Origin of the sequence: Phenylobacterium sp., assembly GCF_041916435.1 — a bacterium.
In the GTDB taxonomy this organism is placed as follows: domain Bacteria; phylum Pseudomonadota; class Alphaproteobacteria; order Caulobacterales; family Caulobacteraceae; genus Phenylobacterium.
This window is the reverse complement of sequence record NZ_JAYRZM010000002.1, coordinates 337090-447118: the sequence shown is the minus strand read 5'-3', so window position 1 is coordinate 447118 and position 110029 is coordinate 337090. Positions and strand designations below refer to the sequence as shown.

Below are 110029 nucleotides of genomic sequence, written 5' to 3'. Positions count from 1 at the left end.
CTTGGGGGCAAGCTCGCCGAGCAGGGCGAGGCGTCAGCAAGAGCGCAGGACGAAGCGCTGGGCAAGGTGCTGAAGGGCCTTGAGGAGGCGCAGGCCGAATCGAATGAAGCCATGAAGAGGGCGGTGCAGGCCCTGCAGCTCGCCGGGGCACAGGCCGCGACAACGCTTCAGCAGGGCGTCTCAGAAGCCCTGGCGAAAGGCGTCGCCGAAAGTCAGCGGACGTTCGAGCACGCCCTGCAGGACAGTGGCGAGTCGCTACGCAGCGCTGCCACAGGCCTTGCGCGCGCAGTTGGAGAGGCCGCAGAGCAAATCGAACGCTCACGCGATGGCTTTGTGAAGAGCGGCGAGAGCGCATCGCGAACGGCCGAAGCAATGGCGGAAGTGGCCGGACAATCACGGACCGTCGCTAGCACGATCGGCGAGGCTGCTCGCGGCTTCACGGCCGCAGCTGCCCCGGTTGCCCAAGCCGTGCAGGCGGTGAACGACGCCGCAGGCCGAATTTCGCGCTCCATTGAAGCCAACCAGCGCACAGAGAGTGAAGCGCTCACCGGTCTCAAGGATCTTGTTGAAGGCGTCCGTAGCACGCAGGCCGCAGCCACGAGCGCCTGGGAAGACTACCGTGCAAGATTCGAACGCGTAGATCGAGATCTGGAAGCCGTAGCAGTCCGCCTCGGGGAAACGCTGGGCGACAGCTTCGATGAGTTTCGGCGCTTCGCCCAACAGTTCGACGCTGAGTTGGCGAATGCCGTCAGCAAGCTTTCTGGGTCGCTTACTCAGATCGAGGAGTACGCAGGCGCGCTCGACGAATACGTCGACCTCGCGCGGAAAACCCCGGAGGCGGCCGAATGACCTTCGACGAACCGCACGAAGCAGATATTGAAGAAGAAAACTACTTTGTGTCCATGACCGACATGATGGTCGGTCTAGTTTTTATCTTCATCATCCTGCTTATGTACTATGTCCTTCAGTTCAGAGACGTGACCGAGCAGCTGTCTGGAGCCGATCGCACCCGGACGGAAATTCTGCATAAGCTACAGAAGACACTGAAGGAAAACGGCGTCATCGTCTCAATCGACACTCAGAATGGCGTCCTGCGTCTTCCGGACGCCATTTTGTTCGACAGCGCAAGGGCGGAGCTGAAGCCCGAAGGCCTCACAGCTGTCGGCCATCTTGCCGATGCGCTCGCTGACGTCCTGCCCTGCTACACCGATCTGACGGGAGGTTCCGCGCAGCGGCCTGCGCGCTGTCCACCGGACAACCACCACCGTATCGAAGCGCTCTATGTCGAAGGCCATACCGACGCCGACGCCCTGAAGGGGGCCGGCATGCTTCGCGACAACTGGGACCTTTCGGCGCTCCGCGCAACGAACACCTATCGTGCGCTCACCTCGCTGCGCCCCGCCCTGGCCGCCGAGTGTTCGCTAAACCGAAACGGGGATTGTGAGCCGGTCCTAAGCGTCAGCGGTTACGGCCCGCAGCGTCTGATAGATCGGGGCCCGACTGACGAGGACAAGCGCAGAAATCGGCGCATCGATCTTCGTCTGATCATGGTCACTCCGGATTCGGGGGCCACCGCCGGGGCTCTGAGACAGCGGCTGGAGGCGCAATGAAGGGCCTGGCCGCACTTCTCGCGCAACCTGACCGTCTGCTCAGGCGCCTGGCGGCTTCAGCGCCGGAACCGCTCGCGATGCACCGCGCCGCCCGCAAGATCGAAGCGGAAGCATCGGACGGACCGTCGAGCGTGGACGTCGCGGCTCTGCAGAGCCTGGTCGCCCTGGCGGTCAGCGAAGACCGTCTCGCGTCGCTGTCCCGGCGCGACCTTCGCGAGACCTGCCGCGCGTTTCTTCAACCGCCGCATCCTCCCGGTCGCGACCGCAGGCTCAGCCTTCCGATCATCGCTGAAGTGGAGCGTCTGCAAAGGCGCGCGGCGTTCCTCGCCCTGATCGACGTCTATCTCGACCGCTTTTCGCCTGATGACACCGATGTGGCCTTTCTCGGAAAGCGACTGGAAGGCCTGAGCTCCCGATGGCCCTGGCGCGACACCGACGCATGGCCCCAGCGCGCGCGACAGTACCTGATCTTTGATGCGGCTCGGGCGCCAGAGCGTCTGACCCGAGCGGTGATGGACTCAGCCGAGCCGCCGCAATCGATCCTGCAGTCCGCCGGCCTGCAATCAGAGGGAAGGCTACGCGGCGGTCTGGCTGAAGCGGCCTTCAGGCTCGGGTGCATCAGCGTCCAGGGCAAGAAGGAATCCAGAGCGACGCCGCTTCAGACGCGGCTGATCGCCTGGTCGCGCCTTGGGGGGAGCGCATACGCCTATCCGCGCGCATGGACTGAATTCGCCGGTGCCCTCTTCCGGCCCTGGGAGACCAACGAGCCAAAGGGGGAACACAAGGCCACTCTGCTGGACGCGGCGATTTCCTACGCCGGTGACCCGCGTGTCCAGCCTGCCCGCTGGTCGGTGGTCAGGGCGCAGGCTCCAGACGCCTACGACGTCATTGTCAGGTGGCTCACAAAGGCTTCCGTCGAACAGTTCTTCGACATTGTCGCTGAGACGACCGACCGACCGGACATGTGGGCGGAACGCCGCGAATTCTGGGAGAGGTACCTGCACGCGGACCACATCTCGGCCGCCTGGGTGGCCTTCGGCGCGGACGGGGCCTGGCGGGCCGAGCAGGCGGCCAGCCGCAGCAATGATACCGGGCTGTCAATGTTTGGCCGGCTGGCGTCTGGCGGAAGTCGCACGGCCGAACATGCGGCGCTGATCATGAAGATTGGCGATCTCACGGTAGTGGAGTGGAGCCATAACGGCCGCTGGAACATGTGGCGGCACGGGGATCGCGGACACCCGGCTCTCTTCCGACACAACAGTCGCCGCAGACCCGACTACGAACCGCGTGAACTAATGAATGCGCCATTGTGGGGAGCGCACCAAGGCGACTGGCGCTGGAAGGTTCGCGAGCTGATCCGCCATGAAACTGGGGTGACTGTATGAGCGGCTGGTTTGGGCGACGCAGAAAAAGCGGCTCTGAGGCGACGTTCCGGCACGCCGCTGAAGGCGATCAGCTTGTCGTCTGGCTCGAAGACAACGGCAGACGCGTCCCGACTAGCGACTGGGTTTCAGCAAAGCCCGAGGTCGCCTCAGCCCTCACCCTCCTGCAGCTGGAGTCTGAGGAGGATGCCGGCGAGGATGAATCTTCATGCGAATTTCGCGCAGATGACGTTTGGCTGCCTCCGCAGCTCGTCGCACGCCTGGACGCCGCGACCGCTGCGATACTGTCGCTGCCCCCTGCGACCAGTCTGGCGCTGGAGTTGAAGCCCCAGGGCATCATCTCCAATCCCGATTTCACGCTCGCTGCGCGTTGGATTCGCCCGGGCGGACAGCCGGTTCGAGCCGAGCTTCAGGGGGCGATCCTGAAGAGCTCGGACGGCGTCAGTCGCGTTCCCGAACCGCTCTGGTCGCTCTGGAGGTCGGCGCAGCCACTGCTGCAGCCGCACGACGCCTCAGAACGGTTTCGCGCGTTGGCGGAGCTTCGGCGCCACTGGCCGGAAGACCCCCGCGCGCCCGTCGAGTCAGAAAGCTACCTGCGGGACCTGCGGGTCCACTATGCGTCGAGCGCATCGCTCAAGCTGAATGCCCTGACCCCGGAACAGACGGACTTCGATCCGGTCCTCTTCGGCGCCCACAGCCTTGCTGAGGCGCAGGAAGACGGCCACGCGCCGGACGAGGAGCTTGACAGCGTCCTTGCGCCCTCGACGCAGAACCTCTTCGCCTCAGACCGCTTCAGGCGCGAGCCCGATGCGCGGCCGGTCTATGTCCTGCGCGATGGGGAGTACATCTACATCGATCCTGCGCTTCGTCCCGTGCTCGGGGAGATCCGCAGGATGCAGGACAGGCCGGAAGCCGAACGAAGGGCTTTCGTACTGAACCCGCGGCAGGTTCTCAGAGAGCGGCTTGGCGAAGCTCTCGCGGAGACCTGCGACCTGGACGTGCTCTTCGTCGAAACCGAACAGTTCTCCAGCCGCGTCGCGGGAGTCGACGTCTGGCGCGCGCAGGTGCTTCCCTGGCTCACGCCACTCGGCAAGAATCAGTGGATCCCGGAAAGGTTCGGACTTCGCGTCGGCGACGACTACTTCGTCGTCCCGCCGGACAACATCGTTCCGCTGATCAAGCGCGCCGAGGGCGCGGCGGAAGCGGGCCAGACGACATTTGATGTGGGGGGGCTGCTCGAGCCGCCCCCCGGTCAGACAGCGCCGGCTCCCACTGCGCTGCCGGCGACAGATCAGACGCTTCGATCGATCCGGGCACTTGCCCCATTCGCCGGCGGCGTCGCGCCTGACGGGGAAGAGGCGGGCGCGGCGACCGACGACCCGCGCTACCCGGACGGCAAGCTGTTTCTGGTCGTGCGGGAGAACTTTGAAGAGGTCGAGTTTGCGCCCGTGTCGGGGGAGGCGGCCGTTGATTTCAGGCCGATCGATCCCCCCGAGCGGCTACATACGCAGCTGAAAGAGCATCAGCTGCTGGGGCTCAACTGGCTTGCCGAATGCGTCGTTGCAGGTCGCCCAGGCGCGCTTCTGGCCGACGACATGGGCCTGGGCAAGACGCTGCAGGCCATCGCCTTCATGGCCTGGCTCCAGGACGAGGCGTCTCAGGGGCGACGCGAGTCTGCGCCCTTCCTGATCGTGGCGCCGACAGCGCTTCTGGGCACCTGGCGCGACGAAATCGTCAAGCATCTTGATCTGCCGCGACTGGGCCCTCTGGTCCCGGCATTTGGCGCCAACCTCAAGGTGCTTCGGGAAGACAGCGGTCTGAGCGCCCGCGACATTGAAACGGGCCGCGCCGCCCTGCGCGGCGAGGCCTGGCGCGACGCAGGCGTCGTTCTCACCACCTACGAAACCATGCGCGACTATCACTTCAGCTTCGCGCGGACCCGCTTTGGCCTCGTCATCTATGACGAGATTCAGAAGCTCAAGAATCCGACGAGCCAGATGACCCGCGCGGCCAGGGCGCTCAACTCCAGCTTCACACTGGGGATGACCGGCACGCCCGTGGAAAACCGCCTGCAGGACCTCTGGTCGCTCATGGACGTCATCGCGCCGGGCCTGCTTGGCGCCAGCCGCGACTTCGAAGCCAGACATCCGGCGAATGATCCGGAGGCCCTGCGCCGCCTGAAGGCGCAGATGATGGACAGCGCACCAGGACGGCCGGCCTACATGCTGCGGCGGCTGAAGGCGGATGAGCTCGAAGGCCTTCCGCAAAAGCATATCACCACGTTCGCGGTGGAGATGCCCGAGGTCCAGGCGGACGCCTACCGGGACGTGGTCGTTCGCGCCGCAGCAGGCGCGTCCGCAGGCACCATTGGCAGGGGCGGGATGCTGTCGACCCTCGCCGAGATGCGCGGCATCTCCCTGCACCCCCAGGATCCGCGTCAGGCGCCGACCGATCTGGAAGCCTATGCTCAGGATTCAGCACGTCTTTCCAAGACACTGGAGATCCTAACGGAGATTTCGGCGAAGGGGGAGAAGGCCCTCATCTTCGTCGAGGACCTGGCGATGCAGGAGCGCCTGGCCGGCCTCATCAGGGATCGCTTTCGTCTGGCCGAACTGCCCGCCCGTATCCATGGCGGCGTACCGGGACCAAGGCGACAGGCGCTTGTGACGGCGTTTCAGCAGCGTCGCCCTGGGTTCGACGTCATGATCCTGTCCCCAAAGGCCGGCGGCGTGGGGCTGACGCTGACCGCCGCCAACCACGTGATCCACCTGTCGAGATGGTGGAATCCGGCCGTGGAGGACCAGGCCACCGACCGCGTCTTTCGCATTGGCCAGACCCGAGACGTGCATGTGCATGTTCCGATGGCCGTGCACCCCGATCCGGCGATCCGGGAGTCCAGCTTCGACCTGCGCCTGAACGCCCTGATAGAGCGTAAGCGTCAGCTCACCCGAGATCTCTTCCTGCCGCCGGAACCCAGTGACGCCGATCTGGCCGGACTTTTCCGTGAGGTCTCCCTTGGACCGGACGAAGACGCGGCGACGCCTGAGACCACCGACGCATCTGAGACGGCTCCGGTCGAGGTCGCTGAGCGCAGCGATGTCGAAAGCGCCCCTGCCCGGGCGACAATGCACCTTCCCAGGCCGCTTGAGCAGACTGGCGTACGCTTCTGGAACGTCCGCGCCGGCGAGCCCCGTCCCCTGGAGGAGATCATCGACCTCTTCGGCGGCCGCGACATCGAACAGATTGAGATCCGGGATCCCTACGCGCTCTGCCACACCAATGCGCGGCGGGCGCAGGTTGAATTCATCGCCAGGCTTAAGGGCGTCTGCCGGACCTTCGAGGCCGCCGTGCTGGAGTACGCGCCAGACGCGGACGGCGATCTCCCCGAGCCTGCCGCCCGGCGCGACATCGGCGAGCTGTTCAGCCGGTTTGTGCCTGACCATGCGCCCAGGCTCGTTTTGCGCCGTCGGGACAGGCGTGGGCGCAATGATGACTTCCATGACCGGACCATCGAAGTGTCTGTCCGCCATGCTGGCGGGGCGGTTCGGCGACATCTCCTGTCGATCGGCCGCGGGGCGGAGGCGCTGTTCAACGACCGCTGGCAGTGCACGGTGACCTACGTACCGCCCAGCCACCTGGAATAGGCTCATGTAGCTTGCCCTCGCATCTTCGCCCCGAGGACGGGGGTCTCCACTGGCGAAGTAAATCTCGACCAAAAGGAACCAGAACGAGTTTCACTCCTGCCCGGGGAGCCATCGCGTTCGGCGATTTTCCCAGTAAATACAATCTGTTATAGAGATACCGGCAAACGCAAGTGGCGGTGTTGGTGGCGGTAGAGGTCAAAGTTTCCCGCGCATTCCCGCCGGCTGAGCACGAAAGACGACCATGTCGTTGATTTTATTCCGCTTCCCCCTCCCCCACGGACACGTCATCGCAGGCGCCGCGGGCTGCACGGTAGACCCTTCGGACTCCGGCGCCACTGAACACAGCCTCGCAGAGAACACCTGATCAGGGTGTTTTCTAAATCGACACATCCAACTGTTTTTCCTATTCTTTTTGTTTGTCCGAGTTTGATCGGGTGGCGGTATTGTGGGCGGTAGCACGCAATGCTTCCCGCAAATTCCCGCCCGGTACCGGCCATTCCCGAGTTCAACCTTATAGATCCCCCTGATGACCGCGGGATGGCTCGGACTGCGTTCGCGATCGCTCCGCTACGGCTTCAGGTCGTCCAGTTCAGCCTCAAGGGTGTCGAGCTCACGCTGAAGCGCCTTGCGCCTCATCGCCAAGGCGGCGCGCTTCAGTGCAAGCTGCCTATCGCCCTTGTCGGCGCGGCGCCCCGCATAGGCTCGAGTAGACTTGTGCAACCGCCTCTCAAGCCATTCATCGACGCTCGCCCGAGGATAGAGGATCCTGTTGCCGAGCCGATGATATGCGGGCCCTGGCTCTTCGGGATCTGAGCGCCAGTTCGCGAGTGTCTTCACCGAGACGGCGCCGCCGAGCAGTGCGGCGAGCTGTTTGGGCGACAGGTAGTCCTGGGCGGTCAACGTAGGCTCCATCGTGAAGGGTCGGTCAAATGCCCTTCCAACGAGCGTCAGCACGTTCCCGGGCGCACCAGGCAATACCCCATCGTTCCTAAAATGGGAACATCCTTTGTCCGGCGCGATCCATTCGGACCGAATTGGCAGGGGCGTCTTCATGGAGCGCAGTTGGGTTAGCTCGGGGGCTTACAGAGCCGTCATCGAGGAGCTCGTGACGGCGAGAGAGGCCGCTGGCGTCGGGCAGCGGGAACTCGCCCGCCGGCTGGGGAAGCATCCGTCGTGGGTGAACAAGATCGAGCGCCTTGAACGCAGGCTGGATGTCCTAGAGTTCATCGCCATTGCAAGAGCGATCGGACTATCGCCTGACAGCTTGCTAAAGCGAATTGATGAGGCGCTGCCGGCCGGTTTCTCTGTTTAGCATGCGGCACGGTGGCGCGGCGACGGCGCCATCAGCTTGCGCTGAAAGGCTACCGCCAAAGAATACTCGCACGCAGCCATCTTTGTTGCTGGCCGCACCATGAGTGATCCCGCCACATCCCGCCCAAACCCGCGAAGTCCCGCGTTTCCCGAAGACTATAAACATAGTTTCACCTAACCTACGCCACGTCATACGGTTAAAGGAGACGTGACGTGGGAGCAGCGCCAGCACTAGAAAAAGCTCATATCGATTCCGTTCGCTGCGACCGAACCCAGCATCAACTGCGAATTGAACGCTTGCCCGAGGTGCTAAATCGCACGGGGCTCAGCAGGAGTTCACTCTATGCGGCGCTAAAGAAAGGAGCCTTTCCCAAAGCGGTGAGGCTTGGACCACGCGCCATCGGGTTCGTTTCGTCGGAAGTGAGCGCATGGATTGTTGCGCGCGCCGCGGAACGGTGAGCCGACGCAGAACGGTTGACGCTAGAGCTCAAACCCATGGATGGAGACGATTAGAGTGGCGATCGAATGCGATTGTGAGCTGCCGACAGCTTCGCACGCCAAGTTCGAACTCGTGCGGGAGGTCGGCGTCGACGAAACCGAGGGACGATTCGCTGCGGTCGACATCAAGCGCTGTCGAGACTGTGGAGCCTACTGGCTCAGGTATTCGGTAGAGTACGAGGCCTTCTCACGATCCGGGCGCTGGGCGCGCGGCAGGATCGAGCCACAAGACGTTGAAGGCCTCATGCCGGAAGACGCGCCCAAATACCTAGAGGGGCTGTCGTCGTACATCGCCGGAGGGTCATATTTCGGTGGCGTCGCCGCCGTGAGACATGGCCGGATGCACTGGGGACTGTGACGCTGTTGGTCCAGATCGCGCCAGGAGCGGAACTTGGATGCGGGGCGGGAAGCGGACACTCAGGCACTGACGCCGCTGCCCGAGGCGCTGCTGGCCGCGGCGGCCTCGACCGCAAAAGTGACCTCCTGGCCGTGGGCGACCTCCAGGGTGTTGCCGTCTGGATCGCGGATATAGGCCCAATATCCCACGGGCGGCCCGGAGTCGGCCGGGCCGTCAGCGAGGCGGCCGTGCGCCCGGGCCAGCTCGACGAGGCGGTTAACCTCCTCCCGGCTCGCGACGGCCACGCCAAGGTGTCCGAACGGCCCAAGCGGCGTGTCGTTCAAGCCCGGCGCCTGGATGAGCACGATCACGAACGGGCGTGTGAGGTCACTCAACCACGCCACGCCGCCCTCCGCGCCGGCCGGACGCCGGTGCACCACCTTCATGGCTGCGTACTGTTCGTAGAAGGAGACGCTCGCGGTCAGATCGCGCACGGCCAACGCGACGTGAGTCAGGCCCAGATCCGACAATTCGAGCTCCATCGTTTGATTGCAGGAGCCATCCGTGTAGAACCTCAACCTTAGTTGAGGTCAACAGGCTTCGTCATGCCCCAGCCCTATCATCTCGAACTCGGCGTAGGCGAGGTTGCGGCGCGGAGTGGCGTGGCCGTCTCCACCGTCCACTTCTATGAGGCCGAAGGTCTGATCAGCAGCCGCCGCACAGCGGGCAACCAGCGGCGTTATGAGCGCGATGTTCTGCGCCGTATCGCCATCGTTCGCGTGGCCCAGAAAGTCGGCATTCCGCTCGCCCAGATCAAGGCGGCGCTCTCCGGGCTCCCAGGCGGCCGCACGCCGACCGTCGATGATTGGGCCGCACTCTCGACGCGGTGGCGCCAGGACCTCGACAATCGGATTGCTCAGCTTGCCGCATTGCGCGACCAACTCAGCGATTGCATCGGCTGCGGCTGCCTGACGATCAGCGCCTGCCGCCTGCGCAATCCGGGGGACGTGCTTGGCGACCAAGGGGCTGGACCCCGCTTGCTGGAACGCTGAGGTTAATCCGCTGGCTCTGAGGTCGGCCTCGCGCCAGGGGCGGCTGCTTAGGTTCGACTCCCTTAGGCAGTCACTCGGCGCGCCCTGGTGCGGACACTGCCAACTTCGCCTAGGAGCCCTTCTGGGTCATTCCGCTGCCCCCCTCTGGCCCCGATCAACGAAGATGGTCAGCGGGCACGCTCAATAGCGATGCAAGGTAGCTCGACCACCACTTCAGCATCTCTCGCCGCCCCGGCAGCCACTCAGCGGCATTGTAGATCGATCGCACCGAGCCCTCTGCGTGCGCCAGCTGCGCCTCGATCCAATCGCGGTTGAATTGATGTTCGTTGAGAATGGTCGACGCCGTGGCCCGGAAGCCGTGCACCGTGGCGCGGCTGTGATAGCCCATGCGGTACAAGGCGAAGAGCATCGTGTTTTCGGAGATCACCCGGGACCGCGTTGGCGCAGGGAATAAGAACTGGCTACGGCCTGCCAACTTGCGAATCTCCTGGAGAGTCACGACCACTTCCGGCGCAAGCGGCACGAGGTGCTCTCTGCGCATCTTCATCCGGCCAGCCGGTATCCGCCAAGGCGGCTCTTCCCCATCGAGTCCTTCGAACTCGCTCCACTCGGCGAACCGAAGTTCGTGGGTGCGGACAAATGTATGGAGCACGAGCTTGAGCGCCAGGCGCGTCAGTGGCTCACCGTCGTAGGCCTCCAGGCGTTTGACGAACTCCGGCAACTCCGTCGCCTTGAGCGCAGCGCGCCGCCGCGGCGTAGGGGCCGCGCGCAATGCGCCACGAATGTCGGCCGTGGGATCTCTGGGGCAGCTTGAGGTGGCAACGCCGTGGCGGAAGATCGCGCTAGCCATCTGAAGCACGCGGCGCGCCATCTCTATGGCGTCACGCTGTTCGATCTTACGGATCGCATCGAGCACTTCGATCGGCTCAATCGATGCGATGGGGCGGTCCCCAAATTCCCTCAAGAGGTCGTCGTCAAGGCGTCGACGCAAGCGGTCGGCGTAACTCGCCACCCATCGCGCTTTCTGCCCGTCGAACCAATCATCGGCGACCGATCTGAATGTATGACCGGCGGCGACGCGCGCACGCCGCTTTTCCATCTTTCGGGCGTGACTTGGGTCCTCGCCTTGCTCGAGCATATCCTTTGCGCCGTCCCGCGCGAGCCGCGCGTCTCTCAGGGAAACGTCCGGATATGAGCCGAGCGCCAAGAGCTTCTGCTTGCCCTGAAAGCGGTAGGCCAAACGCCAGAGCTTCGATCCGTTCGGCGTCACAAGGATGTGGAGTCCCCCTGAATCGCTGACTTTGATGGGGCGATCCGCGGCCTTCAAAGAGCGCAGCTTGGCGTCGGACAGGGGCATTTTGTTGGTATTGCACGCATTCGTGTTGGTATCGAGCGCCAAATCGTACCAACAGGCGACGAGGATGCCCCGGAACCTCCGCGGACGCCGTCGCACTCTAATCAACAGAAATTACTGCATTTTATGTCACAAGATGAACGAATTTGGACGCCCTGGAACCTCCCCGGACGCGGCGCTGGTGGGCCCGGCAGGACTCGAACCTGCAACCAGACCGTTATGAGCGGTCGGCTCTAACCATTGAGCTACAGGCCCCTGCAGCGGCAGGGCTCCGCCGTTACCATGGGCTGCACGCCGCTTAAAGGCTAGGTTCAGGTTGGGCCCGCCAGGGTCGAGCCGCGCCATGGTTTCGCCGTGGCCGCGCATCACTGACGTGCCCCTGTGCATGCATCTGGGAGAACAGCATGACCCGCCTCGTCCGCGCCGGCGCCCTCGCCCTCGTCCTGGCCACGGCCGCCGTCCCCGCCGCCTACGCCCAGGCGGCCCCGGCCGCCGACACCCTGTTCCGGGCCACCACCCTGAACCTGTCCGCCCATGGCGAGACCCGCATCGCCCCGGACATGGCCACCATCACCCTCGGCGTGCAGATCGAGGCCCCCACGGCCCAGGGCGCCATGCGCGCCAACGCCGAGCAGATGAACGCCGTCATCGCCGCCCTGAAGAAGGCCGGCATCGCCGAGCGCGACATCCAGACCTCGAACCTCAGCCTCAATCCGCAATACGTCTACCAGGAGAACCAGCCGCCCAAGCTCTCCGGCTACCAGGCCTCCAACCAGGTCAGCGTGCGCGTCAACGACCTGAAGGACCTGGGCAAGGCGGTGGACGCCACCGTTGGCGCGGGCGCCAACCGGGTGAACGGGATCAGCTTCGGCCTGAAGGATTCCACCGCCGCCGAGAACGCCGCGCGCGAACAGGCGGTCAAGGCGCTGGCCGCCAAGGCCGACCTCTACGCCAAGGCCGCCGGCTATCACGTGGCGCGCCTGGTGTCCCTGAGCGAGGCCGGCGGCTATTCGCCCCCCTCGCCCATGCCGATGCTCGCGATGGCCCGCATGGAGAAGGCCGACGCCACGCCCGTGGCCGCCGGCGAGCTTTCGGTGGGGATCGACGTCAGCGCCGTCTACGAACTGGCCAAATAGGCCGCTCTAGCGCTCCGGCTGGAGCCCGGCCTTGACGAAGGCGCGCTCCAGCCGGTCGGCCATCACCCGGCCCGGCAGCGCCTTCTGTCCTTCCATCACCGCGGCGTAGACCAGCTCCTTGCCCAGCACGCGGCCGGCCGACCAGCCCACCGAGCGCGAACCGTCGGTCGCCGTGGGGCAGCTCAGCGCCCGCTCCGGCTCGCCCTTGGCCACCGATTTCAGCACGTCGTCCACCGTCACCGCCGATCCGCCCTGGCAGGAGGGCAGCTCGCGCCCGCAGGTCAGGTGGGTGTTGTAGCGGTAGACGATCTCGCCGGACCCCACCTTGCCGATCAGCACGCAGGTGTTGGGATCGCCGATGCCCTGCGAGATCGCCTCGTCCAGCACCTTCTTCGACACGCCCTCCGGCGCGCCCGGCGAGCAGGCGCAGGCGACGAGCGCCAGGAGGGCGACGGGTCCGGCGCGCAGCGCGCGCGCGGTCTTGCGGGGGGTCGGCATGGGCGATGCGTCCTTGGAGGTCGCGGTATAGGCTCGATTAGTCCCCCCATTCAATCGCCCGACCCTTAAGCGCGCCTTGACGCCGCGGGCCCGGCCCCGCCGTAATGGCGCCCACGCGGCCGGCGAGCGCCGCAGGATCATTGGCGAGGCGCGGACATGGACGGCGACATCGGACTGGGCGGGTTTTCTTCCGAGGGATTGGCCAAGATCCCCGGCGCGTTGCAGCCGGTGGTCGACGCCGGCGACATCTCCGGCTTCGTCACCCTCCTCTATCGCAAGGGCGAGATCGCCCAGGTCAACACGCTCGGCTGGCGCGACATCGAGGCCAAGGCGCCGATGACCCGCGACACGCTCTTCCGCATCGCCTCCATGACCAAGCCGGTCACCTCCCTGGCCGCCCTGATGCTGATGGAGGAAGGCAAGCTCAAGCTGGATGATCCGATCACCAAGTGGCTGCCCGAGTTCGCCGACATGCGCGTGCTGGCGGCCCCGACCGGCCCGATCGGCGACACCAGCCCGGCGCCGCGCGACATCACCGTCGAGGACCTGATGACCCACCGGGCGGGGCTGGCCTACAGCTTCACCTCCATCGGCCCGATCGCCTACGCCCATGAGGAGGCGCTCGGCTCGCCCCTGGTCAACGGCCTGTCGCCCGACGAGTGGCTGGAGCGCCTGGGCTCGCTGCCGCTCACCTTCGCGCCCGGCGAGCGCTTCCACTACAGCCACGCCACCGACGTGCTCGGCTTCCTGGTGGCCCGCATCGAGGGCAAGCCGCTCGGCCAGGTGCTGAAGGCGCGCATCTTCGATCCGCTCGGCATGACCGACACCTTCTTCTGGGCGCCGCCGGAGAAGCGCGACCGGATGGCCAAGCTCTACCAGATCGTCCCGGACGTCGCCGGCCTGAAGGACGTGTCGATCCCCCACGCCAAGTCCGAGCCGTCGTTCGAGGGCGGCGGCGGCGGCCTGATCTCCACCGCCGACGATTATCTGAAGTTCGCCCGCATGCTGCTGGGCAAGGGCGAGGTCGACGGCGTGCGCCTGGTCCCGCCCGAGACCATCGAGCTGATGACCGCCAACCGGCTCACCCCGGCTCAGCGCGAGATCCCCTTCATGGGCATCCCCTTCTGGGCGGGCCAGGGCTTCGGCCTGGGCGTGTCGGTGATCACCGACCAGGAAAAGCAGGCCTGGATGGGCGCGGGCTCGACTGGCGCGTTCGGCTGGCCCGGCGCCTTCGGCACCTGGTGGCGCGCCGATCCGGCCGAGGACATGGTGATGGTCTACCTGATCCAGGATTCCATGGACCTCAGCGCCGAGGCCGCCGCGCGCATGGCGTCGGGCCAGCTCGCCACCGGCGGGCGGATGGGCGGGCGCATGGCCCTGCCGGTGTTCCAGAACCTGGTCTACGGCGCCTTGGGCAGGTAGTCCCTGTTCACGCACATCGGCTTGCCCTCGTAGAGGTCGCCGATCAGGCTGCCGTCCTCGGCCGCCTTCAGCCGCGCCTTGTCGTAGGCCCTGGTCTCGGCGGGCGCGGTCTCGCCCGGCCCGCACACCGGGGCGGTCACGCGCCGCCCCTCCGGGCACAGGCAGAACTCGTCGCGCGCGCCCAGGCCGCCGTAGACGTGGCACACCGCCGGCACGCTGTGGCCGCCCACGTCCAGGCAGACGGTCGTCTCCTGCGCCTTGGGGGCCGGCGGCGGATCGGCCGCCTGCGGTGCGGCCGCCAGGATCGCCAGGGCCGCGAGCGCCGAATGCATCATCTTTCCCTCCCCGCGCCGGCATATGGTCAACGGCGCTTCACCACGCTTGAACGCGATAGCTTAACGCCTGCGCGGCATTTTCCGCCCCGGGAGGGCCAAGAAATGGACCCGTTGAGCGCCGCAAGATACGGCATGATGGCTGCTGGCCGACGTTTCGACGCCTCGGCCGAGCGTGTCGCCCGTTCCGGAGATTCCGAGGGGGCGAAGGATATCGACATCGGCGGCGAAGTCGTCGAGCAGGTCGAGGCCAAGCATCAGTTCTCCGCTTCGGCGCAGCTGATCTCGGTGGCCGACGACATGTGGCGCGCCCTGATCAGCGCCCAGGAACAGACCCAGCGCCGCTGAGCCGGCGCGCGCTCCTTTGACAAGCGTGGACGGGACCGCTAGCGCCCGGCCATGAACACGCGCGCGCTATTCGTCACCCGGGTCTATGAGGCGAGCCTCGCCGCCGACCGCGGCTTTTCCGACTTCAACGCCGAACTCGCCGACGCCTGCCTGATGCTGGCCGACGAGGACCTGGCCGGCCGCGCCTGGTGCAAGCGCGAGGGCTACGGCGGCTACACCTCCTACGCCTCGCTCGACGACCTGCCCACGCGCGCCAGCGTGTTCGGCAAGCTGAAGACCAGGCTCGACCGCCACGCCGCCGCCTTCGCCAAGGAACTTTGCCTGGACCTCGGCGCCGGGCGCCTGCGGCTCGACAGCCTGTGGGTCAATGTCCTGAAGCCCGGCGCGGCGCACACCGGCCACATCCATCCGCACAGCGTCATCTCCGGCACGATCTATGTGGCCACGCCGCCCGGCGCCTCCGCCCTGAAGCTGGAGGATCCCCGCCTTCCGATGATGATGGCCGCCCCCCCGCGCACCGCCGACGCGCCGGAGGAGCTGAAGAGCTTCATCTACCTGCAGCCTGGGCCGGGCACGATCCTGATGTGGGAAAGCTGGCTGCGCCACGAGGTGACGCCCAACCGCGCCAAGGCCGACCGCATCTCGGTCAGCTTCAACTACGGCTGGCGGTAGGGGCCCGGCGCTTCAGCCAAAACCCGAGCGTCAGCGCGACGCTGGCGCCCAGGCCCGCCAGGATCGGGATGTCGACCGCCAGCGACGGGGTCTGCAGGATCATCTCGCCCGGGGCGCGGGCGAACTCGTACTGCGCCACGGCCGGCCACACCAGGCCGCCCAGCGCCGGAACCGAGAGGATGCAGAAGAGGCGGAGCATGCCTCTTGAAAGCGAAAACCCCGCCGGAGGTTCCGGCGGGGCTCTGGATTCTCGGCGGGCTTGGCGATCGGCCTAGCTGTCCAGGAAGCTGCGCAGCTTCCGCGACCGGCTCGGGTGCTTGAGCTTGCGCAGCGCCTTGGCCTCGATCTGGCGGATCCGTTCGCGGGTCACGCTGAACTGCTGGCCCACCTCTTCGAGGGTGTGGTCGGTGTTCATGCCGATGCCGAAGCGCATGCGCAGCACGCGCTCCTCGCGGGGCGTCAGGCTGGCCAGCACGCGGGTGGTGGTCTCGCGCAGGTTCGACTGGATCGCCGCGTCGATCGGCAGGACCGCGTTCTTGTCCTCGATGAAGTCGCCCAGGTGGCTGTCCTCTTCGTCGCCGATCGGCGTCTCGAGGCTGATCGGCTCCTTGGCGATCTTCAGCACCTTGCGCACCTTCTCCAGCGGCATGGCCAGCTTCTCGGCCAGCTCCTCCGGCGTCGGCTCGCGGCCGATCTCGTGCAGCATCTGGCGGCTGGTGCGCACGATCTTGTTGATCGTCTCGATCATATGCACCGGGATGCGGATCGTGCGGGCCTGGTCGGCGATCGAGCGGGTGATCGCCTGCCGGATCCACCAGGTGGCGTAGGTGGAGAACTTGTAGCCGCGGCGGTACTCGAACTTGTCCACCGCCTTCATCAGACCGATGTTGCCTTCCTGAATGAGATCAAGGAATTGCAGGCCGCGGTTGGTGTACTTCTTGGCGATGGAGATCACCAGGCGAAGGTTGGCCTCGACCATCTCCTTCTTGGCCTGGCGGGCCTCGCGCTCGCCCTTCTGCACGGTCTGGACGATGCGGCGGTAGTCGTCGATCGGCACGCCGGTCTCGGTGGCGAGCGCCGCGATCTCGGTGCGGATCTCGCCGATCTGGCCGGAGTCGTTCTCGGCGAACTTGGTCCAGCGCACGCCCAGTTGCTTGACCGTGTCGGGCCAGGCCGGGTCCAGCTCGGAGCCGAAGTAGGCCTTCAGGAACTCCCCGCGGGAGATGCCGTAGCTGTCGGCCAGGCGCAGCAGCCGGCCTTCCAGGCCCATCAGGCGCTTGTTGATCGCATAGAGCTGCTCGACCAGCGCCTCGATGCGGTTGTTGTTCAGCTTCAGCGTCTTCAGGTGCTGGACGATGGCGCCGCTGGCCTGGTCGTAGGCGCGGCGGTCCTCCTCGACCAGGTCCTCGCCCTTCAGCCGGCGGCCGACGAGCTTTTCCTGGAGCTGGCGGAAGGCGTCGAATTCGGCGGCGATGGCGTCCAGGGTGGCCATCACCCCTTCGCGCAGCTCGCCTTCCATGGCGCTGATGGTCGGGCCCGCGCCGTCGTCGAAGTCGTCGTCGTCGTCGCCCTTGGCGCCTTCGCCCTCTTCGCCGGCTTCCTCGTCGGCCTCGTCTTCGTCGCTGGCTTCGTTCGCGTCCGCCGCCGCGGCCACCTGGCCGCCGTAGGTCTGTTCGAGGTCGATCACCTCGCGCAGCAGGATGCGGCCGTTGCCCAGCTCCTCGCGCCACACCATGATGGCCTCGAAGGTCAGGGCGCTCTCGCACAGCCCGCGGATCATGGTGTCGCGGCCGGCCTCGATGCGCTTGGCGATGGCGATTTCGCCCTCGCGCGAAAGCAGCTCCACCGAGCCCATCTCGCGCAGGTACATGCGCACCGGGTCGTCCGTGCGGTCGTAGGCCGGGGTGGAGGGCGTCTCGACGACGGCGCTTTCCTCGCGCACGGCCACCTCGCCGCCCTCGGCGTCTTCCTCGGCCTCGACCACGTTCACGCCCATCTCGGAGAGCATGGCCAGCGTGTCTTCGATGGCCTCGGAGGTCACTTCCTCGCTGGGCAGGACCTTGTTCAGCTCGTCCATGGTGACGTAGCCGCGGGCCTTGGCCTGCTTGATGAACTTCTTGACCGCGGCGTCCGTCAGGTCGAGCAGCGGGCCGTCGCCGCCGGTCGTTTCGGTGGTTTCCGCTTCGGCCGCATTGGTGCTCATCTAAGTCTCCGAAATCGGCGCGCGGCCCACGCATGGGCCCGTCCGAAAAATCCAAATGGCGACGGATGCCTCGGAGCCGCCTGTTACGACTCCTCGCCCGTCCAAATCGTTCCCGTTCTGATCGCTCGCCTCAGTGTGTCGCGCTCGCCTTTCAGGCGCTCGAAGGCTTCCATATCCTCACGACCGCGAAGGCCTCCCTTCACGGCGCCAATAGCCTCGTCGAGCGCCGCCAGCCGGGAAAGGCCGGCGAAAGCCCGCAACCACTGGGATCTCGCCGCTTCGAGGGAGACATCATCTTTGATGAAGGGCGCGCCCGATGACGCAGCGGCCCGGTCGATGTCTGTCAACAGCGCGCTAAATCCGCAAGAGGCCAGATGGCGCGTGACACCGGCTCTGTCAAGATGCTCCGCCTCCAGTCGCAAACCGATGATCTCCCGGATTACGGGCGCGATCGCCGCCTCGCCGAACCCCTGGGCGGTCAAGGCGTCCTCCAGATGGTCGTCCAGCACCGCCGGATCGCGCAGCGCCAGCCAGGCCAGGGCCGCGGGCGCCAGCTCCAGCCCGCGCGACAGCTCCCGCGCGGCCGCCACCGTCGCCGGCTTGGGCGAAGGGTCCTCCCACTCGCCGCCCCGGCCGCGCCAGCGCCGCGACAATCCGCCGCTGCGCGGCGGCGCCCCCCGCGCCTGCCCTCGCCCCTGCCCCCGCTCGGCCCGCGCGGCGGCGAACAGGCCGTCGAAGCGCGCCAGCAGCTCCTCGCGATAGGCCTGCTGCAGGTCCTTGTCGGCGATGCTCGCGGCGGCCTGGCGCAACCGGCCCTTCAGCCCGGCCCGCCGCTCCGGCGTGTCCAGCGGTTCGGCGTCGCGCTCGCGGGTGAACAGCGCCTCGACAAAGGGCGTGGTCTGGGAAAGCTGCGCCTTCAGCGCCGCGGCCCCCTGCTCGCGCAGCACGTCGTCGGGGTCCTTGCCGCCCTCGACGATGGCGAACTTGAAGCTCTTGCCCGGCTTCAGGAGCGGCAGCGCCCGGTCCATCGCCCGCGAGGCCGCCAGCTTGCCCGCCCGGTCGGCGTCGAAGCACAGGGTCGGCTCCGGGTTGAGCCGCCACATCAGCTCCATCTGGTCCTCGGTCAGCGCCGTGCCCAGCGGCGCCACCGCCGCCACCCCCGCCCGCTGGCAGGCGATCGCGTCCATGTAGCCTTCCACCACCACCAGCGGCGGCGTCTGGCCCGAGGGCGCCGCGCCCAGGATCTTGCGCGCCTCGGGCAGGCCGTAGAGCACGTGGCCCTTGTGGAAGAGCCCTGTCTCCGGCCCGTTCAGGTACTTGGCGCGGGCCTGGGGATCCATCGCCCGCCCGCCGAACGAGACCACCCGCCCGCGCCCGTCGGTGATCGGAAAGATGATCCGGTCGCGGAAGCGGTCGTAGGGCGAACCGCCGTCCTCCGGCGCGATCAGCAGGCCCGCCTCCACCAGCTCGCCCGGCCTGGCGCCCTTGGCGATCAGATAATCCTTCAGCGCCGCGCGCCCGGCCGGCGCATAGCCCAGGCGGAAGCGGCCCCACTCGGTCTCCGGCAGGCCGCGCCTGTCCAGATAGGCGCGGGCTTCGCGCCCCACCGGGCGGCGCAGCTCGGCCTCGAACCACTGGGCCGCCGCCTCCAGCCAGTCGGATAGGCCCTGGCGCACCTTCTCCTGCTCGGCCGCCCTGGGATCGACCGCCGGCATCGGCACGCCGGCCTCGGCCGCCAGCCGCTCGACAGCTTCCATGAAGCTCAGCCGCTCGGTCTCCTGCAGGAAGGTGATCAGGTCGCCGTTCTTGCCCGAGGAGAAGTCGAAGAACTGGCCCTTGTCGTCGTTCACGTAGAACGAGGGGGTCTTTTCCTTGGTGAAGGGCGACAGGCCCACGTACTCGCGCCCCTGCCGGCGCAGCTTCACCGTCCGCCCGATCACGTCGGACGGCCGCAGCCGCGATTTGATCTCGTCCAGAAAGCGTTCGTCGAAGCGCACGGGCAGGTCCAGGGGCCCGGAGGGGCCGCTCTTGCGAGCCCTGTATCACACCACACTCACGCCCCGAGTCGAGACGGCCGTCTTGCGCCGCCGCCTTTGCTCGAAAGATGCTCCCCTTCTGGGGGGAGCTGTCCCGAAGGGACTGAGGGGAACCATGACCTTGGCCCTCTCAAAGTCTCCCTCCGTCTCGCCGCCGCGCGCCGATCCACCTCCCCCGGAAGGGGAGGATCTTTAAGGTCCGCTCAGCCCGGCAGGCGGCCCAGCTTGTCGGGGTTGCGCATCAGGTAGACGCCCGCCAGCCGCTCGTCGTCCGCCGGCTCGAAGGCCAGCGTCATCGGCCCGTCGGCCGCCTCCAGGATCAGGCCCGGATAGCCGTTGATCCGCACCGCCCGCAGCCGTCCGGGCCAGACCTGGCCGTTGCGCCAGGCCAGGCCCTGCAGCAGCCGCACGATGTCGTCGCGGCCGATCATCGGGCGCAGGGCGGCGTGCCGCTTGCCGCCGCCGTCGGTCACCATCACCGCGTCCTCGGCCAGAAGGCTCCTCAGCGCCTCCACGTCGCCCTTGGTGGCGGCCTCCATGAAGGCGGTGGCGAGCCGGGCCGCCGCCTCCTGGCTCACCGAGAAGCGGGGCCTGGCCTCGCTCACGTGCGCCCGCGCCCGGGCGGCGAGCTGGCGCACCGCCGGCTCGGTGCGTCCCAGGGCCTCGGCCACCGCGCCATAGTCCTCGTCGAACACGTCGTGCAGCAGGAACACCGCCCGCTCCAGCGGCGACAGCCGCTCCAGCGCCAGCAGGAACGCCACCGACACGTCTTCGGCCCGCTCCACCGGATCCTCGGTCAGCTCCTCGATCAGGGGCTCGGGCAGCCAGGGGCCGCGATAGGCCTCCCGCTGGGTCTTGGCCGCGCGCAGCCGGTCGATGCAAAGACGGCTCGTCACGCGCACCAGCCACGCCGCCGGATCGGCCACGTCCCGCCCCGCCCGCGTCCAGCGCAGCCAGGCGTCCTGCACCGCGTCCTCGGCCTCGGCCAGCGAGCCCAGCATGCGGTAGGCCAGCCGCGTCAGCCGCGGCCGCTGCGCCTCGAAGGCCTCGATGTCGGCGGTCTCGTCCATCACGCCATCCTCAGGCGGCGAGCTGCGGGCGCAGGCCCAGCGGCGCCGGCGCGCCCTCCACCATCACCCGCGAGCACGCCTTGCCGTAGCCCAGGGCGTACTTCAGCGTGGGATACATCCGCGCGGTGGTGATCGAAAGGGCGACGGCGGCCAGCCCCTTGTCGCCCCAGCGGCGCACGATCTCGTCCCGCAGCGGATCGGCCGTCTCCATGTCGCGCGCCAGGCTCGCCTTGGCGAAGCGGTAGGCCAGCGCCGCGTCCTCGCCCATGGCCTCCACCTCGCCCTTCAGGATCGCCCGCAGCACCTGCGGCTTCACGCCGCCGGCCGCGGCCATGTCCACGCCGATCTGGGTGCAGGGCCCGCAGTCCTCCGCCAGCGTGCCGACGATCCCGGCCGCCGCCAGCGCCTCCGCCGGCGCGGCGGCGCGGTCGACCATGGTCGCGGCGACGCCGAATTTCACCGCGCTGACCGGAGCGGCGTCGACCAGGAAGCGCTGATAGCTCGCGTCATAATTCCAAGTTTTTTCAAAAGTTTGAAGTTTCGACTTCAGAAAGGCCTTCAACATGTCTCACGCTCCTTGAGGGTCGGCCGGCGACGCTCAGCGCCGCGGCGATCAGGGCCGGCGCGAAGACGCCGGGAAAGTCACGGATCAGGTCGTGCAGCGGCCGCGCCGAGCAGCTCGCGTCGAACAGGTGGACGCCCGCGTGCATCACCAGGAAGCTCGCCGCCGCCGTCAGCGCCGGCCATCCCTGCCCGGGCCGCCAGGCGAACCAGCCGAGCCCGAAGGCGACCGTCAGATAGGCCGCGCCGATGTCGCGCACGAAATGCGGATTGTACGCGCCGGTCGCCGGCACGCCGGGCACGGCGTTGTACCACCAGAACGAGACGGCGATCTGGACGAGCCCGTTGATCCCCAACAGGACGCCGAGCGCTCCTGAAATCCATCGCCGCATGGCCGCCTCCTGATCCATCGCCCCCAAGGACGGATCAGCCGGCCGGTCTGTGACATGGGCGCTCGTCATCCTAGGCCTTGTGCCTAGGATCCCTCTGTCGGCCTCTCAGACACCCGCCGGACGGCCGCGGAACGCCATCTGTCCCAGCAGACGCGGAAACAGGGATCCCAGGCACAAGGCCTGGGATGACGTGCTAGCGTGAGATGAAGCAAGGACACGCCCCTTGGTCGGCAAGGACGCCTACATCGCGGTCTACCTGATGGCCGACAGATACCGTGGAACGCTCCACGTCGGCGTCACCTCGCAACTGGCCCGCCGGGTCTGGGAGCATCGCGAAGGCCTCTATCGCGGCTTCACCCGCACCTACGGCTTGAAGCGCCTGGTCTGGTACGAGCCGCACGAGGAGATGACGGCCGCCATCCAGCGCGAGAAGTCCCTCAAGCGTTGGCCGCGCCAGTGGAAGATCAACCTGATCGAGCGCGACAATCCCCACTGGAACGACCTCTACGGGGGCCTGGCCTGACCCCCTAGCTCACCGCCTCCAGCCAGCCCGGCAGCTCGCTGATGCTGGCGAGCTCGGCGAAGCGGGGATGGCCGTTCGGCGTGTCGGCCATCTCGTGGGCCCAGGTCAGCGGATAGGGCACGTGCGCGGCCCAGGCGCCGGCCTCCAGCGCCGGCAGCACGTCCGAGCGCAGGGAGTTGCCGCACATCGCCGCCTGCGCCGCCCCCGTCCCGTGGCGGGCGAACACCCGCTCATAGGTCGAGGCGTCCTTCTCGCTGACGATCTCGACGGCGGCGAAGAGGTCGCCCAGCCCCGAGGCCGCCAGCTTCTGCTCCTGGTGCAGCAGGTCGCCCTTGGTGATCAGCACCAGCCGGTAGCGCTCCGACAGCGCCGCCAGCGCCTGGTCCACGCCCGGCAGCGGCTCCACCGGCTCGTTCAGCATCTCGCGCCCGGCGGCCAGGATCTCGCGCACCACCCGCGCCGGCGCCTCGCCGCCGGTCAACTCCATGGCCGTCTCGATCATCGACAGGGTGAAGCCCTTCACCCCGTAGCCGTAGAGCCGCAGGTTGCGCTTCTCCACCTCGGCCAGCCGCGCCATCAGCGGGCCGGGCTCGGCCATGTCGGCCAGGAGCGCGCAGAACCGCTCCTGCGTCAGGCGGAACAACGTCTCGTTGTGCCAGAGGGTGTCGTCGGCGTCCAAGCCGACCGTGGTGATGGTCATGGCCGCCTCATACCCGCCCGCTCCGCCCCGGCCAATCGGCCGGGCGCCGAATGCGCATGCAACTTATCCGGCGCACGAGCCCAATATTCGAGCGCGCGCACATTTCGGCGCGGCGTTCACGATGCTGACACCGGTGTCATTGTCCGATCGGCCAAGCTTGGGTCTCGCGTGAGTCGGGGAGTTGCGCCGAATGGCCGTGAAAGGGCTGCGCGCCTTGTGGAGCAAGGCCGCGCGGAATCTCGGTCGGTGGTTGGGGGGCCGTGCGCTGGCGCAGGCCGAGGCCGAGGCGCGCCTGGCGCGCGACCGGCTGAGCGCGGCGCTCGACGCCCTGCCCGAGGGCATCGTCTTCCTCGACGCCCAGGGCCGCTACATCCTGTGGAACAAGCGCTACGCCGAGATCTACCACCGCTCGGCCGACCTGTTCTCCAACGACGCGCGGCTGGCCGACACCCTGAAGATCGGCGTCGCCCGCGGCGACTATCCCGAGGCCGTCGGCCGCGAGGCGGACTGGCTGGCCGAGCGCCTGGCCCAGCTCGAGAACCCCACCGGCGAGCGCCACGAGCAGCGGCTCGCCGACGGCCGCTGGCTGATGCTCGAGGAGCGCCGCACCGCCGACGGCGGCGTCATCGGCCTGCGCGTCGACATCACCGAGCTGAAGCGCCAGGCCCAGGCGCTGGAGGAGGCCCTGCAGCGGGCCGAGGCCGCCAGCCGCGCCCGCAGCGCCTTCCTGGCCAACGTCAGCCACGAGCTGCTGACCCCGCTCAACGGCATCTCCGGCATGGCCCAGCTCCTCGGCCAGACCCCGCTCAGCGACCAGCAGGGCGAGATGCTGCGCACCATCGGCGCCTCGGCCCACGCGCTGGAAACCCTGATCGGCGGGCTCTTGGACTACAACAACCTGGAGGCCGGCAAGGTCACGCTCGAACCGGCCTGGTTCTCCGCGCCCGACCTCCTGGCCCAGGCCGTGGCCGCCTTCCGCCCCGCCGCCGAGGCCAAGGGCCTGAGCCTCACGGTCGAGGTCGCCCCCTCGGCCACGCTGGAGGCCTACGGCGACGCCAGGCGCCTGCGCCAGTTGCTCGACCACCTGATCGCCAACGCGATCAAGTTCACCACCGAGGGCCGCGTCACGGTCTCCGCCATGGCCCAGCCGGCCCGCGAGGGCGCGCTGTTCGCCTTCGAGGTGCGCGACACCGGCCCCGGCTTCGACGACAGCGACGCCGAGCGCCTGTTCGGCCAGTTCCAGCAGGCCGACGCCTCCACCACCCGCGAGCACGGCGGGGTGGGCCTGGGGCTGGCCGTCTGCCGGCGCCTGGCCGACCTGATCGGCGGAACCATCACCGCCCGCTCCCGCCCCGGCGAGGGCGCCTCGTTCACCGTCGTCGCGCCGATGCCCGCCCGCCCCATCCAGTCCGCGCCGCCGACGGAGGAGCCGGCCCGCGCCCTGCGCGTGCTGCTGGCCGACGACAACGCCACCAACCGCCGGGTGCTGGAGATGTTCCTGGCCGTCGCCGACGCCCAGGTGGTCAGCGTCGAGAACGGCCTGGAGGCCGTGCAGGCCGCCGCCGGCGACGCCGACTTCGACGTGGTGCTGATGGACCTGCACATGCCGGTGATGGACGGGCTGACCGCCATCCGCGAAATCCGCCGCTTCGAGGCCCGCGCGGCCGCGCGCACGCCGATCATCGTCATCAGCGCCAACGCCTCCAGCGAGGACCGCGAGGCCAGCGCCGAGGCCGGCGCCGACCGCCACATCGCCAAGCCCGTCCGCGCCGAGGAGCTGTTCGGCGTGATCGCCGAGGTCCTGGCGGCCTAGCCCCAAGGCATCCGCTCATCCCCGCACGAGCGGGAATCCAGGCTTGTTTGTCTGGAAAGAGGCCCCACTTGCCAGCGAAGCGGCTTGGGCCGGGTTCGATCCATGCCGGGCGATCGCAAGCCAAGCGGACATGCAAAGACGCGGAGGCTCGTCGTGCCGGATTTCACAGCGCTGATCCTGGACGTCGGCGGGGTGCTCATCGAGACGCCGGCCCGCGACGCGCGCAGCGCCTGGGAGCAAGCCCACGGGCTGGAGCAAGGCCGGCTTGACGAGATACTCGTCGAGGCGATCGGCCCCGGCTGGGAAGGCGGACGGACGGAAGCGGAGATCGAAGCGCGGCTATGCGCGGCGTGCGGCGTCGATCCCTCCGGCCTGGCGGACCTGCTCGAGGCGCTGTCCGCCGACGAGCGTATCTGCCCGCACTGGAGACGCGCGCTCGACAAGATCGCGGGGAAACTGCCCCTGGCGCTGCTCACCAATTCCGGCCCGAACACGCGCGCCGGCCTGGTCGCGCGACACGGCCTTGAGCGCTGGTTCTCCGTGATCGTGATTTCGGCGGAGGAAGGCGTGTCGAAGCCCGACCCCGTGATCTACCGGCGCACCTGCGAGCGGCTCGGGCGGCCTCCCTCCGAGTGCCTGTTCGTCGACGACCGGCAATCGAACGTCGCGGGCGCGCAGGCCGTCGGGCTCGGCGCGATCCGCTTCACCTCTTCCGTCGAGACGATCCCGGCCGTGCTAGAGCGCCTCGGCCTCGGCCATCTGCTTTAGGGCCGGTCCCCTGGGGTGAAGCTAGGCCGGCCGCCACGAGGCCGAAGCCGGCGCCGGCGCCTCAGCGGATCGTTTCCTTCTCCCTGGGCGCGGAAACCCGGCGCGTCTTGGCCTGGGCCTTGGGCTTCGGCAGCAGCCTAAAGCGCGTCTGGCACCAGGCGAAGTCCACGCCCACGTCGAGCAGGGCGTCGGAACGCCCGCACGGGCAGGCGAACTCCATGACCGCATAGACCCGGTAGGTCTCTCCGGCCTGCAAGGGCACCGCCCTTCCCGTGACATGGTTTGGGGCGGCGTTGACGCAGAGCACCAGATCGCCAGGGCCGACGGCGTCGCTCATAGCTTCCATCCACTAGCCTTGGGGCGAGGATAACCCCTGACCGGCAGGGGGCAAAGCGCGGCGTCCACTCCTAGCGCCCGCTCGGATCGACCGCTGCCCAGCGCAACGGCGACAGGTCTGCTCGCGGGCGCGACGCCGAAGTCGCGAAGCGACCCTAGTCGGACGTTCGCTTTTGAGCTCCATCCCTAGTCGCGAGCCTCTGGCTCAGGCTGAGGTAGCCCCCAGGAGTTCTGCACCAATGCCCCGGTGCAGAAGAACCAGGGCCACAGAGCGACGAAGGCCCCGATCCCGAGAATGTCGAAATTCGGGAGGCCGAAATGACGCGCCCCGAAAAAGCCGCCTAGCAACAAAGCGCTCAGGCACCAAGATGCGGAAGCCACGAATGCGGCTCGGCGGCGCCCGAGAGTCCGCCCCCTATGTTCGTTCGCGAGACACACGAGCCCCGCAGAACCGCCAAGAACTAACATCGCGAGCGAACCTGACACCATACTCAGCATCACGATCGCCAACGCCGCCAACATGGAAACGGAATAGCCTGCCTTCGAGCTGAAGAACTTTCCGACAGATTTCGGTCGGCGTTCTTCGTCATCTCGTCTCTGCTGGCTAGTCGATGGACCAAATCGCCAAACCCAAAGAACAACGATCATCCCGATGGGGACTACACCGGATATCGTGATGCTCGGTGGAATCTGGGCGCTAAGCCCTGGGATGCCCAAACACGCCAGGAAGATCCATCGAGCTTTGCGCTCGAACTTGGATGACGTAAGGACAGCCCAGATGGTCAAAAGAAGTAGGGAGAGGCTCGCGGCAAGGACGGCCCAGACCGCTACGGCGCCAATTGTGCTGTGAACCACAAGGTGCATTTGTGGATCTTAAGTAGTGCGACGTTGCAAGCGCAACGCCCGCTGACCACCCATCTCTGACGTCCCGGCAGTCCGCTGACGCCCCCTGGCTCCGCCCCCTACCCCGCGCACGCCTCATGCGGCTTGGTCACCCGCTCGGCCTGGGCCGGGAAGCGGGCCAGGAGGGCCGCCGGCCGCGGCGGGCGGGCCGCCAGTTCGCCGCCGCAGTTGGGGCATTTGCCGGCGAACCGCGTCGTCGCGCAGTCGGCGCAGAAGGTGCATTCGAAGCTGCAGATCCGCGCCTGATGGCTCTCGGCCGGCAGGTCCTTGTCGCAGCATTCGCAATTGGGGCGCAGGGCCAGCATCGCCGCCTCCATCGATCGGACGGCCGAGCCTGCCACGCGCGCCGCGCCGCCGAAACGACACAGATCCCTCGTTTTGCGCCGCCCTACTCGCCGAACCCCTCGCCCGGCGTCACCGGCGACAGGCGGAGCAGCCGCGAATCCGCCACCCCGGCCGTGCGGTGCTGCACCAGCTCGCGGTACTCCGGATCGCGCACCATCTCCATGAACGCCGCCGAGCTCGGATATTCGGCGATGAACGCCAGGTCCCAGTCCTCCGACTGCGGCCCGGTCACCATCACCTGCGGCTTGCCGGCCCAGACCTGCTTGCCGCCCACGCGCGCGAAGATGTGGGCGGTGGTGCGGCCATAGGCGCGATAGGCCTCCAGCCCGGTCAGCCCCTTGCCGTGGTCGGGATGGCCCTCGGGGTAGTCGGCCATCGGCTTGACCTTGACGAGGTTCAGCATCTGGATCGGCTGGTCGCGCGGCAGCGCCTTGAACACCTCCCAGGCTTGCCGGTCCGGATCGATGTAGCCGCTTTCGGCCATGGCGCGTCTCCCTGATGTCCGGCGAAACGCTAGCGGCTCGCCCGTCGCCGGTCACCCGGCAAGTCGCCCGGCCACGCGCCTCCCCGGCCACGCGCCTCATTGACCGGGCGGGCGCGACTCAGTAGGTACGCGGCCGTTTGTCCGCTGGCGTCGGGGTTCCCCCGCGCGCGGGGTTCTGCGACCATCCATCGATCACGGAGACGCCTAAATGAGCGAGCTGTTGCCTGGCGTCACGGGCGTTCTGGCCCTGGCCGACGGAACCATCCTGCAGGGCGTCGGCGTCGGCGCGGTCGGCGAGGCCCTCGGCGAGGTCTGCTTCAACACCGCCATGACCGGCTATCAGGAGATCCTGACCGACCCCTCCTACATGGCCCAGATCGTCGCCTTCACCTTCCCGCACGTGGGCAATGTCGGCACCAACGTCGAGGACATCGAGCAGATCTCCGGCTCGGCCGAGACCGCCGCCCGCGGCGCGATCTTCCGCGATGTGCCCACCCCGCCGGCCAACTGGCGCGCCGACACCGACCTGGATAGCTGGATGAAGCGCCGCGGCGTCGTCGGCCTGGCCGGCGTCGACACCCGCGCCCTCACCCGCGCGATCCGCGAGAACGGCATGCCGCACGGCGTCATCGCCCATGATCCGGAGGGCAGGTTCGACCTTCAGGCCCTCGTCGCCCGCGCCCGCGAATGGTCTGGGATTGTCGGGCTGGACCTGGCCAAGGACGCCTCCTGCCTGCAGCCCTTCGTCTACGAGGAGGGCCTGTGGTCCTGGCCGGAGGGCTACGCCAAGCCGGGCCAGACCAGGTACGAGGTCGTCGTCGTCGACTACGGGGTCAAGCGCAACATCCTGCGCGCGCTCACCAGCGTCGGCGCCCGCGTCACCGTGGTGCCGGCCACGACCAGCGCCGAGGACATCCTGGCGCGCAAGCCCGACGGGGTGATGCTCTCCAACGGTCCGGGCGACCCGGCCGCCACCGGCGAGTACGCCGCCCCCGAGATCCGCAAGCTGGTCGACAGCGGCGTGCCGGTGTTCGGCATCTGCCTGGGCCACCAGATGATGGCCCTCGCCCTGGGCGCCAAGACCATCAAGATGGAACAGGGCCACCACGGGGCCAACCATCCGGTGAAGGACCTGACCACCGGCAAGGTCGAGATCGTCTCGATGAACCACGGCTTCACCGTGGACCGCGACAGCCTGCCCGACACCCTGGAGGAGACCCACGTCTCCCTGTTCGACGGCACCAACGCCGGCGTGGCGCTGAAGGGCCGGCCGGTGTTCTCCGTGCAGCACCACCCGGAAGCCTCGCCGGGCCCCACGGATTCGCTCTACCTGTTCCAGCGGTTCGCCGATCTGATGGACGCGGCGAAGGCGTCCTAGGCGTGCGCGCGGGCGGCCTTCGCGCCGCCCGGCCGCCCTTGGCTTACGGCGTGGCGCCCTCGACCGCCGCGCCGTCGATCAGCAGCACGTCGGCCGGCAGGCCGTCCAGCGCGGTGGCCACGTGAAGCTGGCCCTTGGTTTCGGCGGCCATCTGGCCGGGGCCGATCTCCTGCGCCTCGCCGGTCACCAGGTTCGAGACCCGCACCCGGCCGGAGACCACGTAGATGTAGCGCAAGGTCGGCTGCATGTGCTCGGGCAGGCTCTCGCCCGCCGGAATGGTGGTCTTGGCCACCGCCATGCGCACCTTGCCGTTCGTCGGCAGCGCCTCGGCCAGCGGCGCGGCGGCGCGGGCCGGGCCCAGGCTGGTCACCGCCGGCGCCTCGGCGCTCGCCAGGGCCATGGTCGGGGCGGCCATCGCGGCCAGAACGGCAATCGTTAAAATTCTCATAACGGGTCTCCCTCCCAAGCCCCTAGCACGTCCCTTGCCAAGCTGTCCCGTCCCGCGATGCGCGTTTCGGGTCGATTCGCGGCGATGGAGATCGCGCGTGCTCGCCGCGCCCGCGCGGGGTGCGGCGACGGCGGTCTTGCGCCCCCCCGACTCCCACTCTAAAGGGGCGCCTTAACCTGCATTCTGGTCGGTGACGGTCCGCGGCGACACGCGCGGGGCCGCCCTTCGCGCGCGAGAAAAAGAACACCCATGCCGAAACGCACCGACATCAAGTCGATCCTCATCATCGGCGCCGGCCCGATCGTCATCGGCCAGGCCTGCGAGTTCGACTACTCCGGCGTCCAGGCCTGCAAGGCGCTGCGCGCCGAGGGCTACCGCATCGTGCTGGTCAATTCGAACCCGGCCACGATCATGACAGACCCGGACGTGGCCGACGCCACCTATGTCGAGCCGATCACGCCCGACATGGTCGAGAAGATCATCGCCAAGGAGCGGCCCGACGCCCTGCTGCCCACCATGGGCGGCCAGACCGCGCTCAACACCGCCCTGGCGCTGGAGGAGCGCGGCGTCCTGAAAAAGTACGGCGTGGAGATGATCGGGGCCAAGGCCGAGGTCATCGACAAGGCCGAGGACCGCCAGAAGTTCCGCGACGCCATGGACAAGCTCGGCCTGGAGAGCCCGCGCTCCAAGGCCGCCCACTCCATGGACGAGGCGCTGGAGGGCCTGGAGTTCGTCGGCCTGCCGGCGATCATCCGCCCGTCCTTCACCCTGGCCGGCACCGGCGGCGGCATCGCCTACAACGTCGAGGAGTTCCGCGAGATCGTCGAGCGGGGCCTGGACCTGTCGCCGACCACCGAAGTGCTGATCGAGGAGAGCGTGCTCGGCTGGAAGGAGTTCGAGATGGAGGTCGTCCGCGACAAGGCGGACAACTGCATCATCGTCTGCTCCATCGAGAACGTGGACCCGATGGGCGTCCACACCGGCGATTCCATCACCGTGGCCCCGGCGCTCACTCTCACCGACAAGGAATACCAGCGCATGCGCGCGGCCTCGATCGCCGTGCTGCGCGAGATCGGCGTGGAGACCGGCGGCTCCAACGTCCAGTTCGCCCTCAATCCCGCCGACGGCCGCATGGTCGTCATCGAGATGAACCCCAGGGTGTCGCGCTCCTCGGCGCTGGCCTCCAAGGCCACCGGCTTTCCCATCGCCAAGGTCGCCGCGCGCCTGGCCGTGGGCTACACCCTCGACGAGCTGATGAACGACATCACCGGCGCCACGCCGGCCTCGTTCGAGCCCTCCATCGACTACGTCGTCACCAAGATCCCGCGCTTCGCCTTCGAGAAGTATCCGGGCTCGGAGCCCTACCTGACCACCTCCATGAAGTCGGTGGGCGAGGTCATGGCCATCGGCCGCACCTTCGCCGAGAGTCTGCAGAAGGCCCTGCGCGGCCTGGAGACGGGCCTGTCCGGCCTCGACGAGATCGAGATCGAGGGCGCCGCCGACCCTGAGACCTGCAAGGCCGCGGTGATCCGCGCCCTGGGCGTGCCCACGCCCGACCGCCTGCGGGTGATCGCCCAGGCCTTCCGCCACGGCCTCACCGTCGACGAGGTCGCCGCCGCCTGCGCCTACGAACCTTGGTTCCTGCGCCAGATCGAGGCGCTGATCGCCCAGGAGGCCAAGGTCCGCGCCGAGGGCCTTCCGACCACCGCCACCGGCTTCCGCGCGCTCAAGGCCCAGGGCTTCTCCGACGCGCGCCTGGCCGCGCTCACCCACACCACCGAGGCCGAGACCCGCGAGCAGCGCCGCGCCCTCGGCGTGCGCCCGGTGTTCAAGCGCATCGACACCTGCGCCGGCGAGTTCAGGGCCGACACGCCTTACATGTACTCCACCTACGAGACCGGCGCCCTCGGCCAGCGCCCCGACTGCGAGAGCGAGCCCACCGACCTCAGGAAGGCCATCATCCTCGGCGGCGGCCCCAACCGCATCGGCCAGGGCATCGAGTTCGACTACTGCTGCTGCCACGCCGCCTTCGCGCTCGACGACCTGGGCGTGGAGTCGATCATGGTCAACTGCAACCCCGAGACCGTCTCCACCGACTACGACACCTCCGACCGGCTCTACTTCGAGCCGCTCACCGCCGAGGACGTCCTGGAGCTGATCGACCTGGAGCGCAGCAAGGGCGAGCTGCTGGGCGTGATCGTCCAGTTCGGCGGCCAGACCCCGCTCAAGCTCGCCAAGCCGCTGGAGGACGCCGGGATCCCGATCCTGGGCACCAGCCCCGACGCCATCGACCTGGCCGAGGACCGCGAGCGCTTCCAGCAGCTCCTGAAGCGCCTGAACATCGCCCAGCCGGTCAACGCCATCGCCCGCTCGCGCGACGAGGCGTTCAAGGGCGCCCACGAGGTCGGCTATCCGGTGGTGATCCGCCCCTCCTACGTCCTCGGCGGCCGGGCCATGGAGATCGTCCGCGACGACGAACAGCTCGAGCGCTACATCAACACCGCCGTGCAGGTCTCCGGCGACAGCCCGGTGCTGATCGACCAGTACCTGTCGCGCGCCACCGAGGTGGACGTCGACGCCCTGTGCGACGACGCCGGCCAGGTCTTCGTCGCCGGGGTGATGGAGCACATCGAGGAAGCCGGCGTGCACTCCGGCGACAGCGCCTGCTCCCTGCCCCCCTTCTCGCTCAAGCCCGAGACCGTCGCCGAGCTGAAGCGCCAGACCGAGGCCATGGCCCGCGCCCTACAGGTGCGCGGCCTGATGAACGTGCAGTTCGCCATCGAGGAGCCGCACTCGGCCAGCCCGCGCATCTATGTGCTGGAGGTCAATCCTCGGGCCAGCCGCACCGTGCCGTTCGTGGCCAAGGCCATCGGCCGCCCGCTCGCCGCCATCGCCGCCAAGCTGATGACCGGCGAGAAGCTGGCGAGCTTCGACGTCTCCGAGCCCGCCCGCGACCACATCGCCGTCAAGGAGGCGGTGTTCCCCTTCGCCCGCTTCGCCGGCGTCGATACGGTGCTGGGCCCGGAGATGCGCTCCACCGGCGAGGTCATGGGCCTGGACTGGCGGCGCGACGGCGAAAGCCTGGGGCCGGCCTTCGCCCGCGCCTTCGCCAAGAGCCAGCTCGGCGGCGGCGCCACCCTGCCGAAGTCCGGCTGCGCCTTCGTCTCGGTCAAGGATTCCGACAAGCCCTGGATCGTTGAGCCGGTGCGGCTGCTGATCTCCCAGGGCTTCCGCATCCTCGCCACCGGCGGCACCTGCGACTTCCTCAACGCCCAGGGCCTGGCCGTGGAGCGGATCAAGAAGGTGCTGGAGGGCCGCCCGCACATCGTCGACGCCATGAAGAACGGCGAGGTGCAGCTCGTCTTCAACACCACCGAGGGCAAGCAGTCCCTGGCCGACAGCTTCGAGATCCGCCGCACGGCCCTGATGATGAAGACGCCCTACTTCACCACCGCCGCCGGCGCCCTGGCCGCCGCCCAGGCCATCGTCGCCACCGCCGAGGCCCCGCTCGAGGTGCGCCCCCTGCAGAGCTACGCCTGAGGCGCGCGCCGCGGAGCGGGCAGGGCCTGTCAGCCGGCGACCTCGTCCGGGAACGGTCGAAAATCGCCGCCGCCCGCTACGGCCGCGCTCAGCATTGACCGGCGCCCGCAATAGGCGCAGGCTTCGCCTATCGCTTGTCATTGCACAGGCGCTCGGGCGTCTTCCGGCGGCCCGCGTACAGTACGAGACCGTCCGGTCGGCGCACCATAGGCGCCTGTCGCAGTCTGGCGAGGGGACGAGAGCCCCCAAAAACAGAATGCGAGGAGGACGTCATGCGGCTCAATTTGAAGCCCACTGCCCACCATGCGAATGGTGAGCACCATCACGAAAACCATCACCGCATCGAGCGCTTCGAAGGCGCCGCCGACATGCTGGTGGTGGGGCTGATCATCCTGTTCGGCGTCGCGATGGTGATCGGGCTGATCACCGCCAGCGGCAACGTCACCTGGTAGGCCTTTCAGGCGCCGGCTGAGTCCGGCGCCGCCCGCCATGCGCCGCTGCGCGGTCGCGCTGGCCTGACGCCGGCGCGATGCGGATCGCCGTATTGCATCCGCCGGGGCCGCCTCGGGCGGCGCGGGCATGGGCCTGAATGCTGGAGCTTGAGCGCTGGTTGCGCGTGGGGCCATGCGTGTCCCGGGCGCGCGCGCTTTCGTGCGACGGCGGCCCGTCGCCCCCGGATCATGACGAAACTCGCCCGCCTGCAGGCGGGACTGGCGCTCGCCCGTCGCCTGCGCTAGGCCTCTTCGCTCAACTGATCAACGATCACGAACGATGGGGAGAGGCATGACGGGACGGGTTCAAGGCAAGGTGGCCGTGGTGACCGGCGGCGCGAGCGGCATCGGCCGCGCCTGCGCCGAACGGCTGGCCGAGGAAGGCGCGATCGTGGTCGTCACCGACGTCCAGGACGCCAAGGGCGCCGAGACCGTGGCGGCGATCGAAAAGGCCGGCGGCAAGGCGAGCTACATCCACCACGACGTCACCTCCGAGGCGGCCTGGGTCGACGTGGCCGGCCAGGTCGAGAAGGGCCACGGCCGGCTCGACATCCTGGTCAACAACGCCGGCATCGGCCTGGGCGGCTCGATCCTGGAGATGACCCTGGCCGACTTCCAGCGCCAGACGGCGGTCAACGTCGACGGCGTGTTCCTGGGCGTGAAGCACTGCATCCCCTTGATGCGCAAGAGCGGCGACGGCGGCAGCGTGATCAACATGTCCTCGGTGGCGGGCCTGAAGGGCGCGGCCAACCTCGCCGGCTACTGCGCCACCAAGGGCGCGGTGCGCCTGTTCACCAAGGCCGTGGCCATGGAATGCGCCAACGCCAAGGACGGCGTGCGGGTGAACTCGGTCCACCCCGGCATCATCGAGACCCCCATCTGGGACACCATCGTCGGCACCGGCGAGCCCGGCTCCAACACCGCCGCGCCGCGCGGGGCCACGCTCGACGCCATGGCCGAAATGGCCGTGCCGCTGGGCATGAAGGGCTGGCCCCAGGACATCGCCAACGGCGTCCTGTGGCTGGCCAGCGAGGAGTCCCGCTACGTCACCGGCGCCGAGCTGGTGATCGACGGGGGCCTGTCGGTCCGCTAAGCGGTCCCCATGACCGCCACCCTGCACATCGTCTTCGGCCCCTCCGGGGCCGGCAAGTCCACCTACGCCAAGGGCCTGGCCCGCAGCGAGCCCGCCGTCCACTTCGCCATCGACGACTGGATGGCGCGGCTCTTCGCGCCGGACATGCCCGAGCCGCTGGAATTCGACTGGATGATGCAGCGGATCGAGCGCTGCGAGGCCCAGATCTGGTCGACCGCGGCGGCGATCCTGGCGGCCGGGACCTCGGTGGTGCTCGACCTTGGCCTGATGCGCCGGGTCGACCGCGCCCGCGTGGCCGAGATCGCCGAGGCCTGCGAGCTGCCCTACCGCTTCCACTACGTGACCGCCCCCGAGGACGTGCGGCGCGCCCGCGTCGAGGCGCGCAGCGTGGTCCAGGGCGAGGGCTTCAGCCTGGCCGTCACCCCGGAGATGTTCGACTTCGTCGAGGGCGTCTTCGAGGCGCCGGACGCGGCCGAACTCGCCGCCTGCGTGGTCTCCGAGAGCGCCTGAGCGCGCCGCCCGCGCAACCTTACAAATTTGCGAGGTTGGCGCCCGAGCCGCGCCAGCTCGCGCGGCCAATCCTTGCCTGGTCGCCGGACACCCGGCGGCCGGTCGAGGGTTCGAATAAAGATGCGCCAGCTTCTTGCCGCCACCGTCCCTGTCGTCTCCTTCGCGGCAGTCTCCTCCGTCGCGCTGGAGGTTGCGGCAACGCCCGCCCAGCCCAGCACGGGCGCCGCCGGGGCCGGACAAGGCAAGCTGCTGACCGCTCGGAAGATCCACCCCAAGACCAAGAAGGCCTTCTCGACCGCCTGCGAGACGGCCTGATTTGGGAAGGCGGCGGACGACCAGCTCTCCCTTTCCCCCGAAGGGGTCGCCCGCCGCCTTTTCGTCCTCATTTCCTGCCACGACGTCGGGGGAAGACGGTCGAAAGGAGCGGACCGTGGGCGCCAAGATTCTCGTCGTCGAGGACGATGCGGACACTGCTGAATACCTGCTGAGCGGCTTGCGCCAGGAAGGCCATTCCGTCGAGCACGTGGCCGACGGCCGCGACGCGCTCTATCTGGCCAGCGCCGCCGCCTTCGACGCCATCATCATGGACCGCATGATCCCCGGCCTCGACGGCCTGTCGGTGCTCAAGGCGCTGAGGGCGGCCAACGTCGACACCCCGCTCCTGATCCTGTCCGCGCTCGGCCAGCTCGACGAGCGGGTTAAGGGCCTGCGCGCCGGCGGCGACGACTACCTGGCCAAGCCCTTCGCCTTCTCCGAACTGGCCGCGCGGCTGGACAACATCCTGCGCCGTCCCGGCCGGCGCGACGTGGTCACCGCCCTGCGCTGCGGCGACCTGGAGATGGACCTTCTGGAGCGGCGCGTCACCCGCGGCGGCCAGCGGCTCGACCTCTTGCCGCGCGAGTTCAAGCTCCTGGAATACCTCTTGAAACACCGAGACCGCGTGGTCACCCGCACCATGCTGCTCGAACAGCTCTGGGACTATCGCTTCGATCCTCACACCAGCCTGATCGACACCCATGTGAGCCGCCTGCGCAAGAAGATCGACGACGGCTTCGTCAAGCCTCTGCTGCACACGGTGCGCGGATCGGGCTACCGCCTGTCGGAGACGCCGTGACCGAACGGGGCATGCGCCTGAAGCCCTGGATGTGGCCGGCGACGATGATCCTCGTGGCCATCGCCGCCATCGCCGCGAGCCTGGTGCTGATCGACCGCTGGGGCGAGGCCGCCATCGCCCGCCAGCAGGCCGCGATCGCCGCGGCCGCGCGCGACTACTTCACCGCCTTCGCCCGCGAGGAGGGCATGGCGCCCCTGATCGCCACCCTGAACCGGCGCGAGCGCGTCGGCGGCGGCGACGGCTTCCGCTACGCCCTGCTCGACGCCCAGAACCACCTGCTGGCCGGCGCCGACGTGGTCGGCTCCCTCGACACCCCCGACGCCGGCTGGCGCACGGTGGCCGAGCCCGGCGCGCCGGGGCGGCTCTGGCGCGTGCTCGCCCAGCCGATGGCCGGCGGCCGCACCCTGATCGTGGCCGAGAACCTCGGCGCCCGCGACGCCCTGCGCGGCGCGATCCTGCGCGGCTCGATGATCGCTCTGACGCTCACGGCCCTGGGCGCCGCCGCCGCCGGTGCGGCGCTGCACGCCCTGCTCCTGGCCCGCACCCGCGGCATCGCCCACACCGCCGAGCGCATCGCCCAGGGCGACCTGTCGGCCCGCGCCCCCGAGCGCCCCGGCGGCGACGTGTTCGACGACCTCGCCGGCTCGGTGAACACCATGCTCACCCGCATCGAGGAGCTGATGACCGGCATGCGCACGGTCACCGACAGCCTGGCCCACGACCTGCGCTCGCCCCTCACCCGGCTGAAGGGCGCGCTCGCCCGCGCCGAGGCGCCGGAGACCTCAGGCTCCGAACGCGCCCAGGCCATCGACCAGGCCCACCAGGAGGTCGACGGCGCGCTCTCCACCCTCTCGGCGCTGCTGGACATCGCCCGCGCCGAGACCGGCCTGTCGCGCGACATGCTGCAGCGGGTCGACGTGGGCCTGCTGGCGCTGGAGATGGGCGAGCTCTTCGCCCCGGTCCTGGAGGACGCCGGCCAGACCCTGGCGCTCGACGTGCCGGACGCGCCGATCATCGCCTGCCTGCACGAGACCCTCCTGCGCCAGGCCATCGGCAACCTCCTGCACAACGCCGCGATCCACGCCGGCGCCGGCGCCGTCGTCACCCTGAGCGTCGCCGAGACCGAGCGCGACGGCGTGCGGATCGTCGTCGCCGACAACGGTCCGGGGGTTCCCGCCGACCAGCTCGGCCGCGTCCAGGAACGGTTCGTCCGGCTCGAGGCGGCCCGCACCCGGCCCGGTTCCGGCCTGGGGTTGGCGCTCGTCGCGGCTTGCGCCAAACTGCACCGTGGCCGCCTCACCCTGGAGGACAACGGGCCCGGACTGCGCACGGTGCTGGAGGCCCCGGCCAGGGCGTAACCTTGGCCGCCTCTTGAGTTTCGCAGCGCACAACCCTATCCTCGCACCCCCCGGACGCCAACGCCCGCGGCCGGACAAGGAACTTCTGAAGGGCGATACCCGAGTCATCACCTACCATGGAAAAAGTGCCGATGACCGTCGGGGGCTACCAAGCCCTCGACGAAGAATTGAAGCGTTTGAAGACTCTGGAACGGCCGGCGGTGATCGCCGCGATCGCCGAAGCGCGTTCGCACGGCGATCTGTCTGAAAACGCCGAGTATCACGCCGCCAAGGAGCGCCAGGGCTGGATCGAAGGCCAGATCGCCGAGATCGAGGACAAGATGGCGCGCGCCCAGGTCATCGACGTATCCAAGCTCTCGGGCACGCAGGTCAAATTCGGCGCCACCGTCTCTGTCGTGGACGAGGACACCGAGGAAGAAGCCCGCTACCAGATCGTCGGCGAACACGAAGCCGACGTGAAATCGGGCCGCATCTCCATCGCCTCGCCGATCGCGCGCGCCATGATCGGCAAGGAGACCGGCGACGTCGTCGAGGTGAACACGCCCGGCGGCACCAAGGCCTACGAAATCCTCAAGGTGGAGTGGCTCTGACGACGCCGCTCGCGATCGCTCGCAAATGACCGACGGAGAGCCCCTCGTCCTGTGGGCCGTCTCCGACGGCCGCGCGGGCATCGAGGCGCAGGTGCTGGGCCTGGCCGAGGCGATCGGTCGCCGCCGGCCGGCCCGGACCGTCGTCAAGCACGTCGCCTGGAAGGGATCGTGGGGCCGCCTGCCCTGGTGGCTCAATCCCGCCCCCCGCGCCACGCTCGATCCGTCGAGCGCGATCGCGCCGCCGTGGCCGGACATCTGGCTGGCCGCCGGCCGAGCCACCCTGCCGCTGTCCCTGCGCGTCCGCCGCTGGTCCCGCGGCCGCACCTTCGTGGTCCAGACCCAGGATCCGCGCACGCCGCTTCAGCCCTACGACCTGGTGATCCCGCCCGAGCACGACCAGCTCTCGGGCGAGAACGTCTTTCCCATCGTCGGCGCGCCCAACCGGCTGACGCCCGAGCGCATGGCGGACGACCTCGCCCGCTTCCACGACCGGATCGATCCCCTGCCCCGCCCGCGCCTGGCCGTGCTGATCGGCGGCAAGTCCAAGGCCTTCGACCTCAGTCCCGTGCGGGCCGCGACGCTCGCCCGCCAGATCGAGGACGCCGTGCGCCCCGAGGGCGGCTCGATCATGCTCACCTATTCGCGCCGCACGCCGGAGGACGCCAAGGCGATCCTCACCGCGCGCCTGCGCGACCTGCCCGGCGTGATCTGGGACTTCGAGGGCGAGAACCCCTACTTCGCCTTCCTCGGCGCGGCCGACGGCGTCCTCGTCACCGAGGAGTCCACCAACCTGGCGGTCGACGCGGCGGCCACCGGCAAGCCGGTCTTCATCCTCGAGCTCGACGGCGAGAGCGCCAAGTTCGCCCGCTTCCACGCCGACCTGGAACGCCGCGGGATCGCCCGTCCGTTCGACGGCGCCCTGCACGGCTGGACCTATCCGCCGCTCGCCGAGGCCGACCGCGCCGCCGAGGAGATCCTGCGCCGCTACGACCTGAAGACGGCGTCCGCGCCGTGAACGGCCCGGCCATCCTCTTCATCTGCGACGCCGGCCCCGAGATCGGCGGCGGCCATGTGATGCGCAGCCTCACCCTTGCCGGGGCGCTGGCCGAACGGGGCGCGGCGCCGGCCTTCCTCGCCCCGCCCGCCGTGGCCCGCGTGCTGGACGCCTTCGGCCCCGACGTCGCCCGCGTCCCGGCCGCCTCCACCGCCCCCGCAGACCTGATCGCCGCCGCCCGGCGCGCGCAGGCCGACGCCTTCGTCTTCGACCACTACGGGCTGGACGCGGCCGCCCACCGGGCGATCGCGGCGGGCCGGCCCGTCCTGGTCATCGACGACCTCGCCGACCGCCCCCTCGCCGCCGATCTGGTGCTGGACTCCGGCCCCGCGCGGCGGGCGCAGGACTATGAGGGCCTGCTGCCGCCCGGCGCCCAGGTGCTGGCCGGCCCGGCCTTCGCCCCGGTCCGCGCGGAGTTCGCCGCCCTGCGCCAAGAGGCCCTGGCCCGCCGGGGCGGGCCGCCCCGCCGCGTCCTGGTCTCGCTCGGCCTCACCGACGTCGGCGCGATCACCCGCGCGGTCGTCGAACCGCTCCTGCCTCTGCTGGACGACGCCATGCGCGTGGACGTCGTGCTGGGCTCGGGCGCCCCCAGCCTGCCGGCGCTCGCCGCACTGGCCGAGGGCGACCGCCGCGTCGAGCTTCATGTCGACGCCCGGGACATGGCGCGCCTCACCCTCCAGGCCGACCTCGCCGTCGGCGCCGCCGGCTCGACCACCTGGGAGCGCTGCGTCCTCGCCCTGCCCTCGCTGCTGGTGATCCTGGCCGACAACCAGCGCGCCGCCGCCCGCGCCATGGACCAGGCCCGCGCCGCCCTGGTGGTGGACGCCGGCTCGCCCGCCTTCGCGGACGACCTCGCCAAAGGCTTCGCCCGCCTCCTCGCCGAGCCCGCCCTGCGCGCTGAGCTGGGCGAAAACAGTGCACGGGTCTGCGACGGCCTGGGCGCCGTGCGCACGGCCGAGGCGTTCCTGTCCCGCCTGCCAGGGTGCGACACCCCGTCCGATCAACCTTAACGGAAGATTCGGAACATCGTCCCGAATGTAGGGACACGGCGGGAAGAGGGTCTTTGGGGCCCTCGGGCGACCGGCGACATGTGGGCGAAGAATCCGCCCACGGCCGAAGGGGGGCCATCGCCGAATTCGTCAGCCGGGGGGCTGGTGGCAGATGACTAGGATAAGCATCGTCGGCGGTGGTCTGGGCGGCGTTCTGGCCGCGTTCGAGGCGCACCGCCTGGGTTGCCGCGACATCGAGCTTCACGAGCGGTCGGGCCGCTTGGGCGGCGAGGCCCTGCCCAAGGTCGACCATGGGGTCGAGCTGCGCGACGTCGACGTCCGCCTCGGCGCGCGGGGCGATCCGATCCACGACCTCCTGGCCTGGTACGGCCTGGCCTTCGACGAGGTCGAGGCCCATGGCGGCTCGGTGAGCCCGTCGGCCAGCGGCGGCGCGCTGTTCATCGAGGACTTCGACGGCCCGGCGCTGCCCTGCCGCGGCCTGGCCCTGGCCGAGCCGGCGGGTGAAACCCTGGCCGACCGCATCCGCGCCTATCCGGCCGAGATGCAGCCGGCGCTCGCCCGCTACGCCCAGTGGCGCCTGGGCGACTGGATCGACGAGGCCGACGCCGAGGCCGCCGGGGCCATGGGCATGGCCCAGGTCTATCCCATCGGCGCCGACGTCTCCACGCTGCGCGAGTTGCGCCGCGCCGACCGCCTCTATCACGACCTCTACGCCCTGCCCGGCGCCCGCGACGGACGCGGCCCGGCGGCGGCGGCCGTCCCGCGCGACGGCTTCGCGGCCATGTTCGAAGCCTGCCGGCGCCGGCTGGAGGCCCTGGACGTGGTGATCCACGACACCTCCCTGGTCTCGCCGCATCAGGCGTTCGAGACCTGCGCCGAGGACGACATGGTGGTCTGGACGGCCGATCCCACTCCGCTCTACCGCGCCGCGGGCCTGGAGGCGCCCAAGCCGGCGCGGCGGCCCTGCGCGGTCTATGTCTTCAAGGCCGCGTTCGGCCGGCCCGCGCCCTTCCACATCAACAACTTCACCGCCTCCGGCGCGGTCGCCCGCATCTTCGTCTACGAGAGCCGCGGCCAGACCCTGCTGGCCGCCGAGTGCGTCGCCGAGACGCCGGACGCCGAGCTTCGCCGCGAGATCCAGCGCCTGACCGCCGGCTTCGGCGGCGAGGCCCTGGCGCTGGGCGAACAGGTGCACGCCACGGTCCGCTCCGGCGCCCTGCCCTCGGTCGAGGGCGCGCGCCAGCTCGCCGAACTGCGTCGCGTACTCGGCCAGCGCACCGGCGGCGCCTTCGTGCTGGCGCCGTGCGACCTGGCCCGGCGCCCAAGCGCCTTCGCCGCCCTCGGCCGCGCCATGGCCGCCGCGTTCGAGCCCTCGCTGGCGCCCGCCGCCCTGCGCGCCTGAGCCGCGGGGGCCCGATGATCCTCGGGATTCTCCAGGCGCGGATGTCCTCCACCCGCCTGCCGGGCAAGGTGCTTCAGCCCGTGCTGGGCCAGCCGATGATCGCCCGCCAGGTCGAGCGCCTGCGCCGCAGCCGCCGCATCGACCGTCTCGTCGTCGCCACCAGCGACCAGCCGGACGACGACGGCCTGGCCGAGGTCTGCGAGGGCCTGGGGCTCGGGGTGTTCCGCGGCTCCCTCGACGACGTGCTGGACCGTTTCCACGGCGCGCTCTCAGCCTTCGGCCCGGCGGACACCGTCGTGCGCATGACCGCCGACTGCCCGCTCACCGACTGGGCCTTGATCGACCGGGTGATCGACGCCCACCTTGAGGGCGGCGGCGACTACGCCTCCAACACCCCGCCAGAGCGCACCTTCCCCCATGGCCTGGACGTGGAGGTGATGCGCGCCGAGGCCCTCGAGACCGCCTGGCGCGAGGCCAAGGATCCCTACGAGCGCGAGCACGTCACGCCGTTCATCTACCGCCATCCCGAGCGCTTCGCCCTGGCCTATGTCAGCGACGCCCCGTCCCTCGCCCACCTGCGCTGGACGGTGGACTTGCCCGCCGATCTGGCGTTCGTTCGCTACGTGTACGAGACGCTCTATCCGGCCAATCCGGCCTTCACCTCGGCCGACATCGTCGCCCTGCCGCGCAACAGCGCCGAGATCCCGGCATGAGCGCCGTCGCCTTGCGCCCGGTCGTCGCGGCCGACAGCGCGCGTCTCCTGGAATGGCGCAACCTGCCCGAGGTGGCGCGCTGGATGTACACCGACCACGTGATCAGCCCGGCCGAACACGACCGCTGGTTCGCCTCGGCCCTGGCCGATCCCGCCCGCAAGTACTGGATCATCGAGCTGGACGGCGAGCCGGTGGGCCTGGCCAACCTCGCCGACATCTCCCCGGCCAACCGCAAGTGCTCGTGGGCCTACTACCTCGCCTCGCCGGCCGTGCGCGGCAAGGGCGTCGGCGCCTTCGTCGAATTCTGGGTGATCGAGCACGTCTTCGGCGAGATGGGCCTCGACAAGCTCTGCTGCGAAGTCCTCGTCGAGAACGAGGCGGTCTGGAAGATCCACCAGTCCTTCGGCTTCCAGCGCGAAGCCCTCTATCGCCACCACGTCTGGAAGGCCGGCCACCCCCTCGACGTCGTCGGCCTCGGCCTCCTGGCCGAAGACTGGGCCAAGGTCCGCGAGGAAAGCGCCGAACGCCTCCGCGCCAAGGGCTACGCGGTCAGCTAGACGCCCCCTCCCGACACCCCCTGCGAAACGATACGGACGCCCGCTGCAAGATGCTCCCCCTCTGGGGGAGCTGTCGCGAAGCGACCGAGGGGGACTTACGACTCCACGCCCCCGCGGTCGCCGCCGAAACCTCCAAAGTCCCCCTCCGTCTCGGCGCTCGCGCGCCGATCCACCTCCCCCAAGAGGGGAGGATCTTCCCACCACTCGCCGCCTGACCCTCAAAGATGCTCCCCCTCTGGGGGAGCTGTCGCGGAGCGACTGAGGGGGACTTACGACTCCACGCCCGTCCAGGCGAAGCCGCCTACCCCACCATGTCCCAGGCGAGCGGCTCGCCGCGCTTCAGGTCGCGCTTGGCCGGGCGGCCGAGCACGGCCTCCAGGTCGGCCGGCGGCAGGCCGTTTCCCGGCCGGATCGAGCGCACGTTGGCGCGGCTGAGCATCTCCCCCGCCTTCACGTCGGCCGACACATAGAGCGAGCGCCGGAACTGGATGTTGCCCCGCTCGGCGCCCAGGACGTCGTAGTGCGCCATTCCCAGCGCCCGCCAGGCGTTCTTGCAGTCGGCCACCAGCGCCTTGAACTCGTCCGGCTCCAGGCTGAAGGCCGCGTCCGGCCCGCCGTCCGACCGGGCCAGGGTGAAGTGCTTTTCGATCACGCAGGCGCCCATGGCGATCGCCGCCACCGAGGCCGCCGAGCCCGGCGTGTGGTCCGAAAGCCCGATCGGGCAGTCGAAGCGCTGCGCCATGTCGGCGACGGTGCGCACGTTGGCGTCCTCAAAGGTCGCCGGATAGCTGGAGACGCAGTGCAGCAGCACCGTCCCGCTCGCCCCGCCATGCATCGCCGCGTCCTGGGCGGCTTCCATCTCGGCCAGGTTGGCCATGCCGGTGGAGATGATCAGCGGCTTGCCCTGGGCCGCCGCGTAGCGGATCAGCGGAATGTCCACCGCCTCGAAGCTGGCGATCTTGTAGGCCGGCGCCCCCAGGCTCGCGAGCAGGTCCACCGCCGTCTCGTCGAACGGGCTGGAGAACAGGATCACGCCGCGCGCCTTCGCCCGCTCGAACAGCGCCGGGTGCCAGTCGTAGGGCGTCTGGGCTTCCTGGTAGAGCTCATGGAGGCTGCGCCCATCCCACAGCCCCCCGTGGATGCGGAACTCCGGCCGGTCCACGTCCATGGTGATGGTGTCGGCGGTGTAGGTCTGGATCTTGATGGCGTCGCAGCCGGTGTCGGCCGCCGCGTCGATCATCGTCAGCGCCCGCTCCAGGCTGCCGTTGTGGTTGCCCGACAGCTCGCAGATCACGAACGGCTCATGGGCCGGCCCCACCTTGCGGCCGGCGATCTCGATCTCGGGCGGTTTCGTCATGGGCGGGACTCGAAAGCTTCGCGGCGCAGTCTACCGTCGCGCGTCCACGGATTGGTAAACGCCATCCACCCGCCCCGCGCTCCCAAAGATGCTCCCCCTCTGGGGGAGCTGTCGCGAAGCGACTGAGGGGGACCATGACTCGACACCCCGACGTTCGCCGCCGCCGAAACGTTCAAAGTCCCCCTCCGTCTCGGCGCTGACGCGCCGATCCACCTCCCCCAAAAGGGGAGGATCTGAACGCCCCCGCCGACGCCGCCCCAAGATGCTCCCCCTCTGGGGGAGCTGTCCCGAAGGGACTGAGGGGGCTGTGGCTCAAGGCCCCCTCCGCCAGTGTGGCTGGGGTTGACCTGCGCCGGATTCCCAGAAGACCATCTGCGATGGCGTTGGTGATCTATGGCTCGCCCCGGTCGCGCACGATGCGAACCCTCTGGGCCGCCGCTGAACTCGACCTTGCATACGAGCACGTCCCGCTCGAATGGAATGATCCTGGGCTCAAGACCCCGGCCTTCCTGACACTGAACCCAGCAGGCAGCATTCCAACCATCGTCGACGACGGCGTCGCCGTCGCCGAATCCATGGCCATCAATCTCTACTTGGCGAAGAAATACGCGCGGCCGAGCAACGCACTCTATCCGAAGTCGCCGGACGCCGAAGCGCAGGTCTGGCGATGGAGCCTGTGGGCGCAGGCTCATCTGGAGCCTTGGGTGCAGCATGACGCCGCGATGGGCGAACTGCGCGCCTCGGCGGGCGATGCCATGTCGGAGCTGGCGGCGCAGGGGCTCAATGCGCTCGACCGCACCCTCGGCGGCCGCGCCTGGCTTGTTGGCGAGCGGTTCACAATAGCAGACCTCAACGTGGCGGGCGTGCTATCGCCATCACGTGCCGCACGGCTCGACCTGACGCCCTACGCTCACGTGCGCGGCTGGCTGGACGCCTGCTACAGCCGCCCCGCGGCCCTAGCAGTGCGGGCTAGGTTTTCCTGACCTCGCCCGTCGCCCCCGGGCGGAATCTTCACTACATAGGGCTCATGAGCGAAGCCGCCTTACCCCGCACCACCCGCTGCCTGATCATCGGCTCCGGCCCGGCCGGCTACACCGCCGCCATCTACGCCGCCCGAGCCCTTTTGAAGCCCGTGCTGATCGCCGGCATCCAGCCGGGCGGCCAGCTCACCATCACCACCGACGTGGAGAACTATCCGGGCTTCGCCGACGTCATCCAGGGCCCCTGGCTGATGGAGCAGATGCAGGCCCAGGCCGAGCACATGGGCGCCGAGATCGTCCACGACATCGTCACCGCCGTGGACCTCTCCGAGCGCCCGTTCCGCCTGACCTGCGATTCCGGGGAGACCTGGCTCGCCGAGACCCTGATCATCGCCACCGGCGCCCAGGCCCGGTGGCTGGGGCTGGAGAGCGAGGAGAAGTTCAAGGGCTTCGGCGTCTCGGCCTGCGCCACCTGCGACGGCTTCTTCTACCGCAACAAGGAGGTGGTCGTGGTCGGCGGCGGCAACACCGCCGTGGAGGAGGCCCTCTACCTCACCAACTTCGCCTCCAAGGTCACGCTCGTGCACCGGCGCGACGAGTTCCGCGCCGAGAAGATCCTGCAGGAGCGCCTGTTCGCCCACCCCAAGGTCGAGGTGGTCTGGAACAGCGCCATCGACGAGGTGCTGGGCTCCGCCGATCCCCTCGGCGTCACCGCCGTGCGCCTGAAGAACGTCAAGACCGGCGAGACCCGCGAGCTCTCCTGCGACGGCGTGTTCGTCGCCATCGGCCACGCCCCGGCCGCCGAGCTCTTCGCCGGCCAGTTGGAGACCCACAACGGCGGCTACCTGAAGGTCCACGCCGGCACCCCCAACACCGCCATCAAGGGCGTCTACGCCGCTGGCGACGTCACCGACGACGTCTACCGCCAAGCCGTCACCGCGGCCGGCATGGGCTGCCAGGCCGCCCTGGAGGCTGTGCGCTTCCTGGCCGAGGAAGACCACAAAAAGGCCCACCACCCGATCACCCACAAGGATTCCAAGGAGATCGGGGTCTGGTGAGGCGCCGGCCCTAGCCGCCGGCGGCCAGGGCCTGCAGCACCGCGGCCGGCGTGATCGGGATGTGCCGCAGCCGCACGCCCACGGCGTTGAAGATCGCGTTGGCGATGGCCGGCGCCACCACGGTGGTCATCGGCTCGCCCAGGCCCACCGGCGGCTCGGTGCTTTCCACGAAGCTGATGTCCACCACCGGCGTGTCGGCCATGCGCAGCGGCTGGTAGGTGTTCAGGTTGGTGTCCTTCACCTGGCCGTTCTCGAAGGCCGTGCCCTCGTGCAGCGCCATGCTGAGGCCCCAGAGGGCCGCGCCCTCGGTCTGCGCCCGCGCGCCGTCCGGATCGACGACCGTGCCGGCGTCGGTGACCAGGGTCAGCTTCTCCACCGTCACCACGCCGGTCTTGCGGTCCACGTGCACCTGCGCGGCGCAGGCGACCCAGGTGGGCATGTCGCGTTCCTGGCCGAAGCTGGTGGCCATGCCGATCCCGGTGTCGGCCGGCAGGGTCAGGCCCCAGCCGGCGCGCTCGGCCACCCGGCGCACCACCTCGGCCTGCCGGTGGGCGCCGCCCACCGCCGAGGGCGGCCCGCCGGCGTTGCGCCCCGCGCCCGTCAGGTGGCTCAGCCGGAACTGCACCGGGTCGATCTTCAGGTGGTGGGCCGCCTCGTCCATGAAGCTTTCCACCGCGAAGTTGGTCCAGCCGGGCCCCACCGAGCGCAGCCAGCCGGGACGGAAGCCCTCGTTGGCCACGTCGTTCGAGATCGCCCGCACCTTCTGCGCGCCCACGTCGTACCAGTGGTCGGCCCCGGAGATGGCGAACGGGTCGTAGGCCACCCCGTTCGCGCCCTTGGGCATGAAGAAGGCGGCCATCACCTGGGTGGGCCAGCCGGCGCAGGCGTGGTGCTCCATCGCCGTCACCTTCCCCGCCTCGCCGAACGCCATGCGCAGGGTCTGGATCGAGGCCGAGCGCACGGAATCGAAGCGCGCGTCGTCTTCGCGGGTCAGGATCACCTTCACCGGCTTGCCCAGCGCCTTGGAGGTCAGCGCCGCCGGCACGGCGTAGTCGCCGTTCAGCCGCCGTCCGAAGCCGCCGCCCAGCATGTAGGTGCGCATGACGATCCCGGTCTCGGGCCGGCCCAGCGCCTTGGCCAGCACCGGCAAGGCCAGGCTCTGCCACTGGTTGCCCGTGTGGATCTCGAACACGCCGTCCTTCTCGAAGGCCAGGGCGTTCACCGGCTCGAGCTGGAAATGCAGCACCGTGGCGGTGGTGTAGCTCTCCTCCAGGGTCGACTTGGCGGCCTTGAACGCGGGCGCGGTGTCGCTGTCGCCGCCGGTGTCCAGGATCGCCCCGCCGTCGGCCTTGGCGATCAGCGCGCGGCCGTGGTCGATGATGTCCTTCTCCGACAAGGTCGCGCCGGGCCCGGCCTTCCACTTCACCTTGATCAGGTCGGCCGCGCGGATCGCCGCCGGATAGCTCTCGGCCACCGCCATCACCCAGCCGGGCACGGTCTGCGAGGGATCGTCCAGCACCACGTGCTGCAGATAGCCCTTCACCGTCTTGGCGGCGCTGTCGTCCACCGACACCACCTTGGAGCCGTTGCGCGTCGGCGGCATCACCGGCCGGGCGTAGACCATGTTCGGGACCTTGGCGTCGATGCCGTAGATCGCCGCCCCGGTGGTCTTGGCGGCCACGTCCAGCGCCTTGGTCGGCTTGCCGATCAGCCGCCGCTCGGCCGCCGGCTTGATCGGCAGCTTGGCCAGCTCCTCGGGGGTGAACTTGCGGTCCGAGCCGCCGCGCCGCACGATCTCGCCGTAGCTGATCGAGCCGCCCGGCCCGCTGACCACGCCGTTGCGCGCCCGGCAGGCGGCCGGCGGAACGCCCATCAGCTTGGCCCCCGCCTCGATCAGGGTGATGCGCCCGGCCGCCCCGGCCTGGCTGAAGATCGGGAAGGTCTGCCACACCGACCAGCTTCCGCCGGTGACCATCAGCCCCCACTTCGGATCGCTGTCCACGTGGGTGATGCGCACCTTGTCCCAGTCGGCCTCCAGCTCGTCGGCCAGGATCCGCGCCAGCGAGGTGCCGACGTGCTGGCCCATCTCGGCGCGGATGATGTTGATCGTGACCATGCCGTCGGCGTCGATCCCGAACCACAGGGTCGGCTCGAACTGCGTGGCGGCGGGCTGGGGCGGCACGCCGCCGGGCGCGGCCGGGTCCATCGCCGCCTCCACCACCCGCGAGAAGCCGAACAACAGGCCCGCGCCGGTGCTCGCCACCAGGAAGTTGCGGCGGGAAAGGGCGTTCGCCGCCGCGGCCTTGAACTCGATCCGGCTTATGACTGTCCGCCCGCCATGGCCGCGGCCGCCTGCTTGATCGCCGCGCGGATGCGCAGATAGGTCATGCAGCGGCACAGGTTGCCGCCCATCACCGCGTCGATGTCCTGGTCGCTCGGCGCGGGGAAGTCCTTCAGCATGGCCGCCGCCTGCATGATCTGGCCCGACTGGCAGTAGCCGCACTGCGGCACCTGCAGCGCCCGCCAGGCCTCCTGCAGCGGGTGCGCGCCATTGGGGTCCAGCCCCTCGATCGTCGTCACCTGCGCGCCCTCCACGGCGGCGACGGGCGTGACGCAGGCCCGGGTCGCGCGGCCGCCCACGTGCACCGTGCAGGCGCCGCACATGCCGATCCCGCAGCCGAACTTGGTGCCCGTCAGGCCGATGTCGTCGCGGATCACCCACAGGAGCGGGGTGTCGTCCTCGACGTCCACCGACACCGGTTTGCCGTTGATCGTGAAGCTGGTCATGGCTGCGCGGTGTCCTCCGAGCGGATCGCGGCGATCTTCTTCTCAAGGTCGGGCCAGGCCGGCTTGTCCGTGCGCGTGGCGCGCAGATAGGCCGCCAGGCGGGCCACGTCGGCGTCGCTCAGCCGCGAGAAGGCCGGCATCACCACGCCGGGCGCGCCGTCCTCGGCGTCGATCCCGTCCAGGACCACGCGGACCAGGTTGGTCGGATCGTCCAGGTTGAGGGCGCTGTTGAGCGCCAGGTCCGGCCGCAGCGGGTTCGGCCCGGCGGCCCCGTTGTAGTGGCACGCCCCGCAGGCCGCCGCGTAGAGCCGCGCGTCCGCGTCGTACTGCAGCCCGCCGCCCGCCCGGTCGGCCGCCGCCGCCTTGCGCAGGGCCGGCGCCAGGCTCGCGGCGCGGGTCGCCGCCCCGTTCACGTCGGTCAGATAGACCGCCATCGCCTGGATGTCGGCGGCGGGCAGCGCGGCCAGCCCGCGCGCCACCGGCGCCATCGGCCCGGCGGCCGTGCCGTGGTAGCGGCTCACCCCCTCGGTCAGATAGGCGACCAGTTCGGCCTTGTCCCACGGCGCGGGCGAAGGATCGGCGGCCGTCAGCGGCGGCGCGATCCAGCCGTCGATCATTGCGCCGGCGAAGGTCCTGCCCGTCTTCTCCGCGCCGAGCACGTTGCGCGGCGTGTGACACGCGCCGCAGTGCCCGACGGCCGCGACCAGATAGGCGCCGCGGTTCCATTCGGCGCTCTTGTCCGCGCGCGGCTCGAACCGCCCGGCACGGAAGAACAGCAGCTTCCAGCCCGCCTGCAGCGCGCGCACGTTCAGCGGGAACGGCACGGTGTTCGCCTTGGCCGGCGCGCTCACCGGCGCGCGCGTCATCACATAGGCGTAGAGCGCCGAGACGTCCCCGTCCGACAGCTTGGTGAAATGGGTGTAGGGCAAGGCGGGAAACAGATGCGAGCCGTTCCGCGCCACGCCTTCGCGCAGGGCCCGCGCGAACGCGGCCTCCGACCAGGTCCCGACGCCCGTCTTGGCGTCCGGCGTGATGTTGGTCGAATAGATCGTCCCGAACTGGGTGCGCATCGGATAGCCGCCGGCGTAGGCGGCCCCGCCCTTGGCCGTGTGGCAACTGCTGCAATTGCCCGCCGAGGCCAGCACCCGTCCGCGCTCGACCAGCTCCGGCGCGAAGCTCGAGGGCGCAGGCGGCTGGATCGGCTTGAGCGAGGGACGCCAGGCGATGACGCCGAGCCCGATCACGCCCACGGCCAGGATCGCGATCAAACCAATAGCCACGCGTTTCAGCACGGAAGGCTCCTGGTCCGCCGGGCCGTCAGCAGGCTGACGAAGGCCCTGGAAGGCGATCAGGTTCTACCGATTGTTGCAGGGCTGCAAGGCCCAGTTTGCATTCGCGACGCATCAGCCGGCGGGCTGGTTCCCGCCGCAATGGTCGTCTAACTCTGCCGTGCGCGGCCCCGCCGCGACCGACCACCGCCAGCCCCGAGCAGCCCCGAGACCTCAATGTCCAACCTGATCGTCCGCGGCGGCCGCGCCCTGCGCGGGACCGTCACGCCCTCAGCCAACAAGAACGCGGTGCTGCCGGTGCTCTGCGCCACCCTGCTTTCGAAGGAGCCGATCGTCCTGGAGCGCGTCCCCGACATCACCGACGTGCGCAAGATCCTCGACTTCTTCCGCGCCCTCGGCAGCGACGTGGACATGGATTTCGAGACCGGAACCCTCCGCCTGCGCCACGGGGCGGACCTGGACCCCGCCAAGGCCCACCTGCCGGTCGGCATGCGCTCGTCGATCATGCTGATCCCGGCGCTGCTGCACCGCTTCGGCCGCGCCAGCCTGGAGGACGACGTCAAGGGCTGCACGCTCGGCGCGCGCGAGATCGACCCGCACATCGAGGTCTTCCAGGCCTTCGGCGCCCAGGTGACCACCGAGGGCGAGGCCATCGTCATCACCGCCCGCGACGGCTTTTCCGCCGTCGAGCACTGGCTGGACTACGCCTCGGTCACCACCACCGAGAACTTCGTGCTCTGCGCGGTCACCGCCCGCGGCCTGTCGCGGCTGACCAACGCGGCCTGCGAGCCCCACGTGCAGGAGTTCTGCGCCTTCCTGAACCTGATCGGCGCCAAGGTGTTCGGCGTCGGCGCCTCGACGCTCACCATCGACGGCGTGCGCGAACTGTCCGGAACCACCTACCGCTTCTCCGACGACTTCCACGAGATCGCCACCTTCCTGGCGATGGGCGCGATCACCGGCGGCGACATCAGGGTGCGCAACACCTGCCCCGAGCAGTTCCCGCTGATCGACCGCACCTTCGGCAAGTTCGGGGTCGAGGTCGCCCACCGGGACGGCTGGTCCACCGCCCGCCGCGACGGGCCCCTGCGCGTGCGCCAGCCCTTCACCAGCCACATCCTGCAGAAGGTCGAGGCCGCCCCCTGGCCCTACATCCCCGCCGACCTCTTGCCGATCTTCATCGCCCTCGGCGTGCGCGCCGAGGGCTCGGTGATGTTCTGGAACAAGGTCTACGAAGGCGCCCTGGGCTGGACCTCCGAACTCGCCAAGTTCGGCGGCCTGGCGGTGCTGTGCGACCCGCACCGGGTGATCACCTACGGCGGCAAGCCGCTGGCCCCGGCCCAGGTGGAGAGCCCCTACATCATCCGCGTGGCCATCGCCCTTTTCATGCTCGCCGCCTCCATCGAGGGCCGCTCGGTGATCCTCAACGCCGCCCCGATCCGCCGCGCCCACCCCCGCTTCATCGAAAACCTCAACGCCATCGGCGCCGACGTCGAATGGGAGATGGGCGACTAGGCGCCGCCCGGATGCTCCCGCTCCAGAAAAGCCCCCATACGCCACCCGCGCCCCAAGGAGATGCTCTCCGTCTGGGGGAGCTGTCGCGAAGCGACTGAGGGGGACTTACGACTCCACGCCCCCGCGGTCGCCGCCGCCGAAACCTCCAAAGTCCCCCTCCGTCTCCGCGCTCACGCGCCGATCCACCTCCCCCAAGAGGGGAGGATCTTCCCACCACTCGCCGCCTGAGCCTCAAAGATGCTCCCCCTCTGGGGGAGCTGTCCCGAAGGGACTGAGGGGGACTTTGACTCGCCCCCCGCCAAGACCGCTCCGCCGCTGGCCGCTCGATCACGGAGAGATGTCGTCAAAGTCCCCCTCCGTCTCGGCGCTCGCGCGCCGATCCACCTCCCCCAGAAGGGGAGGATCTGAACGCCCCCGCCGACACCGGTCAAAGATGCTCCCCCTCTGGGGGAGCTGTCCCGGAGGGACTGAGGGGGACTTTGACTCTACGACACCGACCTTTCCGAACGCGCCGCGCAATTCACGGCGGCGCGCGCTTGCCCTAGACTGCGGCCATGATCCGTCACGCCCGCCCCGCCGACCGTCCCGCCATCGGCGAGGTCACGGCCGCCGCCTTCGGCCGGACCGACGAGGCCGACCTCGTCGAGCGCCTGCGCAAGGCCGGCGACGTGATGTTCGAGCTGGTGGCCGAGGAGGACGGCCAGATCGTCGGCCATATCCTCTTCAGCCGCCTGTGGGCCGACCGGATCGAACTGCTCTACGCCGCCCTCGCCCCGGTCTCCGTGCGCCCCGACCGCCAGCGCCAGGGCCTCGGCGGCGAGCTGATCCGCGCCGGGCTGGACGCCTGCCGCGACTTCGGCGCCAGCGGCGTGCTGCTGCTCGGCCATCCGGACTACTACCCGCGCTTCGGGTTCAGCGCCGAGGCGGCCGCGCAGGTGGCCTCGCCCTACGCCGGCTCGCCGGCCTTCATGGCCCTGGCGCTGGAGGACGGCGCCTTCGAAGGCCCCCTCACCGTCGCCTATCCGGACGCCTTCACGGCTTGACCGGGCCCGCCGCACCGGCGTCCGCCTTGGCCTCGAAATTCGCCAGCGCCGCGTTGATCTGGCGCACCTCGTCCGGGGTCGGCGCCCGGCGCGAGGCATGCAGCACGCCGGCCACCCGGGTCCGCACGCCGTCAGGCGCCGTCGGGTCGGCCACGGTGTAGGCGCGCGCCTCGCCCCCCGTGCCCAGGGTCACCGTCCGCTCCGGCGGCGGCCGCACGGGCGTGGGCGCCGAGGGATCGGCCGTGCGCGGATCGGTCCCGTCCAGCACCGCCAGGGTCAGATGGGCCTCGCGCCCAGTGTAGCGCCCGGTGAAGGCCGCCGCCTCCCCGCCCGGGCCGGTCCAGCGGTAGAAGATGTGGTCGCCGATCCGAGTCAGCTTCACCAGCGTCGGCGCCCAGTAAGGGGCCACGTAGTCGGCGTGATAGTGGGTGGCCGGTCCCACCGCGCCCAGCACGAAACCGTCCAGCGCCCGCTTGGCCACCACCTGCGCCCGCGCCCAGCCGGCCGCGCCCGGCGCGCGCGCCAGCGAGCCGTCGCAGGTGAAGCTGAACTGGCAGCCCGTCGGCAGCGAGGCGCCCTGGTAGACGACGCCGCACACCGTGTTCGGATAGGCCGGGTGGCGCACGCGGTTCAGCACGATCTGCGCCACCGCCTCCTGCCCCTCGGCCGGCTCGTTCCCCGCCTCGAAGTAGACCGCCTGGGTCAGGCACTTCAGCGCCCTCGCCCGGTCGCCGGCGTCGGTCTTCAGCACGAACGGCCGCATCGGCTGCACCGGCTCCGGCGCATAGGGGGTGAGCGCGTTGATCCGCCGGGCGGTGTCGTCGAAGGTCGTGCCGAAGCCCAGGCTCGGGAAGTCGGCCAGGTGGAAGGTCTCCCAGCCCCGCGGCCGGCCCCAATAGTCGGTCTTGCGCGCCGGATCGTGCCGCCGGGCCAGCGCCCGCGCCGCCCCGTCCATGTCCGCGGCGATCCGCGCCAGCCCCGCGTCGGACAGGCCGTGCGCCTCGCGGGCCAGCCGGGTCAGCCGCGCCGTCTCGCCGGCCGCGCTCCTGTCGGCGCAGCCGGCCAGGCCCGCCGCCAGCAGCACGAGCGGCGGCAGGAGCCTTGCGGCGAGGCGGCGGGGGAAAGCGGCGAGAGCCACGGCGATCCGGGGGCGGCGGGCGGGATGCAGCGAATATGGGCTTCGGCGAAGCGGCCGCAAGCCGGCGAACATCCTGGAAAGTCGGGCGGTTTTGCGATCGCGGCGGCCAACTTCAGGGAACGGGCGAAAGCCTGGAAGGTTGCGCCTGACGGTCAAGGCCAGCATGTTGCCGACGATCCGCGCATCCGCTGGATCGTCGGCAACGTGGAAGCTGGTGGCGACGCCGTCGACAGAATGGCCCCTCCGCCTCGTGCCCAGGCGAAGACCGCCGTGGCTGCACGCGCTGGGCGCCACCGTGCTCGCCCTCGCCGCCGCGGTGGGCGCCCGGCTGGCGTTCCTCGGCGCCGACGACGGACTGGCCGCCTCGGCCACCTATTTTCCCGCCTTCATCCTCGCCGCCTACCACGGGGGCCTGCGCTGGGGCTGGGCGGCCCTGGCCGCCTCGGTGCTGCTCGGGATCGCCGCGCCGGGGCTGCTGGCCGTCGCCGAGACGGCCGACCAGCTCCTGCTGTTCGTCGCCTCCGGGGCCCTGACGGTGGTGGCCGCCGGCCTCCTGCGCCAGGGCCTGATCCGCATGAACGACATGCGCAAGGCCCTGCAGCACGCCCGCGACGCCCTGCAGCGCAGCGAGGCCACCGCGCGCCTGGCCGAGGAGATCGGCGGCTACGGCTTCTGGGACCGCGACATCCTCACCGACAAGAGCATCTGGTCCTCCGGGCTCTATCGCATCTACGGGCTCGAGCCCGGCCCGCCGCCCAGCCTGCGCGAGGTGCTCCAGCGCATCCATCCCGACGATCGCGACATGATGCGCCGCCTCACGATCGAGTCGCTGACCACCGGGCGCATGGACCCGGCCGAGTTCCGCGTCGTGCGCCCCGACGGCGACGTGCGCTGGGTCATGTCGCGCGCCGAGATGATCCGCAACGCCCAGGGCGAGGTGGTGCGCGCGGTCGGCGTCAACATCGACATCACCGAGCAGCGCCGGGCCAACCAGAAGCTGCGCGAGAGCGAGGCGCGCTTCCACGCCCTGGCCGACAGCGCCCCGGTGCTCCTGTGGGTGTCGCGCCCCGACAACACGCGTGAGTTCGTCAACAAGACCTACGTCGACTTCCTCGGCGTCCCCTACGACGAGGCGGTCGCCTTCGACTGGCGCCGGCGCGTGCACCCCGACGACGTGGGCCGCATCGTCGAGGAACAGATGCTCGGCGAGAGCTCGCTCAAGCCCTTCACCCTGGAGGCGCGCTTCCTGCGCCGCGACGGCGAATGGCGCTGGATCCGCTCGGTCTCCCAGCCCCGGCTCGATCCCTCCGGCGCCTTCGCCGGCCTCATCGGCATCGGCTACGACATCACCGAGGCGCACCGGGCCGAGGAGGACCTCACCCGGATCAACGAGCTCCTGGCCGAGCGGGTGCAGGCCGCCCTCGCCGAGCGCGACCAGGCCGAGGCGGCCCTGCAGCGGGCGCAGAAGCTGGAGGCCGTGGGCCAGCTCACCGGCGGCGTGGCGCACGACTTCAACAACCTGCTGACCGTGGTCATCGGCGCCCTGGACCTGATGCAGCGCCACCCCGACGACGCCGACCGCCGCGAGCGCATGATCGAGGCCGCCCTCGGCGCGGCCCGCCGCGGCGAGCGGCTGACCCAGCAACTCCTGGCCTTCTCCCGCCGCCAGAACCTGCGCCCCGAGCTGGTCTGCGTCGACGACCTGCTGCGCGAGAGCGAGCCCCTGCTGCGCCGCGTCGTCGGCGAGGCGGTCACCTTCACCCTGGCCTCGGCGGCCTCCGGCGCGCTGGCGCGGATCGACCCGTCGCAGCTCGAGGCGGCGGTCATGAACATGGTGGTCAACGCCCGCGACGCGACCGCCGACGGCGGGGCGATCCGGATCGAGACCCGCGTGGCGCCCCTCGCCGCCGGCGAGGTCGAGGACCTGTCGGCCGGCCAGTACCTGTGCGTGGCGGTGCACGACACCGGCGTCGGCATGGCCCCGGAGGTGATCGCCCGCGTCTTCGAGCCCTTCTTCACCACCAAGGAGGTGGGCAAGGGCACCGGGCTGGGCCTGTCGCAGGTCTACGGCTTCGCCCGCCAGAGCGGCGGCGGCGTGGCCATCGACAGCGCGCCGGGCAAGGGCGCCACCGTGCGCTTCTTCCTGCCGCTGGCCGAGGCCGAGCCGCCCGGCGCGCCCGCGCCCTGCCCGCTTGAGCCGCCGCCGCCGGTCCACCCCGCCCTGTCGGTGCTCCTGGTCGAGGACGACGACGCGGTGGGCGATCTCGTCTTCGCCATGCTCCAGGAGCTGGGCCACAGCGTCATCCGCGCCGCCAACGTGGACGACGCCGAGCCGATCCTGCGCGGCGACCAGACCGTCGACCTGCTGCTCACCGACCTGGTGATGCCCGGCGGGCGCACCGGGGTGGATCTGGCCCGCGAGGCCACCGCCCTGCGCGTCGGCCTGCCGGTGATCCTGTCGTCGGGCTACACGGGCGACGCGCTCAGCGCCGCCGACGGCGCGCCCTGGCTGCTGCTGCGCAAGCCCTACTCCGCCGAGACCCTGGCCCACGCCATCGAGACCGCGCTGGCCCGCGCCGTCGAGGCGGTCTGAGCCCGGCGGGGCCGCTCGCCTCGATTGTCGTAGCGGGGACTTGCGGGGGCCGGATCGGGGGTCTATATGTGACAGGTCAGTTATGCTCCAATTGAGCATATCGGATCAGGCGCCGACGGAACGCGGCACGTTCTGCGGCGTTTTTTGAGGCCGGTGAAATGCTCACTATGAGCATAAGGAGGACGCCATGGCCGCCGACGGGTTCACCCAGTTCGAATTCACCGCCGAGGTGGAACAGGCCACCCTGCCCCTGTGGGACAAGGTCAAGGGCCACGTCACCCCCATGGAGTGGCGCCTCCAGGCCCCGCTGATCGCCGAGATCAACCGCCTCAAGCGCGAGAAGAACGCCGTCATCCTGGCGCACAACTACATGACGCCGGAGATCTTCCACGGCGTCGGCGACTACGTCGGCGACAGCCTGGGCCTGGCCAAGGAAGCGGCCAAGTCCGACGCCGCCGTGATCGTCCAGGCCGGCGTCCACTTCATGGCCGAGACCTCCAAGATCCTGTCGCCGGAAAAGACCGTGCTGATCCCGGATCTGCGCGCCGGCTGCAGCCTCGCCGCCTCGATCACTGGCGCCGACGTGCGCCTGATCAAGCAGCGCTATCCCGGCCTGCCCGTGGTCACCTACGTCAACACCACCGCCGACGTGAAGGCCGAGACCGACGTCTGCTGCACATCCGCCAACGCCGTGCAGGTGGTCGAGCACGTCGCCCGCGAATGGGGCGTGGACCGGGTGATCCTGATCCCCGACGAGTTCCTCGCCCGCAACGTCGCCCGCCAGACCGACGTGAAGATCATCGCCTGGAAGGGCCGCTGCGAGGTGCACGAGCGCTTCACGGCCGAGGACATCCTGGAGCTGAAGGCCGCCTATCCGAACGCCGAGGTCCTGGCCCACCCCGAGTGCCCGGCCGAGGTGCTGGAAGTCTCCGACTTCGCCGGCTCCACCGCGGCGATGAACGACTACGTGCTGACCCGCAAGCCCAAGCAGGTGGTGCTGATCACCGAGTGCTCCATGGCCGACAACGTCGCCTGCGACGCGGTCGACACCGAGTTCGTGCGGCCCTGCAACCTGTGCCCGCACATGAAGCGGATCACCCTGGAGAACATCTACGAGGCCCTGGTCAAGCATCAGCACGAGGTCACGGTCGACCCGGCGATCGCCGAGCGCGCCCGCCTGGCCGTGCAGCGCATGATCGACCTGCCGCCGCCCGCAACACCCGCCCGCTACGACCTCGTGAAGGCCCGCCATCACGTGGACGTCGAGCTGATCTGACCTCCCCGCTCCCCTCGGGAGAAAGGACCGCCATGCGACGCATCGAACACGACGGCGTCCTGATCGTGGGCGCCGGGCTGGCCGGCCTGTCGGCCGCGCTTTCCGCCGCGCCGCGCAAGGTGATGGTGCTCACCGGCGCGCCGATCAGCCAGGGCTGCTCCTCGGCCTGGGCCCAGGGCGGCATGGCCGCGGCCCTCTCCGAGGACGACGATCCGCAGCTGCACGCCGCCGACACCGTCGCCGCCGGCGCCGGCCTGGTCGATCCGGACATGGCCGGCCTGCTGGCGACCGAGGGCCCCGCCGCCGTGCGCCGCCTGGCCGCGCTCGGCGCGCCGTTCGACCGCACCGAGGCCGGCGGCTTCGCCCAGAGCCTGGAGGCCGCCCACTCCCGCGCCCGCGTGGCGCGGGTCAAGGGCGACCAGGCCGGCCGCGCCATCATGGAGGCGGTGATCGCCGAGGCGCTCGGCGCGCGCCACATCGAGGTCCGCTCGGGCCATCGCCTGCGCGCCCTGCTGCAGGACGCCGAGGGCCGCGTCCGCGGCGTGGTCGCCGAGCACGACGGCGCCCTGGTGGAGATCCTCGCCTCGGCCGTGCTGCTGGCCACCGGCGGCGTCGGCGGGCTCTACGCCGTCACCACCACGCCGGCCGAACTGCAGGGCGAGGGCCTGGCCCTCGCCGCCCTGGCCGGCGCGACGATCGCCGACCCGGAATTCGTCCAGTTCCACCCCACGGCCATCGACATCGGCCGCGATCCCGCCCCGCTCGCCACCGAGGCCCTGCGCGGCGAGGGCGCGCGGCTGATCAACGCGGCGGGCGAGTTCTTCATGGCCGCCTATCACCCCGACGCCGAGCTCGCCCCGCGCGACGTGGTCGCCCGCGCCATCCACGCCGAGCGCGAAGCCGGCCGCGGCGCCTTCCTCGACGCCCGCCAGGCCGTCGGCGATCACTTCCCCGAGGAGTTCCCCGCCGTCTTCGCCGCCTGCCTGTCCGGCGGCGTCGATCCGCGCGTCCAGCCGATCCCCGTCGCGCCCGCCTGCCACTACCACATGGGCGGGATCGCCACGGACGCCGAGGGCCGCACCGCCGTCCCCGGCCTCTACGCCGCCGGCGAATGCGCCTCGGTCGGCGTGCACGGCGCCAACCGGCTGGCGTCCAACTCCCTGCTCGAGGCCGCGGTCTTCGGAACCCGCGCCGGCCGCGCCGCCGCCGCCGAGGCCGATCCCGCCACCGCCCCGCTCCGCCCCGCCGTGCCGCCCCGCCTGCCCGAGGCGGCGCTGCAGCGCCTGCGCCAGGCCATGAGCCGCGACGCCGGGGTGGTGCGCGACGCCGCCGGCCTGTCGCGCCTGATCGGCGAGCTCGACGCCCTGGACGCCGCCTATGGCCGCACCGCCCCGGCGCTGGCCGCGCGCCTGGTCGCCGAGGCCGCCCTCGCCCGCCGCGAAAGCCGCGGCGCCCACTTCCGCCGCGACTATCCGATGCAGGCCGAGCCCAAGCGCACCTTCGTCACCCTCGCCGCCGGCCGGGCCAGCCAGGCCGCATGATCGAGCCCCTTCCCGACCTCCTCATCGAGCCGGTCGTCCGCGCCGCCCTGGCCGAGGACCTGGGCCGCGCCGGCGACGTCACCGCCATGGCCTGCATCGAGGCCGACGCGCGCCTGTCCGTCGCCTTCGTCGCCCGCCGCGAGGGCGTGGTCGCGGGCCTGGCCTGCGCGCGCCTGGCGATCCTGGCCCTCGACCCGAAGGCCTGGTTCGAGCTCGACGCCGCCGACGGCGACAAGGTCGGTCCCGGCGCCGTCCTCGCCCACGTGGAGGGCAACGCCCGCGCCATCCTCTCGGCCGAGCGCACGGCGCTCAACCTGCTGGGCCGCCTCTCCGGCGTCGCCACCCTCACCCGCGCCTATGTGGACGCCGTGGCCGGCACGAAGGCGCGCATCGTCGACACCCGCAAGACCACCCCCGGCCTGCGCCATCTGGAAAAGTACGCCGTGCGCTGCGGCGGCGGCGTCAACCACCGCTTCGGCCTGGATGACGCCATCCTGATCAAGGACAACCACATCGCCGCCTGCGGCGGGGTCGGCGAGGCCGTGCGCCGCGCCCGCGCCTTCGCCGGCCACCTGATGAAGGTCGAGGTGGAGATCGACAGCCTCGACCAGCTCGAGGAGGCCCTCAGCCACCGGCCCGACGTGGTCATGCTCGACAACTTCGGCCCCGAGGCCCTCGCCGAGGCCGTCAAGCGCGCGGCCGGCCGCGCCGTGCTGGAGGCGTCCGGCGGCGTGAACCTGCAGACCGTGCGGGCCCTCGCCGAAACCGGGGTGGACGTGATCAGCGTCGGCGCCCTGACCCACTCCGCCCCGGTCCTGGACATCGGCCTGGACGCCTAGGCCGCGCCTCAGTCGAAGTAGCCGCCCTGGCGCATGTCGGTCAGAAGGTCGGCCTCCACCGGCGTCCAGCCCATGGTCCGGCGGGTGATCTCGCTGGAGGTCGGGTTGTCCGCTGCCGCGATCCAGGCCAACCAGCCGAAATGCTCACCCGCCTCGTCCGGCGTGATGCTGCGCGCGGGAACCCCCAGCCCCTCGCTGATCGTCTGCGAGATCGCCTTCAGCGCCACGCCCTCTTCGGCCACGGCGTGCAGCCGCGTTCCCGCCTCAGCCCTCTCCAGCGCCAGGCGGTAGAGCCGCGCTGCGTCGAACCGGTGCACCGTCGGCCAGCGGTTGGCGCCGTCGCCCACATAGGCGGCCACGCCCGTCTCCTTGGCGATCTCGATCAGCCGCGGCACGAAGCCGTGGTCGCCGCGGCCGTGCACCTGGGGCAGGCGCATGACGATGGGCCGCACGCCGCGCGCGGCGGCGTCCAGCGCGACGATCTCGGTGGCCCCGCGCAGGGCGAAGCCGCCCTCGCCACCCGGCGCGTCCAGCTCGGTGACCGGCCCCTCGCTCTTGGCCAGCGCGGTGCCGGAGGTCAGGACGAACGGCTTGCCGCTCCCCTCCAGCGCCGCCAGCATCGCCGCCACCGCGCGGCGGTCCGTCTCGATATTCTCGGCGTGCCGGTCGAACTCATGGACGAAGGCGGTGTGGATCACCCCGTCGCAGGCCCTGGCGCCGGCGGCCAGGCTGTCCAGGTCCGCCAGCTCGCCCCGGTGCGGCTCCACGCCCCGGCCCTTCAGCGTCTCGGCGGCCGCCTCGCTTCGCGCCAGGCCCAGCACCGAATGGCCCGCTCCGATCAGTTCGCCGACGATCGCCGATCCGACAAATCCGGTGGCCCCCGTCAAAAACACGCGCATCAACGCCTCCTTGTTCACGTCGAGGCGCCTTATCTTTCCAGGCGAGACGCTGAAAAAGCCGAGGGTTCATACAGGTATGGCCGCTAACACCCTGCCCGACCCCGCCGCCACCCTGGGCGGCTTCCTGCGCGACCGCCGGGCCCGGCTCAGGCCCCAGCCGGGCGCGGCGGGGCGGCGGCGCACGCCGGGGCTCAGGCGCGAAGAGGTGGCCGCGCGCGCCGCGGTCAGCGTCACCTGGTACACTTGGCTGGAGCAGGGCCGCGGCGGGCCGCCCTCCGACGAGGTGCTCGAACGCCTCTCCGGGGCGCTGGAGCTCGACGCCGCCGGCCGCGAGATGCTGTTCCTGCTGGGCCGCCGGCGTCAGCCGCCGCTCGTCCCGGCGCCGACGCCCAAGGTCGACCCGGTCATCCAGCACGTGCTCGACGCCATGCCCGACAGCCCCGCCTTCGTGAAGACGCCCGCCTGGGACACCGTCGCCTGGAACGCGGCCGCCGTGGCGGTGTTCGGCGACTACGGCGCCCTGCCGGACCGCGAGCGCAACGGCCTTCGCCGGCTGTTCTGCCATCCGGACGTCCGCACCATCCTGCAGGACTGGGAGGAGATCGCCCGCTTCGCCGTGGCGGTCTTCCGCATCGACGTGGCCCGCGTCGGCGGCAGCCCCGAGGCCGACGCCCTGGCGGCCGAGCTGCGGGAGATCAGCGACGATTTCCGCCGCTTCTGGGCCGAGGCCGAGGTGCGCAGCCATGGCGTCGGCCTCAAGCGCTACATGCACCCGGCCGGCGGCGCCCTGAACCTGGAGTTCTCCACCTTCGCGGTCGAGGGCGCCGAGGGCCTGAGCATGGTCGTCTACACGCCGGCCACGGCCGCCGACCGCGAGATCGTCCGCCGCCTCGTCGCCGGCCGCGCCGAAGCGGCCTGAGCCTACGCCGGCGCCGACAGACGCCCGGCCGCCCGGCGGGCCGCCTCTTCCCGTTCGGCCCATCCGTTGGCCATCCGCGCCTTCACCGCCGCCAGGATCTCCGGCGCCGCCAGTTCCGGCCGGCCGCTGTCGAACGGCGGCGCGGGCGCGTACTCCAGTCCGAGCTGCACCGACTGGGCGAAGGCGTCGCCCGCCAGCTCGGCGGTCAGCACGAAGGCGAAGTCCAGCCCCGCCGTCACCCCGCCGCCGGTGATGATGTTCCCGTCGCGCGCCACCCGCCGCTCGTCGACGATCGCGCCGAACGGGACCAAGAGCTCGCGCCAGGCCCAGTGGCAGGCCGCCCGCCTGCCCTTCAGGAATCCGGCCGCGGCCAGGATCAGCGAGCCGGTGCACACGCTGGTCAGGTACTTGGCCCCCGCCCCCAGCCGCCGGATCTGATCCATGAACGCCTCGTCCAGCATGGCGTCGGTGGTTCCGAGGCCGCCGGGCACGAGCAGCACGTCGCAGCGCTCGATCTTGGCCAGGTCGGCCAGGCCGGCGAACCGCAGCCCCTCGGCCTCGATGTCCATGCCGCCCATGGAGGCCACGGTGGTCTTGGCGTTCGGCACGCGGGACAGCACCTGGTGCGGGCCGGTGAAGTCCAGGTGGGTGACGTTCGGATAGAGGGCGATGACGATCTGCAGCTCGGCCATTCGGGCCTCCCGTGAGTTGACGGGCCGATCATCGCGGGCCTAGCGTCTGGCGGAAATGACAAAGTTCCCACATTTCTTGCCATGCGCCGCCTCGACCTGCTGATCTTCCCCGACTTCCAGATCCTCGACGCCGCCGGCCCGATCGCCGCCTTCGAGATCGCCGAGCGCTTCCGCCCGGGCGCCTACGAGTTGCACGTGGTCGCCGCCGAGCCGGGGCCGGTGCGCAGCTCGTCCGGCGCCATGATGCTGGCCGAGCCGCTGAGCGAGGCCGCCGCCGACACCCTGGTCGTCTCCGGCGGCGACGGCACGCGCCAGGCGATCGGCGAGGCGCGCCTGCTGGATTGGCTGGTGCGCGCCTCGGGCCGCGCGCGGCGCACCGCCAGCGTCTGCTCCGGCGCCTATCTGCTCGCCCAGGCGGGGCTGCTGGACGGCCTGCGCGCCACCACCCACTGGAGCCGTTCGGCCGACTTCGCCCGCCGCTATCCCAAGGTGCGCCTGGAGCCGGACCGCATCTTCACCCGCGAGGGAAAGGTCTGGACCTCGGCCGGCATCACCGCCGGCATCGACCTGGCGCTGGCCCTCATCGCCGACGACCTTGGCGAGGACGTCGCCCGGCGCGTGGCCCAGCAGCTCGTCGTCTACCACCGCCGGCCCGGCGGCCAGTCGCAGTTCTCCGCGCTCCTGGAGATGGGCGGCCAGGGCGGCCGTTTCGCCGGCCTGATCGACTGGATGCGCGAGCGCATTTCCGAGCCGCTCACTATCGAGCGCCTGGCCGGGCAGGCCGGCATGAGCGCGCGCAACTTCGCCCGCGCCTTCGCCGCCGAGACAGGCGTCACCCCCGCCAAGGCGGTGGAGCGGCTGCGCCTGGAGGTGGCTCGCGAGCGGGTGGAAGCCTCGGCCGAGCCCATCGACGTCCTGGCCCGCGCCGCCGGCTTCGGCGATCCGGAGCGGATGCGCCGCGCCTTCGTGCGCGCCTTCGGCCAGCCGCCCCAGGCCCTCAGGCGGGCGGCCCGGGCTTAGCCTCCGCCGCCAGCGCCGCCACCTGCGAGCGGATCAGGGTCAGGGTCTCGTTCTGCCGCTCGAGCAGCTCCACCAGCTCGCGGGACCGCATGGCGTCCAGCTTGTCGTGCAGGTGCATGATCTCCAGCTCGGCGCGCATGTTGACCAGGTAGTCGTGCTCGGCCGCCTCGCGGTCCAGCTTGGCCTGCCGGTTCTGGCTCATCATGATCACCGGCGCCTGGATCGCCGCCAGGGTCGACAGCAGCAGGTTCAGGAAGATGAACGGATAGGGGTCGAACGCCAGGCCGAAGCCCCGCGCGATCACGTTCCAGCCGGTCCACAGGAACAGGGCCGCGGCGAAGCCGAAGATGAAGCTCCACGAGCCGCCGATCTGGGCCACCCTGTCGGCCAGCCTGTCCCAGAAGGTGCGCTCGTCGGTCTTCAGCGCCGGGCTGATGCCGCTGGGCGCCTCGGCGACGATCAGGTCGATGACCCGGCGCTTGACCTCGCCGAGCTCGGCGTAGGGCGTCCCCAGGAGCTCGATGGCCAGCCGCTCGCGTCGATCCGCCTCGCTCATCAAGGCCTCTCCCTGGACTCGCCGGCGAAACCGCGCCGGCGCGCGCAGGATAGGGCCTCAGCCGCGGCGAAACTCAAGGGCTCCGCCGCGCCTGCAACACGAATTCGGCTGGGATCAGGAGGCCGCCGCGCCCACCACGCGCGCGCTCGTCTTGGCGTCGAGCTCGGCGGTCTCGTCGGCCGCCGACGCGGGCTTCTGTCCGGCGGCCTTCTGGATCACCGGCTTCTGGCCCGCCGGCTTGGCCGCCGACGCGGCCGCCTTGTCGGCGGCGGCGATCGCCGAGGCCGGAACCGACACGCCCGCCACGGCCTGGGCGGCCGCCGGCTCAAGCGTCAGCGAGGTCAGGCGGATCGTCGCCGGCTTCACGCCGTCCAGCGAAGGCGCCGGCGCGGCGAACACCCGCTGGATGTCCGCCGGCGGCGCGAGGTCCGGCGCCGCCACTTCGCCCCGGCGGGCGAAGCGGTAGAAGACGTGCGAGCCCACCTGCGCCACGCGCACCATGCGCGGCCCCCAGGCCGGCGCCACGGCGGTGGTGTGGAAGTGGGTGGAACGCCCCACCGCGCTCATCACGTAGCCGGCCAGCGCCCGGCTCGCCACGCGCTGGGCGCGGGTCCAGGCCCCGCCCTCGTAGCCGGCGTTCATCGCGCCGTTGCAGGCGAAGCTGAACTGGCAGCCCTTCCCCCCGGCGCCCTGGAAGACCACCGCGCAGACGCTGCCGGGAAAGGCCGAGGAGCGCACGCGGTTCAGCACCACCTGGGCCACCGCCGCCTGGCCGGCCGGCGTCTCGCCGCGGGCCTCGTAGTAGACCGCCTGGGTCAGGCACTGCAGGTCGCGGGACGCTTGCAGCGCCCCGCTCACCGCCAGCGGCAGCGCCGGCTCCAGCGCCGGCAGGCTGGCGCGCAGCATCAGGTCGCCGCGGGTGCGCCGCTCGTCCCGCTCCAGGCGGGCCGTGAACAGGGCGACCTGGCGGTCGCGAAGGGTCTGGCCGCCGGCCAGCGGGTCGTGCCGGCGCGCCACGCTGAGCGCGCCAGAATCCATGCCGGACGCCGCCTCACGCAGGGCGTCCTCGGAGAAACCGTCGGAGGCGGTCATGGCGAGTCGCTCGGCGCGCGAATGATCATTCGCCGTGCGCGCGAGTCCCCCAGCCATGTAAGCGGCGCCCACGCCCAGACCCACGACGGATCCGAGCAAAGCGGCCGCGGTCAGCGCACGCCAATCGGCGTGAGCCCGCGAAATCAAAAACAAGGCTATCGTGTCCTATGCGGCGAGGGCCAAGGCGCCCCCAAACACATCGCCTGCGGAGCGCCCCTGCTCATGCTGGCAGCGCACCACGGCGGACCCGTCCGATACACGTGGAAGGACGGGCTACGTCAAAGCAGCGGGGCTTATGCCGAGTCTTGCAGGCCGGCGCAACCCCATATTGCGGTGCAGCAAAAAAATTACTTGTTAATGGTTGAATCTTGATGAGCGGCGGAACCCTCAGGCCTCCTGTGGGTTGTTTTGCACCGCCTGACCGTGACGAGAGACAAGATGTTGAAGACCCTGGCGATACTTGCCGCGACCTGCGCGACGCTCGGCCTGGCTGGTTGCGGCCACAATGTCGAGCAGCGCGCCGCCACCGGCGCCATCGCCGGCGCGGTGGTGGCCGGCCCGGTCGGCGCGGTGGTCGGCGCGGGCGCCGGGACCATCGTCAGCAAGTCCGCCGACAAGCACTAGAATCACCCCGCGCCGCATAGTCCGGATGCGCCATGCCGCTGGCGCGCATCTTGCCTAGAGCCACCAGGGTGGGACTGGGGAGAGCTGCGATGCGGCATCTGATCATCGCGCTGGCGGTGCTGGCGGCCGCGCTGGCCGTGGTGGCGATCGCGCCGTTTAACACCTGAGCCGGCGCGCTTTGCGCTGGATCAAATTCCGGCGCGGCTCTATCGCGCATCTTCATCGAGAGTCATGAGGATGCGCGCATGTCGCTGACCAACACCCGCCAGGGCTACGGCTGGATCGCCATCGGCCTGCACTGGATCTCCGCCTTCGCGGTGATCCTGCTCTGGTTCCTCGGCGAGCGGATGGAGGACGCCCCCGACCGCGCCGCCCACATCGCCGCCCGCTCCCTGCATATTTCGGTCGGCATGCTGCTGATCACCTTCCTGGTCGCCCGGCTGATCTGGACGGCGACCCAGCCGGCCCCGGACAAGCTCGGCGCCAAGGGCCCGCTCTACATCCTGGCCAAGGCGGTGCAGGGCCTGCTGCTGCTGATGATCCTGATCCAGGTGGTCACCGGCCCGCTGGCGGTCTGGGCCGGCGCCCGGCCGATCGCCGTGTTCGACTGGTTCTCCATCCCCAGCATGTTCCCGGCCAAGGTCGGCTGGCTGAAGGAGGGCGCGGAGTTCCTGCACAAGGCCGCGCCGAACGCCCTGTGGCCGCTGCTCATCCTCCACGTCCTCGGCGCCCTCAAGCACGCCGTCATCGACCGCGACGCCACCCTCACCCGCATGCTCTGGGCCAAGAGCTAGGCGCCGGTCCCCCTTCGGCGCCGCCGCGAATTCTCCTCCCCCTCTGGGGGAGGTGGCGGCGAAGCCGACGGAGGGGGACTTTGAGTCACGGTCCCCCTCAGTCCCTTCGGGACAGCTCCCCCAGCGGGGGAGCATCTTCGCCGCGCCGCAAGCCGCCCCCTCCCGCCACGCTGCTGACAGGTCCTGGCAGCAGCCGCCCCTAGTCTGCGGCCCTCCGCAGTCCTACCTTGGCGGCCATGGCCAGCACTCCCTCCCCCGGCGTCGCCGACATGTCGGCGGCCTTCGTCTACGACGAGACCGCCACGCCCATGGCCTGGGTCCCGCACCGCCCCGCGCGGCCGGAGAAGTCCGAGGGCGGCAAGAAGTTCAAGCTCGTCTCCGACTACGCCCCGGCCGGCGACCAGCCGACCGCCATCGCCGAGCTGGTCGCGGGCATCCGCGAGCGCGAGCACGACCAGGTGCTGCTCGGCGTCACCGGCTCGGGCAAGACCTTCACCATGGCCAAGGTGATCGAGGAGACCCAGCGCCCGGCCCTGATCCTGGCGCCCAACAAGACCCTCGCCGCCCAGCTCTATTCGGAGTTCAAGAGCTTCTTCCCGGAGAACGCGGTCGAGTTCTTCGTCTCCTACTACGACTACTACCAGCCGGAGGCCTACGTGCCCCGGACCGACACCTACATCGAGAAGGACTCCTCGATAAACGAGCAGATCGACCGGATGCGCCACTCCGCCACCCGCGCGATCCTCGAGCGCGACGACGTCATCGTCGTGGCCTCGGTCTCCTGCATCTACGGCATCGGCTCTGTGGAGACCTACACCGCCATGACCTTCACCCTCACCCCCGGCCAGCGGGTGGACGAGAAGAAGCTCATGGCCGACCTGGTGGCCCAGCAGTACAAGCGCAACGACCAGGCCTTCGAGCGCGGCACCTTCCGCCGCCGCGGCGACACCCTGGAGATCTTCCCCGCCCACTACGAGGACCGCGCCTGGCGCATCTCCCTGTTCGGCGACGAGATCGAATCCATCACCGAGTTCGACCCGCTCACCGGCAAGAAGACCGCCGAGCTGGACGGGGTGAAGATCTACGCCAACAGCCACTACGTCACCCCGCGCCCGACGCTCCGCCAGGCCACCGCCGCCATCAAGGCCGAGTTGAAGGACCGCCTCGACTGGCTCGTCGCCAACGGCAAGCTCCTCGAGGCCCAGCGCCTGGAGCAGCGCACCACCTTCGACCTGGAGATGATCGAGGCCACCGGCTCCTGCGCCGGCATCGAGAACTACTCGCGCTACCTCACCGGCCGCCGCCCCGGCGAGCCGCCGCCCACCTTCTTCGAGTACATCCCCGAGAACGCCCTGCTCTTCATCGACGAGAGCCACCAGACCGTGCCGCAGATCGGCGCCATGTACCGCGGCGACTACCGGCGCAAGTTCACCCTGGCCGAATACGGCTTCCGCCTGCCCTCCTGCATGGACAACCGCCCCCTCAAGTTCGAGGAGTGGGAGGCCATGCGCCCGGCCACGGTGCACGTCTCGGCCACCCCCGGCCCCTGGGAGATGGAGAAGACCGGCGGCGTCTTCGCCGAGCAGGTGATCCGCCCCACCGGCCTGATCGACCCGCCGGTGGAGGTCCGCCCGGTCTCGAAAGACGGCTTCAGCCAGGTCGACGACGTCATCGACCAGGTGCGCCAGACCGCCGCCCGCGGCTACCGCTCGCTGATCACCGTGCTCACCAAGAAGATGGCCGAGGACCTCACCGAGTTCATGCACGAGCAGGGCCTGCGCGTGCGCTACATGCACTCCGACGTGGACACGGTCGAGCGCATCGAGATCATCCGCGACCTGCGCCTGGGCGCCTTCGACATCCTGGTCGGCATCAACCTGTTGCGCGAGGGCCTGGACATCCCCGAGTGCGGCCTCGTCGCCATCCTCGACGCCGACAAGGAAGGCTTCCTGCGCTCGGAGACCAGCCTGATCCAGACCATCGGCCGCGCCGCCCGCAACGTCGACGGCCGCGTCATCCTCTATGCGGACAGCGTCACCGGCTCGATGGAGCGGGCCATGGCCGAGACCGCCCGCCGCCGCGAGAAGCAGGAGGCCTACAACCTCGAGCACGGCATCACGCCCGAGAGCGTCAAGAGCCAGATCAAGGAGATCCTGGCCTCGGCCTACGAGAAGGACCGCGTCACCGTCCCGGCCGGCGTCGCCGAGACCGGCGGCAAGCCCTTCATGGGCGACAACTTCAAGACCACCCTGCGCGACCTGGAAGCCAAGATGCGCGAGGCCGCCTCGAACCTGGAGTTCGAAACCGCCGCCCGCCTGCGCGACGAGATCAAGCGCCTGAAACTCCTCGACCTCGAATTCGCCAACGACGCCCTCACCGGCGAAGGCGAGAGCGTCGACCGCGACGCCGTCAAGCGCGTGCGCAAGGAAGCCCGCGCCGAAAGCGCCGAACGGTTCCGGAAGGGCCGCCGCTAACCCCCGCCCCGCTCATCCCCGCGAAAGCGGGGACCCAGGCTTTTTGTGTTCCGCCCCCCTTGGATCGCCCGGACACGCCGGGCGAAGACGCAAGAGCGCGGATCGCGCCAAATATGCTCCCCCTCTGGGGAGCTGGCCCGAAGGGCCTGAGGGGGACTTTGACTCGAGCCCGCCGCGCCGAACGAGCCCCGCAGGCTTGCAGTCCCCCTCCGCCGGCTACGCCGTCCTCAGGAGGGCAGGATCAAGTCGCCACGCATCCCCCTCCCCCGCTCATCCCGGCGAAGGCCGGGCCCCAAGCCGCGCCCCAGCGCCCGCCCCCGCTCGCGCTCGAACCCCGCGCCCCACCCCGACCCCGTCATCCCCCAACCCCGTCATCCTAGGCCTTGTGCCTAGGATCCATGGCGAAAGGGTCGGTCTGGGCCCGCCAGCATGCGCGCCAGCGCCAAGCACCTCCTCTCGCAGCAAGCAGCATGCGGCATGCGGTGGGAGGCCCTCAGAATTCCACCTGCTTCGATACCCACGTGCGGATGGCCAGTTCTTCAGTCCGGACACGGTGTTGAGTGTTTCCAGATAGAACACTGGCTCGCTCAATTACTTCTTGGGAGCCAACTCCATCATAGAGCTCGCGGATCGACTCGTGGTTGGCGTTGGTCACAAGCACCATAGCGCCGCGCTTAGCGGCGCGGACGACCGCATCGCGAAGGCGTATCTGGTCCGCCCACGAGAATATCTTGTCATTATATTTGAGAAATCCGTTCAGGTTGTGCTTCACGGTATACGGCGGGTCGACGAAAGCAAAATCTCCGGACTCTGCGGTGTCGAGCGTGGCCTCAAAATCTTGGTGAAGGACTTGGGCGGACATAAGCATCCGGCTCATCGATAAGAAGTCGTCATTCGGAAGAACAACATTCGTCTTGGTCCCAATGGGAACATTGAACTCGTTCTTGCGATTCACTCGATAAAGCCCATTCCAGCAAGTTCTGTTTAGGTAAATTAACCAGGCGGCCCGCTCGATTGGGTCGGTTGGCTTGCACGCGCGTGTCGCGTAGTAGTGCTCGTGGCAATGCCTTTCGTGGTGCAAAGCGAGAAGCGCGACGACTGCGCCGGGCGCTGATCGAATGGCCTCGTAGCAGTCGATCAAATCCTGATTGAGGTCAGCGAGAAGGGCGCGCGCTGGCTTGAGCGCAAAATACATTGCCCCACTGCCCAGGAATGGCTCGATGTAGCGGCCGTATTCCTCCGGCACCATGTGCATGCAACGGTTCACGAACCATCGCTTGCCACCAGCCCACTTCAGGAAGGGGGCCACCGCATGGTCGGAAGGCAATTCAACGCCTGGAACCACGATATCAGTCACGCCGGACAAAGCCCCCACAGCCCGACCCGCTCGTGGCTCGACAGCACATTGAGGCGTCCCTCCATACCGAAGGCGACATTGTTGACCGATTCCAAAGAGGTCGGGTTGGTCGCTTCGACATCAGCAAGCTCGTCGAGCGAGGATTTGACGTCAGCCCACAGATCGCTAAGCGTCGTGGGGGGAGAGCCCGCCGGCCACAACCCGCGCGCCTCTCCGACCTTCTGCCACCAAAACGACAGCGTATCGGCAGCAAACCCGGCCTGCTGAAGAAGGTCTTGGGCCGAACCGGTAGCGATCCGGAGAAGAAGCACCGCTCGCGAAAGGACAGCGCACGAGTCAGTTGGTGGCGACCCAGGCGCGACAGTCGAGTACCTAAAGATCAATGGGTCCGTAGGTGCCACTTGTCGGAGGAGGAATTGCTCGAGTCTGTCAGCGGTCGCAGTCGCAAAGCTTTGCGCATTAACGGTCGTCTTGATCAGGGCGACGAAGTTGGGATCGGTCGCGGCGGGGGTCTTGCCTGTGAGGCCGAGAAAGTAGCGCTCTAGCGCAAGTCGAAGGATGTGCCGGTCGATTTGCTCGAAGCTTGACGCCGCGCTCGGCTCCAAAGCGCTCCAAGTGTCTCGGACGAACTCGAGGCTGTCCTTTACTGGAGCATCCCAAGTCGTGGGTATGCCGTCTGGCCGATAGCTGGAATCGTTGCGAGCGTCACGATCCTTGGAGGCAATGCCGAGATCCATACCCCACTGCATGAACCAGTCCCTTGCCTGAGGGGCCAACGACGACGCCCCCCCCTGAGGCTGGAACCAACTCTCCAAGCTTCGCCCTTCGGGCCGAACCAAGCTCGCGAACAGCGTGCCCGACCCGGGTTGCTGCGCCCAATGTTCAAGCGCCAACCAAGTGGTCACATGCGTCCCTTGCCCGAAGTTGAGCCTGCTGGTGCTATTGACAGCAGGGATGGCGAAATGACGAGTGTTGAAAATTCCAATACCGGCACTGGCCATCAGTGACATCGCAGCGCGCAACTCAGCATAGTAGGCAAGGTGCAAGGCTCGGTGTGCGTCACCGGCCAAGAGACATGAAACGGCACGGCCGAGATAGCCCCACCCGTCGTTCGCATGGAGGCTCGCGCTTGCCGCGATGTACTGAGCTAGGTTGCGGCGCTTGACGGCGGTGGTTGGAGCCTTCTTGAGACGCTCCACCACATCCTTTGCGTAGTGATTGCTCTTGCCGATCCAAATCTCTCGCTTGAGAAATGGCTTGAGACCAGCTGTTGTCATCTCAACGTCGGATCGGGACAGCGCGGCGATTGTCGCCTTGTCCGCGGTGCCAAGTGCAGCAGTCATGACTTGCCAATGAGCCGCTTGGCAGTATCGCCGACGTCGCCTTGGACGGTAGCGAGGTGTTCAAGAAGCTGCGTGCGCAGTTCCTTATAACCACCGCTACCACGGAAAACGAGCTTCGCTCGTCGCAGCCCTTCCTCAAGGCCTGGGGTCGCACTGGTGCGCCAGTCGAAAGTCGCCAACGCTTTCCCAATGTCAGTGACGAAGGCGGCGAATTCCTCGCCTGCCAAGCTTTTGAGCGACGCCTCAACTACGCCAATAGGATTCGGGGCTGATCGCTCGTCAGGAATCCATCTATTAAGCTTGAGCAAGCTGGCGCGCTGATAGCATAGGTCGTTTACGACCTGAAGGAACCCGCGAACGCCTTGGTCGGTGCAGATGAGCGAAAAGGGACCATAGAAGGCCAAGTCGTCTGTGGCTTTCAATTCCTCGGGACGAGCAGGTTTTTCCTCTCCCTGCTTAGCGGGATTTCTCAGTGCGACGGCCCACTCTGCCAGCGACTCGCGGACATTGGATTTCAGCGCATTCCAGGCAAAAATGAGGAATGCCGCTTGTTGAGCACGGCTCCAACCGAGAACTTCACCCTGCTTCTTTGAACGTCCGCCAAAGAGGCCGCCAGTAGAACCCGATCTGCCGTCCCAAGATCGGACGAACGTCGCAGTCAGAGAATTTATCCAGGCGCTTTGGCTGACCCAGCGGTTTTGCCGCTCGCCGAGCATGTTGATGCGATCATACCAGGCGCTTTCTGGATACGACCAAAGGATCTCGGTCAGTTCCTGCGCACGCGTCTGTCGATAGATTGGGTGGCCTTCAGCTCTGTCGAGCCAGTCTTCGTTTCGCAGGAGCGGGTAGAGATCGAAAGCCAAGCTGGAGTTGATGCGCTTCGGCTTGATGTTGATCGTCCAGAACAGGTAGGCCTGCCAACTTATGTCGAGGCCGACGAACGCGACAACGGGCAGTTCAAAGTTTTCGAGCTGGGAAGCGCCCTCGAAAGCCCAAAGTCTGTGTTGGCCGTCGATCACCTCAAAGGGCGGCAGTGCTGTAGGAGCCCAGTTGGCGGCCCAGGCTTTGTAAGGAAGTTGGAGACGAGGACTTCCACCAACATCGACGACGGTCACGAGATCCGCGTCAGCGATCTTCGTGCCATTGCGCTCATCGCCTTTGACTAGCACGTTCAGAACGATTGCCGTCGGCAGCCAGCCTGGCTTACGCAGATCGTTGAATTCTGCACTGGCTCGCTTGGCGTCGCTCAGCGTCGACCAGGGATATCCGTATTCAACGAAGCGAGTTATTTCCTCGGAGCGCTCCGGGTCGTGTTGACGCTGAATACCAAGGTCGTCAGTACGTGGCGCGGCGTCCTTCGCCACGCGGCGAACGATGCCAGACAGGCTCCGCAACTCGCGCGCCGGCAGCGAGAAGAGGTAGAAAAACTCTGCGGGCTTTGCGCGGTGTTCTTCTGGATCGAAGTCGATCTTGTTCCAACCCGGCAGCCATTGATTGACGGTCAGAACAGGGATTTGCCTTGGCGCGTCACCCGTCACAATCCCACGCTCCCCACGACCCAAGGTTGATATATCCAATCTTATTCCCTGTTTCTTCTATGCCGGTCGAGTTTGCAAGGCGTCGGCACCGCGAATTCCCCCTTCACTGCGCACGAACCCAAAGTCGCCTAGGAGCCGGTCGCAGCCCCCCTTCTGCGGTGGAGCCCCGTCAATTCCCTTGACTCCCTCCTCGATCTATGTTCTTGTTTTGTTCATGGTCGATCCCGAGGAGATGCAGGACAGGCACGCCGCTCAGTTGGCGGAGTTGGCCGCGCTGGGGATGTCCCTGGCGCGGGACCTGTCGGCCCGGGCCGGGGCGGTGGCCAGCCTTGAGGAGGCCGAGGGCCTGGCGCTCGCCTTTCATCGGATCGCCCGCACCGTGCGCCTGACCCTGGCGCTGGAGTCCCGGCTCGCCCGCGAGCAGGGCGAGGTGCGGCGCCTTAGCCGCATCCACGTGCGCGAGATCAACGAGGCCCGCTCGGGCCAGGTCCGCCACGCCCTGGCCCGCGACATCTGGAACGAGACCGACGGCGAGGACGCCGAGGCCCTGATGGAGGAGCTCGACGAGGCCCTGGCCGAGGACGTCCTCTTCGGCCGCCTCCTATCCGCCCCCGTCGAGACCACCATCGCGCGCCTGCGCGCCGACCTCGGGCTTCCCAAAACCGACCTGGCTGACGGCGGCGACAATCCCCTCCCCGATCCCCCGGCCGCCAACGACCGGGCCGCGGCCGATCCGGCGTCCGCGTTCAGCGCGCGCGCCGAGCCCAGAGCCCCGCCGCCCCTCCCCTCCGGCTGACCCCGCGCCCCACCAAAGCGCACCTCATCCTTCTCCCCCTTGCGGGAGAAGGTGGCCTTCCGGAGGAAGGTCGGATGAGGGGTCTCTCAAACCTCTCAACCTGCACCCGTCATCAGCGCTTTCGAGGCGGACGGCGTCTTCGACCCCTCACCCGCCCCCTCTCCCGCCAGGGGAGAGGGACGCGTGGTCCTGAACCTCCTGTCACCCAAACCCCACACCCGCCGGCGCAATAGGGCTAACGGCCCGGTCGCCGGGAACCTCCGCCGTGGCTGGCGCGTAGGTTTTCCATGGGTCGGCCGCGGGCCGGCCCGTCAGGCGGATCGAGCGGGAGACGAGGACCATGACGGCCTCCCTGAGCGTGGTGAGCGACGAGGCCCAGGCCGCGCCGGGGCGGCCGGAGGGCGTGGCCGACAAGGTGCGGCGGTTGCAGGACGAGGCCCGGACCCTCGCCCGCGAACACGTCGGCGAATTGCAGCGGCTGCTGCTCGCCGTCCAGCGGGTGAGCCTGGAGGTGGCCGACGGCGGCGAGGCCTATCCGGCCGGGGTGCGCGAGCTCTCCCGCCGCCTGGCCGAGGACACCGACGCGCGCCTGCAGACCCTCGAAGCCATCCTCTCGCGCCACCACTAGGCGCCCCTGCCGCCCCGCGATCCGCCCGTCCGCTCGCCCCCTCCACCGCTCCGCGGTCCCCCTCCCCCGCCGGGCGGGGGAGGAGAGCGAGCCCCGCCCGCCGCACATTCTCCTCCCCCTCAGGGGGAGGGGGACCGCGAAGCGGTGGAGGGGGCGACGCCGGCCCATCGGCACGCCCGAAGCCGCCACGGCCCCGAAGGTCGCCAACCCCGCCCCCGTCGGCTAAGCTTCGCCGACAGCCGAGGCCGACGAGGACGCCGCCGATGGACTGGAAGTTCCTGTTCCTCACCGCCGAGGGGCGCATCCGCCGCCGCGACTTCTGGATCGGCTTCCTGATCGTCACGGTCGCCAGCGTCGTGCTCAACATCCTGCCGGTGCTGGGCCAGATCATCGGCCTTCTGCTGATCTGGCCGCAGGTCTGCCTGGGCGCCAAACGGCTGCACGACATGGGCCGCACGGCCTGGCTGATGCTGGTCCCGTTCGCCGTGGCCGTGGTCTGCATGACCCTGGCCGTCACCATCGCCGGGGCGGGCTTCGTCGCCGCCCTGGTGCTCGGCGCGAGCCAGGCCGGCCACGCGGCCGCCGGCTCGGCCCTGGCCGGGCTCGGCGCGGCCTCGGCGATCATGAGCCTGGCGATGTTCGCGGGCCTGGGCTTCCTCCTGTGGGTGGGTCTCACCCCCACCGAGCCGAACGAGAACCGCTACGGCCCGGTCCCGCCGCTTCCGGCCGGGCCTGACGCGCCGCCGCCGTCGGGACCGCCCCCGTCAGCCCCGATCGTCGAGGGCTAGGCGAGCAGGTCGCGGTATTCGGGGCTGCGCCGCAGCCAGGCGGCCGCGTAGCCGCAGATCGGCGTGATCTTCAGGCCGCGGGCGCGGGCCTCGCCGGCCAGCGCCGCCATCAGCCGGCCGGCCGCGCCGGTGCCGCGCAGGGCGGCCGGCGCCTCCACGTGGTCGATGACCAGGCGGCCGTCCCTCAGCCGATAGTCGGCCCAGGAGGTCATCCCCTGCTCGTCCATCTCGAAGCGGCCCGCGGCCGCGTTGTCGCGCAGTTCGTTCGTCATGCGTCTTGAACCTCTCGCCGGACGCCGCGTTCCCCGCTAGCTTGGCGTTCCCTAAGCTGGGGTGTAGCGCGGAGGTCGCAAGATGCGTTGGTATATTGGGGCGGCGGTCCTGTCGGCGTCGGCCCTGGCGCTGGTCGCCTGCGGCAAGAAGGAAGGCGGCAAGGCCGAGGGCGGGCTGAGCGTGGAGAAGGCCGCGCCGCAGAACCCGGCCGAGGTCGCCGCGCCGCAGCGCAAGCCCGGCCTGTGGAAGATCACCACCACGGCCGCCGGGGTCACCCAGACCATGCGCCTGTGCACCGACGCGGCCACCGAGGCCAAGTTCTCCGTCTGGGGCGGCCAGGCCTCGAAGGACATGTGCTCGCATCAGGACATGAAGCGCGCCCTGTCCGGCGACATCGAGTTCACCTCGACCTGCGACATGGGCTCGGGCGGCAAGACCACCACCACCGGCACGATCAGCGGCGACTTCAACAAGAGCTACACGGTCAGCGCCACCACCGTCACCGAGGGCGCCGGCGCCCCGCAGATGAACGGCAAGCGCGAGATGACCATGCAGGCCGACTGGCAGGGCCCCTGCCCGTCCGACTTCAAGCCCGGCGACATGGAGGTCGCCGAGGGCATGAAGTTCAACATCCTGGAGATGAGCGCGATGAAGGCGGCCGGCCAGTAGGCCGCCGCCCGTCGCGGCCGGTTCAGACCAGTTCCACCGCCATGGCCGTGGCCTCGCCGCCGCCGATGCACAGGCTCGCCACGCCCCGCTTGCCGCCGCGGGCCTGAAGGGCGGCCATCAGGGTCGCCAGGATCCGCGCGCCGGAGGCGCCGATCGGGTGGCCGAGCGCGCAGGCGCCGCCGTTGACGTTGAGCTTGTCGCGCGGGATCGCCAGCTCCTTCTCGGCGATCATCGCCACCACGGCGAAGGCCTCGTTGACCTCGAACAGGTCGACCTCGTCCACGCTCCAGCCGGCGCGGGCCAGGGCCTTGCGGATCGCCGGCACCGGCGCGGTGGTGAACAGGCCCGGCTCGTGGGCGTGGGCGGCGTGGGAGACGACGCGGGCGACGACGTTCAGCCCCAGCTTCTGCGCCGTCGAGGCGCGGGTCATCACCAGGGCCGCGGCCCCGTCGCTGATCGAGCTGGAGTTGGCGGCGGTGATCGCGCCGTCCTTGGCGAAGGCCGGCTTCAGCCCGGGGATCTTGGCCGGATCGGCCTTGAAGGGCTGCTCGTCCACGCCGACGGTCTCGGTCCCCTTGCGGGTGGCGACCTCCACCGGGACGATCTCGCGGGCGAAGGCGCCGCTCTCGCTGGCCTGGCGCGCCCGCGCCAGGCTGGTGATGGCGAACTCGTCCATCGCCTCGCGGGTGAACTGGTAGGCCCGGGCGGTCTCCTCGGCGAAGGAGCCCATCAGCCGTCCCGGCTCGTAGGCGTCCTCCAGCCCGTCCAGGTACATGTGGTCATAGGCGGTGTCGTGGCCGATGCGCGCGCCCGAGCGGTGCTTCTGCAACAGGTACGGCGCGTTGGTCATGCTCTCCATGCCGCCGGCGATCACCACGTCGACGCTGCCGGCCGCCAGGGCGTCGTGCGCCAGGATCGCGGCCTGCATGCCCGAGCCGCACATCTTGTTGACGGTGGTGGCCTGCACCGACTTGGGCAGGCCCGCGCCCAGAGCGGCCTGGCGGGCCGGCGCCTGGCCAAGGCCGGCCGGCAGCACGCAGCCCATCAGGATCTGCTCCACCGCGGCGGGCTGCAGGCCCGCGCGCTCGACGGCGGCCTTCACCGCCGCGGCCCCGAGCTCGGTGGCCTTGACCGGGGAGAGCGCGCCCTGGAAGCCGCCCATGGGCGTGCGGGCGTAGGAGGCGATGACGACGGGATCGGAGGCTTGGGTCATGGGCGACAGATGCCCCCGCGGCCCGCCTCGTTCAAGTCGCCGCAGCGTCAGGCGGCGGCGCGCGTGGCGGCGATGAAGCCGCCGCCCAGCACGCGGGTCGGCGCCTCGGGCGCGTAGAGCGCGCAGGCCTGGCCCGGCGCCACGCCTTCCTCGGCCGCGTCGAACACCACGCCCGGCGCGCCGTCCACCATCGCCAGCCGTCCGGCCGCCGGCTCGCGGGTGGAGCGCACGCGGGCCAGCACCGGCCGGCCGGCCGCCGCCGCGGCTTCGATCGAGCCTTCGCCGCCCAGCCAGTTGGTCTCCTTCAGCGCCAGGGACGCCGTCAGCAGCGCCTCGCGCGGTCCGACCACCACCTGGCGCCTGTCGGCGTCGATGCGCACCACGAACAGCGGATCGCCCACGGCCACGTTCAGCCCGCGGCGCTGGCCGATGGTGTAGCGCGTCACCCCCTCGTGGCGGCCCAGCACCCGGCCGTCCAGGTGGACGATGTCGCCCGGTTCGGCCCCCTGCGGGCGCAGGCGGTCGATCACAGTGGTGTAGCGGCCCTCCGGCACGAAGCAGATGTCCTGGCTGTCCGGCTTGTCGGCGACGCTGAGGCCCATGGCGGCGGCCGCGCGGCGCACCTCGCTCTTGGGCAGGCCGCCCAGGGGGAAGCGCAGGTCAGCGAGCTGGTCGGCCGTGGTGGCGAACAGGAAATAGCTCTGGTCGCGCGTGTGATCGGCCGCGCGGTGCAGCTCGGCGCCGCCGGCCGCCTCGGCGCGGCGCACGTAGTGGCCGGTGGCCATGGCGGCGGCCCCCAGGTCGCGGGCGACGTCCAGGAGGTCGCGGAACTTCACGGTCTGGTTGCAGCGCACGCAGGGGATCGGCGTCTCCCCGCGCAGGTAGGCGTCGGCGAAGTCCTCGATCACCTGCTCGCGGAAGCGGCTTTCGTAGTCGAGCACGTAGTGCGGCACGCCGATGGCGTCGGCCGCCGTGCGCGCGTCGTGGATGTCCTGGCCCGCGCAGCAGGCGCCCTTCTTCTGGATCGCCGCGCCGTGGTCGTAGAGCTGCAGGGTGACGCCCACCACGTCGTAGCCGGCCCGCGAGAGCAGCGCGGCGGTCACGGTGGAGTCCACGCCGCCGGACATGGCCGCGACCACGCGCGCGCCGGCGGGCAGGCCCACGGCCTCGCGCGCGGCGGCGAGCACGCCGTCGGGCAGGGCGTCGGTCTTGAGAAGGGCCTCGGTCATGGCGCCTATGTAGCGTCTCGCCCCGCCCGATGCGAGGTGGCGGCGCGTTTCACGCCAGCGGCAAGTCCCCGCATGACGACGCAAGAGAGTCGCAAATCCGTGATTCCCGCGTCACGCGAATTGTCGTAAGTTAACAAGGTCATCCGGAGGTCGACCTGGGCGCCGGACGGCGTGGTGACCTGAGTTCTCCCGCCTGGGCGTTCGGGAGACGTCGAATGAAGACGTACCGTCTCTATCTGCTCAACCGCGAAGACCGCATCACCGATGCGCTGGAAGGCCTGTTCGCCGACGACGACGCGGCCTTGGCCAGGGCCGAGGCCGCCCGCGACGGCCACTACGCCGTGGAGGTGTGGAGCGGCGCGCGGCTGGTCGGCCGGCTGGGCGAAGAGTTCCTGCTCCGCCCCCGTTGACCGGCGCCCTAGCTGGCGGGCAGCAGGTTCAACAGGCTGCTCTGCTTGAGGCTGCTGTAGACCTGGGCCGCGGCCTGCACCGACAACTGCGCCTGCTGCAGGCGCGTCGCAGCCGCGGCCATGTCGGCGTCGGTGATGTCGCCGATCATGGTGCTGAGGCTGTCCTTGCGGTTGGACAGGTCGGTCTTCACGCCCTCCACGCGGCTCTGCGCCATGCCGTTGCGGGCCACCACGTCGACCGTGTCGCTGTGCAGCTTGTCCCAGTCCTTGAGGATGCCTTCCAGGAACGTGCGCTGGTTGTCCGTCAGCGGGCCGCCCAGCGGGCCGTCCGGCCCCTCGTTGAAGGCCTCGATGGACTGATAGGCCGTCAGGGTGGCCGTGCCGATGTCGCTGGCCAGCAGGCCGGTCTTCACCGAGGTGGCGTCGTCCACCTGGGCCTTGGTGACGAAGTCGTCGTTGTGAAAGAAGTCGGCGATCACCGCCGGCGGCGTCGTCAGGTCCGACAGGGTCTCGGCCGACACCGGCTCGGTGTCGATCTGCCCGCCGGAGAAGATGTACTTGCCGCCGTAGCGGGTGTTCATCGCCTGCACGCCGTTGCGGAAGTTGCCCTCGAGCTCCAGCATCAGGTTGTCGCCGCGGCCGCTGGCCAGCGCCGAGGCGATGGCCTCGCGCGTGGAGCTGGTGGAGTCGGCGAGCTGGTTCAGGGCGAAATCCTGGGTCGACAGCTTGTCGGCGATCAGACGGTTCTGATCCAGGTAGCTGGAGGTGCGCGCCTCCAGCGAGCGCATCGCCGTAAGGATCTCCGAGGAGCGCGCGTACTCCTTCAGATTGGTGCCGTTCTTCTGGGTCGACACGGTGATGCCGGCCTCGACCTGCCTCTGCTGGGCGGTCATGAGGTTGGCGAGAACAGCGCTGTAGTTGCCGACGGTCGAGACGCGGGTGCTCATGGCTTTTTGCTCATCAGATCATGTTCATCAGCGTGTCCATCAGGTCCTTGGACGCCTGGATCACGCGCGCTGAAGCCGAAAAGGCCTGCTGGTAGGTGGTCAGATTGACCAGTTCCTCGTCGATGTTGACGCCCTCGACGGCCTGGCGGCGGTTGGTCGCCTCGGTCTTCACCGCTTCGGCCCCGCTCTTGCGGGTCTCCGCGGCGGCGGCGTCGCGGCCGATCGCGCCGCCGAACTCGGAAGCGTAGCGGGTGAGCGTCATGGACACGTCGCCCAGGGCGCCGGCGGCGGAGAACGAGCCCACCACGTCGCCCGCAGCGGCCAGGCCGAGCGCGCCGGTGCCGTCGCCCGGCCGGATCGCCGGCTGGCCGGCCCCGACGCTGAGGTCCAGCTTGGCGAAGGCGAGCTTCGTCGGATCATCGACGATGCCGCTGTCCACATAGAAGTTGTTGGCGCGACGGGTGCGCTCCAGGGTGCCGACGCCGAACAGCACGCTCAGCGAAGGCCCGTTCACGCCCCAGTGGGTCTGGTCGCGCACGACCGACAGCGACGCATTGGTCGGCGGCGAACCGCTGAAGGTGAGCGCGCCCTTGGAGTCCAGGGAGAAGGAGCCGTAGAGCCCGACGCCGTTGGTGTTGTCGTTGAGCGCGGCGATCAGCGCGTTCATGTCGCCCGACGCCGGCATGGTGACGGTGATGTCGCGCAGCGGCTTGCCGTCGTCCTGAGCCAGGCGGAAGGTGATGGTGTCGCCCGGCACGAAGCCGGCGGGGTCGGTTCCGGTCAGGCCCGTCTCGTAGCTCGACATGCCGGACGAGCGGATCACGTCGTTCAGGCCGAAGAACTGCGAGAAGCCACGGCCCGCCTTGTCCGAGGTGCCCTCGTCGATGGCGACGCCGCCGCTGTTGGCCGAGATGCTGAGCACGCCGTTGGAGAAGCTGGCCGTGCCCTGGCCGGACAGGGCCGTCTGCAGGCTGGTCAGGAAGTTCGCCGCGGTGAAGGCCGGGCCGGCGGCGCCGTCGACGGTCATCGTCCCGGCGTCGAAGTCGATGTCGACCTGGCGCGTGACCACGCCGCTGGAATCGACGATGGCGACCGAGGTCTTGCCGGTGAAGTGGTCGAACACCGTCGGGTCGTCCAGGCCCGTGTTGCGGCCGGTCAGGGTGGCGGGCGCGGGGACGGAGGTGGCGGCGTTGTGGGCGCGGTTGATCTGCTCGGCGGCGCGGGCGACGAATTCGCCGAGCTGGTCGGCCATGCCCGGAAGCTTGGTGTCGCGCAGGTCCATCAGGCCGCGCAACTCGCCGCTGCCGATCTCGATGGCGCGCGGATTGCCGGTGCCGCTGGCCGGCTGGATGGTCACATAGCCCTTGGTGGCGTCGGTGCGGTTGTAGCTGAGCTGGGCCGCGCCGTCGCCGGTGAGCAGGTAGCCCTCGGTGGAGCGAACGGTCACCCCGCCCTCGTCGCGCTGGCTGACCTGCACGTTCATCAGCGTGGACAGCTCGTCGATGAGGTTGCTCTGGATGTTTTCGGCGCCGGAGCCGTCGGCGTTCACCAGCTTGGCGCGGCTGATGTCGGTGTTCAGGTTGTTGATCTGCGTCAGCAGGTCGTTGATCCGGCTGACGTCGGCGGTGATCTGCGAGTCCACCGTGCGGCCGAGTTCGGAGAGCTGGTCGTTGATCCGGCCGGCTTCGCTCAGGAAGTCCTGCATCGCCGCCACCGACTGGCCGCGGGCCAGGCTGGAGGACGGATCGTCGGCGGCCGTCGAGAAGGCCGACCAGATGTCGTCAAGCCGGCTGAAGAAGAAGTTGTCGCCGCTGGGGTCGCCGAACAGGCTCTGGGCGTTGTCCAGGTACTGGGCGGTGATGTCCCACCGGCTGGCGTCGGACGAGGCGGTCAGGCTGGCCAGTTGCAGGTACTGGTCGGTGACCCGCTTGATGCCGTTGATCGCCACGCCCATGCCGCGCCCGTCGACGACGAGCTGCGACTGGTCGACGGCCTTGCGCACGTAGCCGGGCGTGTTGACGTTGGCGATGTTGTCCGAGACCGTCCGCAGCGCCGTCTGCGCCGCGACGAGCCCGGATGTCGCCGTCTTCATGGCGATGCTTAGCGACATCTCTTAACCCTCCGCCCGGCAAAGGCTGACGCTCAGCCCGGCTATTTCTGCCGGGGCTATGCTGAACGCCCGCGCGAGGGGCCCGAAAAAATCCTGCGTTTTCAATGGGGCGCTCTCTAAGTCCCATTTGGTTCGTAACCTTCCGCGCAAGAGCGGCGCCAGGATTGTCACAAACGGCGTGAAATCTCGGCCACGGGCGCCGGATCGAGGCCGGACGGTTACGTTCGGCAAGGTTTCGGACGGTCCCGGCAGATCGGCAGGGAACGACCTATCGGCGCGGAGTCGATCGGCAAAAACAGCCGCCAGGCCCGATCGGACGCGATGGCTGAAATCCATCATATCCATATTTTTCAGATAGTTAGATAGGAGCTGAAAACTGGCGCGGAGGTTGCTCCGTACTCGCCGAATGAACGCGGCGCAGTAGGCGCTTTCCCCCTTCTTGGACCTCACAGCGCCAGGTCATGCCCGCGGCACCACCGATCCTTCCCCCCGCCCCAGGCGCCGCCCAGCCGGCGACCGCCCAAGGCGCGTCCAACGCCCAGAAGGGCGCCGCCACCGGCTTCCAGGCCGTCGTCTCGGCGCTGTTCGGAGCCGCCGCGACCGCCGCCGAAGGCGCGGCCGCCGGTCAGACCGCAAAGGCCGCAAAGGCCGGGAACGCGCCCGCCGCGGGCGGCGACGGCAAGAAGGCGCAGGGCGCAGACGTCGACAAGGACGCCGGCTCGGCCGACGCCCAGGCCCTGGCGGCCGCCCTGCTCGCCGGCGCCGCCGTTCCCGCGCAGACCCAGGCCCAGGCGACGCCCGCGGCCGGCGCCGTCGGCGATGCGACCGCCGCCGCGGCCAAGGGCCAGGGCGACGCCGCCGCCCAGGCCGCCCAAGCGCTGCTGGCCCAGGCCGGCAAGCAGGCCAAGACCGACGCCGATCCCACCGCCGCCGCCACGGGCCAGGCCGTCGACGCCAATGCGCAGGCCAAGGGCCAGCAGCCGGCCCTCGGCGACCAGAAGGCCAAGGCGACGCCGGCCACGCCAGCGATCCCCGCCTCACAGACGGCCGGCAAGGCCCAGCCCGCCGTTCCCGCGACCCCGGCGACGCCCGCGGCCCAGGCCCAGACAGCGGCGCCGGCCGCCGCGCCCGAAACACCCACGGCCCAGGCGCCGGCGGCGGAGGCGGCGATCGAGGCCGCCCAGCCGGCCGTCGAGACCGCACAGGCGCCGCAGGCCGAGGGCGCCAAGCCCAAGACCGGCCAGCCGGCGAAGACCGCCGACGCGACCACCGACGCGACCACGGTCGCGCCGACGCAGACCGCGCCCGCCGACGCCGACAAGGCGCCCCACCCGCTCAATCCGGTCGTCCAGGCCGACGCCAAGCTGGGCGACAAGCCCGCCGCGAAGGCGGCGCCGCCCCTGGCCGAGGCCGAGACCACGCCCCAGGCGCCGGTCGCCGACAAAGCCGAGGTCCAGCCCGCGCCGCCGTCGGTGGCCGCGGCCGCGACATCGACCGTGCAGCCCGCGGCCGTGGCCGTGGTGCGCGGTTCGCCGGAGACCGTGGCCAGCCTGTCGGCCGAGATCGTCAAGAAGCTGGACGGCCAGTCCACCCGCTTCGACGTGCAACTGGATCCGGCCGGCCTGGGCAAGGTGGACGTGAGCGTCCAGATCAACCAGCACGGCCACATCTCGGCGGTGCTGAACTTCGACAACCCGCAGGCCGCGGCCGAGCTGCGCGGCCGCTCGAGCGAACTGCACCAGGCGCTGCAGCAGGCCGGCTTCGACACCTCCGGCGGGCTGTCGTTCAACTCCGGCGGCGACCAGGACCAGTCGAACCTGGCCGGCCAGCAGCAGCAACAGCAACAGGGCGACCCCGGCGGCTGGCGCGGACGCGCCTTCCAGGCCGCCCTGAACGTCGCCGGCGAGGCCGCGGACAGCGCGATCGCCTCCGGGCCGGTTCAATATCAGCGACGCCAGGCCGCCGGCGTCGATATCCGAATCTGAGGAGCAGGCCATGGCCGTCGATCCGACAGCATCATCCGGAGGGACTTCCGCAACGTCTTCGGGCTCGGCGACGCTCGCCGGCCACCAGGCGCTGGCCAGCAACTTCGACACCTTCCTGTCCCTGCTGACGACGCAATTGAAGAACCAGGACCCGCTGTCGCCGCTGGACTCCACCCAGTTCACCCAGCAGCTCGTGCAGATGAGCGGCGTGGAGCAGCAGCTCCTGACCAACGACCTGCTGCAGAGCCTGGTGAACACCGCCGGCCGCGGCATCGCCGACGCGGTGAGCCTGATCGGCAAGGAGGTGCGCGCGGTCAGCGACGACGCCACCATCCAGAACGGCAAGGCCACCTGGGCCTACAAGCAGGACCGCGACGCCTCGGCGGTGAAGGTCGAGGTGCTCGATTCCACCGGACGCGTGGTCCACGCCGAGAACATCACCGACACCGCGGCCGGCGAGCACAGCTTCACCTGGAACGGCACGGACCTGACCGGCAAGCAGCTTTCGGACGGCGGCACCTACACGCTGCGGGTCACCGCCGTGGACGGCAACGCCAACACCGTGCCGACCACCACCTACATCGACGGCCCGGTGACCGCGGTCGAACAGAGCGACGGCCAGACCCTGATCACCGTGAGCGGAACCAAGGTGGTCTGGGACAAGGTCACCAAGATCGCGACGGCCGGCGACGGCTCAACTTCTTCGTCCTCGTCGACGACGGACAACACCAACAACTCAACGGACACGCAAACGTCGTCCTCCACGGCGGCCTGACCGGCGCCTCACGCAGAACGCGCGACCCAGAAAAGAGATTGAGAAAAGGCAAGAACCCATGAGCATCAACAGTGCAATGCTCGCCGGCGTGTCGGGGCTGGTGGCCAATTCATCCTCCATGGCGGCGATCTCCGACAACATCGCCAACCTGAACACCACCGCCTACAAGCGCAGTCAGGTGAACTTCGCCAACATCGTCACCTCCCAGGCGGTGAAGGGCCGCTACAGCGCCGGCGGCGTGCAGGGCGTGACCCGCCAGTACATCGCCCAGCAGGGCCTGATCCAGTCGGCGGCCTCGTCGACCGACCTGGCGATCTCCGGCGACGGCTTCTTCGTGGTGACCGAAAAGGCGGCGGGCCTGACCAACGCCGACACCCGCGTCTTCACCCGCTCCGGCTCGTTCTCGCCGGACGCCGACGGCTATCTGAAGAACGACTCCGGCTTCTACCTGCAGGGCTGGCCCGTGAAGGACGACGGCACGTTCGACACCGATCCGTCGGACCTGACCCGCCTGCAGCCGATCAACGTGAAGAACCTGGGCTCGGCGGTGAAGGCGACCTCGAACGTGGTGGTCACCGCCAACCTGAACGCCCAGGGCACGCTTTCGCCGGACCTGGGCACCTATGCCCCGACGGCCGGCAACAGCATGGCCGACTACGCCAACGACCCGACGACCGGCACCGCGCCGGACTTCGAGATCGAGATGAACGTGGTCGACTCCCAGGGCGGCACCCACCGCCTGACCATCGGCCTGATCCGCAAGGACCCGACCACCAACCCCAACGAATGGTACGCCGAAGTCTACGGCGACCCGTCCGAGGTGAACGCGAGCCCGTCGGGCCAGATCGCGGCCGGCACCCTGGCCTTCACCGGCGACGGCGCCCTGGACCTGGCCAACAGCGACCTGTTCGGCTCGCTCGGCGCCTCGCCGACCATCACCCTGGACGCCTCCGGCGGCACGGCTCCGAACTGGGCCGACACGCTCGGCATCAAGGCCCAGACCATCAGCCTGAACCTGGACCAGCTGACCCAGTACAACAGCGCCTCGGCCGTGAAGTCGGTGAACCCCGACGGCGCGACGGTGGGCAACGTGGTGGGCGTGGAAGTCGACGAGAACGGCTACGTCTCGGCCATCTTCGACAACAGCGAGGTGCGCCAGATCGCCAAGGTGGCGATCGCCACCTTCCGCAATCCCGACGGCCTGCAGTCGGTGAGCGGCAACTCCTACCGCTCCACCATCCAGAGCGGCGAGTACACGATCCAGGAACCGGGCGTGGCCGGCGCGGGCAAGATCTCGCCCTCCACCTTGGAAGCCTCGACCGTCGACCTGTCCTCGGAGTTCACCGGGCTGATCACGACGCAGAAAGCTTACTCAGCTTGCTCCAAGATCATCACAACCGCGGATCAGATGTTGGACGAACTTATCAATATCCGTCGCTAATCCTAGGGATTAACCGAAGGTAACTTGAGCTTTCGTCTTCGACTGTATCATTTTCGTACACGGGGGAACGAATGATTAGCTGTTTCTTTACTATTGCGATTCAGCCGCTGTTAGGAGGCGGCGTGTATCTTTCCACCAAGCAGTGATGGTGGGAAAGGCGTAAAGCCATGTTGCAACAACAGCAGACGCGCACGAACAGCCGCGGAGAGCCGTACGTGATCGGGCCGACGGGCGCGCCTTTGACGCTGGCTGATCTGCCGCCCCGGGACACCGGGCGCTGGGTCATCCGTCGCAAGGCCGAGGTGGTCGCCGCCGTGCGCGGCGGGCTGCTGACGCTCGACGAAGCCTGCGAGCGTTACTCGCTGACCAGCGAGGAGTTCCTCGCGTGGCAGAAGTCGATCGACCGCCACGGCATGGCGGGCCTGAGAACCACCCGCCTCCAACAGTATCGCTGAGCCGATCTCCCCAACGTGAGGTTCGCGACTTGCGGCCGCGCTCCCCCCGGGCGCGGCCGTCTTCATGTCCGCAGGGCCTCAGCGGCGCACGGGCCGCACGTTCGGATCATAGGCCTCGGCCGGCCGGATCAGGATGGTGATGCGCTCGCGCTGGCCGGCTCGCCGCTCCACCAGGAGCCGCGCCACCTGGGCGTCGTCGTGGAAGGCGTAACCCTTGATCGCGTCGAGGATCGCCTTGGCCAGGTTGTCGAGGTCGATCCAGGGCGGGTCGCCCACATAGTCCATCAGGATGTCGACGGCGTACTCGCCCCAGGCCGGCCGCGCCCCGCGCCAGGCCTTGCGGAAGAACTCGTGGATCAGGGGCTTGTAGTACTTGGCCTGGGTGGTCAGGCCCTCGACCGTGATCTCAAGTTCGCCCTCGCCCGAGCGCGCGCGCACCTTGCCGTGCTGGATCCAGCCGTCGTCCATGCGCCTTCCTAGCGCGGTTTCCGCCGCCGCCTAGCCCCATCGCGCGTGGAACGCCTTGCAGTCTGGCTCCACGCCGCTAAACCGCGTGCGACGTTCCGGCTGGAGGCAATTCGATGACCGCGACCCGCACTGAAACCGACACCTTCGGCCCCATCGAGGTCGCGGCCGACCGCTACTGGGGCGCCCAGTCGCAGCGCTCAATCGGCAACTTCAAGATCGGCTGGGAGAAGCAGCCCAAGCCGGTGGTCCGCGCGCTGGGGATCGTCAAGCGCGCCGCCGCCGAGGCGAACATGGAGCTGGGCAAGCTCGACCCCGAGATCGGCAAGGCCATCGTCGCCGCCGCCCAGGAGGTGATCGACGGCAAGCTCGACGACCACTTCCCGCTGGTGGTCTGGCAGACCGGCTCGGGCACCCAGTCGAACATGAACGCCAACGAGGTGATCTCCAACCGGGCGATCGAAATGCTCGGCGGGACCATGGGCTCGAAGAAGCCGGTGCACCCGAACGACCACGTCAACATGAGCCAGTCGTCCAACGACACCTATCCGACGGCCATGCACATCGCCGCCGCCGAGCAGGCGGCCAACGAACTGCTGCCGGCGCTGAAGCACCTGCACGGGGCGCTGGACGCCAAGGCCAAGGCCTTCGCCCACATCATCAAGATCGGCCGCACCCACACCCAGGACGCCACGCCGCTGACCCTGGGCCAGGAGTTCTCCGGCTACGCCCAGCAGGTGGCCAACGGCGCGGCCCGCATCGAGCAGACCCTGCCGGGCCTGCTGGAGCTGGCGCAGGGCGGCACCGCCGTGGGCACGGGCCTGAACGCGCCGGTGGGCTTCGCCGAGCTGGTGGCCGAGAAGATCGCCGCGATCACCGGCCTGCCGTTCGTCACCGCCCCCAACAAGTTCGAGGCGCTGGCGGCGCACGACGCCATGGTCTTCAGCCACGGGGCGATCAACACCGCGGCCGCCTCGCTGTTCAAGATCGCCAACGACATCCGCTTCCTGGGCTCGGGCCCGCGCTCGGGCCTGGGCGAGCTGTCGCTGCCGGAGAACGAGCCGGGCTCGTCGATCATGCCGGGCAAGGTCAACCCCACCCAGTGCGAGGCCATGACCATGGTCTGCGCCCAGGTGTTCGGCAACCAGGCCACCATGACCTTCGCCGGCGCCTCCGGCCACTTCGAGCTGAACGTCTTCAACCCGGTGATGGCCTACAACTTCCTGCAGTCCTGCCGGCTGATGGCCGACGCGGCGATCTCGTTCACCGACAACTGCGTGGTCGGCATCGAGGCGCGCGAGGACAACATCAAGGCGGCCCTGGAGCGCTCGCTGATGCTGGTCACGGCGCTGGCGCCGAAGATCGGCTACGACAACGCCGCCAAGATCGCCAAGACCGCGCACAAGAACGGCACGACCCTGCGCGAGGAGGCCGTCGGCGGCGGCTATGTGACGAACGAGGAGTTCGACGCCGTCGTCCGCCCGGAAAACATGATCTCGCCGGGGTGAGTGACGCCGGCGCGACGGCGCGCTAACCTTCCGACATGGGCAAGGCCGGACTCAAGATCGACGCGGATCTGCTCGCTCAGGCGCAAGCCGCCGGCGTGCCGGCGGAGTTGGTCGCCGAGCATGCCCTGCGCGAGGCGATCCTGGCGACGTCCGGCGCGGCCGCGGCCGACGCGCGGGCGGCCAAGTGGGCCGCGGAGAACGCCGAAGGAATCGCCGACTACAATCGCCGCCTCCGCGACCGCGGGCTCGTCGGCGATGAGTTCCGGAAGTGGTGATTGCGTCAGTTCGACGTCTACGCCAATCCCTCGAAGGTCTCCGTACGGTTCGCCCCGTATCTGGTCGTTCTCCAATCACACCATCTTCAAGGTCTCGATAGCGTCATCGTCGCGCCGATCCTGCGCGATGCGGAGCGAGCGCTCGCCTAGCTCGAAATTCCGGTCGTGATCGCCGCCGAAACGCTTACGGTCGCCGTCGCCGAGCTCTTCGCAATCGACCGGGCGCTGCTAAGCCGCCTCGTCGGGGATTTGCGCGAGCATGAGGACGCTATCCGTCGCGCGCTGGACCGGCTGCTCACCGGCTTCTGAAAGCTACGTCCGCCGGGCGACGGCGAAGTCGGCCAGGGCTTCCAGCGCCGGGCGCCAGCTATTGGAGCTGAAGTCGGACAGGGACGCCTTGGCGCTGTCGGCGTAGCCGCCGGCCAGCTCAAGGGTGGCCTCCAGGGCGCCGGTCTCGGCCATCAGCACGCGGGTGCGGGCGAAGTCCTCGTCGGTCTGCTCGCGCCGGTCGACGGTGCGCACCCAGAAGTCCCGCTCGGCCACGCCCGTGCGCTCCATCACCAGGAGCAGCGGCAAGGTCGCCTTGCCCTCGCGGAAGTCGTCGCCGGGGTTCTTGCCGAGCTCGTCGGAAGCGCCGCTGTAGTCCAGGGCGTCGTCGACCAACTGGAACGCCAGGCCCAGGTCCTGGCCGAACTGGCGAAGGGCGCGGCAACGCTCGGGGCTCGCCCCGGCGACCACGGCGCCGGCCTCGGCGGCGGCGGCGAACAGCTCGGCGGTCTTGGCCTTGATGATCTCCAGGTAGATGTCCTGGGTCAGGTTCAGGTCGTGGGCGCGGGTGAGCTGCAGCACCTCGCCCTCGGCGATCACGCGGCTGGCGCGGGCCAGGATCTCCAGGGCCTGCATGGAGCCGGCCTCGACCATCAGCTCGAAGGCGCGGGCGAACAGGAAGTCGCCGACCAGCACGCTGGACGGCGCGCCCCAGATCAGGTGGGCGGCCACCTTGCCCCGGCGCAGCTCCGAGGAGTCGACCACGTCGTCGTGCAAGAGGGTCGCGGTGTGGATGAATTCAACGGCCGCGGCCAGCTTCAGACAGGCGTCGTCCCGCGCCCCGGCCAGCCGCGCGGCGGCGATCGTCAGGAGCGGGCGCAGCCGCTTGGCCGAACCGCCGATCAGGTGCTCGGCGAGCGCCGGGATCACCGCCACCGGGCTCTGCATCCGATCCCGGATAAGGGCGTCCACGCCCGCCATGTCCGGGCGAGCAAGGGCCAAGAGGCCGTCGATCGAGGCCGGCTTGGGACGGATGGGCGCGCTGACTGCGTCCACGGACCTCTGCACTCCATGTTTGACGGCTCGCCGTATATGCGATCGCCGTTTGCCCGGGACAATGGTCACGCGATAGGGGACGGTCAAGGCGCGCATCCACCGCAATCACACCGCCATGGACGAGACCAGTCTGCGACAGAATGACACTGGCGTCACCGAGGACCGTCTGCTCGACGGCCAAATCGTGTTGCGCCAACCGCGCCATGGCTATCGGGCGGGCCTGGACGCGCTGTTGCTGGCCCAGGCCTGCCGCGTCGAGCCCGGCGCGCGGGTGATCGAGGCCGGCTGCGGGGTGGGCGCGGCCCTGCTCTGCGCGGCGCGACTGAACGAGGGCGCGAGCTTCACCGGCGTGGAGCGCGATCCCGCCGCCGCCGCCCTGGCCCGCGCCAACGCAGAGGCCAACGGGCTGGCCGAACGGGTGACGATCCTGGAGGCCGACGTCGCCCAGCCCTTCAAGCGGCTGGGCCTGCCCCCGTTCGACGCGGCGATGGCCAACCCGCCGTTCTTCGACGACCCGGCGGCCCTGCGCGCGCCCTCCCCGGCCAAGCGCGGCGCCTGGATCGCCGAAGAGGGCCTGGCCGCCTGGACCGGCTTCCTCCTGAAGGCGGTGCGTGAAGGGGGCGTGATCAGCATCATCCACCGCGCCGACCGGCTGGGCGACCTGCTGGCGCTGTTGAGCCCCAAGGCCGGCTCGATCCAGGTGCGCCCGGTGCAGCCCTTCGCCGACGCCCCGGCCAAGCGGGTGCTGGTGCGGGCGATCAAGACCGGCAAGGCGCCGCTCGCGCTGCTGCCGCCGCTGGTGCTGCACGAACGCGGCGAGAGCGGCTTCACGCCGCAGGCCGACGCGATCCTGCGCGGGAGCGCCTCCCTGTCCTGGGACTGACCGCGGGCGAGCGGTCCGTTGACGGGCGGCGGGGCGGCGCCTACCTTCATCCCCGACAGCCCACGCGATCGGAAAGGAGGGTGTGCAGATGACTGTGTTCGACCGCGCCCGCCTTCGCGGCGCCGCCACTAGGCTCGCCTGATCACGCTCGGCTCATCACGCTCGACTGATCGCGCGACAGCCCTGGCGGACGCCTGACCCGGCCCCGATCCAGGGATTCCCAAATTGATCGACACCTACGGCTGGAGCGAACGGCTCCAGCAGCAATTCGTCCCGCACGCCGCCCAGGGCCTCGTCCCCGGCCGCGTGATCGTCCAACAACGCGGCCTTTATCGGCTGGCGACGCCGCATGGCGAGCTCGCCGCCGAGCTTTCCGGCCGCTTCGTCCACGAGGCCCAGCCCGGCGACCATCCGGTGGCCGGCGACTGGACCGCCTGCCTGGCCCGCCCCGGCGAGGGGCGCGCCAGCATCCGCGCCGTCCTGCCGCGGGACGGCGTCTTCCGCCGCAAGGACCCCGACGGCGGGGTCCAGGTGGTCGCCGCCCACGTGGACGTGGCCCTGCTGGCCGCCTCGCTGAACGCCGACCTCAGCCTGCGCCGGCTGGAGCGCTACCTCGCCGCGGCCTGGGAGAGCGGCGCGACGCCGGCGATCGTGCTGACCAAGGCCGCGCTCTGTCCCAACGTGGAGGACCTGGTCCTGGCGGTGGAGACCATCGCCTTCGGCGCGCCGGTCCTGACCGTCTCGGCGCTGGAGGGCGAGGGCCTGGAGGCCGTGCGCGCCCTCCTTCCGCCCGGACGCACGGGCGTCTTGCTCGGCAGTTCCGGCGTCGGCAAGTCGACCCTGGTCAACGCCCTGGTCGGCGAAGACCGCATGGCCACGCGCGAGATCCGCGAGGACGATGCGAAAGGCCGCCACACCACCACCCACCGCGAGCTGGTGGTGCTGCCGGGCGGCGGGCTGCTGCTCGACACGCCAGGCATGCGCGAACTCGGGCTCTGGGACGCCGACGAGGGCGTGGCGGCGACCTTCGCCGACGTCGAGGCGCTGGCCGCTCAATGCCGCTTCTCCGACTGCGCCCACGAGCACGAGCCCGGCTGCGCCATACAGGCGGCGATCGAGGCCGGCGAGCTCGATGCGGATCGCTGGCGCGGCTACGTCAAGCTGCAGCGCGAGCTCGCCTGGCTGGACCGGCGCGACGACCCGCTCGCCCGGCGCGAGCAGCGCCGCGTGTGGACCCACCGCACCAAGACCTTCCGCGCCCACCTGAAGCAGCGGGACCGCGAGCGATGAGGCCTACTCCCGATACCAGGTCACCTGATGGCTGACGGCGAGCAGGGTTCCGTCGTCGGCCCACAGCTCGCCGGACTGGTCGGCGAACCCGCCGCGGAAGGCGCGCGCGTCGGCCACGGCCAGCAGGGGCCGGGCGCCCTGGCGCGCCAAGTCCGCCTCCCCCGCCAGGAAGTAGGTGGTGAGCGAGACGGTGGCGACGGGAATGAAGTAGCCGCGCACCAGGAGGATGCGCACGATGAAGGTGTCGGCCAAGCCCGCCAGCGCCTCGTAGTCCAGCGCCCGCTCGGGCTTGTCGCGCACCCACAGCTTCGAGCGGGCGGGCGCGATCTCGCCCGGCGGCTCCAGGTCGAAGGTGGAGCGGCCCTCCATCACGCGGAACTCGTACTGCGAGAGCCAGGCGTTGCGGCCGGCGGTGGGCATCGCGGGCACGCTGGAGGGATCGTCCGCCGGCGGCGGCGCGGCGCTGGCGTGCGCCCAGGTCTGGCGTTCGGCGCCGGTGACCACGCTGCCGGTGGTGACGGTTCCGCGCCCCTCCTGGCTCATCTCCACCTGCCAGTGCTGGGTGGAGCGGCCGTCGCGCGCCAGGCGCACCTCGATGACGAAACCGCCCTCGCCGATCGCCGCGCAGAAGTTCACCGTCTGCGCCACCGGGCGGCCGCGCCGCGCGGGGTGAGCCAGCACCGCGCGCAGCAGGAGCGCGGCGGTGACCCCGCCGAACGGCCCGCCCATGTTCCAGTATTCCGGCGTGGTGCGCCCGCCGAAGCGCCCCTCGCCCAGGGCCTCCAGCTCCAGCGCGACATCCAGCGCGTGTCGGCTCATGCCCTCTCCTCCCTGCTCCGGCCCAGCTTCACCGGCCTCTTAGGCCGCGTCGATGACCAGACAGGTCAGCAGCAAAGAAAAAGGGGGCGGATTCGCATCCGCCCCCCATGCTCCAGCGATGGACGCCGCGATCAGTTGCGGGCGGTGTCCACCAGCTTGTTCTTCGTGATCCAGGGCATCATGGCGCGCAGGCGCTGGCCGACGTCCTCGATCTGGTGCTCGGAGGCGCGGCGGCGGGTGGCCTTGAAGCTGGGCTGGCCCACCGCGTTCTCCAGCATGAAGTCGCGCACGAAGCGGCCCGACTGGATGTCCTCCAGGACGCGCTTCATCTCCGCCTTGGTCTCGGGGGTGACGATGCGCGGGCCGGTCACGTACTCGCCGTACTCAGCCGTGTTGGAGATCGAGTAGTTCATGTTGGCGATGCCGCCCTCGTAGATGAGGTCGACGATCAGCTTCACCTCGTGCAGGCACTCGAAATAGGCCATCTCGGGGGCGTAGCCCGCCTCGACCAGCGTTTCGAAGCCGGCGCGGATCAGCTCCACCAGGCCGCCGCAGAGCACGGCCTGTTCGCCGAACAGGTCGGTCTCGCATTCCTCGCGGAAGGTGGTCTCGATCACGCCCGAGCGGCCGCCGCCGATGGCCGAGGCGTAGGCCAGGCCGAAGTCGAGCGCGTTGCCGGTGGGGTTCTGGTGCACCGCGATCAGGCACGGCACGCCGCCGCCCTTCTGGTATTCGCCGCGCACCGTGTGGCCCGGGCCCTTGGGCGCGACCATCAGGACGTCGATGGTCGACTTGGGCTCGATCAGGTTGAAGTGCACGTTCAGGCCGTGGGCGAAGAGCAGCGCCGCGCCGTCCTTGATGTTGGGGGCGATCTCTTCGGCGTAGATGCCGCGCTGCAGCTCGTCGGGCGCCAGCACCATGATGGCGTCCGCCCAGGCGGCGGCCTCGGCCACGCTCATCACCTTCAGGCCGTCGGCTTCCACCTTCTTGGCGGTGGCCGAGCCGGGACGCAGGGCGACGGCGACGTTCTTCACGCCGGAATCCACGAGGTTGAGCGCGTGGGCGCGGCCCTGGGAGCCGTAGCCTACGATGGCGATCTTCTTGTCCAGGATGCGGGCGAGGTCGGCGTCGCGATCGTAGTAGACGCGCATGATTGTTCTCCTGAACTCAGTGATAGCCGCGGGCTTGCGCAACGGCGCCGCAGCGAAGGCCGCGCTATCGACCGTTTTTTTGCCGAAAGGTCAAGCGACGGCGCGAGATTCGGGAGCCTTCGCCGCATGCGACGCCCCGCACGGCGCCGCATGCGGCGGATCGGTCACCAGAACAGGTCGTAGACCACCTGGACGACGCGGCCGGTGTAGGTGTCCACCAACAGGGCGTCGTCGCCCACCCGCACCCATTCATAGCCGAACGGCGGGATGGGCAGGCCATAGGCCCACCAGTCGTCGATGAAGTAGTTCGGCCCGTACCAGGCCCTGGGCAGGATGTCGCCGAAGCTCCAGCCGTAGGCGTACCAGCCGGCCGGCGGCCGGTAGGGCGTCACATGGTAGCGGCGCGGCGTCTGGTAGATCGGCGGATAGTAGCGCCGGTCGTAGCGCGGCCGGTCGCGGTCGTTCGGCCGGTGGCTGTCGTTCCAGTAGGGCTGGTAGCGGTCGCGGTCGCGATTCCAGTCGTGGTCGCCGCTGTAGCGGTCGCGGTCGCCCCGGTCGTTGTCGTAGCGATCATCGCCGGGACGGCCGTCGCCGGGGCGGTTGTTCCAGTCGTGACGGTCGCCGCCGCCGTTCCAGTTCTGATGGTTGTCGGCGCTCGGCGGCCGCGGCGCGGGCCGGGGCGTCGGCGCGCGGGGCGGCTGCGGGGCGGTCTGCGGCGGCGGCGGCGGACGCGAGTCCGGGCGCACGAGCACGCCGGCCGGCCCGGCGCGGCGGACCTCGCCCGACCTCTGCTGCTGCTGCTGCTGTTGCTGCGGTTGCTGTTGAGGCGCCGCCGCCGGGGCGGCGCGATAGGCCCGCGCCTCGCCGTTCGGCCGGTCCGGCGAGCCGCTGGAGCGCGTGCGCTGGCCGCCGTTCCACCCGCGGTCGGCGTCCTGCGCCAGGGCCTCGGCGGCGCTCGAGGCCAGCAAGGCGGCCAGGAGCGCGGTGGTGATAACCTTCTTCATCCTCGTCTTTCCGAATTGGCCGGCGCGAAAGGCGCAGGGCCAGTTCGTCCCTTCGTTAACGTTCATGCGCGGACTTGGCTGAACGGGGGTTGAACAAGCGGCCCGGGCGCGGGACACAGGCGGCCTCGCAACCAACGGAGGGTCAGGCGGATGGCGGCCACGCCTCAGGACGTCGTGGGCTATTGGCGAACGGCCGGCCCCCAGAAGTGGTTCGCCAAGAGCGCCGCGTTCGACGAGGCGCTGCGCCTGCGCTTCGAGCCGGTGCATTTCGCCGCCGCCCGCGGCGCCTACGACGGCTGGGCGGCCGAGCCGGAGGGGGCGCTGGCGCTCCTGCTGCTGCTCGACCAGTTCCCGCGCAACCTGTTCCGCGAGTCCGGCCACGCCTTCGCCACCGACGGCAAGGCGCTCGCCATCGCCCGCGCGGCCCTGGACGCCGGCCACGACCGCAATGTCGACCCGCAGCTTCGGGTCTTCTTCTACCTGCCCTTCGAGCACTCCGAGACCCTGGCCGACCAGGCGCTTTCGGTGCGCCTGTGCACCCGCCTGCGCGAGGAGACCGGCGACGGCGAATGGCTGAAATATGCGGTGCTGCACGAGGAGATCATCGCCCGCTTCGGCCGCTTCCCTCACCGCAACGCCGCCCTCGGCCGCACCACGACGCCGGAAGAAGCGGCGTTCCTGGAGAGCGGCGGATTCAAGGGCTGACACGATTGTGGACGAGCGCTTCGCCGCAGTCGTCGGGCGCCGCGAATCAGCTTTGATTCGCTGCTAGCCAGGACCGCCTATGAACGCCTACGCCGCCATCGCCGAGACCTATGTCGCACCGGACGATCATCCGGAGTGGCAGTACCTCGGCCTGCTGCGGGACATCTTGGAAAACGGCGTCGAGCGCGGCGACCGCACCGGCACGGGCACGCTGGGCGTGTTCGGCCGGCAGATGCGCTTCGACCTGGCGCAGGGCTTTCCGCTGCTGACCACCAAGAAGCTGCACAGGAAGTCGATCATCCTGGAGCTGCTGTGGTTCCTGCGCGGCGACACCAACGTGCGCTGGCTGCAGGAGCGCGGCGTCAGCATCTGGGACGAGTGGGCCGACGAGGCCGGCGAGCTCGGGCCGGTCTACGGCAAGCAGTGGCGCTCGTGGACGGCGCCGGACGGGCGCGTGATCGACCAGATCTCGGCCGTGGTCGAGAGCCTGAAGACCACGCCGAACAGCCGCCGCCACATCGTCTCGGCCTGGAACCCGGCCGACGTGGACGACATGGCGCTGCCGCCGTGCCACTGCCTGTTCCAGTTCTTCGTGGCGCCGAACGGAAAGGGGGGCGGCAAGCTCTCCTGCCAGCTCTACCAGCGCTCGGCCGACGTGTTCCTGGGCGTGCCGTTCAACATCGCCAGCTATGCGCTGCTGACGATGATGGTGGCCAAGGTGACGGGGCTGGAGCCGGGCGAGTTCGTCCACACCCTGGGCGACGCGCACCTCTACCTGAACCACCTGGACCAGGCCCGCGAGCAGCTCACGCGCGGCCCCCAAGCCTTGCCGCGCATGACCATCGCCGACAAGCGGGACCTGTTCGCCTTCGAGTATGAGGACTTCAAGCTCGAGGGCTACCGCCCCCTTCCGGCCATCGCCGCGCCGATCGCGGTCTAGGCGCGGGCCCCGCGCCGGGCTAATCGAGGCCCATGTCCCACGTGATCCTGACCGCCGGCCCCATCGCCCGCGACCGGCGCGGCGTCATCGGCCGCGGCGGCGTTCTGCCCTGGCGGCTGAAGACGGACCTGGCCAACTTCCGCGCCGTGACCATGGGCAAGCCCGTGATCATGGGCCGCAAGACCTGGGAGAGCCTGCCGAAAAGGCCGCTGGCGGGCCGCACCAACATCGTGCTCTCCAAGGACGGCTCGTTCGAAGCCAAGGGCGCCATCGTCTGCGAGGACTTCTCCGAGGCCGTCGGCATCGCCCGCGACCAGGCCGCCGACGACGGCAAGGACGAGGTGTGCGTGATCGGCGGGGCCTCGCTGTTCGCCATGGCCCTGCCCCGCGCGCGGCGCATCTACCTGACCGAGGTGGACGCCGAAGTGGACGGCGACATCCGCCTGGACGCCTTCGACGAGGCGGCCTGGACTGAGGTGCGCCGGGAGGCCCATCCGGCCGGCGAAGGCGACGAATTTCCTTTCACGATAAGGGTTCTCGAACGCCGCTGAGCCTGCCTATAGTCGCGCCCTATCAACGATAACCCAGAGGGAACGCAGGCATGGACGCGGTTGTGATCGCCGAAGGATTCGAGTTTCCGGAAGGCCCCATCGCCATGAACGACGGCTCGGTGATCCTCACCGAGATCAAGGGGCAAAGGCTCACCCGCGTGACGCCCGACGGCAGGAAGGAAACGGTGGTCGAGACCGGCGGCGGGCCCAACGGCGCGGCCATCGGCCCGGACGGCGCGATCTACATCACCAACAACGGCGGCTCGTTCGAGTGGCTGGACAACCAGGGCCTGACGATCCCCGGGCCGACGCCGCCGAGCCACAAGGGCGGCTACATCCAGCGCTTCGACCTGAAGACCGGCGCGCTGACCACGCTCTACACCGAGTGCGACGGCAAGCCCCTGGTGGGGCCCAACGACATCGTCTTCGACAAGCAGGGCGGCTTCTGGTTCTCCGACCACGGCTGCTCCACGCCGGACGGGCGCAAGTACGGCGGCATCTACTACGCCAAGATCGACGGCTCGCACATCAGCCGCCAGCGCGACCACATCGTCTCGCCCAACGGCATCGGCCTGTCGCCCGATGAGAAGGTGGTCTACCTGGCCGACACCCAGCTCGGCCGGCTGTGGGCCTTCGACGTGGCCGAGCCCGGCGTGCTCGGGCCGGCGCCCGGCTTCGCCCCCGGCCGCGTGGTGTGCAACCTGCCCGGCTACCAGCTCCTGGACAGCCTGGCGGTGGAGGCTTCCGGCAAGGTGTGCGTGGCCACCATCATCAACGGCGGGATCACCGCCTTCGACCCGGACGGCTCGGCCGAGCACTTCGCCTTCCCGGACCTGATCGTCACCAACATCTGCTTCGGCGGCGCGGACATGAAGGACGCCTGGGTCACCTGCTCGGCGACCGGCAAGCTGATGAAGGCCCGCTGGCCGCGGCCGGGCCTGAAGCTGAACTTCAACGCCTGACGGGAACGGCGGGCGGCCGCGTCAGACCGGCCGCTCGCCCTTGATCGTCACCCGCCGGCCCGAGCGGGCGTGGGGCCAGTAGTCCCAGATCGCATGGTGCTGGGCGCAGCGGTTGTCCCAGAAGGCCACCGCGTCCGGCGTCCACTTGAACCGGCACTGGAACAGCGGGTGCTGCAGGTGCTGGTAGAGGTAGCGCAGGAGGGCGTCGCTCTCTTCCTGCGGCAGCCCCTCGATGCGCGTCGTAAACGCCTGGTTCACATAGAGGCTCTTGCGGCCGGTCCAGGGATGGGTGCGCACCACCGGGTGCGAGGCCCTGGGATAGCTCGGCTTGTCGGCCACGCCGAGGTTGGCGTAGAGGCCGCGGTAGACGTGCTCGCCGTCGTGCACCGCGGTCAGCCCGTCCAGGTGCGCCTTCATGCGGTCGGACAGGGCCTCGTAGGCCGCGTACATGTTGGCGAAGATCGTGTCGCCGCCCTCCGGCGGGCATTCCAGGATCTGCAGGATCGAGCCCATCGGCGGCTCGGCGTCGCAGGAGACGTCGGTGTGCCAGCCCTCGCCGTTCGCCCGCTTGGAGTCGGCGTCGGCGGCGATGATCATCACCTCCGGAAAACCGGGCACGTGCGGCGCGGCCGGATGCAGGTGCAGTTCGCCGAACAGCTCGCCGAACGCCTTGTGCTGGGCCGCGGTCATCGGCTGGTCGCGGAAGAAGACGGCCAGGTTGTCGGCCAGCGCCTCGCGGATCTCCTCGACGACCTCCGGGTCCAGCGGCGCGGACAGGTCCACGCCCTCGATCTCGGCGCCGATCACCGGGCTCAGGCGGCGCACGCGGATATGGCGGTACTCGCCGGCGCGCCCGGCGGCGTTGCGGATGCGCGGGCCGCTGCGGACGCGCGGATTGGCCGTGGCGACGGACATAGGACCTCCCGGGTTTTCGCCGACTATAGCCTGGCGCCACGCGCGAAGCAGCCGGCGCGCCCAGCCATGCGGCGGCACAGCATTCACCACGACTCTAGGCACGCCTGAAGCAGCATAATCCAGATGTATTCAGTCGATCGCCGGACTAAATATAGTCGTAGTTTGATATTGATTATAATGTTCGCGCGAATAGGGGTTTCATATGGCGCGTCAATTCACGATATTTAGACTCAATTAACCTGAATCGATTGACTTGAGTGTCGCCCGCGACGTCTTGAGCGGGCCGCAATTGAGGAGCTCACCGATGAGCATGGAGATTTCGGGGGCCGCCGCCGCCGGCCAGATGCACGCCATGTCGGGCGCCAGCCGCGGCGCCCCGCCCCGGCAGAAGATGTCCAACCTGTTCGACGCCATCGACACGGCGGGAACCGGGACGATCGGCAAGTCGCAATTCGAACAGGCCTTCCAGACCAAGAACCCTCCGTCGGTGTTCAAGGCGCAGGGCGCGGACGCGATCTTCTCGGCCCTCGACCCGCAGGGGACGGGCTCGGTGTCCAAGGCCGACTTCATCTCGACCATGACCCAACTGATGGTCTCGCTGCGTTCGGGGGACGCGGCGCAGGGGACCGCCTCGTCGACCTCGCCCTCGCAGACGCTGGCCGACAGCCTGAACGGGCTGAACCAACTGGACGCGACCACGGTCGATCCCAACGCTCCGGCCGGCGGCGTCCTCGACATCAACACGTGACGACCAGCGGCTCGACGCCGACAGACGGCTCGTCGACGACGAGGTGACTCACGGCCAGCCCGGCGAGCCAGGCGGCGCCGGACCGGCCGAGCACCATCGCCGCCGTGGCCAGGGCCCCCGCCACGAGGCACTGGCCGGCGACGACGCTCACCGACGACAGCCCCCGGGCCGGCCAGCCGGTCCTGGGATCGAGGATGTGGCAGAAGCGCCGCCCTTCGATCTCGAAGAAGCGCTCATAGTCGCCGCTGGTCGCCAGCGCCCCCTCCGACAATTCGAACACGCCCACGGCCGCCTCCGGCTCGCGCGGGTGCCGCACGCCGAAACGCCAGGGCGCCCCGTCGGGCTGCGGGCCGATCACCCGGATGTCGCCGGCCAGGTTCACGAAGCCGTGGCGGACGCCGAGATCCATGCAGATGCGGGCCGCGCGGTCGGCCGCGTATTCCTTGCCCACGCCGCCGAAGTCGATCTCCATGCCCGGCCGCGCGAAGCCGAGACGGCCGTCGGCCAGGCGCAGCTTGTCCAGGCCGATCCGCGGCAGCCGGGCCGCGACCTGCGCCGGGTCCGGCAGCCGCGGCTCGGCGAAGGTCCAGACCTCGCGCAGGGGCCCCGTCGTCACGTCGAAGGCGCCGTCGCTGCGCGCATGGCAGGCCTGGGCGAAGCGGATCAGGCCCGCCGTCTCCGGGCCGACCGCGATGTCGCGGCCCGCGGCCGCCGCGGCGTTGATCTTCGAGATGACGCTGTCCGCCCGATAGCGCGAATAGACGGCCTCGATGCGCCTCACCTCGGCCTCCGCCGCGCCCGCCGCCGCATGGGCGAGCCCGGCGTCCTCGACCTCGAGCCTCAGGGAGCAATCCGAGGCCATGGCGAAGAACTCGTGGGTGTAGGTGGTCACGCCATCGGCCCGCGCTGCCAGTGACCGCGCGTCCACGACGCGCAGCCTTCACCGCATACGACGCCGCCGAGGCCGGAGCGCCTCAAGGCGAAATCGCCAGCGCGGCGCTGTCAGCCGTGGCCCAGGATCGCGCGACGCCGCTCGAGGCTGTCGGCCGGCCACAGGGTCCGCATGTCGTAATACACCTCGAAGGCCGGCGCGCCGTCCTCCAGCTTCACCCAGGGCAGCTTGGAGCGGGTGAAGATGTGCACGTCCGGCGGCAGGGCGGCCGGATCTTCGAGCGTCGCCACCCGCACGAAGCGCAGGGCCGGCCGGCCGCCGTAGTCCGACCACAGGGGGCCGGCGCAGTCGGGACAGCGGTAGACGTCGTGCGGGCGTCCGCTTTCGGTCTTCATCCGCCAGGGGCGCGGCTCGCCGGCCAGCATCTCGATGCGGTCGGTCTCGATCAGGGCGTTGACGGCGAAGGCGCCGCCGGTCTGCTTCTGGCAGTCGCGGCAATGGCAGCAGTGGACGAACATCGGCCGGCTCTTCAGCCGATAGCGCACCGCCCCGCAGAAGCACGCGCCCTCGAAGGTCTCGCCCACGGCCGCCTCCCTAGAACTGGACGCTGATCGCCATCACGCAGCGCGGCGTCCCGTCCACCACCGACACGCTCGCGGGCTTGCCGACGCCGGGCTGGAAGTGGAAGGTCCCCTTGGCGGTCGTCACCTCCAGCACGATCGGGCCGGAGAACTGGCACAGCGGCACATAGTCCTCCTTGTCGCCCTTGCCGGCGGCCACGGCGGAGCAGTCCACGTGCCCGGCGCGGCGGGAGAACCGCACGCCGTTGAACACCAGCGGCTTGTTCGGGGCGTACTGCGGATTGGCCCAGGGCCCGGAGAAACCCTCCGGGCAGGCCGGGCCCACCAGCTCCCAGGGCTTGGCGCCGGCCGTGGCGCCGGCGATGGCCTGGTTGTGCGCGGTGTTCTGGGAGATGAACAGCACCGCAAAGCCGATGCCGACGGCCGCGACCACGGCGGCCATGGGAATCCACCGGCGCAGCCCCCGGCCGGCGAAGCTCTCCGCAACCTGGGCGCCCGAACGCAACTGAGCCATGCCGACCGATCTTCCCTCAACGCCTTGGACCAACGGCGCGCATCAGGCGCCAGACCCGTGGCGGGATCAAGGAGGCGGGCGCCGATTGGCGGCCGGCCTCCCCGTCCGAGGACGTCGGCGCCTGCTAGCTCAGCGTGGCCAGGGCCGCGCGGTCGTAGCTCATCAGCTCGCCGGTGCGGCCTTCCTTCACCTTCAGCGCCCACTCCGGGTCCTGCAGCAGCGCCCGGCCGACGCCCACCAGGTCGAAGTCGCCGCGCTCCAGCCGGCGCAGGAGTTCGTCCAGCGAGGCGGGCTGGCTCTGCTCGCCGCCCCAGGAGGCGATGAACTCGCCGCTCAGGCCGACCGAGCCGACGGTGATGGTGGGCACGCCGGTCAGCTTCTTGGCCCAGCCGGCGAAGTTGAGGTCCGAGCCCTCGAACTCCGGCTCCCAGAACCGGCGCTGCGAGCAGTGCAGGATGTCGGCGCCGGCGTCGACCAGGGCGCCGAGCCAGGCCTCCATGGCCTTGGGATCGTGGGCCAGCTTGACCTCGTAGTCCTGCTGCTTCCACTGGCTGATGCGGATGATCACCGGATAGTCGGGGCCGACGGCCTTGCGCACGGCGCGCAGGATGTCGGCGGCGAAGCGCGCCCGGCCCGGCAGCTCCTTGGAGCCGTAGGCGTCCTCGCGGACGTTGGTGCCTTCCCAGAAGAACTGGTCGATCAGGTAGCCGTGGGCGCCGTGCAGTTCCACCGCCTCGAAGCCGAGGTCCTTGGCCGCCTTGGCCGCCTCGGCGAAGGCGGAGATGGCGTCGGCCACCTCGGCGTCGGTCATCGCCTCGCCGAACTGCTTGCCGGGACGCGACAGGCCCGAGGGGCTGTCGTAGGGCCCAGGCGGGGTCCATTCCGGATCGCGCGTCTTCACCGCGCCCACGTGCCAGAGCTGCGGGGCCATGGCGCCGTGCGCCTCGTGCACGGCCTCGATCACCCGCTTCCAACCGGCCAGCTCCTTGTCGCCATGGAAGCGCGGCACGTTGGGATCGTTCAGCGACGCCGGCCGGTTCACGCCCGTGCCCTCGGAGACGATCAGCCCGACCTCGGCGGCGGCCCGGCGCTTGTAGTACTGCGCCACCTCCTCGGTGGGCACGCCGCCCGGCGAGAACGAGCGCGTCATCGGCGCCATCACGATGCGGTTCTTGAGGTTCAGGCCCTTGAAGGCGAAGGGCTGGAAGAGGGCGTCGGCGGCCATGGGGGCTCCGTTCAAACGGCTGTTCGAACTGAGGTTTAGCCGAAGCCGGCGCGCGGCCGCAGCTCAAAAATTCTGAAAGCGGCTAGAGCGCCTATCGCCCGTAGGCCTCGGCCTCCAGCGCGCCGAACAGCTCCAGCGCCTTGGCGTCGCCGAACGGCAGGACTTGGCTCATGAACACCCCGCCCTTCCCGGCCGCCCGGTCGACCCAGTAGTAGCAGTTGGCCAGGCCCGCCCAGGCGAGGCTGCCGGCGCTGCGGCCGTTGGGGCCGGCTTCGGGCGTGATCATGGTCGCCAGGCCCCAGCCGGTGCGCATGTCCGGGAACAGGTCGACGTCGTTGGTCATGGTCGGCAGGGCGCTTTTCCAGGCGCCGGCGCGGCGTTCGCCGGTGTGCACCTGGCTGAGCAGGTCCACGGTCTGCGGCGACAGCAGGCGCACGCCGTCCAGTTCGCCCCCGTTCAACAGCATGCGCACGAAGCGGCCGTAGTCGCGCGCGGTGCTGAACAGCCCGCCGCCGCCCGACCAGGCGCCCGGCCCCTGGGGCATGGCGAAGGGGATCGGCGCGAGGCTCCCGTCCGGCAGGCGCGCGTGCACGCCGGCGCGGCGGGCCTCCTGCTCGGGGCCGGGGACGAAGGCGGTGTCGGCCATGCCGAGCGGGCCGAAGACGTGCTCGGCGAAATAGGCGTCCAGGCTCTGGCCGCTGGCCGCTTCGATCACGAAGCCGGCCCAGTCGATGCCCACGCCGTAGACCCAGCCTTCGCCGGGATCGAACTGCAGGGGCTGGATGTAGTCGGCCTTGGTCCCGGTGTTCACCGGCCCGCCCAGGCGCAGGAGGTCCGGCGAGAGGAAGCCGTAGGCGTAGCCGGAGGTGTGGGTCAGCAGCTCGCGCAGGGTCGGCGCCCGCCTGGCCGGACGCAGGCGCGGCGCGCCCGCCTCGTCGAAGCCTTCCAGCACTTTCAGGTCGCGAAATTCCGGCACGAGCCCGGAGAGGTCGGCGTCGAGGTCGAGCACGCCCCGTTCCACCAGTTGCAGGGCGGCGATCGAGGTGACCGCCTTGGTCATGGAGGCGATCCAGAACACGGTGTCCGGCGTCATGGCCGCCTCGCCGCCGACCGCGCGCAGGCCCTTGGCCGTCTCGAACGCCACCCCGTCGCGATCCACGACCACCGCCGTCGCGCCGGCGATCTCGCCCGCGGCCACGGCCGCCTGCAGGCGGCTCTCGAAATCCGTCGTCATCCTGGCGTTCCTTCCTCCCGGCCCGCGGCCGAGCGCGACAGTGCGTCAGGCGCCGCGCCGCTGGCAAGGCGCGGAAGGACGGCGGGCGGCTATCGGCCGGCGCGGGCCAGCGCCGCCTGGACCTCGATCCGGGCCGCCTCCATGTCCCGGCGGAACGCCGGCGAGGACTGCTCGGCGCCGTAGATGAGCGCGCCGGCCAGGATGCCGGCCTCCACGGCGCTGTAGCTGTGCGCCCCGCAGATGTAGCGGCTCTCGGCGAACTCGCGCCCGCGCGCATAGAGGGCCGCGGCCCGCTGCGGCGCCAGTTCGGCCAGGATCATCGCCACGTGCATGCCATAGGCCGAGTGACCGGACGGATAGTCGGGATTGCCCGCCAGGTGCGCCGTCTTCGGCTGGCAGATCGGCTGGTCCGTGCCGATGTAGGGGCGCTTGGTCCCCCAGTGGGCCTTGGCGTCCCCCACCACCGAGCGGTCGTCGCCGGCCCGCTCCAGGAGCGCGGTGAGCACCGGGGCCTCCTGCGGCGTCAGGCGCACGCCCAGGGCCTCGGCGAACTGGTCGTAGGCCTCGCCGTCGACGTCGGCCGTCGCCAGCTTCCAGCGCTCGCTCCCGCGCAGGGCGCGCGTCTCGGCGAAGATCGCCGCGTCGGCCTTGGCGCGCGGCGAGCCCGGCGCCGGCGGCGGCGCGAGGGCCACCGTCAGGTCCGGCCTGGCCGAGGGCGCCAGATAGCCGCCGGGATCGGCCTGCACCGCCGGGGCCGGCGCGGGCTCTGCGAGGGCCGGCGCGGCCAGGACCAGGGTGAACGCGACCACGAACGCGCGCATGACGAATCTCCCGAACCGACAAACGGTCGCTGATAGCAGCCCGTCGTGACAGCTCCGCGTACCGGCTGAACCAAGTGATTCGGCGAATCAGTTTCCAAGTTCAAGGCGTTGTTTCGTATAGACTTATCCTGACCGCCTTGAAGCCGGCCGAACCGGCTGACGAGCGCCGCGGCGCCCGCCGGGCGGGCGATCAATCCGGCGTGTCCCGCCCTCGTCGGGGCGGCTTCGCCATAGAGTTGTCACGGTCTACAGTCTCGCTTCGCGCGGGAGCCAGCCATGACCGCGACGACCCTCGCCCGCGACGACCGTTCCAGCCGCCGCCGCAGGTGGGCGGTGCTGGCCCTGTCCGCCGCCGCGCACCTCGCAGCGTTCGCCCTGCTGGCGCACCTGAAGGGCGACGTCGAGCCGCTGGCCGAGACGCCGGCCATCCAGGTGCGGCTCGTCGACCTCGCGCCCCGCCAGGCGCGGCGGACGCCTGCGGCGACACCGTCGAAGCCCTCGGCCCCGCGCCTGCACGTCCCCGCCCCGCCGCCCGCCCCGGTCGAGCCGGGGCCGGCCACGCCGACGCCCGACGCCGCTCGGACAGAGGATCTCTTCTCGGCGCCGTTCCTGGACGGCCGGCGCGCTCAGGCCCCCGCCCAGCCCCGGCGGCCGCGGTGCGATCCCAAGGATCGGGGGACCGAGCGGGAGAGCGCCGACTGCCGCCGCGAAGCCGAGGCGGCGCGGGCCTTCACCCGCGCCAGCGACCCCGACAAGGACGAAGGCGCCGACGGCGAGTTCGCCCGGGAGGCCCGCCACAAGGAGGCGATGAAGCGCTACCACGAACTGCCGGGCGACGCCGGATATCCCGGCATCGGCTGCGCCGTCTTCCATCGTTGCTGACGAGGCGCGTCCAGGGCTTGACCAAGAGGCCCGGAAGGATCATTTGCCCGGCGCGCAGCCCGGCCAGCGCCGCGCCGCACAACACAGGAACCCAACCCCATGCCGAGCGACAGTAGTCGATCGCCTTCGCCGTCGCGCCCGCTCGTGGCCTGACCTTCCGGGGTTTGCTCGCCACGACCCGCCCGACGGCGGATCGAAAGGTGAGCCATGCAAGACTTCCGCATCACGGCGGCCGCGCCCGTCGATCCCATCCTGCTCGCCGAGGCGTTCGACGAGCATGTCGCCGACGTCGTCGCGCGGCTGAACGCGCAGGACGCCGAGACCGCCGCGTCGGTGGTGGCGCACCTGCCCCTGGAACGTGCGGCCGAGGTGTTCGACCGGCCCGAACTCGCACGCGCGGGCGAGCTGATCCTGAGGCTCCCCGAGGGCCTGGGCGCGCGGCTGCTCAAGGCCATGTCCGCGGACCGCGCAGCCGACACCCTGCGCGAGCTCGATCCCGAGGACCGCACGGCGCTGCTGTCCGGCGTCGACTTCGAGACCGCCCAGTCGCTGAAGCTGCTGCTCGCCTATCCCGAGGGCACGGCCGGCAGCCTGATGACGACGGAGGTCGTCAGCGTGCCGGCCACGGCCACGGTGGCCGAGACCCTGCGCCACATCCGCCAGGTGGAGCACAGCCGCGAGACCGTCTACGCGATCCTGGTGGTCGATCCGCAGACGCGCGCCCTGGTGCGCGTGGCGACCCTGCGCCAACTGATCATCGCCGATCCCGAGGCCACGATCCTGGAGGCGGCGCCGGCGCGCGCGCCGATCACCGCGCCGGCCGACGCCGACCGCGACGAGGTGGCGCGGCTGATCTCGATCCACGACCTCCTGGCGCTGCCGATCCTGAACGCGCGCGGCCAGGTGCTGGGCATCGTGACCGTCGACGACGTCATCGACTCCATCGTCGCGGCCAGCACCGAGGACGTGCAGAAGTTCGGCGGCGTCGAGGGGGTGAGCGAGCCCTATCTGCAGATCACCTTCCCGACCATGATCCGCAAGCGCGCCGGCTGGCTCAGCGCCCTGTTCATCGGCGAGATGCTCACCGCCAGCGCGATGCAGCACTTCGAGGACGAACTGGCCCGAGCCGTGGTGCTGACCCTGTTCATACCGCTGATCATGAGCTCGGGCGGCAACTCCGGCTCGCAGGCCACCTCGCTGCTGATCCGCGCCCTGGCGCTCGGCCAGGTCCGCCTGGGCGACTGGTGGAAGGTGGCGCTGCGCGAGATCCCAACGGGACTGGCGCTCGGCGCCATCCTGGGCGTCGTCGGCGTCATCCGCATCGGCGTCTGGCAGAGCCTCGGCGTGTACGACTACGGGCCGCACTGGCTGCTGATCGCCCTGACCGTCGGAGCCGGGCTCGTCGGCATCGTGACGTTCGGCTCGCTCGCCGGATCGATGCTGCCGTTCGTGCTGAAACGGCTAGGCTTCGACCCGGCCAGCGCCTCCGCGCCGTTCGTGGCCACCCTGGTGGATGTCACCGGCCTGGTGATCTACTTCAGCGTGGCCCTGCTGATCCTGCACGGCACGCTCCTGTGACCAGACGGCTGGGGCTCGTCAGAGCCCCAGCACCATCTTGGCCATGATGTTGTGCTGGATCTCGTTGGACCCGGCGTAGATCGAGGTCTTGCGGTAGTTGAAGTAGGTCGGCGCCACGGTGGCGGCGTAGTCCGGTCCGGCGCGGGGCACGTTGGTCTCGCCGCGCAGCTCGGCCCAGGTGTCGCGCACGAAGGGCTGGGCGTAGAGCCCGGCCGCCTCCAGCGCCAACTCGGTCACCGCCTGCTGGGCCTGGCTGCCTTCCAGCTTGAGCATGGAGGACGCCGCGCCCATCGCCTCGCCGGCCGCGCGGGCCGAGAACATGCGAAGCTCGGTGGCGTTCAACGTGTCGACCTTGATCTGCATCTCCGAGAGCTTCCGGCGGAAGTCCGGGTCGTCGATCATCCGCCGGCCGCCATCGGAGGCCTCCACGCTGGCGATCTTGCGCACCTTGTTGAGCTGGTTGGTCAGGCCCGCCGCATAGGGGTTCCCGCGCTCGAACTGCAGGAGGTACTTGGCGTAGGTCCAGCCCTTGCCCTCCTCGCCGATGCGGTTGGAGACCGGCACGCGGACGTTCTCGAAGAACACCTGGTTGACCTCCTGGTCGCCTTCGGGCGGGCCGTCCAGGGTGGGGATCGGCGAGATGGTGATCCCCGGCGTCGTCATGTCCAGCAAGAGGAAGCTGATGCCCTGCTGGCGGATGCCCTCCGAGGAGGTCCGCACCAGGCAGAACATCCAGTCGGCCCACTGGGCGTAGGTGGTCCAGATCTTCGAGCCGTTCAGCACGTAGTGGTCGCCGTCGCGCTCGGCCTTGAGCGAGAGCGAGGCCAGGTCCGAGCCGGAGCCGGGCTCCGAATAGCCCTGGCACCACCACACGTCGGTCGACAGGATCTTGGGCAGGTGCTGGGCCTTCTGCTCGGGCGTGCCGAAGGCCATGACCACCGGGGCGCACATCTTCAGGCCCATGTTCGAGGTGGACGGGGCGCCGGCCAGCGCCATCTCCATGTCGAAGATGTACTTCTGCGCCTGGCTCCAGCCCGTGCCGCCGTATTCGGTCGGCCAGTCGGGGGCGATCCAGCCCTTGTCGTGCAGGCGCTTGAGCCAGCGGACCTGGCCTTCCTTGTCGATGTGGCCGTTCTTGGACTGGGCCGACTTGGCGCGCATGTCCTCGTCGAAGGCCTCGGCGATGAAGGCGCGGACCTCGTCGCGGAACTTCAGGTCTTCAGCGTTGAATTCCAGGTCCATGGCCCTACTCCACCGCGTCCAGATATTCGATCTCGGGACGGCCGCCCATGCAGGGGCCCATCTTGGCGCCGGCGGCCTTGAAGTAGTCGG

At 69.8% G+C, this 110029-nt stretch carries 112 protein-coding genes and 1 tRNA gene (2 of these 113 running past the window's edge); 65 read left to right on the top strand and 48 right to left on the bottom strand.

Annotated elements, in window-relative coordinates:
- The 4 genes in view from zorA to ACE3TA_RS07030 are tightly spaced (each overlapping or abutting the next) and all read left to right on the top strand, a layout consistent with a single transcriptional unit that may run on beyond the window.
- Positions 1-849, top strand: partial view of an anti-phage ZorAB system protein ZorA gene (gene zorA / locus ACE3TA_RS07045; RefSeq protein WP_374571944.1) — the end only. It extends 1122 nt beyond the left edge of the window; the window shows 849 of its 1971 coding nt (coding positions 1123-1971); its start codon lies off the left edge, out of view; it ends in the stop codon at positions 847-849.
- Positions 846-1610 carry a flagellar motor protein MotB gene (locus ACE3TA_RS07040; protein ID WP_374571942.1) on the top strand — a complete coding sequence of 255 codons (765 nt, stop codon included), beginning with the start codon at positions 846-848 and terminating at the stop codon, positions 1608-1610. The genes zorA and ACE3TA_RS07040 overlap by 4 nt, the downstream gene beginning before the upstream one ends.
- Positions 1607-2995, top strand: a complete 1389-nt coding sequence (locus ACE3TA_RS07035; RefSeq protein ID WP_374571940.1) for an EH signature domain-containing protein — start codon at positions 1607-1609, stop codon at positions 2993-2995. The genes ACE3TA_RS07040 and ACE3TA_RS07035 overlap by 4 nt, the downstream gene beginning before the upstream one ends.
- A complete protein-coding gene (locus tag ACE3TA_RS07030; RefSeq protein WP_374571938.1) occupies positions 2992-6636 on the top strand; it encodes a DEAD/DEAH box helicase in 3645 nt (1214 codons plus the stop codon). Before ACE3TA_RS07035 ends, ACE3TA_RS07030 begins: the two co-directional genes overlap by 4 nt.
- Before the next feature lie 567 nt (positions 6637-7203).
- On the opposite strand, the gene ACE3TA_RS07025 is transcribed toward ACE3TA_RS07030, so the two are convergent.
- Positions 7204-7536, bottom strand: a complete 333-nt coding sequence (locus ACE3TA_RS07025) for a helix-turn-helix transcriptional regulator (RefSeq protein ID WP_374571936.1) — start codon at positions 7534-7536, stop codon at positions 7204-7206.
- A gap of 106 nt (positions 7537-7642) precedes the next feature.
- Here ACE3TA_RS07025 and ACE3TA_RS07020 point away from each other — a divergent pair, with 106 nt between their 5' ends.
- The 3 genes from ACE3TA_RS07020 (at position 7643) to ACE3TA_RS07010 (ending at position 8803) form a co-directional block, all read left to right on the top strand.
- Positions 7643-7948 (top strand): helix-turn-helix domain-containing protein, encoded by a 306-nt coding sequence (locus tag ACE3TA_RS07020; RefSeq protein ID WP_374571934.1) that lies wholly within the window; start codon positions 7643-7645, stop codon positions 7946-7948.
- Between the two features lie 212 nt (positions 7949-8160).
- Positions 8161-8406, top strand: a complete 246-nt coding sequence (locus ACE3TA_RS07015) for a helix-turn-helix transcriptional regulator (protein WP_374571932.1) — start codon at positions 8161-8163, stop codon at positions 8404-8406.
- A 55-nt stretch (positions 8407-8461) separates the two neighbouring features.
- Positions 8462-8803 (top strand): hypothetical protein, encoded by a 342-nt coding sequence (locus ACE3TA_RS07010; protein WP_374571930.1) that lies wholly within the window; start codon positions 8462-8464, stop codon positions 8801-8803.
- A 59-nt stretch (positions 8804-8862) separates the two neighbouring features.
- On the opposite strand, the gene ACE3TA_RS07005 is transcribed toward ACE3TA_RS07010, so the two are convergent.
- Entirely contained in the window at positions 8863-9324 is a 462-nt protein-coding gene (locus ACE3TA_RS07005) for a VOC family protein (protein WP_374571928.1), read from the bottom strand.
- 63 nt (positions 9325-9387) lie between these two features.
- On the opposite strand from ACE3TA_RS07005, the gene soxR reads away from it, so the two are divergent.
- Entirely contained in the window at positions 9388-9834 is a 447-nt protein-coding gene (soxR, locus tag ACE3TA_RS07000) for a redox-sensitive transcriptional activator SoxR (RefSeq protein ID WP_374571926.1), read from the top strand.
- A gap of 154 nt (positions 9835-9988) precedes the next feature.
- Here the strand turns inward: soxR and ACE3TA_RS06995 are convergent, their stop codons facing one another.
- Both ACE3TA_RS06995 and ACE3TA_RS06990 read right to left on the bottom strand, forming a co-directional pair.
- Complete coding sequence (locus ACE3TA_RS06995; RefSeq protein ID WP_374571924.1) at positions 9989-11233, bottom strand: tyrosine-type recombinase/integrase; 1245 nt, start codon at positions 11231-11233, stop codon at positions 9989-9991.
- Between the two features lie 134 nt (positions 11234-11367).
- Positions 11368-11443 (bottom strand) — tRNA-Ile (locus tag ACE3TA_RS06990).
- Between the two features lie 149 nt (positions 11444-11592).
- Between ACE3TA_RS06990 and ACE3TA_RS06985 the strand changes: the two genes are divergently transcribed.
- Entirely contained in the window at positions 11593-12324 is a 732-nt protein-coding gene (locus tag ACE3TA_RS06985; RefSeq protein WP_374571922.1) for an SIMPL domain-containing protein, read from the top strand.
- A gap of 6 nt (positions 12325-12330) precedes the next feature.
- On the opposite strand, the gene ACE3TA_RS06980 is transcribed toward ACE3TA_RS06985, so the two are convergent.
- Complete coding sequence (locus ACE3TA_RS06980; protein WP_374571920.1) at positions 12331-12822, bottom strand: hypothetical protein; 492 nt, start codon at positions 12820-12822, stop codon at positions 12331-12333.
- A 156-nt stretch (positions 12823-12978) separates the two neighbouring features.
- Between ACE3TA_RS06980 and ACE3TA_RS06975 the strand changes: the two genes are divergently transcribed.
- On the top strand, positions 12979-14244 hold the full coding sequence (locus tag ACE3TA_RS06975) for a serine hydrolase domain-containing protein (RefSeq protein WP_374571918.1): 1266 nt from the start codon (positions 12979-12981) through the stop codon (positions 14242-14244).
- Here ACE3TA_RS06975 and ACE3TA_RS06970 read toward each other — a convergent pair.
- Positions 14223-14579, bottom strand: a complete 357-nt coding sequence (locus tag ACE3TA_RS06970; RefSeq protein WP_374571916.1) for a hypothetical protein — start codon at positions 14577-14579, stop codon at positions 14223-14225. The two genes, ACE3TA_RS06975 and ACE3TA_RS06970, sit on opposite strands and share 22 nt — an antisense overlap.
- Between ACE3TA_RS06970 and ACE3TA_RS06965 the strand changes: the two genes are divergently transcribed.
- Both ACE3TA_RS06965 and ACE3TA_RS06960 read left to right on the top strand, forming a co-directional pair.
- Positions 14571-14924, top strand: a complete 354-nt coding sequence (locus ACE3TA_RS06965) for a hypothetical protein (RefSeq protein WP_374571914.1) — start codon at positions 14571-14573, stop codon at positions 14922-14924. The genes ACE3TA_RS06970 and ACE3TA_RS06965 overlap by 9 nt on opposite strands.
- Before the next feature lie 51 nt (positions 14925-14975).
- A complete protein-coding gene (locus ACE3TA_RS06960; RefSeq protein ID WP_374571912.1) occupies positions 14976-15596 on the top strand; it encodes a TIGR02466 family protein in 621 nt (206 codons plus the stop codon).
- On the opposite strand, the gene ACE3TA_RS06955 is transcribed toward ACE3TA_RS06960, so the two are convergent.
- The 6 genes from ACE3TA_RS06955 to ACE3TA_RS06930 all read right to left on the bottom strand — a co-directional run bounded on the left by ACE3TA_RS06955 (position 15577) and on the right by ACE3TA_RS06930 (position 21858).
- Positions 15577-15795 carry a hypothetical protein gene (locus ACE3TA_RS06955; protein ID WP_374571910.1) on the bottom strand — a complete coding sequence of 73 codons (219 nt, stop codon included), beginning with the start codon at positions 15793-15795 and terminating at the stop codon, positions 15577-15579. The genes ACE3TA_RS06960 and ACE3TA_RS06955 overlap by 20 nt on opposite strands.
- A gap of 72 nt (positions 15796-15867) precedes the next feature.
- The gene (gene rpoD / locus ACE3TA_RS06950; RefSeq protein WP_374571908.1) at positions 15868-17799 is read right to left on the bottom strand and encodes an RNA polymerase sigma factor RpoD; all 1932 of its coding nucleotides are present in this window, start codon (positions 17797-17799) and stop codon (positions 15868-15870) included.
- 83 nt (positions 17800-17882) lie between these two features.
- Positions 17883-19796, bottom strand: a complete 1914-nt coding sequence (gene dnaG / locus ACE3TA_RS06945) for a DNA primase (protein WP_374571906.1) — start codon at positions 19794-19796, stop codon at positions 17883-17885.
- A gap of 242 nt (positions 19797-20038) precedes the next feature.
- Entirely contained in the window at positions 20039-20905 is an 867-nt protein-coding gene (gene sigJ, locus ACE3TA_RS06940; RefSeq protein ID WP_374571904.1) for an RNA polymerase sigma factor SigJ, read from the bottom strand.
- A gap of 10 nt (positions 20906-20915) precedes the next feature.
- Complete coding sequence (locus ACE3TA_RS06935; protein ID WP_374571902.1) at positions 20916-21470, bottom strand: hypothetical protein; 555 nt, start codon at positions 21468-21470, stop codon at positions 20916-20918.
- Entirely contained in the window at positions 21430-21858 is a 429-nt protein-coding gene (locus tag ACE3TA_RS06930) for a hypothetical protein (protein WP_374571900.1), read from the bottom strand. Before ACE3TA_RS06930 ends, ACE3TA_RS06935 begins: the two co-directional genes overlap by 41 nt.
- Positions 21859-22081: 223 nt before the next feature.
- Here ACE3TA_RS06930 and ACE3TA_RS06925 point away from each other — a divergent pair, with 223 nt between their 5' ends.
- Entirely contained in the window at positions 22082-22381 is a 300-nt protein-coding gene (locus tag ACE3TA_RS06925) for a GIY-YIG nuclease family protein (protein ID WP_374571898.1), read from the top strand.
- Between the two features lie 4 nt (positions 22382-22385).
- On the opposite strand, the gene ACE3TA_RS06920 is transcribed toward ACE3TA_RS06925, so the two are convergent.
- Positions 22386-23081 (bottom strand): HAD family hydrolase, encoded by a 696-nt coding sequence (locus tag ACE3TA_RS06920; protein WP_374571897.1) that lies wholly within the window; start codon positions 23079-23081, stop codon positions 22386-22388.
- A gap of 190 nt (positions 23082-23271) precedes the next feature.
- Between ACE3TA_RS06920 and ACE3TA_RS06915 the strand changes: the two genes are divergently transcribed.
- Both ACE3TA_RS06915 and ACE3TA_RS06910 read left to right on the top strand, forming a co-directional pair.
- Entirely contained in the window at positions 23272-24894 is a 1623-nt protein-coding gene (locus ACE3TA_RS06915; RefSeq protein WP_374571895.1) for an ATP-binding protein, read from the top strand.
- A 102-nt stretch (positions 24895-24996) separates the two neighbouring features.
- Complete coding sequence (locus ACE3TA_RS06910) at positions 24997-25662, top strand: HAD family hydrolase (RefSeq protein WP_374571893.1); 666 nt, start codon at positions 24997-24999, stop codon at positions 25660-25662.
- A 61-nt stretch (positions 25663-25723) separates the two neighbouring features.
- Here the strand turns inward: ACE3TA_RS06910 and ACE3TA_RS06905 are convergent, their stop codons facing one another.
- From ACE3TA_RS06905 to ACE3TA_RS06895, 3 genes are all read right to left on the bottom strand, one after another.
- Positions 25724-25999, bottom strand: coding sequence for a hypothetical protein (locus ACE3TA_RS06905; RefSeq protein ID WP_374571891.1), 276 nt, complete (start codon positions 25997-25999; stop codon positions 25724-25726).
- A 961-nt stretch (positions 26000-26960) separates the two neighbouring features.
- Positions 26961-27206: a DUF1272 domain-containing protein gene (locus tag ACE3TA_RS06900; RefSeq protein ID WP_374571889.1), complete on the bottom strand. Its 246-nt coding sequence runs from the start codon at positions 27204-27206 to the stop codon at positions 26961-26963.
- Between the two features lie 83 nt (positions 27207-27289).
- Positions 27290-27730, bottom strand: coding sequence for a DUF1330 domain-containing protein (locus ACE3TA_RS06895; protein ID WP_374571887.1), 441 nt, complete (start codon positions 27728-27730; stop codon positions 27290-27292).
- Positions 27731-27938: 208 nt separating this feature from the next.
- Here ACE3TA_RS06895 and carA point away from each other — a divergent pair, with 208 nt between their 5' ends.
- The gene (gene carA / locus ACE3TA_RS06890; protein WP_374571885.1) at positions 27939-29108 is read left to right on the top strand and encodes a glutamine-hydrolyzing carbamoyl-phosphate synthase small subunit; all 1170 of its coding nucleotides are present in this window, start codon (positions 27939-27941) and stop codon (positions 29106-29108) included.
- 43 nt (positions 29109-29151) lie between these two features.
- Here carA and ACE3TA_RS06885 read toward each other — a convergent pair whose 3' ends face one another.
- Complete coding sequence (locus tag ACE3TA_RS06885; RefSeq protein ID WP_374571883.1) at positions 29152-29556, bottom strand: cupin domain-containing protein; 405 nt, start codon at positions 29554-29556, stop codon at positions 29152-29154.
- Between the two features lie 249 nt (positions 29557-29805).
- Between ACE3TA_RS06885 and carB the strand changes: the two genes are divergently transcribed.
- The 13 genes from carB to pseH all read left to right on the top strand — a co-directional run bounded on the left by carB (position 29806) and on the right by pseH (position 42988).
- On the top strand, positions 29806-33096 hold the full coding sequence (carB, locus tag ACE3TA_RS06880) for a carbamoyl-phosphate synthase large subunit (protein ID WP_374571881.1): 3291 nt from the start codon (positions 29806-29808) through the stop codon (positions 33094-33096).
- Positions 33097-33368: 272 nt separating this feature from the next.
- Entirely contained in the window at positions 33369-33548 is a 180-nt protein-coding gene (locus ACE3TA_RS06875; protein WP_374571879.1) for a hypothetical protein, read from the top strand.
- Between the two features lie 331 nt (positions 33549-33879).
- On the top strand, positions 33880-34680 hold the full coding sequence (locus tag ACE3TA_RS06870; RefSeq protein ID WP_374571877.1) for an SDR family NAD(P)-dependent oxidoreductase: 801 nt from the start codon (positions 33880-33882) through the stop codon (positions 34678-34680).
- A 9-nt stretch (positions 34681-34689) separates the two neighbouring features.
- Entirely contained in the window at positions 34690-35190 is a 501-nt protein-coding gene (locus ACE3TA_RS06865) for an AAA family ATPase (RefSeq protein WP_374571875.1), read from the top strand.
- A gap of 120 nt (positions 35191-35310) precedes the next feature.
- Positions 35311-35505 carry a hypothetical protein gene (locus tag ACE3TA_RS06860; RefSeq protein WP_374571873.1) on the top strand — a complete coding sequence of 65 codons (195 nt, stop codon included), beginning with the start codon at positions 35311-35313 and terminating at the stop codon, positions 35503-35505.
- A 115-nt stretch (positions 35506-35620) separates the two neighbouring features.
- Positions 35621-36304 carry a response regulator transcription factor gene (locus tag ACE3TA_RS06855; RefSeq protein ID WP_374571871.1) on the top strand — a complete coding sequence of 228 codons (684 nt, stop codon included), beginning with the start codon at positions 35621-35623 and terminating at the stop codon, positions 36302-36304.
- Complete coding sequence (locus tag ACE3TA_RS06850; RefSeq protein ID WP_374571869.1) at positions 36301-37662, top strand: sensor histidine kinase; 1362 nt, start codon at positions 36301-36303, stop codon at positions 37660-37662. Before ACE3TA_RS06855 ends, ACE3TA_RS06850 begins: the two co-directional genes overlap by 4 nt.
- Before the next feature lie 116 nt (positions 37663-37778).
- Positions 37779-38252: a transcription elongation factor GreA gene (greA, locus tag ACE3TA_RS06845; RefSeq protein ID WP_374571867.1), complete on the top strand. Its 474-nt coding sequence runs from the start codon at positions 37779-37781 to the stop codon at positions 38250-38252.
- 25 nt (positions 38253-38277) lie between these two features.
- Positions 38278-39267, top strand: a complete 990-nt coding sequence (locus tag ACE3TA_RS06840) for a mitochondrial fission ELM1 family protein (protein ID WP_374571865.1) — start codon at positions 38278-38280, stop codon at positions 39265-39267.
- Positions 39264-40316: a UDP-2,4-diacetamido-2,4,6-trideoxy-beta-L-altropyranose hydrolase gene (gene pseG / locus ACE3TA_RS06835; protein WP_374571863.1), complete on the top strand. Its 1053-nt coding sequence runs from the start codon at positions 39264-39266 to the stop codon at positions 40314-40316. The genes ACE3TA_RS06840 and pseG overlap by 4 nt, the downstream gene beginning before the upstream one ends.
- 151 nt (positions 40317-40467) lie before the next feature.
- A complete protein-coding gene (locus tag ACE3TA_RS06830) occupies positions 40468-41718 on the top strand; it encodes an NAD(P)-binding protein (RefSeq protein ID WP_374571861.1) in 1251 nt (416 codons plus the stop codon).
- 14 nt (positions 41719-41732) lie between these two features.
- Complete coding sequence (locus ACE3TA_RS06825) at positions 41733-42431, top strand: cytidylyltransferase domain-containing protein (protein WP_374571859.1); 699 nt, start codon at positions 41733-41735, stop codon at positions 42429-42431.
- On the top strand, positions 42428-42988 hold the full coding sequence (gene pseH, locus ACE3TA_RS06820; RefSeq protein ID WP_374571857.1) for a UDP-4-amino-4,6-dideoxy-N-acetyl-beta-L-altrosamine N-acetyltransferase: 561 nt from the start codon (positions 42428-42430) through the stop codon (positions 42986-42988). Before ACE3TA_RS06825 ends, pseH begins: the two co-directional genes overlap by 4 nt.
- Before the next feature lie 301 nt (positions 42989-43289).
- Here pseH and pseI read toward each other — a convergent pair whose 3' ends face one another.
- Entirely contained in the window at positions 43290-44345 is a 1056-nt protein-coding gene (gene pseI / locus ACE3TA_RS06815) for a pseudaminic acid synthase (protein ID WP_374571855.1), read from the bottom strand.
- 377 nt (positions 44346-44722) lie between these two features.
- On the opposite strand from pseI, the gene ACE3TA_RS06810 reads away from it, so the two are divergent.
- Both ACE3TA_RS06810 and trxB read left to right on the top strand, forming a co-directional pair.
- Positions 44723-45328 (top strand): glutathione S-transferase family protein, encoded by a 606-nt coding sequence (locus ACE3TA_RS06810; RefSeq protein WP_374571853.1) that lies wholly within the window; start codon positions 44723-44725, stop codon positions 45326-45328.
- 44 nt (positions 45329-45372) lie between these two features.
- Entirely contained in the window at positions 45373-46383 is a 1011-nt protein-coding gene (gene trxB, locus ACE3TA_RS06805; protein ID WP_374571851.1) for a thioredoxin-disulfide reductase, read from the top strand.
- 10 nt (positions 46384-46393) lie between these two features.
- Here the strand turns inward: trxB and ACE3TA_RS06800 are convergent, their stop codons facing one another.
- From ACE3TA_RS06800 to ACE3TA_RS06790, 3 genes are read right to left on the bottom strand one after another with little or no spacing between them, the layout of a single operon-like run.
- Positions 46394-48646: a molybdopterin cofactor-binding domain-containing protein gene (locus ACE3TA_RS06800; RefSeq protein ID WP_374571849.1), complete on the bottom strand. Its 2253-nt coding sequence runs from the start codon at positions 48644-48646 to the stop codon at positions 46394-46396.
- Between the two features lie 56 nt (positions 48647-48702).
- Positions 48703-49170 carry a (2Fe-2S)-binding protein gene (locus ACE3TA_RS06795; RefSeq protein ID WP_374571847.1) on the bottom strand — a complete coding sequence of 156 codons (468 nt, stop codon included), beginning with the start codon at positions 49168-49170 and terminating at the stop codon, positions 48703-48705.
- A complete protein-coding gene (locus ACE3TA_RS06790; protein ID WP_374571845.1) occupies positions 49167-50462 on the bottom strand; it encodes a cytochrome c in 1296 nt (431 codons plus the stop codon). The genes ACE3TA_RS06795 and ACE3TA_RS06790 overlap by 4 nt, the downstream gene beginning before the upstream one ends.
- 213 nt (positions 50463-50675) lie before the next feature.
- Here ACE3TA_RS06790 and ACE3TA_RS06785 point away from each other — a divergent pair, with 213 nt between their 5' ends.
- The gene (locus tag ACE3TA_RS06785; RefSeq protein ID WP_374571843.1) at positions 50676-51974 is read left to right on the top strand and encodes a UDP-N-acetylglucosamine 1-carboxyvinyltransferase; all 1299 of its coding nucleotides are present in this window, start codon (positions 50676-50678) and stop codon (positions 51972-51974) included.
- 554 nt (positions 51975-52528) lie between these two features.
- Positions 52529-53017 (top strand): GNAT family N-acetyltransferase, encoded by a 489-nt coding sequence (locus ACE3TA_RS06780; RefSeq protein WP_374571841.1) that lies wholly within the window; start codon positions 52529-52531, stop codon positions 53015-53017.
- On the opposite strand, the gene ACE3TA_RS06775 is transcribed toward ACE3TA_RS06780, so the two are convergent.
- Positions 53007-54155: a cell wall hydrolase gene (locus ACE3TA_RS06775; RefSeq protein WP_374571839.1), complete on the bottom strand. Its 1149-nt coding sequence runs from the start codon at positions 54153-54155 to the stop codon at positions 53007-53009. The genes ACE3TA_RS06780 and ACE3TA_RS06775 overlap by 11 nt on opposite strands.
- Before the next feature lie 250 nt (positions 54156-54405).
- Between ACE3TA_RS06775 and ACE3TA_RS06770 the strand changes: the two genes are divergently transcribed.
- The 4 genes from ACE3TA_RS06770 to nadC all read left to right on the top strand — a co-directional run bounded on the left by ACE3TA_RS06770 (position 54406) and on the right by nadC (position 60404).
- A complete protein-coding gene (locus tag ACE3TA_RS06770) occupies positions 54406-56748 on the top strand; it encodes a PAS domain-containing protein (protein WP_374571837.1) in 2343 nt (780 codons plus the stop codon).
- A gap of 187 nt (positions 56749-56935) precedes the next feature.
- Positions 56936-58024, top strand: a complete 1089-nt coding sequence (nadA, locus tag ACE3TA_RS06765) for a quinolinate synthase NadA (RefSeq protein ID WP_374571835.1) — start codon at positions 56936-56938, stop codon at positions 58022-58024.
- Between the two features lie 32 nt (positions 58025-58056).
- Positions 58057-59565 carry an L-aspartate oxidase gene (locus ACE3TA_RS06760; protein ID WP_374571833.1) on the top strand — a complete coding sequence of 503 codons (1509 nt, stop codon included), beginning with the start codon at positions 58057-58059 and terminating at the stop codon, positions 59563-59565.
- On the top strand, positions 59562-60404 hold the full coding sequence (nadC, locus tag ACE3TA_RS06755; RefSeq protein WP_374571831.1) for a carboxylating nicotinate-nucleotide diphosphorylase: 843 nt from the start codon (positions 59562-59564) through the stop codon (positions 60402-60404). The genes ACE3TA_RS06760 and nadC overlap by 4 nt, the downstream gene beginning before the upstream one ends.
- 8 nt (positions 60405-60412) lie before the next feature.
- Here nadC and ACE3TA_RS06750 read toward each other — a convergent pair whose 3' ends face one another.
- Positions 60413-61303: an SDR family oxidoreductase gene (locus ACE3TA_RS06750; protein ID WP_374571829.1), complete on the bottom strand. Its 891-nt coding sequence runs from the start codon at positions 61301-61303 to the stop codon at positions 60413-60415.
- A 76-nt stretch (positions 61304-61379) separates the two neighbouring features.
- Here ACE3TA_RS06750 and ACE3TA_RS06745 point away from each other — a divergent pair, with 76 nt between their 5' ends.
- Positions 61380-62222 (top strand): helix-turn-helix transcriptional regulator, encoded by an 843-nt coding sequence (locus tag ACE3TA_RS06745; RefSeq protein WP_374571827.1) that lies wholly within the window; start codon positions 61380-61382, stop codon positions 62220-62222.
- A gap of 2 nt (positions 62223-62224) precedes the next feature.
- Here ACE3TA_RS06745 and ACE3TA_RS06740 read toward each other — a convergent pair whose 3' ends face one another.
- Positions 62225-62914 carry a DJ-1/PfpI family protein gene (locus tag ACE3TA_RS06740; RefSeq protein WP_374571825.1) on the bottom strand — a complete coding sequence of 230 codons (690 nt, stop codon included), beginning with the start codon at positions 62912-62914 and terminating at the stop codon, positions 62225-62227.
- Positions 62915-62995: 81 nt separating this feature from the next.
- Between ACE3TA_RS06740 and ACE3TA_RS06735 the strand changes: the two genes are divergently transcribed.
- Positions 62996-63934 carry a GlxA family transcriptional regulator gene (locus ACE3TA_RS06735; protein WP_374571823.1) on the top strand — a complete coding sequence of 313 codons (939 nt, stop codon included), beginning with the start codon at positions 62996-62998 and terminating at the stop codon, positions 63932-63934.
- Here ACE3TA_RS06735 and ACE3TA_RS06730 read toward each other — a convergent pair.
- Together ACE3TA_RS06730 and ACE3TA_RS06725 are read right to left on the bottom strand one after the other, a co-directional pair.
- Entirely contained in the window at positions 63912-64490 is a 579-nt protein-coding gene (locus ACE3TA_RS06730; RefSeq protein WP_374571821.1) for a DUF1003 domain-containing protein, read from the bottom strand. The genes ACE3TA_RS06735 and ACE3TA_RS06730 overlap by 23 nt on opposite strands.
- Positions 64491-64604: 114 nt before the next feature.
- Positions 64605-65582 (bottom strand): cell wall hydrolase, encoded by a 978-nt coding sequence (locus ACE3TA_RS06725; protein ID WP_374571819.1) that lies wholly within the window; start codon positions 65580-65582, stop codon positions 64605-64607.
- 438 nt (positions 65583-66020) lie between these two features.
- Between ACE3TA_RS06725 and ACE3TA_RS06720 the strand changes: the two genes are divergently transcribed.
- The 4 genes from ACE3TA_RS06720 to uvrB all read left to right on the top strand — a co-directional run bounded on the left by ACE3TA_RS06720 (position 66021) and on the right by uvrB (position 69474).
- Positions 66021-66206 carry a hypothetical protein gene (locus ACE3TA_RS06720; RefSeq protein ID WP_374571817.1) on the top strand — a complete coding sequence of 62 codons (186 nt, stop codon included), beginning with the start codon at positions 66021-66023 and terminating at the stop codon, positions 66204-66206.
- Positions 66207-66238: 32 nt separating this feature from the next.
- A complete protein-coding gene (locus tag ACE3TA_RS06715) occupies positions 66239-66373 on the top strand; it encodes a hypothetical protein (protein WP_374571815.1) in 135 nt (44 codons plus the stop codon).
- Between the two features lie 78 nt (positions 66374-66451).
- The gene (locus ACE3TA_RS06710) at positions 66452-67000 is read left to right on the top strand and encodes a cytochrome b (protein ID WP_374571813.1); all 549 of its coding nucleotides are present in this window, start codon (positions 66452-66454) and stop codon (positions 66998-67000) included.
- Positions 67001-67236: 236 nt separating this feature from the next.
- On the top strand, positions 67237-69474 hold the full coding sequence (gene uvrB / locus ACE3TA_RS06705; protein ID WP_374571811.1) for an excinuclease ABC subunit UvrB: 2238 nt from the start codon (positions 67237-67239) through the stop codon (positions 69472-69474).
- Between the two features lie 493 nt (positions 69475-69967).
- Here the strand turns inward: uvrB and ACE3TA_RS06700 are convergent, their stop codons facing one another.
- Genes ACE3TA_RS06700 through ACE3TA_RS06690 form a run of 3 tightly spaced genes read right to left on the bottom strand, consistent with a single transcriptional unit; the run spans position 69968 to position 73751 of the window.
- On the bottom strand, positions 69968-70831 hold the full coding sequence (locus tag ACE3TA_RS06700; RefSeq protein ID WP_374571809.1) for a DNA adenine methylase: 864 nt from the start codon (positions 70829-70831) through the stop codon (positions 69968-69970).
- Positions 70828-72174, bottom strand: a complete 1347-nt coding sequence (locus ACE3TA_RS06695) for a hypothetical protein (RefSeq protein WP_374571807.1) — start codon at positions 72172-72174, stop codon at positions 70828-70830. The genes ACE3TA_RS06700 and ACE3TA_RS06695 overlap by 4 nt, the downstream gene beginning before the upstream one ends.
- Complete coding sequence (locus tag ACE3TA_RS06690) at positions 72171-73751, bottom strand: DGQHR domain-containing protein (protein ID WP_374571805.1); 1581 nt, start codon at positions 73749-73751, stop codon at positions 72171-72173. Before ACE3TA_RS06690 ends, ACE3TA_RS06695 begins: the two co-directional genes overlap by 4 nt.
- Before the next feature lie 175 nt (positions 73752-73926).
- Between ACE3TA_RS06690 and ACE3TA_RS06685 the strand changes: the two genes are divergently transcribed.
- From ACE3TA_RS06685 to ACE3TA_RS06675, 3 genes are all read left to right on the top strand, one after another.
- Positions 73927-74508 carry a hypothetical protein gene (locus tag ACE3TA_RS06685; protein WP_374571803.1) on the top strand — a complete coding sequence of 194 codons (582 nt, stop codon included), beginning with the start codon at positions 73927-73929 and terminating at the stop codon, positions 74506-74508.
- 340 nt (positions 74509-74848) lie between these two features.
- Positions 74849-75136 (top strand): hypothetical protein, encoded by a 288-nt coding sequence (locus ACE3TA_RS06680; protein ID WP_374571801.1) that lies wholly within the window; start codon positions 74849-74851, stop codon positions 75134-75136.
- A gap of 263 nt (positions 75137-75399) precedes the next feature.
- Entirely contained in the window at positions 75400-75924 is a 525-nt protein-coding gene (locus ACE3TA_RS06675; RefSeq protein WP_374571799.1) for a DUF805 domain-containing protein, read from the top strand.
- On the opposite strand, the gene ACE3TA_RS06670 is transcribed toward ACE3TA_RS06675, so the two are convergent.
- Complete coding sequence (locus tag ACE3TA_RS06670; RefSeq protein WP_374571797.1) at positions 75921-76196, bottom strand: GNAT family N-acetyltransferase; 276 nt, start codon at positions 76194-76196, stop codon at positions 75921-75923. The two genes, ACE3TA_RS06675 and ACE3TA_RS06670, sit on opposite strands and share 4 nt — an antisense overlap.
- Positions 76197-76278: 82 nt before the next feature.
- On the opposite strand from ACE3TA_RS06670, the gene ACE3TA_RS06665 reads away from it, so the two are divergent.
- Complete coding sequence (locus ACE3TA_RS06665) at positions 76279-76866, top strand: DUF3617 domain-containing protein (RefSeq protein WP_374571795.1); 588 nt, start codon at positions 76279-76281, stop codon at positions 76864-76866.
- Between the two features lie 22 nt (positions 76867-76888).
- Here ACE3TA_RS06665 and ACE3TA_RS06660 read toward each other — a convergent pair whose 3' ends face one another.
- Complete coding sequence (locus tag ACE3TA_RS06660) at positions 76889-78079, bottom strand: acetyl-CoA C-acyltransferase (RefSeq protein WP_374571793.1); 1191 nt, start codon at positions 78077-78079, stop codon at positions 76889-76891.
- Positions 78080-78126: 47 nt separating this feature from the next.
- Positions 78127-79308 (bottom strand): tRNA 2-thiouridine(34) synthase MnmA, encoded by a 1182-nt coding sequence (gene mnmA / locus ACE3TA_RS06655; RefSeq protein WP_374571791.1) that lies wholly within the window; start codon positions 79306-79308, stop codon positions 78127-78129.
- A 215-nt stretch (positions 79309-79523) separates the two neighbouring features.
- On the opposite strand from mnmA, the gene ACE3TA_RS06650 reads away from it, so the two are divergent.
- On the top strand, positions 79524-79718 hold the full coding sequence (locus ACE3TA_RS06650; RefSeq protein ID WP_374571789.1) for a hypothetical protein: 195 nt from the start codon (positions 79524-79526) through the stop codon (positions 79716-79718).
- Positions 79719-79726: 8 nt separating this feature from the next.
- On the opposite strand, the gene ACE3TA_RS06645 is transcribed toward ACE3TA_RS06650, so the two are convergent.
- On the bottom strand, positions 79727-80665 hold the full coding sequence (locus ACE3TA_RS06645) for a flagellin (protein ID WP_374571787.1): 939 nt from the start codon (positions 80663-80665) through the stop codon (positions 79727-79729).
- A gap of 13 nt (positions 80666-80678) precedes the next feature.
- On the bottom strand, positions 80679-82775 hold the full coding sequence (flgK, locus tag ACE3TA_RS06640) for a flagellar hook-associated protein FlgK (protein WP_374571785.1): 2097 nt from the start codon (positions 82773-82775) through the stop codon (positions 80679-80681).
- A 461-nt stretch (positions 82776-83236) separates the two neighbouring features.
- On the opposite strand from flgK, the gene ACE3TA_RS06635 reads away from it, so the two are divergent.
- The 4 genes from ACE3TA_RS06635 to ACE3TA_RS06620 all read left to right on the top strand — a co-directional run bounded on the left by ACE3TA_RS06635 (position 83237) and on the right by ACE3TA_RS06620 (position 87431).
- Complete coding sequence (locus ACE3TA_RS06635; RefSeq protein ID WP_374571783.1) at positions 83237-84760, top strand: flagellar hook-length control protein FliK; 1524 nt, start codon at positions 83237-83239, stop codon at positions 84758-84760.
- 10 nt (positions 84761-84770) lie between these two features.
- A complete protein-coding gene (locus ACE3TA_RS06630; protein WP_374571781.1) occupies positions 84771-85535 on the top strand; it encodes a flagellar hook assembly protein FlgD in 765 nt (254 codons plus the stop codon).
- 58 nt (positions 85536-85593) lie between these two features.
- Entirely contained in the window at positions 85594-86976 is a 1383-nt protein-coding gene (locus ACE3TA_RS06625) for a flagellar hook protein FlgE (RefSeq protein ID WP_374571779.1), read from the top strand.
- A gap of 167 nt (positions 86977-87143) precedes the next feature.
- Positions 87144-87431, top strand: coding sequence for a DUF1153 domain-containing protein (locus ACE3TA_RS06620; protein WP_374571777.1), 288 nt, complete (start codon positions 87144-87146; stop codon positions 87429-87431).
- 78 nt (positions 87432-87509) lie between these two features.
- On the opposite strand, the gene ACE3TA_RS06615 is transcribed toward ACE3TA_RS06620, so the two are convergent.
- Positions 87510-87899, bottom strand: coding sequence for a RusA family crossover junction endodeoxyribonuclease (locus tag ACE3TA_RS06615; protein ID WP_374571775.1), 390 nt, complete (start codon positions 87897-87899; stop codon positions 87510-87512).
- A gap of 113 nt (positions 87900-88012) precedes the next feature.
- Here ACE3TA_RS06615 and fumC point away from each other — a divergent pair, with 113 nt between their 5' ends.
- The 4 genes from fumC to ACE3TA_RS06595 are packed head-to-tail and all read left to right on the top strand — an operon-like array spanning position 88013 to position 89988.
- Complete coding sequence (gene fumC, locus ACE3TA_RS06610; protein WP_374571773.1) at positions 88013-89404, top strand: class II fumarate hydratase; 1392 nt, start codon at positions 88013-88015, stop codon at positions 89402-89404.
- 35 nt (positions 89405-89439) lie between these two features.
- Entirely contained in the window at positions 89440-89679 is a 240-nt protein-coding gene (locus ACE3TA_RS06605) for a type II toxin-antitoxin system CcdA family antitoxin (protein ID WP_374571771.1), read from the top strand.
- Positions 89680-89829 carry a CcdB family protein gene (locus tag ACE3TA_RS06600; protein WP_374571769.1) on the top strand — a complete coding sequence of 50 codons (150 nt, stop codon included), beginning with the start codon at positions 89680-89682 and terminating at the stop codon, positions 89827-89829.
- 15 nt (positions 89830-89844) lie between these two features.
- Positions 89845-89988 (top strand): hypothetical protein, encoded by a 144-nt coding sequence (locus tag ACE3TA_RS06595; RefSeq protein WP_374571767.1) that lies wholly within the window; start codon positions 89845-89847, stop codon positions 89986-89988.
- A gap of 3 nt (positions 89989-89991) precedes the next feature.
- Here ACE3TA_RS06595 and ACE3TA_RS06590 read toward each other — a convergent pair whose 3' ends face one another.
- Complete coding sequence (locus ACE3TA_RS06590) at positions 89992-90960, bottom strand: polyprenyl synthetase family protein (RefSeq protein ID WP_374572398.1); 969 nt, start codon at positions 90958-90960, stop codon at positions 89992-89994.
- 157 nt (positions 90961-91117) lie between these two features.
- Between ACE3TA_RS06590 and ACE3TA_RS06585 the strand changes: the two genes are divergently transcribed.
- Positions 91118-91885 (top strand): tRNA1(Val) (adenine(37)-N6)-methyltransferase, encoded by a 768-nt coding sequence (locus tag ACE3TA_RS06585; RefSeq protein WP_374571765.1) that lies wholly within the window; start codon positions 91118-91120, stop codon positions 91883-91885.
- A 225-nt stretch (positions 91886-92110) separates the two neighbouring features.
- On the top strand, positions 92111-93175 hold the full coding sequence (rsgA, locus tag ACE3TA_RS06580; RefSeq protein ID WP_374571763.1) for a ribosome small subunit-dependent GTPase A: 1065 nt from the start codon (positions 92111-92113) through the stop codon (positions 93173-93175).
- Between the two features lie 3 nt (positions 93176-93178).
- Here rsgA and ACE3TA_RS06575 read toward each other — a convergent pair whose 3' ends face one another.
- The 3 genes from ACE3TA_RS06575 to ACE3TA_RS06565 form a co-directional block, all read right to left on the bottom strand.
- A complete protein-coding gene (locus ACE3TA_RS06575) occupies positions 93179-93994 on the bottom strand; it encodes an acyl-CoA thioesterase (RefSeq protein WP_374571761.1) in 816 nt (271 codons plus the stop codon).
- 131 nt (positions 93995-94125) lie between these two features.
- Complete coding sequence (gene ilvC / locus ACE3TA_RS06570; protein ID WP_374571760.1) at positions 94126-95145, bottom strand: ketol-acid reductoisomerase; 1020 nt, start codon at positions 95143-95145, stop codon at positions 94126-94128.
- Between the two features lie 164 nt (positions 95146-95309).
- Entirely contained in the window at positions 95310-96149 is an 840-nt protein-coding gene (locus ACE3TA_RS06565; protein ID WP_374571758.1) for an RcnB family protein, read from the bottom strand.
- Between the two features lie 150 nt (positions 96150-96299).
- On the opposite strand from ACE3TA_RS06565, the gene ACE3TA_RS06560 reads away from it, so the two are divergent.
- The 4 genes from ACE3TA_RS06560 (at position 96300) to ACE3TA_RS06545 (ending at position 99307) form a co-directional block, all read left to right on the top strand.
- Complete coding sequence (locus ACE3TA_RS06560) at positions 96300-96854, top strand: DUF924 family protein (RefSeq protein WP_374571756.1); 555 nt, start codon at positions 96300-96302, stop codon at positions 96852-96854.
- A gap of 79 nt (positions 96855-96933) precedes the next feature.
- Entirely contained in the window at positions 96934-97794 is an 861-nt protein-coding gene (locus tag ACE3TA_RS06555; protein WP_374571754.1) for a thymidylate synthase, read from the top strand.
- A gap of 32 nt (positions 97795-97826) precedes the next feature.
- On the top strand, positions 97827-98345 hold the full coding sequence (locus ACE3TA_RS06550) for a dihydrofolate reductase (RefSeq protein WP_374571752.1): 519 nt from the start codon (positions 97827-97829) through the stop codon (positions 98343-98345).
- A 50-nt stretch (positions 98346-98395) separates the two neighbouring features.
- Positions 98396-99307, top strand: coding sequence for an SMP-30/gluconolactonase/LRE family protein (locus tag ACE3TA_RS06545; protein WP_374571750.1), 912 nt, complete (start codon positions 98396-98398; stop codon positions 99305-99307).
- 21 nt (positions 99308-99328) lie between these two features.
- On the opposite strand, the gene ACE3TA_RS06540 is transcribed toward ACE3TA_RS06545, so the two are convergent.
- Entirely contained in the window at positions 99329-100222 is an 894-nt protein-coding gene (locus tag ACE3TA_RS06540) for a TauD/TfdA dioxygenase family protein (RefSeq protein WP_374571748.1), read from the bottom strand.
- 304 nt (positions 100223-100526) lie between these two features.
- Between ACE3TA_RS06540 and ACE3TA_RS06535 the strand changes: the two genes are divergently transcribed.
- Complete coding sequence (locus tag ACE3TA_RS06535; RefSeq protein ID WP_374571746.1) at positions 100527-100970, top strand: EF-hand domain-containing protein; 444 nt, start codon at positions 100527-100529, stop codon at positions 100968-100970.
- Here ACE3TA_RS06535 and ACE3TA_RS06530 read toward each other — a convergent pair.
- The 6 genes from ACE3TA_RS06530 to ACE3TA_RS06505 all read right to left on the bottom strand — a co-directional run bounded on the left by ACE3TA_RS06530 (position 100960) and on the right by ACE3TA_RS06505 (position 106237).
- The gene (locus tag ACE3TA_RS06530) at positions 100960-101862 is read right to left on the bottom strand and encodes an FAD:protein FMN transferase (RefSeq protein WP_374571744.1); all 903 of its coding nucleotides are present in this window, start codon (positions 101860-101862) and stop codon (positions 100960-100962) included. The two genes, ACE3TA_RS06535 and ACE3TA_RS06530, sit on opposite strands and share 11 nt — an antisense overlap.
- A 110-nt stretch (positions 101863-101972) precedes the next feature.
- Positions 101973-102446, bottom strand: coding sequence for a GFA family protein (locus tag ACE3TA_RS06525; RefSeq protein WP_374571742.1), 474 nt, complete (start codon positions 102444-102446; stop codon positions 101973-101975).
- 10 nt (positions 102447-102456) lie between these two features.
- Entirely contained in the window at positions 102457-102957 is a 501-nt protein-coding gene (locus ACE3TA_RS06520) for a hypothetical protein (protein WP_374571740.1), read from the bottom strand.
- A 124-nt stretch (positions 102958-103081) separates the two neighbouring features.
- Positions 103082-104182 (bottom strand): NADH:flavin oxidoreductase, encoded by a 1101-nt coding sequence (locus ACE3TA_RS06515; protein ID WP_374571738.1) that lies wholly within the window; start codon positions 104180-104182, stop codon positions 103082-103084.
- Positions 104183-104273: 91 nt separating this feature from the next.
- Complete coding sequence (locus tag ACE3TA_RS06510; RefSeq protein WP_374571736.1) at positions 104274-105416, bottom strand: serine hydrolase domain-containing protein; 1143 nt, start codon at positions 105414-105416, stop codon at positions 104274-104276.
- 89 nt (positions 105417-105505) lie between these two features.
- Positions 105506-106237 (bottom strand): phosphatase PAP2 family protein, encoded by a 732-nt coding sequence (locus ACE3TA_RS06505; RefSeq protein WP_374571734.1) that lies wholly within the window; start codon positions 106235-106237, stop codon positions 105506-105508.
- A 276-nt stretch (positions 106238-106513) separates the two neighbouring features.
- Between ACE3TA_RS06505 and ACE3TA_RS06500 the strand changes: the two genes are divergently transcribed.
- Positions 106514-107119 (top strand): hypothetical protein, encoded by a 606-nt coding sequence (locus ACE3TA_RS06500; RefSeq protein ID WP_374571732.1) that lies wholly within the window; start codon positions 106514-106516, stop codon positions 107117-107119.
- Positions 107120-107326: 207 nt separating this feature from the next.
- Positions 107327-108697: a magnesium transporter gene (gene mgtE, locus ACE3TA_RS06495; protein ID WP_374571730.1), complete on the top strand. Its 1371-nt coding sequence runs from the start codon at positions 107327-107329 to the stop codon at positions 108695-108697.
- Between the two features lie 18 nt (positions 108698-108715).
- On the opposite strand, the gene ACE3TA_RS06490 is transcribed toward mgtE, so the two are convergent.
- Positions 108716-109939: an acyl-CoA dehydrogenase family protein gene (locus ACE3TA_RS06490; protein WP_374571728.1), complete on the bottom strand. Its 1224-nt coding sequence runs from the start codon at positions 109937-109939 to the stop codon at positions 108716-108718.
- 4 nt (positions 109940-109943) lie between these two features.
- Positions 109944-110029: the 3' portion of a putative quinol monooxygenase gene (locus ACE3TA_RS06485; protein WP_374571726.1), read on the bottom strand. 205 nt of this gene lie beyond the right edge of the window; 86 of the gene's 291 nt are visible here — the last part of the coding sequence; its start codon lies beyond the right edge, outside the window — the gene reads right to left on this strand; its stop codon occupies positions 109944-109946.

Excerpts from the sequence above, each read along its gene's own strand:
- ACE3TA_RS06930 (WP_374571900.1), bottom strand. The coding sequence starts at position 21,858 with ATGCGGCGATGGATTTCAGGAGCGCTCGGCGTCCTGTTGGGGATCAAC.
- ACE3TA_RS06955 (WP_374571910.1), bottom strand. The coding sequence starts at position 15,795 with ATGCTCCGCCTCTTCTGCATCCTCTCGGTTCCGGCGCTGGGCGGCCTG.
- ACE3TA_RS06500 (WP_374571732.1), top strand. The coding sequence starts at position 106,514 with ATGACCGCGACGACCCTCGCCCGCGACGACCGTTCCAGCCGCCGCCGC.
- mgtE (WP_374571730.1), top strand. The coding sequence starts at position 107,327 with ATGCAAGACTTCCGCATCACGGCGGCCGCGCCCGTCGATCCCATCCTG.
- ACE3TA_RS06740 (WP_374571825.1), bottom strand. The coding sequence starts at position 62,914 with ATGGCCGAGCTGCAGATCGTCATCGCCCTCTATCCGAACGTCACCCAC.
- ACE3TA_RS06735 (WP_374571823.1), top strand. The coding sequence starts at position 62,996 with ATGCGCCGCCTCGACCTGCTGATCTTCCCCGACTTCCAGATCCTCGAC.
- ilvC (WP_374571760.1), bottom strand. The coding sequence starts at position 95,145 with ATGCGCGTCTACTACGATCGCGACGCCGACCTCGCCCGCATCCTGGAC.
- ACE3TA_RS06660 (WP_374571793.1), bottom strand. The coding sequence starts at position 78,079 with ATGACCCAAGCCTCCGATCCCGTCGTCATCGCCTCCTACGCCCGCACG.
- ACE3TA_RS06545 (WP_374571750.1), top strand. The coding sequence starts at position 98,396 with ATGGACGCGGTTGTGATCGCCGAAGGATTCGAGTTTCCGGAAGGCCCC.
- ACE3TA_RS06830 (WP_374571861.1), top strand. The coding sequence starts at position 40,468 with ATGACTAGGATAAGCATCGTCGGCGGTGGTCTGGGCGGCGTTCTGGCC.
- mnmA (WP_374571791.1), bottom strand. The coding sequence starts at position 79,308 with ATGACCGAGGCCCTTCTCAAGACCGACGCCCTGCCCGACGGCGTGCTC.
- ACE3TA_RS06560 (WP_374571756.1), top strand. The coding sequence starts at position 96,300 with ATGGCGGCCACGCCTCAGGACGTCGTGGGCTATTGGCGAACGGCCGGC.
- ACE3TA_RS06710 (WP_374571813.1), top strand. The coding sequence starts at position 66,452 with ATGTCGCTGACCAACACCCGCCAGGGCTACGGCTGGATCGCCATCGGC.
- ACE3TA_RS06625 (WP_374571779.1), top strand. The coding sequence starts at position 85,594 with ATGAGCATCAACAGTGCAATGCTCGCCGGCGTGTCGGGGCTGGTGGCC.
- pseH (WP_374571857.1), top strand. The coding sequence starts at position 42,428 with ATGAGCGCCGTCGCCTTGCGCCCGGTCGTCGCGGCCGACAGCGCGCGT.
- ACE3TA_RS06860 (WP_374571873.1), top strand. The coding sequence starts at position 35,311 with ATGCGCCAGCTTCTTGCCGCCACCGTCCCTGTCGTCTCCTTCGCGGCA.
- ACE3TA_RS06780 (WP_374571841.1), top strand. The coding sequence starts at position 52,529 with ATGATCCGTCACGCCCGCCCCGCCGACCGTCCCGCCATCGGCGAGGTC.
- ACE3TA_RS06730 (WP_374571821.1), bottom strand. The coding sequence starts at position 64,490 with ATGAGCGAGGCGGATCGACGCGAGCGGCTGGCCATCGAGCTCCTGGGG.
- ACE3TA_RS06715 (WP_374571815.1), top strand. The coding sequence starts at position 66,239 with ATGCCGCTGGCGCGCATCTTGCCTAGAGCCACCAGGGTGGGACTGGGG.
- ACE3TA_RS06980 (WP_374571920.1), bottom strand. The coding sequence starts at position 12,822 with ATGCCGACCCCCCGCAAGACCGCGCGCGCGCTGCGCGCCGGACCCGTC.
- ACE3TA_RS06620 (WP_374571777.1), top strand. The coding sequence starts at position 87,144 with ATGTTGCAACAACAGCAGACGCGCACGAACAGCCGCGGAGAGCCGTAC.
- pseI (WP_374571855.1), bottom strand. The coding sequence starts at position 44,345 with ATGACGAAACCGCCCGAGATCGAGATCGCCGGCCGCAAGGTGGGGCCG.
- ACE3TA_RS06935 (WP_374571902.1), bottom strand. The coding sequence starts at position 21,470 with ATGTTGAAGGCCTTTCTGAAGTCGAAACTTCAAACTTTTGAAAAAACT.
- ACE3TA_RS06515 (WP_374571738.1), bottom strand. The coding sequence starts at position 104,182 with ATGGCCGCCGACGCCCTCTTCCAGCCCTTCGCCTTCAAGGGCCTGAAC.
- ACE3TA_RS06975 (WP_374571918.1), top strand. The coding sequence starts at position 12,979 with ATGGACGGCGACATCGGACTGGGCGGGTTTTCTTCCGAGGGATTGGCC.
- ACE3TA_RS06970 (WP_374571916.1), bottom strand. The coding sequence starts at position 14,579 with ATGATGCATTCGGCGCTCGCGGCCCTGGCGATCCTGGCGGCCGCACCG.
- ACE3TA_RS06725 (WP_374571819.1), bottom strand. The coding sequence starts at position 65,582 with ATGACCGCCTCCGACGGTTTCTCCGAGGACGCCCTGCGTGAGGCGGCG.
- sigJ (WP_374571904.1), bottom strand. The coding sequence starts at position 20,905 with ATGGACGAGACCGCCGACATCGAGGCCTTCGAGGCGCAGCGGCCGCGG.
- ACE3TA_RS06685 (WP_374571803.1), top strand. The coding sequence starts at position 73,927 with ATGGTCGATCCCGAGGAGATGCAGGACAGGCACGCCGCTCAGTTGGCG.
- soxR (WP_374571926.1), top strand. The coding sequence starts at position 9,388 with ATGCCCCAGCCCTATCATCTCGAACTCGGCGTAGGCGAGGTTGCGGCG.
- ACE3TA_RS06870 (WP_374571877.1), top strand. The coding sequence starts at position 33,880 with ATGACGGGACGGGTTCAAGGCAAGGTGGCCGTGGTGACCGGCGGCGCG.
- ACE3TA_RS06920 (WP_374571897.1), bottom strand. The coding sequence starts at position 23,081 with ATGACCATCACCACGGTCGGCTTGGACGCCGACGACACCCTCTGGCAC.
- ACE3TA_RS06605 (WP_374571771.1), top strand. The coding sequence starts at position 89,440 with ATGGGCAAGGCCGGACTCAAGATCGACGCGGATCTGCTCGCTCAGGCG.
- ACE3TA_RS06865 (WP_374571875.1), top strand. The coding sequence starts at position 34,690 with ATGACCGCCACCCTGCACATCGTCTTCGGCCCCTCCGGGGCCGGCAAG.
- fumC (WP_374571773.1), top strand. The coding sequence starts at position 88,013 with ATGACCGCGACCCGCACTGAAACCGACACCTTCGGCCCCATCGAGGTC.
- ACE3TA_RS06915 (WP_374571895.1), top strand. The coding sequence starts at position 23,272 with ATGGCCGTGAAAGGGCTGCGCGCCTTGTGGAGCAAGGCCGCGCGGAAT.
- ACE3TA_RS06785 (WP_374571843.1), top strand. The coding sequence starts at position 50,676 with ATGTCCAACCTGATCGTCCGCGGCGGCCGCGCCCTGCGCGGGACCGTC.
- ACE3TA_RS06550 (WP_374571752.1), top strand. The coding sequence starts at position 97,827 with ATGTCCCACGTGATCCTGACCGCCGGCCCCATCGCCCGCGACCGGCGC.
- ACE3TA_RS06810 (WP_374571853.1), top strand. The coding sequence starts at position 44,723 with ATGGCGTTGGTGATCTATGGCTCGCCCCGGTCGCGCACGATGCGAACC.
- uvrB (WP_374571811.1), top strand. The coding sequence starts at position 67,237 with ATGGCCAGCACTCCCTCCCCCGGCGTCGCCGACATGTCGGCGGCCTTC.
- nadC (WP_374571831.1), top strand. The coding sequence starts at position 59,562 with ATGATCGAGCCCCTTCCCGACCTCCTCATCGAGCCGGTCGTCCGCGCC.
- ACE3TA_RS06650 (WP_374571789.1), top strand. The coding sequence starts at position 79,524 with ATGAAGACGTACCGTCTCTATCTGCTCAACCGCGAAGACCGCATCACC.
- ACE3TA_RS06645 (WP_374571787.1), bottom strand. The coding sequence starts at position 80,665 with ATGAGCACCCGCGTCTCGACCGTCGGCAACTACAGCGCTGTTCTCGCC.
- flgK (WP_374571785.1), bottom strand. The coding sequence starts at position 82,775 with ATGTCGCTAAGCATCGCCATGAAGACGGCGACATCCGGGCTCGTCGCG.
- ACE3TA_RS06900 (WP_374571889.1), bottom strand. The coding sequence starts at position 27,206 with ATGCTGGCCCTGCGCCCCAATTGCGAATGCTGCGACAAGGACCTGCCG.
- ACE3TA_RS06535 (WP_374571746.1), top strand. The coding sequence starts at position 100,527 with ATGAGCATGGAGATTTCGGGGGCCGCCGCCGCCGGCCAGATGCACGCC.
- ACE3TA_RS06665 (WP_374571795.1), top strand. The coding sequence starts at position 76,279 with ATGCGTTGGTATATTGGGGCGGCGGTCCTGTCGGCGTCGGCCCTGGCG.
- ACE3TA_RS06885 (WP_374571883.1), bottom strand. The coding sequence starts at position 29,556 with ATGAGAATTTTAACGATTGCCGTTCTGGCCGCGATGGCCGCCCCGACC.
- ACE3TA_RS06875 (WP_374571879.1), top strand. The coding sequence starts at position 33,369 with ATGCGGCTCAATTTGAAGCCCACTGCCCACCATGCGAATGGTGAGCAC.
- ACE3TA_RS06825 (WP_374571859.1), top strand. The coding sequence starts at position 41,733 with ATGATCCTCGGGATTCTCCAGGCGCGGATGTCCTCCACCCGCCTGCCG.
- ACE3TA_RS07040 (WP_374571942.1), top strand. The coding sequence starts at position 846 with ATGACCTTCGACGAACCGCACGAAGCAGATATTGAAGAAGAAAACTAC.
- ACE3TA_RS06510 (WP_374571736.1), bottom strand. The coding sequence starts at position 105,416 with ATGACGACGGATTTCGAGAGCCGCCTGCAGGCGGCCGTGGCCGCGGGC.
- ACE3TA_RS06795 (WP_374571847.1), bottom strand. The coding sequence starts at position 49,170 with ATGACCAGCTTCACGATCAACGGCAAACCGGTGTCGGTGGACGTCGAG.
- trxB (WP_374571851.1), top strand. The coding sequence starts at position 45,373 with ATGAGCGAAGCCGCCTTACCCCGCACCACCCGCTGCCTGATCATCGGC.
- ACE3TA_RS06630 (WP_374571781.1), top strand. The coding sequence starts at position 84,771 with ATGGCCGTCGATCCGACAGCATCATCCGGAGGGACTTCCGCAACGTCT.
- ACE3TA_RS06635 (WP_374571783.1), top strand. The coding sequence starts at position 83,237 with ATGCCCGCGGCACCACCGATCCTTCCCCCCGCCCCAGGCGCCGCCCAG.
- ACE3TA_RS07030 (WP_374571938.1), top strand. The coding sequence starts at position 2,992 with ATGAGCGGCTGGTTTGGGCGACGCAGAAAAAGCGGCTCTGAGGCGACG.
- ACE3TA_RS06985 (WP_374571922.1), top strand. The coding sequence starts at position 11,593 with ATGACCCGCCTCGTCCGCGCCGGCGCCCTCGCCCTCGTCCTGGCCACG.
- nadA (WP_374571835.1), top strand. The coding sequence starts at position 56,936 with ATGGCCGCCGACGGGTTCACCCAGTTCGAATTCACCGCCGAGGTGGAA.
- ACE3TA_RS06695 (WP_374571807.1), bottom strand. The coding sequence starts at position 72,174 with ATGACTGCTGCACTTGGCACCGCGGACAAGGCGACAATCGCCGCGCTG.
- ACE3TA_RS06575 (WP_374571761.1), bottom strand. The coding sequence starts at position 93,994 with ATGAGCCGACACGCGCTGGATGTCGCGCTGGAGCTGGAGGCCCTGGGC.
- ACE3TA_RS07005 (WP_374571928.1), bottom strand. The coding sequence starts at position 9,324 with ATGGAGCTCGAATTGTCGGATCTGGGCCTGACTCACGTCGCGTTGGCC.
- ACE3TA_RS06720 (WP_374571817.1), top strand. The coding sequence starts at position 66,021 with ATGTTGAAGACCCTGGCGATACTTGCCGCGACCTGCGCGACGCTCGGC.
- ACE3TA_RS06565 (WP_374571758.1), bottom strand. The coding sequence starts at position 96,149 with ATGAAGAAGGTTATCACCACCGCGCTCCTGGCCGCCTTGCTGGCCTCG.
- ACE3TA_RS06840 (WP_374571865.1), top strand. The coding sequence starts at position 38,278 with ATGACCGACGGAGAGCCCCTCGTCCTGTGGGCCGTCTCCGACGGCCGC.
- ACE3TA_RS06540 (WP_374571748.1), bottom strand. The coding sequence starts at position 100,222 with ATGTCCGTCGCCACGGCCAATCCGCGCGTCCGCAGCGGCCCGCGCATC.
- ACE3TA_RS06490 (WP_374571728.1), bottom strand. The coding sequence starts at position 109,939 with ATGGACCTGGAATTCAACGCTGAAGACCTGAAGTTCCGCGACGAGGTC.
- ACE3TA_RS06895 (WP_374571887.1), bottom strand. The coding sequence starts at position 27,730 with ATGGCCGAAAGCGGCTACATCGATCCGGACCGGCAAGCCTGGGAGGTG.
- rpoD (WP_374571908.1), bottom strand. The coding sequence starts at position 17,799 with ATGAGCACCAATGCGGCCGAAGCGGAAACCACCGAAACGACCGGCGGC.
- ACE3TA_RS06750 (WP_374571829.1), bottom strand. The coding sequence starts at position 61,303 with ATGCGCGTGTTTTTGACGGGGGCCACCGGATTTGTCGGATCGGCGATC.
- ACE3TA_RS06505 (WP_374571734.1), bottom strand. The coding sequence starts at position 106,237 with ATGCGCGCGTTCGTGGTCGCGTTCACCCTGGTCCTGGCCGCGCCGGCC.
- ACE3TA_RS07035 (WP_374571940.1), top strand. The coding sequence starts at position 1,607 with ATGAAGGGCCTGGCCGCACTTCTCGCGCAACCTGACCGTCTGCTCAGG.
- ACE3TA_RS06615 (WP_374571775.1), bottom strand. The coding sequence starts at position 87,899 with ATGGACGACGGCTGGATCCAGCACGGCAAGGTGCGCGCGCGCTCGGGC.
- ACE3TA_RS06585 (WP_374571765.1), top strand. The coding sequence starts at position 91,118 with ATGGACGAGACCAGTCTGCGACAGAATGACACTGGCGTCACCGAGGAC.
- carB (WP_374571881.1), top strand. The coding sequence starts at position 29,806 with ATGCCGAAACGCACCGACATCAAGTCGATCCTCATCATCGGCGCCGGC.
- ACE3TA_RS06680 (WP_374571801.1), top strand. The coding sequence starts at position 74,849 with ATGACGGCCTCCCTGAGCGTGGTGAGCGACGAGGCCCAGGCCGCGCCG.
- ACE3TA_RS06960 (WP_374571912.1), top strand. The coding sequence starts at position 14,976 with ATGAACACGCGCGCGCTATTCGTCACCCGGGTCTATGAGGCGAGCCTC.
- ACE3TA_RS06670 (WP_374571797.1), bottom strand. The coding sequence starts at position 76,196 with ATGACGAACGAACTGCGCGACAACGCGGCCGCGGGCCGCTTCGAGATG.
- carA (WP_374571885.1), top strand. The coding sequence starts at position 27,939 with ATGAGCGAGCTGTTGCCTGGCGTCACGGGCGTTCTGGCCCTGGCCGAC.
- ACE3TA_RS06745 (WP_374571827.1), top strand. The coding sequence starts at position 61,380 with ATGGCCGCTAACACCCTGCCCGACCCCGCCGCCACCCTGGGCGGCTTC.
- ACE3TA_RS06555 (WP_374571754.1), top strand. The coding sequence starts at position 96,934 with ATGAACGCCTACGCCGCCATCGCCGAGACCTATGTCGCACCGGACGAT.
- ACE3TA_RS06675 (WP_374571799.1), top strand. The coding sequence starts at position 75,400 with ATGGACTGGAAGTTCCTGTTCCTCACCGCCGAGGGGCGCATCCGCCGC.
- ACE3TA_RS06905 (WP_374571891.1), bottom strand. The coding sequence starts at position 25,999 with ATGAGCGACGCCGTCGGCCCTGGCGATCTGGTGCTCTGCGTCAACGCC.
- ACE3TA_RS06910 (WP_374571893.1), top strand. The coding sequence starts at position 24,997 with ATGCCGGGCGATCGCAAGCCAAGCGGACATGCAAAGACGCGGAGGCTC.
- ACE3TA_RS06520 (WP_374571740.1), bottom strand. The coding sequence starts at position 102,957 with ATGGCTCAGTTGCGTTCGGGCGCCCAGGTTGCGGAGAGCTTCGCCGGC.
- ACE3TA_RS06760 (WP_374571833.1), top strand. The coding sequence starts at position 58,057 with ATGCGACGCATCGAACACGACGGCGTCCTGATCGTGGGCGCCGGGCTG.
- greA (WP_374571867.1), top strand. The coding sequence starts at position 37,779 with ATGGAAAAAGTGCCGATGACCGTCGGGGGCTACCAAGCCCTCGACGAA.
- ACE3TA_RS06965 (WP_374571914.1), top strand. The coding sequence starts at position 14,571 with ATGCATCATCTTTCCCTCCCCGCGCCGGCATATGGTCAACGGCGCTTC.